We start from the raw sequence: 111,063 nt of genomic DNA, 5'->3' as shown, positions 1-111,063 counted from the left end.
GAGCAGCGGGAGTTCCACTACGTGGCGGGGGACGCGATCAACCGCGCGGCCCTGACTCGCGCGGATCTCCCCCAGCTGTGCAGGTTCCTCACCACAAAATCCTGGTGGGACACCGTCGACCTGGTGGCCAGGAAGGTTGGTTCGGTAGCGGAGCCGGGCGACATGCGCGAGTGGGCGGTCGACGAGAACCTGTGGGTGCGGAGGGTGGCGATCATCCATCAGCTGGGAAGGGGCGTCGATACGCATCTTCTCGGGGAGATCATCGGGAGGAACCTGGGGTCGGGGGAGTTTTTCCTGGACAAGGCCATCGGGTGGGCGCTGCGCGACGCGTCCAAACACCACCCCGAGTGGGTGCTCCGGTACGTGGCGGAGACCGACCTCAGCGCGCTGAGTCGCCGGGAGGCCCTCAAGTGGTTGAAAGCGCAGGATCGGTGCTAGTCTGTTCGATGTCTCGGCGAGGGCTGTCCGTAACTGGATGAGCCGTTATCGACGCGATCACTGTCTTTAGTACTTAAAGCCTGCGATGACTCGTCGACATTCGAGTTGGTCGCGGGCCATTTTTTGGCCCTCGACCGTGTAATTACTTCACGATCACCTAAGGAGCCATCTCATGGCAAAGACCCCCATCATCAAGGCCGACGAGCGCAAGGAATTCGGCAAGGGCCCGTCCCGCCGCCTGCGCGTCCAGCGTCGTCTGCCCGGCGTGCTGTACGGCCACAACACGGAGAACATCCACTTCCACGTCGACCTGCTGGAGATGCAGGCACTGGTGCGTAACAACGGCACCAACGCCGTCCTCGAGCTCGAGATCGACGGCCAGCAGCACCTCGCGATGGTCAAGCACGTCGACCAGAACGTCCTGACCTTCGACATCGACCACATCGACCTGCTCTCCATCAAGCGCGGCGAAAAGGTCGAGGTCGACGTCCCCGTCGTCACCGAGGGCGAGGTGGCCCCGGGCGCTCAGCTGCTGCAGGAGACCGACACCCTGCTGCTCGAGGCCGACGTGCTCAACATTCCGGAAGAGCTCACGGTCAACGTCGAGGGCCTGGAGCCCGGCGCGCAGATCACCGCCGCCGACGTCACCCTGCCCTCCGGTGTCACCCTCGTGGGTGAGCCCGAGGACCTGGTCGTCAACGTCACCTTCGAGGAGGTCGCCGAGGTCCCCGAGGAAGGCGAAGAGGGCGAGATCGCCGAGGACGAGGACACCCCGGAGGATCCCTCCGAGGTCGAGGCCACCGAGGAGTCTTCGGAGACCGAGGAGCACTAGTTCCCCTCTCCGGCCTGTGCCCCGTCCCCTCGTGGGGCGGGGCACTCCCCTTTTCCGGGCCGTGTGCGAGGATGAACGGCGTGACTGACTCCCCCGTTCTTGTCGTGGCCCTGGGCAACCCCGGCCCCAACTACGCCGCCACCCGCCACAACGTGGGTGTCATGGCCCTGGAAGAGATGCTCGACCGCTCACGCGCCTCGCTCTCCTCCCACAAACGCACCAACACCGAGGTCGCGGAGATCCGCCTGGGTTCCAGGAAAGTCATCCTCGCGCGCACGCGAGAGTTCATGAACCTCTCCGGTGGGCCCGTTAAGGCGCTGGCCAGTTATTTTGGCGTTTCCGTTAAGGACATCGTGGTGCTTCACGACGAGCTCGAGCTCGACTTCGCCGCTGTGCGCCTGCGGCAGGGCGGCGGCGATCACGGGCACAACGGCCTGAAGTCGGTGACCAAGTCCCTGGGCACGAAGGACTACCAGCGGCTGAGCATCGGCATAGGAAGACCGCCGGGGCGCATGGACCCAGCGGCGTTTGTGCTCAAACCGTTCTCGAAGTCCGAGGCGGCGGAGCTGCCCATCATCTGCGCGGACGCGGTGGATGAGCTGGAGCGTTTCCTGGCCTAACGCTCGGTGTAGGCGTCCACGTTGATCTGCGGGGTGGGCTGCAGGCGCTCGTGCGCCGGGTCCACGACGGTCGGGTCGGAGCGGAAGCTGCCGTGGCCGTCGTCGAGCTCGGTCTCGATGTAGGGGTCCTGCCCATTGAGCACCCGCACGACCTGCTCCTTGTCCACGGTCCTGGTCCACGTGCCCACGAGCAACGTGGCCACGGAGTTGCCGGCGAAGTTGGTCAGCGCACGCGCCTCGGACATGAACTTGTCGATGCCCACGAGGATGCCGACACCGTCGACCAGGTCCGGCCGGTGCACCTGCAGGCCCGCGGTGAGCGTCGCGATGCCCGCGCCGGAGACGCCGGCCGCGCCCTTGGACGCGACCATCATGAACAGCAGCAGGCCGATCTGCTCGCCGAGTTCCATGGGCATGCTCATGGCGTCGGAGATGAAGATCGCTGCCATGGTCAGGTAGATCGCCGTGCCGTCGAGGTTGAACGAGTAACCGGTGGGCACGACGATGCCCACCGTCGACTTGTGCACGCCCAGGTGCTCCATCTTGCGCATGAGGTTCGGCAGGGCAGACTCGGAGGAGGAGGTGGCGAAGATGAGCAGGAACTCGCGGCTGAGGTAGCGGCACAGCTTGAAGATGGACTGGCCGGTGAAGATCTTCAGCACCGCGCCCAGCACGCCGAAGATGAAGATGATGCAGGTGAGGTAGAACGCGAGGATGAGGATGCCCAGCTGGATGACGGCGTCCAGGCCGGTCTGCCCGACGACGCCGGCCATGGCGCCGAACGCGCCGATCGGGGCGAGCCAGAGGATCCAGTTGAGGATCTTGAAGATGAGCTTCTGCAGCGCCGCGACGAAGCGCAGGATCGGCTCGCCGTCCTTGCCCAGCGCCTGCGTGGCGAATCCGACGAGCACCGCAATGAACAGCACCTGCAGCACGTCGACCTTCATGGTGACGTCCTCGCCGACGGCGTAGCCGGTGAAGGCGCTGAAGAAACTCTCGGGGATGATGTGCTGGATCATGGCGATCGCCGAGTTGGTGTGCGCCGCACCGCCGGCCGCCGCGGGCTCGATGTTGAGGCCGTCGCCCGGCTCGATGATGTTGCCCACGATGAGGCCCACGCCCAAGGCGAAGGTGGACATGGTGATGAAGTAGGCCAGCGCGATGCCGCCCGCCTTGCCCACCGTGGCCGCCGAGCGCACCGAGCCGATGCCGAGGACGATGGTGCAGAAGATCACCGGGGCGATGATCATCTTGATGAGCTGGATGAACATCGTGCCCAGCACCTTGAGGTCGGTGCCGGTCTCCGGGGCGAGCAGCCCGACGGCGACGCCCGCAATGATGGCGATGATCACGGAGATGTACAGCCAGTGGGTGCGGTCCTTCTTCGGACCTTTGACGGCGATCTGCGGGCTGTCGGCGACGAGATCGGCGACGGGCAGATCCTTTCCGGCGGGTGTGGACATGGCGGGCTCCTTTTGCTGACGGGACGTGTGAGTCGGGCTCGTCGGCCGGCCGCGCTAAGGAGTGGTTCGTCGACGTGTCCAAGAAGTGTGAGCTATCTCATTATGAAGCAGAAGCATTCGATCGCAAAATAGTTTTATCTCGCGGCGCTCAGTCGACGGACGATGTCCGCGGCAGGCTCGGTCTCCCGCGCCCATTCCAGGCCGGCGAGGCAGTAGGCGAAGTCCGGCTCCGAACGCCGGGGTTTGAGCAGCGGGTTGACCCAGGGGTAGATCGGCGCGACGTCGTGGGTGCGGGTGAACTCCGTGGCCAGGCCCCGGGCATATCTCCCCGAGAAGGCACGTGTACTCACCGACTCGCCGCCCTTTCTGAGCAACTCACGGTTGGCCTCTGAGGTGCCCGCTTCCTCCGCCAGGAGAAACGCGGAGCCGCAGGAAACGGCGTCGGCCTTCTCGAGGATGCGCCCGATGTTCTTCTCCGTCACTCCTCCGGCGGCGATCACGGGAACTCCGACCTTGACCGCGTCCAGCAGCTCGGTCAGCGGCCGCCAGTCCGGTTCCACCGCGACGTCCCACGTCCCGCGGTGCCCGCCCGCCTCGGGCCCCTGGACGATGACCGCGTCCACGCCGAGGCGCTCCGCCGTCGCCGCGTCGTCGGGGGTGGTGACGGTGACCCACGCCTCGATCCCGGCGTCGTGCAGCCGGTCCACCTCCGCGCGGCTGAACGGGCCGAACATGGTGCTGGCCACCGCTGGCCGATGACTAATAACCGCCGCCAACTTGGCGTCCCACCCGAAGGTGTAGTCGATGTTCGGGAGCTTATCGACGTCCACTCCCACCTCCCGCACAAAATCCCACACCTCGTCCACGGAGGCGAGAGGTTCCTGCGGTGCGAAAAGGTTGACGCCGACCCGGGTGCCCGCGCAGGAGGCCATCTGCGTCGCGGCCTCCTCGGCGCTCATCGTCCCGGTGCCGAGAAACCCCAGCCCTCCGGCCTGCGACACCGCCCGGGCGAGTTCGGAGGTGCTCGGCCCGCCCGCCATGGGCGCGGCGATGATGGGGACGGAAAGTTCGGTGACAACACTCATGTGGCCGACTCTATGTCAGACTTGAGCCGTGTTTTCGTTTCCCAGATTCTTCCGTCCCCGCCCCTCCCTGCCGGACGCCTCCTGGCTCATCGTCGGCCTGGGCAACCCCGGCCCGAAGTACGAGTCCACCCGGCACAACGTCGGGTTTCTCGCGGTGGACGACTACGACGCCGACTGGTCCCATCGCCCGGAGTACCGGGCGGAGACCGCCACGCTGGGTGACGTCTTGCTGGTCAGGCCGATGACCTTCATGAACCTTTCGGGCGAGGCCGTTGGCGCGCTGGCCCGGGCCCTGGAGATCCCAGCCGACCACGTGGTGGTCATCCACGACGAATTGGATCTGCCCGCCGGGACCGTGCGCCTGAAGGCCGGGGGCAACGAGAACGGCCACAACGGGCTGAAGTCCATCACCGAGCACCTGGGCACCCGCGACTACCTCCGGGTGCGGATCGGGATCGGTCGGCCCCCCGCCGGTGTCCCGGTACCGGACTACGTGCTCGGGGGCGTCGATAAGCCCATGTCAGCCGAGGCGGCCGAGGCTGCCCGCCTGATTACCGAGGTGGGCCTGCAGAAGGCCCAGAACGAGATCCACTTGCGTCAGCGGTAGCGGCGGACCAGGTCCTCGAGCTCCTCGAAGACCGCCTTCAACGCGTCGACGCGGCGCTCGGTCGGCTCGAACCCCCCGGCACCGAACTCGGTGAAGAGGTTGAGGTCGAGCTGGTTGCGCACATCCGGCATGGAGAAGTTGGCGGTGGCCAGACGCCAGGCCTCGACCGCGCGCACGCCGCCCGCGGCACCGTAGCCGACGAAAGCGACGGGCTTCTTCGCCCACTCCGCGCCGAGGGAGTCGAAGGCGTTCTTGAACGCGCCGGGGACGCTGTGGTTGTACTCCGGGGTGACAAAGACAAAACCCTCACAGGCGTCAATGGCCTCGGACCAGCGGTTGACACGCTCGTCGTCGTACTGCTTGTTCGCCGCCATCGGGACAGTCGCCGACGTCATCAGGGGGACGTCGAACTCCTTGAGGTCGATGAGGGTGTAGTCGAACTCGCGGTTCTGCGACTGCTCGGTGACCCAGCGGCCGACCGATTCGCCCGCCCGTCCGTCGCGGATGCTTCCGAGGATGATGCCGATAGTCATGAGTGCCTTTCCGTGTTCTCAGTTTGTGGTCGTGGCCAGGTTAGTGGACAGCGCCCTGCAGTCGAGCCGTGCACTCCGTAGCCTGGAGACAATGAATCAGCCAAGAACAGTCCTCATCACCGGCGCCTCCGACGGCATCGGCAGGTCCGCCGCCACGTTGCTCGCCGACTCCCGCCCCGACACCCGCCTCATCCTGGTCGGGCGCAACCCGGACAAGACCCGGGACATCGCGGACCGTCTCGGAACCGAGCACTTCACCGCGGACTTCGCGGACCTCGGGCAGGTGCGCACGCTCGCAGAAGACGTCCTCTCCACCACCGACCGCATCGATGTCCTGGCCAATAATGCCGGCGGCATCTTTAGCGGCCCCGAGATCACCGGTGATGACTTCGAGAAGACCTGGCAGGTCAACGTCGTCGCCCCCTGGCTGCTCACCAACCTGCTGCGCAGGCCATTGCGTGAATCCCGGGCGAATGTGGTGTCCACGTCGTCGATAGCCGCCTTCCTTTTCGCCCGCTTCAGGGCCGATGATCCGGGGACCAGGGAGAACTTCACCGACTCCCGGGCCTACGGCACCGCCAAACTCGGCGACGCGATGATGACCGCCGAGCTGGCGAAACGATTCCCGGAGCTGGGCCCCGTCGCCTTCCACCCGGGGGTCATCGCCTCCAACTTTGCGCAGGAATCCCCCTCGGCAATGCGGAGCTTCTACCGACTGCTCGACCGCACCGGGCTCGCCGGCCCCGACGGCGGCGGCAGGCGCCTGGCCCACTTCATCGAGGGCACCCCCGGCGTCCACTTCGAACGCGGGCGTTTCTATCTCCGCCCGGGCCTGCCCGCTCCCCTGGCGACACGGCAGGCTTCCGCCGTCTTCCGTGACCTCGACGAACAACTGGGACTCAGCTGGGACTGATGTAACCTGTCCCGTTATGAGCACCACCGCTGTAGAAGCCTCCCGCCGCCGCACTTTCGCCGTCATCGCCCACCCCGACGCGGGTAAGTCGACCCTGACGGAGGCGCTGGCGCTGCACGCGCACATCATCAACGAGGCCGGCGCCGTGCACGGTAAGGGCAACCGCAAGGCCACCGTCTCTGACTGGATGGAGATGGAGAAGGACCGCGGCATCTCCATCGCCTCCTCGGCCCTGCAGTTCGAGTACCTCCCCGAGGACCAGACCGGCGAGCCCTACATGATCAACCTGGTGGACACGCCCGGTCACTCCGACTTCTCCGAGGACACCTACCGCGTGCTCTCCGCGGTCGACGCCGCGGTGATGCTCATCGACGCCGCCAAGGGCCTCGAGCCCCAGACTCTCAAACTCTTCCGGGTGTGCAAGGCCCGCGGGCTGCCCATCATCACCGTGGTCAACAAGTGGGACCGCGTCGGCCGGGAGCCCCTGGCGCTTGTCGACGAAATCGTCAACGAGATCGGCCTGCAGCCCACCCCGCTGTACTGGCCGGTCGGTGAGGCCGGCGACTTCCGCGGCCTCGCGCACGTCGCGGAGGACGGCGAAGTGGACCAGTACGTCAACTTCCTGCGCACCGCGGGCGGCGCCACCATTGCACCCGAGGAGTTCTTCTCCCCCGACGAGGCCGACGCCAAGGAGGGTGACGTGTGGGAAACGGCCGTCGAGGAGGCGGAGCTGCTCGCCGCGGACGGCGCCGTGCACGACCAGGAGCTCTTCGAGAACTGCGAGACCTCCCCCCTCATCTTCGCCTCCGCGATGCTCAACTTCGGCGTGCACCAGATCCTGGACACGCTCTGCGAGATCGCCCCGGCCCCCCGATCGCGCGACGCCGACTCCCGGGCCGTCGAGGCGTCGACGAGCGCCATGGATGATCACCGCGACGTCGACGAGGATTTCTCCGGCGTGGTGTTCAAGGTGCAGGCCGGCATGGACCGCAATCACCGGGACACTCTGGCCTTCATGCGGGTGGTCTCCGGCGAGTTCGAGCGCGGCATGCAGGTCACCCACGCGCAGTCCGGTCGCACCTTCTCCACGAAATACGCGCTGACCGTGTTCGGGCGCACCCGCTCCACCGTGGAGACGGCGTTCCCCGGCGACATCGTCGGCCTGGTCAACGCCGGCTCCCTCGCCCCCGGCGACACCCTCTATTCCGGCCGCAAGGTGCAGTACCCGCCCATGCCCCAGTTCGCCCCGGAGCACTTCCGCACGCTGCGCGCGAAGTCGCTGGGCAAGTACAAGCAGTTCCGCAAGGCGCTAGAGCAGCTCGACGCCGAGGGCGTGGTGCAGATCCTGCGCAACGACCTGCGTGGCGACGCCGCCCCGGTCATGGCCGCCGTCGGCCCCATGCAGTTCGAGGTCATGCAGGCCCGCATGGAGAACGAGTACAACGTCGAGACGGTCACCGAGCCGATCCCCTACTCCGTCGCCCGCAAGACCGACGCGGCTTCTGCCGACGTCCTCGGCCGCCAGCGTGGAGTCGAGATCTTCACCCGGACGGACGGCCAGCTCATCGCCCTGTTCGGCGACAAGTGGAAGCTCGCCTTCGTGGAGAAGGAGCACCCGGAGCTCACCATTGAGGCGATGGTGGCGGACTAGGATCCTCCTTCTCCGGGACCCGGTGATACGCCCGACGCTGGGTGATCCGCTGCCCGAGGGTCTGGACCCAGTTCCTGGCCTTGCGGGAGAGCGGCCCCTCCGGCTCCACCAGCACCCAGGTGCCGTCCTCGAAGAGCCAGGCGATCTCACCCCCGGGGAAGATGACCGGGAACATCCGGCCGTCGGTCTTGATGTTGTGGCACGTCGGGCACAGCGACGACAGGTTCGCCGCACACGTGCACCCGCCGTCGGCGAAGTCCACCGCGTGGTCCATCTGTGCGTGCTCGGTGCTCCTGCCGTGCCCCGGCCCGCGGCACGTGCCGTCCCTCCCGATGACGTAGGCCCGGATGTCATCGGGAGTCCGGTAGGCCGGGGACACCTTCTCGGCCGCCTCGTCCATGTCCCGGACCTGGGTCGCGGCATCGGCGAGACGGTCGCTGGCCTCGGGCGTCAGCCACCCGACCCCGAAGACGTACGCCGGGGCGTCCTCCACGTCGTGCGCGCGGTAGACGTTGAGGATGATGCGCACCTTGGCCGCACCGGTGACGAGATCACGGAGCGCCTCGCCCTCGCTGCAGCCGGCTTCCCGGGCGCGCTCGCGCACCGCGTTCTCGATCTGCAGCGCCACGTCGGTGGCGGCGTCGAGGTTGAGGTAGGAGCGCCCGTTCTCGTCGTGGACCGCGATGAAGGCCGGCGGCTCCGGGGCGGCGGGTTTTTTGTCCACGTCGAGCTTGGGGGCGTAGAGGCGGATCCAGTCACAGATGCGTCGGCGGATCTGCCCGGAGGTGGGCAGAATCTGATTCGCCCGGGTGGGCATGAGGTACAACGCGAGCTTGCGGTCGATCTGTGCGATCAGCTCGTCGTCGCTGAGTTTGCTCAGCGCGAGATCGATGGCGATGAGGCGCGACATGTCGAGCCGGTGGGTGATCTCCTGCAGCTCGCAGACGAAAGGCAGTTCCTTCAGACGGTGCATCGCGCTGAGGATGTTGTCTATCTGGCGGGGCCCTTTGCCGGTGAGGCGCTGGATGCCCAGCACCGAGATGGCAAGGTCTGCGTCGTCCCCGGGAAGTAGTGAGGCCCAGAGTTCGTACTCGAGCCGGCGGAGGTCGGCAGCAACCTGCGCTGCCGGATCATCCACCTCCGTGGAGAAGTAGGCGCGGGAGTATCTGTCGTGGTGGTCCTGGAGGTCGGGTGTGGCATACATGATTCCCCCGAATCAATGTTCTACTGATCTGTTCCGCCTGCACCATATCTGAGCAGGCAGACAGCCACCCCAACCTATTCGAACACCCGTTCTATCGACGGGTAACCCGGACCCTCACACCGGTATCCGGCCTGGTGAGCACCTGCGTCCAGTCGAACGTGCGATCCTCCGGGGAACCGGAGATGGAGACGTTGTCCTGGCACAACGCCACCACGGTCGCGGTCAGAGCCGTCACCGCGATCTTCTCGCCCGGGCACCGGTGGCCCGTGCGGACCTCCGCGCCACCCTGCGGGATGAACGCCTTGATCTTCTCGTAGTCCTCCAGCGTCTCAAGGCCCTCCATGTCGAGGAATCGCTGCGGGTCGAAGGTCTCGGGGTTCTCCCAGTGGTTGGGGTCGGTGAGGGTGCCGTAGAAGTCAAGGGCGACACGCTCGTCCTTGTTCACCGGGCACCCCATGATCTCGGTGTCCTCCGTGGCCATCGCGGGCAGCATGGGCACGAACGGGAAGATCCGGCGGACCTCCTGGGCGAACGCCACGGCCTCGCGCCCGCCCAGGAAGGAGCAACCGGACTGCTCGGCGCGGATGCGCTGGACCCATTCCGGGTTCTCCACCAGAGCCACGGCGGCGAAGGCGGCGAACCTGGCGACGGCGATGGTCGGGCGGGTGAGGTTCTGCAGCTCGATGCCGGCCGTCTTGGCGTCGATGAGCTCGCCGTCCACTCCGCGGAGGTTGGCCATGGCGTCGAGGGCGGTGCCCGAGGGGGCGGTCCGGGTTCCGGAGCGTGCCTCGGTGATGAGGTTCTCGTACCAGGCGTCCAGGCGACGACGGTTGAGCCGCGCCTGGATGTGGCCCGGGCCCAGGTGGCCGAAACCGTCGAGAAGCTGGGTCATCTGCAGGGACTTCTCGTCCGCCTCGTCGCGGGGCAGTTCGACCCCGGCCCAGCGGAACGCGGCGCGACCGTAGGCCAGCGCAGCTCCGGTGTGCACGTCGGTGTGCTCACCGGCGGCCCACTCGTCGAGAAGCGTGTGAAGCTCCTCGTCGACGACGGCGCCGAAATCCGCGACGTTCTCGTCGACGTAGGCGACGTCGGCCAGCTGGTTCTTGCGCACGCTGTGCTCCTCACCGTCGAGGGTGTGCACGGCACCCTCGCCGAAGAGCGGGCCCTGGATGAACTTGGGCATCGCGCCGCCACGTTTCATCCGCGACGAGTCGTAGAAGGCGTCGACACCGCCCTCTCCGCGGATGAGAGTCGCCTCCTTGAACATCGCGCGGGTGCGGATCGGCGTCTGCGAATCGGGGGCCAGCCCGGCGGCATGGCGCAGCTTGGACTGGGTGAGGTAACCGTTGGCGAGGAAGTTGGCGGACTGTTCTTTGTTGACGAAGGGGCAACCGGAGGACGAGGTGTGGTCAGACATAGTCGCCATTGTGCATGTCTCGGCACCACGATGTCGGCCAACTACACCCCGAGGAACTCCCGCCAGCCCTCCCATTCGCCCGCGAACTGGCTTTCCCCCTGCTCATAGGAGGCCACCAGCCGGTCCACGGAACGCTCGCCCGTACCCACCGGCATGACGTCGGGGAAGAACACCTTCGCCCTGCCCTCGCGCTCCAGCTCGAGAATGCGGTCCTTCGAGGCGTTGTACTTCGCGGGCCGGGCGATCATCGCCTCGGCAACGGCCGGCCTGCTCCGCAGCAGCCCCCGGGCCGCCCGGGGCCGGGAGACCTCGGGCTTGCGGTAGGAACGCGGCCGCGAGCAGACCACCACGAAACGGGAGTAGCCGGCCTTCTCGGCGGCGTCGATGAGCAGGCCACCCGAGGTGCCCATGGCACCGTCCACGTATTCCACGCCGTCGATACGCGGCGGGACCATGGCCCCGGGGATGGTGGACGAGGCACGGACCCGGACCATGAGGTCCCCGGCGTCGTGGATGTCCGCGCGGTTCCACGCCACCGTCTCCCCCGTGTCGGCGCGCAGGGCCTCGATGTGCAGTTCCGCGGGGTTCGCCTCGAACGCGGCGAAGTCGTAGGGCATCGCCTCGCCCGAACCCTCGTAGATGTACGCGGCGTTGAAGTATCCCCTGCCCCGCGCCATGGACGCCCAGCCACCGAACTGTTTGTCCGCGGCGAAGTCGGTGAAGGAGTGGCGGGTGCGCCAGGGGTCGCCGCTGAGGAAGTTCGCCGTGTGGCTGGCTCCCGCGGAGATGCCTCCCACCCAGCCGAACTGCACGCCCTCGCGGAGCAGTCGCGTGGCCACCGGCGCCGTGTAGGACGCCCGCATTCCCCCGCCCTCGAAGATGAGTGCTACGTCAGAAGCGTCGATCATGTGGCGTTATCGTAGTGGCCATGGGACTACTGCAGAGAATCTTCGGTTCCGGCGAGGGTCTGCCCGAGCTGCCGGAGGAGGCCGGGATCCTCGACGTGACCACCCTCAGCGTGCGTACAGCGGCGGAATGGGTCATCGTCACGGTCGACACCGGGGGGATGAGGGCGCTTATCGACGCCTCCCTCCAGCGCACCCCCCTGCAGCTCCGTGGCCCCGGGCGGGCGGTGACCTTCGTGCCCACCCGGCACGCGGAGAAGATCGTGCTCGACCCGGATCACGGGTGGGTGGTTCCGCTGACGCGGGAAGCCACCGCGGAGGTGTCCGGGCTCTCGCCGGCGGAGGCGGAGAATCCCCTGGCAGCGGAGTTCGTCGGGGGTACCAGGCTGGCCATTGTGGTCGATGCGGAGGCGTGACCCACTCACGGGCTTTCACATGACGTACACCACACGTACACTCGGGGAATTGTTGAACATTCCCTATGAGGAGGCTGCTCATGCCACACATCGACCTCAACGCCGACCTGGGTGAGTCGAACGCCGGTAACCCGGTCGCCGACGACGCCGCGATGATCTCCCTGATCTCGAGCGCCAACGTCGCCTGCGGCTTCCACGCCGGCGACCCGCACGACATCTTCACCACCCTCAAGCTCGCCGCCGAGCGCGGCCTCACCGTCGGCGCGCACCCCGCCTACCGGGACCGCGCCGGCTTCGGGCGTCGCTTCATCGACTACGACCCCGCCGAGCTCGCCGACGAGATCCTCTACCAGATCGGCGCCGTCGACGCCCTGGCCCGCGCGGCCGGCACCAGGGTCTCCTACGTCAAACCCCACGGCGCGCTCTACAACACCATCGTGCACAATGAGGCCCACGCGAAGGCCACCCTCGACGGCATCGCCGCCTTCGGTGACCTCCCCGTCATGCTCCTGCCCGGCGGCCTGGCCGTGGACATGGCCGAGAAGCGAGGCACGCGGGTCATCTGCGAGGCCTTCGCCGACCGCGGCTACAACCCGGATGGCACCCTCGTCTCCCGCCGCGCGCCCGGCGCCGTGCTTCACGACGCCGACGCGGTCGCCCAGCGCGTCCTCGACCTGGCCACCACCGGCACCGTCACGGCCATCGACGGCACGCAGCTCTCCCTCGGCGTGGAGTCGGTCTGTGTGCACGGTGATTCGCCCGGGTCGGTCGAGATGACGGCGGCGATCGTTGAGAAGCTCACCGACGCCGGCATCCAGATCCGTAGCTCGCTATGACACCCGTCATCCGCCGCGCCGGATCCCACGCCCTGCTCATCGACCTGCCCGACCTGGCCACGGTCATGGACTGGCACGCCGAGCTCTCCCGCTCGCCGCTCGCCGGCCAGGTCGACGCCGTCGCCGCCGCGCAGACCGTGCTGCTCAACTTCGCCTGCGCCGCCGACGCCACCCGGGCCGTGTCGCTACTTCGCGACCTCTCCCCCGGTGCGGCCTCGGACGTGACGCCGGAGAACATCGTCATCGACACCCTGTACAACGGCGAGGACCTCGCCGAGCTGGCGGAGATGCTCGGCATGAGCACCGAGGCGCTCATCGAGCGGCACACCTCCACCACCTGGACCGCAGCCTTCGGCGGGTTCGCCCCCGGGTTCACCTACTGCGTCAGCGAGAGCCCCCTGGACGTGCCGCGCCGCAAGTCCCCGCGCACCTCGGTCCCCGCCGGGTCCGTCGCGCTGGCCGGCAACTTCTCCGCCGTCTACCCCCGCGAATCCCCCGGCGGCTGGCAGCTCATCGGCGTCACCGAGCAGAAGATGTGGCGCTCCGACGAACAGCCCCCTGCGCTGGTCAAGCCGGGCGACACGGTGACCTACCGCGCGGTGCGCGAGCTCGCCGGCGACGTCACTCCCCCGGCGGCCAAGCGCCCCGCCGCCGCGCACCGGCCGGTCCTCGAGGTCTCGAACGCGGGCCTGCAGACCCTCGTTCAGGATCTCGGGCGCCCGGGTTACGGCGACCTCGGCGTCACCGAGTCCGGAGCCGCCGACCAGTCCGCCGCCCGCGCCGCCAACGAGGCACTCGGCAACGAGCTCGGCGCGGCCGTCCTGGAGAACATCGGCGGGCTCTCGCTCACCGCGCTGGTGGACACGGTGGTCGCCGTCACCGGCGCGCAGGCCCCGGTGACCGTCGGCCGGCGCGTGCTCCAGCTCGGCGCTCCGGTCCTGCTCCCCGCCGGTTCCGAACTCACCGTCGGTGCCGCCACCCTGGGCGCGCGCAGCTACGTGGCCGTGCGCGGAGGGGTGATCGCGTTCTCCGAGCTCGAGTCCTCCGCGACCGACCTGCTCTCCGGGCTCGGCCCCGTTCCGATCCGTACAGGCGACCGCATCGCCACCGCCCCCGCGGCCTCGTCCATCGTCGGCGCCGTCTCCAACCCCGTGCGGGTCAGCGAGCTGGACGGCCACACCCACGCGGAGCTCCGCGTGGTCGCCGGGCCGCGGGACGACTGGTTCACGGAGGGCGTGCAGGCGCTCGTCGATACGCAGTGGACCGTGACCGAGGCCTCCAACCGTGTCGGCCTGCGCCTGGCCGGGCCCGAGATCGAACGCGGGCGCCACGAGGAACTCGCCAGCGAGGGCATCGTCGCCGGTTCCATCCAGATCCCCGCCAACGGCCAACCGGTGATGTTCCACCGCGACCACGCCGTCACCGGCGGCTACCCCGTCATCGCCACCGTCGTCGCCGACGACCTCGACATCGCCGGCCAGCTCCCGCCCGGTGCCACCGTGAACCTCCGCCTGATCGAACTCTAAGGACCCCTCATGAACTCCACCATCCCCCTAAAGGCCGTCCTCATCGCCAACCGCGGCGAGATCGCCGTCCGCATCGCCCGCGCCGCTCGCGACCTGGGCATCCGCTCCATCGCGGTCTACTCCGAGCCCGACGCCGGCGCCCTGCACACCCTCATCGCCGACGAGGCATACGCCCTGCCCGGCAAGACCGGCGCCGAGACCTACATGAACGTCCCCGCGCTGCTCGACGTCGCCGCCCGCGCCGGCGCCGACTGCCTGCACCCCGGCTACGGCTTCCTCTCCGAGTCCGCCGACTTCGCCCGCGCCGTCATCGGTGCCGGCCTGACCTGGGTCGGCCCCACCCCCGACTCCATCGAGATCCTCGGCGACAAGGTGGCCGCCCGCCGCCTCGCCGCCGAGGCCGGCGCCCCCCTCGCTCCCGGCACCCCGGACCCCGTGGGCACCTGGCAGGAGGCGAAGGAGTTCGCCGAGCAGTACGGCCTCCCCATCGCCATCAAGGCGGCCTTCGGCGGCGGCGGCCGTGGCATCAAGTTCGTGCAGAAGATGGAGGACATCGAGGATGCCTTCGTCGCCGCCGGCCGCGAGGCCAAGGAGGCCTTCGGCCGCGACGAGTGTTACGTGGAGAAGTTTCTCACCCGTCCCCGCCACGTCGAGGTGCAGATCCTCGCAGACACCCACGGCCACGTGGCGACCCTGGGCACCCGCGACTGCACCACGCAGCGTCGTTTCCAGAAGCTCATCGAGGAGTCCCCGGCCCCGTTCCTCTCCCGCGAGCAGAACGCCGCCATCATCGAGGGTGCCCGCGGCATCTGTGCCCACGCCGGCTACGTCGGTGCCGGCACCGTCGAGTACATCGTCTCCGAGCACGGCGACATCTCCTTCCTCGAGGTGAACACCCGAGTTCAGGTCGAGCACCCCGTCTCCGAGTCGACCACCCGTGTGGACATCATCGCCGAGCAGTTCCGCGTCGCCGCCGGCCTGCCGCTCTCCTTCGACCACGACCCGGAGATCCGCGGTCACGCGTTCGAGTTCCGCATCAACGCCGAGGACCCCACCCTGGGCTTCGTGCCCTGCCCCGGCACCGTCACCAGCTTCGTGCCGCCCTCCGGCCCGGGTATCCGCGTGGACGCCGGCGTGCGCTCCGGCTCGGAGATCTCCGGTTACTACGACTCCCTCATGGGCAAGCTCATCGTGTGGGGACCGGACCGCGACACCGCCCTGCGCCGTGCCAAGTCCGCCCTCGACGAGTTCGAGATCAAGGGTGTGCGCAGCGTCCTGCCCTTCCACCGCGACATGGTCGTGAACCCCGCGTTCACCGGGTACTCCCTGGACACGTACGTCGACTGGGTGGACACCAACTACGTCCCCAGCTCCGGCAACGAGCTGGTTCCGCTCGCGGACGCCCAGGCCGAGCGAGTCCAGGTGACCCTGGAGATCGACGGCAAGCTGCACCGCGTCGGCCTCCCCGCCGAGTTCCTGCGCCCGGCTGCATCCGCTCCCGCCGCCGCATCCGCCGGCACGGGCACGGACTCCTCCGACACCGCCGGTGGCGTGAAGGCCTCCTTCAACGGCACCATCATCGAGTGGAAGGTGGCCGACGGTGATTCCGTCACCGAGGGCCAGCAGCTCGGTTCGATCGAGGCCATGAAGATGGAGTCGCCCATCCCCGCCCCGACGTCCGGAACCGTCCGGCTCGTCGCCGCCGAGGGTGCGACGGTGAAACAGGGCGAGGTAATCGCCAGTATCTCCTGATCCGGGTACCTAAGATCCCATCCATGCGAGTACAGAGCGTCGAGCGCGCAATCCAGGCCGCCATTTCCGCCGGTGAGTTCCAGCCCGGTGAGCGGCTGATTGAGGCCGACCTCACCGAGCGCTTCTCCATCTCCCGGAACACCCTCCGGGAGGCGTACGCGGCCCTGGTCTCCCAGGGCCTGCTCGTGCGTGTCCCCAACCGCGGGGTGTTTCTTGCGTCGCCGGACTCCTCCCTCATCCGGGACATGTACCGCGCTCGCACCGCGCTGGAGACGACGGCGCTGCTGACGGGCAACGTGGACGGCGACGTGCTCGACGAGATCGTCCGCCGCGCGGAGACCGCCCAGACCGAGCAGCGCTGGCGCGATGTCGGCTCGCTCAACCAGGAGTTCCACCGCACCATCGTCGCCTCACTGCGCTCGGATCTTCTCGACGACACGATGGACCGCATCCTCGCCCTCATGCGCCTGACATTCCTCGCCGTCACCGAATTCGACGGCTCCTTCCACGACGAGTTCGTCGGGCACAACCGTGCCACGGTCGACGTTCTGCGTCGCGACGGCCGCGAGGCCGCCGCCCGGAGGATGACCGAGTACCTCCGCCACGCCCAGTGCGAGACCCTCGCCCTCGTGGAGAGCGCCGCCGCGAACAGGTGATTTTATTCTCCGTTCACCGGGCGGCCATCTCCCTGTCAAGAGGCGCAGAATTCACCCTCACCCGGTTGTCTCCACACTGTGGGTGTTCGGGCTAAACTCGCTCGGTAGACCACGTCACGCTGCATAAACGGCACGTGACATCCCCTCGGACGTGTTTGGAGTTCTCTAGTGAAGGTTGCGATTCTCGGCGGCGACGGATTCTGCGGCTGGCCCGCCTCCCTGTACCTCTCCGAGCAGGGCCACGAGGTCACCATCATCGACAACCTCTCCCGGCGCGCCATCGACGAGGAACTCGGCGCCGAGTCGCTCACCCCGATCGCCTCCATCGAGGATCGCCTCGCGGCGTGGAACGAGGTCTCGGGTAAACACATCGGTTTCGCTCGTATCGACGTCGCCAAGGAATACGACGAGCTGCTGGACTTCCTGCGGACCGAACAGCCGGACGCCGTCGTGCACTTCGCCGAGCAGCGCGCCGCGCCGTACTCCATGAAGAGCTCGCGCAACAAGCGCTACACCGTGGACAACAACACCTCCGCCACGCACAACCTCCTGGCCGCCATCGTGGAGTCCGGGCGGGACATCCACGTCGTGCACCTGGGCACCATGGGTGTCTACGGCTACGGCACCGCCGGCATGAAGATCCCCGAGGGTTACCTCCAGGTCCAGGTGACCTCCGAGGAATCCGGAACCGTCGACCAGGACATCCTCTACCCCTCCAACCCGGGCTCGGTCTACCACATGACCAAGGTCCTGGACCAGCACCTCTTCGCCTTCTATGCCAAGAACGACGAGCTGCGCATCACCGACCTGCACCAGGGCATCATCTGGGGCACCACCACCGACGAGACCGCCCGCGACGAGCGGCTGATCAACCGCTTCGACTACGACGGCGACTACGGCACGGTGCTCAATCGCTTCCTCATGCAGTCGGCCGTGGGTTACCCGCTCACCGTGCACGGCACGGGCGGGCAGACCCGGGCGTTCATCCACATCCGCGACATGGTGCGCTGCATCGAGATCGCGCTGGAGAACCCGCCCGCGCAGGGTGAGAAGGTGAAGATCTTCAACCAGATGACCGAGACCCACCGCGTGCGTGACCTCGCCGAGCTCATCGCCAGAGTGTCCGGCGCCCAGGTGGCCCTGGTGCCCAACCCGCGCAAGGAGTCCCCGGAGAACGAGCTGCACGTGGTCAACGAGACCTTCCTCGACCTGGGCCTGAACCCCACGACCCTGGAGGAGGGCCTGCTCCACGAGGTCGAGGAGATCGCCCGCAAGTACGCCGACCGGGCGAACCTGGACATGATCCCCGCGCGTTCCCTGTGGACAAGCAGCAACGCCGCGGGCGAACCGCAGACCGCTCGCTGACGCATGCGGATCTCCATGTTCACGGAGGTCTTCCTCCCGAAGATTGACGGGGTGGTCACCCGGGTCACCCGCTCCCTGGAACAGCTCTCCGACATGGGCCACGAGGTCCAGCTCTTCGCCCCGGGCCATCCCCCGGCGGAGTACGCGGGTTTCGAGGTCGTCCGGGTGCCCGGCATCAGCTTCCGGCCGGTATACCCCGAGATCACCGCGGGTATGGCCACGCCGAAGATCAACCGTGAGCTTGCCCGTTTCCGGCCCGACGTCGTGCACGCCGTCAACCCGGTGTGGCTCGCCGCCTACGGGGCCATCACCGCCAAGCGCCTGGACTACCCGCTGCTGGGCAGTTTCCACACCAACGTGCCGGACTACACCGAGTCTCTGCGCATCGGCTGGCTGCGTCAGCCCGCGGCGACGTGGATCCGCATGGTGCACAACATGGCTTCGGTCAACCTGTGCACGTCCGGCCCGATGGTGGAGAAGGCCATCGACCAGGGCATCCGCAACGTGGAGCTGTGGCCGAAGGCCGTGGACACGGTCGGCTACTCCCCCGACCGCGCGTCCCGGGAGATGCGTGAGTTCATCACCGACGGCCACCCGGATGCGCCCGTGGTCATCTACGTGGGCCGGATGTCGCCGGAGAAGAACCTCGACCGGCTCGCGCCCATCATGCGCAAGGTTCGGGAGCGGGTACCCGGCGCCCGCCTGGCCATGGTCGGTTCGGGCCCGCAGCTCGACACGCTGAAGACCCTGCTGGACCCCGCCTACACCACGTTCACGGGATACCTCTCCGGGACGGATCTCGCGGCGGCCTTCGCCTCGGGCGACGTCTTCGCCTTTCCCTCGACCACGGAGACCCTGGGCCTGGTCGCCCTGGAATCCTTCGCCTCGGGCGTGCCCGCGGTGGGCGCACGCGCCGGCGGCATCCCCTTTGTCATCGACGACGGCGAGACGGGTTACCTCGTGGACCCGGAGGACTACAACACGTGGGCCGAGCGCCTCTCCGCGGTGCTTCTCGACGAGGGACTTCGCCGACGCATGGGAAAGGCGGCACGCAACGAGGCTGAGAGCCACGGTTGGCGTGCCGCCACCGAGCGGCTGGTGCGGTATTACGACCTCGCTATCGAAGGTCACCCGCGCCGCTGATTATTCGCAGATGGGCTCGTCCATGACGACGATTCCATCGGCGTCCCCGTAGACGGTGTGGTCGGCGATGAAGTCGACCCCACCGAAGGACACCCGCTCGTTGACCTTGCCCACGCCGTCCTTCGCGGAGCGGCGCGGGTTGGTTCCCAGCGCCTTGACCGCGATGTCGAGCTGGCCGATCTCCTCGCTGTCCCGGATCGCTCCGTTTACGATGATGCCCTTCCAGCCGTTGTCCAGGGCGGCCTTGGCGATCTGGTCTCCGACCATGGCCGTGTGCAGGTTTCCACCCGCGTCCACGACGAGCACCTTGCCGTTGCCGGGGCTGTTGAGCAGCTTCTTTACCAGCCCGTTGTCCTCCATGCACCGCACGGTGACGATCCTGCCGGCAAATTTGGTCTTGCCGCCGAAGTTACGGAACTGCGTGTCGCAGCTGAGGACGTAGTCGCCGAGGGTGTCGGCCAGGTCAGGGGTGGAATGGAAGGTGCACATGGTGGTTCTCCTACGGGGGGTGGGGTGGAGCTTCTAGTGGAACTGGCCCTGCTCGGTGGAGCCGGTCAGTGCCGTGGTGGAGGACAGCGGGTCAACCGTGGTGGCGACCTTGTCGAAGTAGCCGGCGCCGACCTCGCGCTGGTGCTTGACGGCGGTGAAGCCGCGCTCAGCCGCTGCCTTGAACTCGCGGTTCTGCAGGTCGACGAAGGAGGTCATGCCGTCGCGTGCGTAGCCGTAGGCCAGGTCGAACATGGAGTAGTTCAGGGCGTGGAAGCCGGCCAGGGTGATGAACTGGAAGGTGAAGCCCATGGCACCGAGCTCGCGCTGGAACTTGGCGATCTCGTCCGCGTCCAGGTGTGCGGACCAGTTGAAGGACGGGGAGCAGTTGTAGGACAGCAGCTGGTCCGGGAACTCGGAGCGGACGCCCTCGGCGAACTGCTTGGCCAGCTCCAGGTCCGGCTTGCCGGTCTCCATCCAGATCATGTCGGCGTATGGAGCGTAGGACTTCGCTCGGGCGATGCAGGGCTCGATGCCGTTCTTCACGTGGTAGTAGCCCTCAGCGGTGCGCTCACCGGTGATGAATTCCTGGTCACGCTCGTCGACGTCGGAGGTGATCAGCGTGGCTGCCTCGGCGTCGGTGCGGGCGATGATGACGGTCGGCGTGTTGGCGACGTCGGCTGCCAGGCGTGCGGAGGACAGGGTGCGGATGTGCTGCTGGGTCGGGATGAGGACCTTGCCGCCGAGGTGGCCACACTTCTTCTCCGAAGCGAGCTGATCCTCCCAGTGGGTGCCGGCTGCGCCAGCGTTGATCATGGCCTTCTGCAGCTCGTAGACGTTGAGGGCGCCGCCGAAGCCGGCCTCACCGTCGGCGACGATGGGAACGAGCCAGTTGTCCACGGCGTCGTCACCCTCGATGCGGGCGATCTCGTCGGCGCGCAGCAGTGCGTTGTTGATGCGGCGAACGACGCTGGGGACGGAGTTGGCCGGGTACAGGGACTGGTCCGGGTAGGTGTGGCCGGAGAGGTTGGCGTCACCTGCGACCTGCCAGCCGGACAGGTAGACGGCCTTGAGGCCGGCGCGGATCTGCTGGACGGCCTGGTTACCGGTGAGGGCGCCCAGGGCGTTGATGTAGTGGCCGTTGCCCTTGTTGATCTCCTCGAAGAGGATCTCGGCGCCGCGGCGGGCGAGGGTGTGCTCCTCGACGACGGTGCCCTGCAGCTCGGCGACCTGCTCTGCGGTGTACTCGCGGGTGATGCCCTTCCAGCGGGGGTTGGTGTCCCAGTCCTTCTGGATCTCGGCGGCGGTGCGTGCAGCTCCGGTGGTGCTCATGTCAGCTTCACTCTCTTTCGGTGTGTGCTTGGGGGTCTTGCTGATGCCGGGTGGCCTGAGACACATCATGCGGGTGATGCAGCGCACAGTCAATGCCTTGGTGAGGTGTAGATCTGTGCGGGGGCGGCGGCCATATCTGCAAAGGTTGCGAAGCAAAACAAATACCTTACGACTAGGTAAGTTTCCGTTAAAGTGCCGTTCACTTGCAACTATGTCCCCGGGCGCATGATCTGGGACACAGTCAGTACCCGGCCCCTCAGGTACCTAATACCTCCCCCAGCCACGGAAACGTCGGGGGTAACCCCGGGTCTAATTTCGCGAAGTTGTTTACCCGGGTGACCGGGGTCACTTAGTCTCGGGTCATCCGGTTTAGCCCCAAAGTCCACGAGGAGGACCTTGAGCATGACGAACACACCTGACACCACCCCGCGCACCACCGTCCACGGGCTGGACGTCGCCACCGAGCTCTACGACTTCGTGAACACCACCCTCTGCCCCCGGTCCGACATCGATCCGGACAATTTCTGGGAGGGCTTCGCGGGAATCGTCCGGGAGTTCACCCCCCGCAACCGGGAGCTGCTGGCCAAGCGCGATGAGCTGCAGGCCCGCCTCGACGAGCACTTCCGCGCCAACCCGGGTCAGCCCGACCCGGTCGAGCACGAGGCCTTCCTCCGCGAGATCGGCTACCTCGTCGACGCTCCGGCCGACGCGCAGATCCGCACCCAGAACGTGGACGAGGAGATCGCCGACATCGCCGGCCCGCAGCTCGTGGTCCCCGTCCTCAACCTCCGCTACGCCATCAACGCCGCCAACGCGCGCTGGGGCTCGCTCTACGACGCCCTCTACGGCACCGACGTCATCAGCGAGGAGAACGGCGCGGAGCCGGGCAAGGGGTACAACCCCGTCCGCGGCGACAAGGTCATCGAATGGTCCAAGACGCTTCTCGACGACGTCGCCCCCCTCGTCGCCGGTTCCCACCGCGACGTCACCGCGTACAACATCACCGACGACGGCCTGAGCGCCGAGGTCAACGGCACGCCGACCCAGCTGCAGAACCCCGAGCGTTTCCGCGGCTGGCAGGGTGAGAAAGACAACCCGTCCGCGATCCTGCTGCGCAACAACGGCCTCCACGCCAACATCGACATCGACGCCGAGGGCGCGATCGGCAAGAACGATCCCGCCCACGTCAACGACGTCCGCCTCGAGTCCGCCGTGTCCACCATCATCGACTTCGAGGACTCCGTCGCCGCGGTCGACGCCCACGACAAGACCCTCGCATACTCCAACTGGCACGACCTCGCCACCGGCGAAGCCGCGGCCGAGGTGGACAAGGGCGAGAAGTCCTACACCCGCCGCCTTAACCAGGACCTCGAGTTCACGGGTGCCGACGGCGAGGACATCACCCTCCACGGTCGCTCCCTGCTGCTGGTGCGCAACGTCGGCCACCTCATGACCAACCCGGCCATCCTCGTCGACGGCGAGGAGATCTACGAGGGCATCCTCGACTCCGCCCTCACCATCCTCGGCGCGCTGCCCGCCACCGAGCTGGACAACCCGCTGCGCAACTCCCGCACCGGATCCATCTACGTGGTCAAGCCCAAGCAGCACGGCCCCGAAGAGGTGGCCTTCACCAACGACCTGTTCACAGCCGTCGAGAAGCTCCTGGGAATCCCGGAGAACTCCGTCAAGGTCGGTGTCATGGACGAGGAGCGTCGCACCTCGGCCAACCTCGACGCCTGCATCATGGCCGTGGCCGACCGCCTCGCGTTCATCAACACCGGCTTCCTCGACCGCACCGGCGACGAGATCCACACCTCCATGCTCGCCGGCCCGATGGTGCGCAAGGCCGACCTGCAGACCGCGCCGTGGAAACTCGCCTACGAGGACGCCAACGTCGACGCCGGCATCGCCCGTGGGCTGCCCGGCAAGGCGCAGATCGGCAAGGGCATGTGGGCGATGACCGAGCTCATGGCCGACATGGTGGAGAAGAAGATCGGCCAGCCGCGCGAGGGCGCCAGCACCGCGTGGGTCCCCTCCCCGACCGGTGCGACGCTGCACGCCACGCACTACCACCGCGTCAACGTCAAGGAGGTCCAGGCCGAGCTGCTGAAGAAGGGCCGCCGCGACACCTTCCACGACCTGCTCACCGTGCCCGTCTCCGACGGCAACTTCACCGACGCGGAGAAGAAGGAGGAGGTGGACAACAACTGCCAGTCCATCCTCGGCTACGTCATCCGCTGGGTCGAGCTCGGCGTCGGCTCCTCCAAGGTGCCCGACATCCACAACGTCGACCTCATGGAGGACCGCGCCACGCTGCGCATCTCCTCGCAGCTGCTGGCCAACTGGATCCAGCACGGCGTGGTCACCGAGGAGCAGGTCGTCGAGTCCCTCGAGCGCATGGCCAAGCTCGTCGATGAGCAGAACGAAGGCGACGAGGAGTACAAGTCCATGTCCGCCGACTACGAGAACTCCATCGGCTTCCAGGCCGCCAAGGAGCTCATCCTCTCCGGCACCTCGCAGCCGGCCGGTTACACCGAGCCGATCCTGCACCGCCGTCGCCGCGAGTTCAAGCAGCGCGAGGGCATCGCCTGATAGTTCCGTCTGAGAAAGGGGGTCGCACATCGGTGCGGCCCCCTTTTTTCGGCGCTTCGCTGGTCGGAAGGACGCCGTCTGCAGCAGACCTACACGCAGCCTCGCTGGTCGGAAGGAGTCACGAATTCGACCGCGCCCTTCCGACCGGCGCCTCTGGCCGGGCCGCGTCTTCCGCGCTTACAGGTGCAGCACGCCCAACACCACGAGCAGCACCGCCACCAGGTATCCCCCGGCCCGGCTGACCTCCAGCGTGTGCTCCCTGGCCCACGCAAACCACCGGCCCAGGCGGGAGTCGGGTTTGCGTCGCACCAGCCCCACGAAGACGGCCACGGCGATGGGCAGGCTGAGCGCGATGCTCGCGTACCAGAACATCCCGCCGTACCGCGCCCACTGCGAGAAGTCCCCAGCGGCGAGCACGGCGATGCCGCCGTAGAACGGCACCGAGGTCAGCGACTGCACCACGCCCAGCACGAAGCCGGCGAGCACCGTCCACACGGTGGGCTCGCGCAGAAAGCTGAGCATCGCGTTGATGATCTTCGAGTCCCCACCGGGCTTCGAGCGCCACGTGGTCACGGCCGTGACCAGGCCCACCGCGATGAGCACGATGCCGAAGATCGGGCTGGCCAGGGCCGCCTGAACAAACTCCTGCATCCCCTCGAACGCGAACATCACCAGCAGGGCCAGCAGGAACACCCCGAGCCAGTCGCCGAAGATGAGCAACGGGGCGACCCAGCGGTACTTTCCCCGCGGCAGCAGAATGCCGATCGCGACGATGACCCCGATGAGGAGGGCATTGACGGAATCGGCAAAGGCGTAGCTGACGGCGAGGAACACGCCGTCCAATCTAGCTGGGCGGCGCGCCCGGGCCACCCTGGGGCCCGCCGCCACCCATGCCGCCCGGTCCGCCGCCCATGGACATCTGCTGCTCGGTGGTGGTGTCCACGCCGACGACGATGGTGCCCGCGTAGCCGTCGCCTTGGTCGGTGACGGAGTCCATCTGCAGGTCGATGCTGTCGGAGAAGATGTTGTCCGAGTCCAGCGTGATGTGGGAGAACGGCGTCACCGAGGAGGCGTAGCGGGCGTCGGCGTACACCGCCTGACACACGTCCTCGGGGATGGCGATCTGCGAGGTCAGCACGTTGGTGGTGGCGTCGGTGATGTCGTTGATGGAGCTGAACACCTCGAAGTGGATGTGCGGCCACCGACCCTCGTAGCAGCCGGGCACGATGGTGTCGAAGCTGACCTGCCCGTTTGCATCGGCCACCTGGACTCCGCGCAGCCAGCTCTCGCCGGTGACCCCGTCGGAATACATGGAGTAGCGCCCCTGGGCGTCGCAATGCCAGATGTACACGGCGGCGCCGGCGAAGGGGGCGTTGCCGCCTGCCATGTCCACCACCGTGATGGTCTGCGTGAACGGCACGCCGTCGACGGAGTTGCCCGTGTCCAGCGACGTGGTCAGGTCCTTGCGCGCGATGCCGGACATGTCCAGCACGTCGGGCCCGTTGGTGCCGTCTCCGGGGTAGGGCCCGTTGGTCTCGGTGGGCATTTCGGTGAGGTTCTGCGTATCGACGCTCGTTGCCGGCGTCGTCGCCGCGGCAGCGCTGGACGAGGTCGTTGTCGCCGGCGTCGAGGTAGGCGCGCAGGCGGCGAGGGCCGCCGAACCGGCGCCGAGACCGAGCACGCCGAGCATTTTCCGGCGGGTGAGCAGCGTGGTCACGTCGAAGGCGAGACCCTGGTCCTCGGGGTCGTCGTCCTGGCGGGGCAGGACGCGCCCCTCGAAAGTGCGGGAGGTGAGCATGTCGGTGGTGATCCGTTTCTTGAGGATTGTGGTTCGTTCCTCAAGCTACGGCCCCGACCTGCGAGTTCACCCCGGCGTAACCCGCGTATACGTACAAGTTCCCGGCGACCTTCCCCGGGTCTCTGTACGTTTCCTGTACGGGCTAGTAGGTCAGCTCGGAGGGGTCGAGGCGGCGCGGCAGCACCGTCGGGCGGGCTCCGGAGATCTCCTCGACGATGCGGATGACCTGGTTGGAGTAACCGAACTCGTTGTCGTACCAGACGTAGAGCACGAGGTGCTTGCCGTCGGAGATGGTGGCCAGCCCGTCGACGACACCGGCGTGGGTCGAACCGACGAAGTCGGTGGAGACGACGTCGGGCGAGGCGATGTAGTCCACCTGCTGGCGGATGTTGGAGTGCAGGGTGACGTCGCGGAGGAACTCGTTGACCTGTGCCTTCTCCACCTCGGTGTTGAGCGTGAGGTTGAGCACGGCCATGGACACGTCCGGGGTGGGAACGCGGATGGCGTTGCCGGTGAGCTTGCCCTTCATCTCCGGGACGGCCTTGGACACGGCCTTGGCCGCACCCGTCTCGGTGATGACCATGTTGAGACCGGCGGCGCGGCCACGACGCGGGCCGGAGTGGAAGTTGTCCGCGAGGTTCTGGTCGTTGGTGTAGGAGTGCACCGTCTCCACGTGTCCGTGCTCGATGCCGTAGCGGTCGTTGATGACCTTGAGGACCGGGGTGATGGCGTTGGTGGTGCAGGACGCGGCGGAGAGGATGGTGTCCGACTCTTCGATGTCCTCGTGGTTGATGCCGTAGACGATGTTCTTGATGTCGCCCTTGCCCGGCGCGGTGAGCAGGGCCTTGGCCACTCCCTTCGAGCGCAGGTGCTGGGACAGGCCCTCGCGGTCGCGCCAGCGGCCGGTGTTGTCCACGACCACGGCGTCCTTGATGCCGTAGGCGGTGTAGTCGATGCTGGCCGGGTCGTCGGCGTAGATCATCTGGATGGCGGTGCCGTTGGCGATGATGATGTCGTTCTCGGCATCGACGGTGATGGTGCCGTCGAAGGCGCCGTGCACGGAGTCTCGGCGCAGCAGGGAGGCGCGCTTGTAGATGTCGTCGTCACCCTTCCTGCGCACCACGACGGCACGGAGGCGAACGCCGCCGTAGGTGGCCTCGCGGGCGATGAGGATGCGGGCGAGCAGGCGGCCGATGCGGCCGAAGCCGTAGAGGACGACGTCGCTGGGGGTCATCTCGTGGGAGTTGCCGTTGATCTCGGCGAGCTGCTCGCGGACGAAGGCGCCGAGGTCGGTCTCCTCGGACTTCTCGAACTGCACGGCGAGCGCGCCGAGGTCGATGGAGGCGGTGCCGAGATCGATCTTGACCAGTTCACGCAGGATGGGCAGCGTCTGCTCGAGCGGCAGTTCGCGGCGGGCGATGCGCCGGGCGTAGCGGTGTGCCTTGACAATGTCGATGTCGGTCACGCCGACGAGCAGGCGCCCGAAAACGGAGGTGACCACACTGTTGTCTCGGTGAAGCTTGCTGATCAGCGGGAGCATTTCCTGCGCGATGGACAGGCGCTCGTTCCAGTCCTGGGCAACTGCGTGTGCGTTGGTCATGGTGGTGTTGTTCATCCTTGGTCGATCTTGAGGGCGGGGGTGGCCGCCTCCGGGGCCGGTCTTACCCCAGATACCTTAGCGAGGCCACGCGCCGAACCCGCCTACCCGGGCGCCAGATAGTACCTTTTCCCGTGCGCGGCGGGCGCTATCCTTGGACCCCATGTACCTGCCGCACCCCGAGACCCTCGACGACATCATCACCGACGGCCTCATCGAGCAGGCCGCCTACGACACCGACTTCCGCTCGGTCACCGGCGTGGAGTTCAACGGCATCTCCCCCACGGGTGACGAGCCGGACGTGCCCGTGGAGGTCCGCCTCTACCCGGCCGGCACCACCCGCGCCGGCACCCGGGTGGCGCGCGTGGCGGGCGGGACGTGGACGTGGCTGACGTCGCGTACCGGCGGTTTCGCCATCGCCGAACTCCACGGCCCACAGCCCGCCTCCGACCGGTTACTGCGCGCCGCGCGCACCCTGTGGGGCAACGGCCCCGGGCTGCTGGTGGCCCACGACGACGGGACCAGCAGCGTCGTCGTCCTCTCACCGACCGCACCGGTCCCGCTGGAGCGCGCGCTTGCCGCAGGGCTGCCCGCACCTCGACGTGCCCTCGCCTCCGTCGCCGCCACCCGGGGAGTCAACGTGCGCGAGAGTGCGGACACCGTGGAGTTCGAGAACGGGCCGCGTCTGCTGCTCAGCGACGATGTGGCGGTCGACGTGGGCACGGGGGTCAACCTCGTCGACCTGCGCGCCGACGCCGCCCTGGTCTCGGCGGAGCATCAGCTGCTTCTCGACGGCACGTTCCCCGGCGCCCACATCGACCTCGACGTCAACTCGGCGACGGCGCGGATTACGTCACCCGACCGTCAGCTCGTCGCCGGCGCGCAGGTTCTCGCCACCATCGAGAACGACCAGTGGCGCTGGGCCTGGTCGGACGAACGTGTCTCCCACTCCCCCGCCGCCCGGGCCGCGGCCGCCGTCCACGCCTTCGGCGAGGCACACACGCTGCCCCTGTTCACCACCGGAATCCTCCCGGCGGGCCTCGCCCAGCGCCAGGGGCTCATCGACGCCGCGAAGGCCGCTACCGGCATCTGGACCCACACGTTTGTCCATCTGCCCGGCGCGACGTCCGTGGTGCTGCTCGACCACGAGCAGCTGCGCCTGCCTCCGGCGACGGAGGCGGCCATCCTGGCAACGTTGAGTGCGCCGGTGGACCCGTCGCTCAACCTCTACCGGGCCGTCGGCGCGTACGCCGCCTTCCGCGGTCTGCAGATCAGCGGCGAGGACCTCTTCGCCCCGGACACCCGCCGCCCCCTCCACGTTCGGGTGGAGGACGGGAAGATCAGCTCAGGGCCTCGCGGTATACCTGGGGATCCTGGGGCTCGCTGAACTTCGCGTCCCTGGTCTTGTCCACCAGCACCGCACGCACACCCTCGACAAAGTCGGGTTCGCGCAGCACCACGTAGCTGAGCTTGCGTTCGTTCTCCAGCGCGCCCGCGAGGTCGGTGTGCGCGTTGGCAGCCAGTAGCTCGGCCGTGGCCACCAGCGCCGAGGGGCTGGCCTGAGCCGTCAGCTCGCGCACCTGCGCCACGAACTCCGTGTCCCCGTGGTTGTCCAGGGCGGCCTCGATGTCGGCCCAAGAGTCGTGGGCGAAGACGGTGTCGATGCTCTCCTGCCAGTCCTGCAGCCTCGACGGGCCGTGCTCAGTGGGCGCGCCGTCGAGCGCGGCCGCGAATCCGCCGCCGATGATCGCCTCCGGGTCCGGATCAGCGACGAGGTGCGTGGCGAGCCCGGTGTAGAGCATGTCGTCCGGGGTCAGGCGGTAGCCGGTGAGTGCCAGGAACCGCCCCATGGCCACGCCGGTGTCCAGCTGCTGGAGCTTCCACGACATGCCCACGTCGGTGATGTAGCCGATGGCCATCTCCGGCATGGAGGCGAAGGCGTTGTCGGTGATGATGCGGAAGTCGCCGAGGACGCTGACGCCCTGGCCGCCGCCCATGAGCACGCCGTCGATGATCGCGCCATAGGGCTTGGGGTACTCCGAGATGACCCGGTTGAGTTCGTACTCAGCGGCGAAGAACTCGTCCGCCTCCTCCGCCCGGCCGTCGAGGATGAGCTCCCGGGCGTGGCGCACGTCGCCCCCGGCGCAGAAGCTGCGTTCCGGAGCGTGGATGAGGATCTGGGTGACGGCGTCGTCGTCACGCCATTTTTCCAGCGCAGCAGCTATTTCGTCGATCATTTCCCGGTTGAGGGAGTTCAGCGCCTTCGGGCGGGCGAGTTCGATGACTCCGGTAGTGTTGCGCACGGACGTGATCACTGGGTTTGTCATGATTCCCAGTATGACAAAAAGTACCGCGGAAGGACTCTGCATGACCGGCCTCATCGCCCTCGACATGGACGGCACACTCCTGGACTCCACCGGAGCCATCCCCGAGGGTTTCTGGCCCCTGGCCAAACTGGCCAAGTCCCGCGGCATCGCCATCGCCCCCGCCTCCGGGCGGCAGCTGGCCACCCTGCGCCATCTCTTCGCCGGCAACCCGGAGACCGAGCCCTCCTCCTACATCGCGGAGAACGGCACGGTGGTGTGGCACGAGGGCGAGATCGTCTCCACCACGACCATCGACCCGGATCTGGTCCACCAGATCATCGATGTCGCCGAGGGCCTCGACGCGACCGTGGTGCTGTGCCTGCCGGAGATCGCCTACATCCTCGACGACCACGACGAGCTCATCAACGCCGAGGTGGAGAAGTACTACTTCTCCACCGAGCGGGTCAGCGATCTGCACGCCATGGTGGGTACCGAGGTGGTCAAGGTCGCCCTGTTCACCCACCGCAGCGCCGAGGACGATCTGGCACCGCAGCTACGGGGCATCTCCCCGGAACTCACCGTCGCCGTCTCGGGCGAGCATTGGGTGGACATCATGAACCCGCTGGCCAACAAGGGCATCGCCCTGACCGCGCTGGCCTCCGCGCTCGGCGTCGTGCCCGCCGACACCGTCGCGTTCGGCGACTACCTCAACGACCTCGAGCTGCTCAGGGCCGCCGGCACCGCCTACGCCATGGCCAACGCCCACCCCGACGTCAAGGCCGTCGCCGACCACATTGCCCCCTCCAACGCGGACCACGGCGTGATCACCGAGCTCACCAAGATCCTGGGCTAGCGTTTCCTCTCCAGCTTCGCCGCCACATCCGGCACGTAACGGAACTCGCCCCTCGACGGCCTGTCGATCTTGTCGTGCCCCACCCGCTCCGGCAGCTTGGGCACATACGGCGCTGTCGCCTGGTAGGGCACGGTCTCCAGCAGGTGGCTGATGACGTTGATGCGTGAGCGTTTCTTGTCCTCGCTCTCCACCACATGCCACGGCGACAGCGACGTGTCCGTGTGGATGAACATCTCGTCCTTGGCCTTGGAGTAGTCGTCCCAGCGGTTGATGGACTCCAGGTCCATCGGCGAGAGCTTCCAGCGGCGCAGCGGGTCATCGACCCGGGAGCGGAAGCGGCGCAGTTGCTCCTCCGCGGACACGGAGAACCAGTACTTGCGCAGGATGATGCCGTCCTCGATGAGCATGCGCTCGAACGTCGGCGCCTGGGAGAGGAACCGGCGGTACTCCTTGGTGGTGCAGAAACCCATCACCCGCTCGACACCGGCGCGGTTGTACCAGGAGCGGTCGAAGATGACGATCTCCCCGGCAGAGGGCAGCTGCTCGATGTAGCGCTGGAAGTACCACTGGCCGCGCTCGCGTTCGTTCGGCGCCGGCAGCGCCACCACGCGGCAGGAGCGCGGGTTGAGGTATTGCGTGATGCGGCTGATCGCGGAGCCCTTGCCCGCGGCGTCGCGCCCCTCCATGACCAGCACGACGCGCGCGCCGGTCTCGACCACCCACTGCTGCATGTCGACGAGCTCCGCCTGCAGCCGCTCCAGCTCGGACTCGTAGGCCTTCTTGTCGAGCTTCGGGGGCTTGGGCGTCTTCGCGTTCTTCTGTTCTGCGGGTTGTTTCTTTGCCATTCGTCTACGTTAGCGCAGGCGGGCGGGGTTTCGGGCCGGTTTGGGACTGCTCGCGTCGGTCTTAAGGACGCCTTCTGAAAGCAGTCGGTCGAAAGAACGCGTGATCAAGACCAACAGTGGCGATATCGCCCTCTCGCTGGCCTTGGGGAGACCGCAAGCTTTAGGAAGGCGTGCTTAAGACCAACGCGGGGAGGGCTGCTTTGCGACGGTCGGATCCACGTGGTCGAAAGGGCGTGGGCGTTGGTCTGCTGCAGTCCACCGCCGGTCTGCAGCAGACCGCGCCCTTCCGACCAGCGGCCGGGGAACCTAGTTCTCGACCCGGAACTCCGCCATCTCGTCCCACTCGGTCTTGCCCTCGATGAGGGTGTTGATGATCCGCGGGGTCTCCGCGAGGATCAGCGGGAACAGGTCCTGCGCGGCCTTGAAGTGATCGGAGTTGACGTGGGCGTCGGCGGCATCGTCCTGGAAGGCCTCGACGAGCAGGTACTCGCCGTCGTTCTCTGTGGAGCGGTACCAGTCGAAGAAGATGTTGCCGCCCTCGGCGCGGGAGGCTTCGGTGAAATCGGCGACCTTGTCCAAGAAGTTGTCGGCGTACTCGGGCTTCGGGGTGAATTTCACGTTGATGAGAATCATGGCCGCCATTCTACGCCTCACCCCGCGGGGGTGGGTCGCGCAGAAGCCCGGAAAATTTCGTTGGCAAATACTACGGTATTTCCGTTACCTGAAACTTCTACGCAAGGATGCCGCCATGATTGTGAAATTCGCTGGAAACGGCCGTCGATTAGCGCTGGGCACCACCCTCGCCGCCGCGCTGGCACTCGCCGCCTGCGGCTCCGACGGCTCGGGCCAGTCCGAGACGGTCACCGTGACCACCACCGAGGTGAGCACCGTGACCACCACGCAGCCTGCCCCCGCGCCGAAGACCGTCACGGAGACGGTGAGTATCGAGGCAGCCCCTGCCCCTGCACCGGAGCCCGAACCGGCACCCGCACCAGCGCCGGCTCCCGAACCCCAGCAGCAGATCGCCGGATTTGCCGCGATCCCGGAGCCTGCGGCGCCGGCGGCCAGCTACGCCAACTGCTCCGCAGTGCGGGCAGCCGGCGCGGATCCGATCTACGCGGGGCAGCCCGGCTACGGCACCCACCTGGACCGCGACGGCGACGGTGTGGCCTGCGAGTAGGGGTTAAGCCCCGAGGAAGAACTCAGCGAGGTAGACGGTGTCGCCCTGCTGGATGACGGCGGTGCCGAAGCCGTGGCGCTCACCAGCCATGTTCGCCTCGCGGTCGAGCCACGCGATGCGTGCCTCGGCGTCGGCGGAGGTGAAGCGGTAGACCTGGCCCTCGCCGCGGTTGTCCAGGATGGTGCCCTTGCCGGCACCGGCCTTGAACTCGACCTGGCCGGCGGCGGCCTGGGCTGCCCAGGCGTTGGCGATGAGCTCGGCCTCGCCGTTGCGGGTGTGGCCCATGTCAGCGAGGTGGCGGTCGGTAGCGGCCTGGAGGCGCTTGGCCACGGAGTCACCGGGCAGGACCTGGCCCGGGACCGGGACGTTGACCTGCGAGGACAGCGCGGTCGGGCTCGCCAGGGTCTGGGCGCCGGCGGCGGGAGCGGCCCCGAGGGCGAGGGTGGCGGTCAGGGCGGCGGCAACGGAAGCTTTGAGAATACGCATGATTCTCACCCTACCCCTCGAGCTTCTCCCCGACCTCCAGCCACTGCGCCTCCAGCTCGTCGTGTTCCGCGCGGGCGGCGGCGAGCTCGCGGTCGATGTCGGCGAGCTTGCCCATGTCCGGATCGCCCGAGGCGGAGGCCTGTGCCATCTCCTGCTCGAAAGTGCTGATGCGCTCCTGCGCCTTGGCCATCTTGCGCTCGAGCGCGCTGAGCTGCTTGGTCAGCTCGCGCTCGTCCTGCGAGGACAGCTTCTTCTTCGCGGGCGCCTTGGGCTGCCGGCTCTTCTCGCCGAGGTTGACCACCCCGCCGCCGCTCTCCATGGCCTGGCGGCGCGTGAGGTACTCCTCGATGCCGCCCTGCAGTTCGGTGAGTTCGCCGTCGCCGAACAGCGCGAAGGTCTTGTCGGTGATGCGTTCGATGAGGTAGCGGTCGTGGGAGATGACCACCAGCGTTCCTGGCCAGGAGTCCAGCAGTGACTCGAGTTCCTGGAGAGTGTCGATGTCGAGGTCGTTGGTGGGCTCGTCGAGAAGCAGCATGTTGGGCTCGGCCATGAGCACGCGCGTGAGCTGCAGCCGGCGTCGCTCGCCGCCGGAGAGGTCACGGATGTAGGTGCGCTGGCGTTTCGACGAAAACCCCAGCCGCTCCGCCAGCTGCGACGCCGAGATTTCTTTTTTGCCCATGAGCACGTACGACGCGACGTCCTCGACGGATTCAATGAGGCGTTTGTCGGGGTCGAGGTCGTCGAGTTCCTGGCGCAGCCAGCCGAGCCGCACGGTCTGTCCCTCGATGCGCTTGCCCTCGGTCAGCGGGTATTCGCCGGCGAGGGTGCGCAGGAGGGTGGTCTTGCCGGAGCCGTTGACGCCGACCAGGCCGATGCGCTCGCCCGGGGCGAGGCGCCAGGTGAGGTCGTCGATGAGCTCGCGCCCGTCCGGGGTCTCCACCCGGGCGTTCTCGAGTTCGACGACGACGTTGCCCTGGCGCTGACGGGAGAACGACATGAGCTCGACGTTGTCGCGCGGCGGCGGCACGTCGGCGATGAGCGCCTCGGCGGCCTCGATGCGGTACTTCGGCTTGGAGGTCCGGGCCTTGGCGCCGCGGCGCAGCCAGGCGAGCTCCTTGCGGGCGAGGTTGCGGCGGCGCTGCTCGGTGGCGTCGGCCTGGCGGGAGCGCTCGGCGCGCGCATAGACCCAGTCGTTGTAACCGCCCTCGTAGAAGTCGACGGTGCCGTCGTGCACCTCCCAGGTCTGCGTGGCCACGACGTCGAGGAACCAGCGGTCGTGGGTGACCACGACGATGGCCATGCGGCGCGAGACCAGGTGGTCGGCGAGCCACTGCACGCCTTCGACGTCGAGGTGGTTGGTGGGCTCATCGAGCACGATGAGATCGAGGTCCTGGACCAGCGCCGCAGCGAGGTTCACGCGCCTGCGCTCGCCGCCGGACAGGCCACCGACCGGGGTATCGAGGCCGAGATCGACGATGCCCAGGCCACCGAGCACGTCGCGCACCCGGGCGTTGGAGGCCCATTCGTAGGTCTCCAACCCCATGGGTTCGACGACGATCTGACCGATGGTGTCCTCGTCGCGCAGGTCGGCCTGCTGGGTGACCACCGCGTAGTTGAGGTCGGAGGTGTGGGAGACCCGGCCGGAGTCCGGGGGTTCGATGCCGGTGAGGATCTTCAGCAGGGTGGTCTTGCCGCCGCCGTTGAGCCCGACGACGCCGATGCGGTCGCCCGTCTGCACCCCCAGACTCACGGAGTCGAGCAGGGTCTTCAGTCCGAAGGACTTGGAGACATTTTCCAGGTTAATGAGGTTCGCCATTGTGCAGGTCAGTGTAGATGACCCGTGCTAATCGACGACCGCCGCTCCCCCGGCCGGTCCCGAGACCACCATCCCGGACGTTCCCGGGACCTCCGCGGGCACGGCCGCGGCGATCATGCGGGCCCATTCCTCGTCCGGGCAGAGGAACACACACGTCGGCCCGGAGCCGGAGACGATGCCGGAGTTTCCCGCCTGGGAGAAGCCGACCTGGAGCACCGTGCGCAGCTCGGGGCGCAGCGACAGCGCGGCAGGCTGCAGGTCATTGCGCAGGCAGGCGGTGAGCAGGCCGTAGTTTCCGGAGGACAGCGCCTCGGAGACCCGCTCGGTCCACATGTGCGGCTCGAGGTCGTCGCGCTGTTCGCGCAGCTCGTCGAGCTTGGCGAACACACTCGGCGTGGACAACCCCTCGTTCGAGGTGATCACCGCCCAGTGATAGGTGCCCCGGGACATCATGGGGATGAGTTCATCTCCGCGCCCGCGCCCGAGCGCCGTGCCGCCCATGAGCACGAAGGGCACGTCCGCGCCGAGTCCGGCGGCCAGGTCGTGCAGACCACGTTTGCCCAGGGGATCGAGGCCGTATTCGCCGGCCAGCCAATGGTCGGTGGCCACCAGCGCGGCGGCCGCATCGGCAGATCCCCCAGCCATGCCGCCGGCGACGGGAATGCCCTTGAACAGGGAGATCGTCACCTGGGGCAGTGTTATCGAACCGTGCTCGCCGCGGTAGTGCTCGACGACCGCGTCGACGGCGCGCCACGCCAAGTTCGAGGAGTCAGTGGGCACCTCTCCCGGCACGCTCTGGGACACCTCCATGCCCACGACCGGCGATCCCTCGCTCACCGTTCCTTCGCCGCGGACCAGGGAGAGTGTGTCGGAGGCGCTGATGGACTGGAACACCGTGGCCAGTTCGTGGTAGCCGTCCTCGCGCTTCGGGCCGACGCCGAGGTGGATGTTGATCTTGCCGTGGGCCGTGGCGGTGACCAGCGTTTCCCCGCTCATGCGCGGACCTCGTTTCCGGACAGGTGCACGAAGTCCTCGACGCTGAGGCGCTCCCCGCGCAACTGCGGATCGATTCCGGCGGCGCGCAGCGCCTCCTCCGCGGCGGCGGGTGAGCCGTAGTGGCCCCCGAGTGCGGCTCGTAGGGTCTTACGACGCTGGGCGAAGGCGGCGTCGATAAGTGGGAAAATCTCCGTGCGCGCGGCCATGTCCCACCGCGGGTCGGGGTGGCGGTCGATGCGCACGAGGCCGGAGTCAATGTTCGGGGCCGGCCAGAAGACATGTTTGCCGATGGAGCCGGCGCGCCGCACGTCGCCGTAGAACGAGGCCTTGACGCTGGGCACGCCGTAGACCTTGCTGCCCGGGTCGGCGGCGAGACGGTCGGCGACCTCCGCCTGCACCATCACCAGCACACGCGTGATCGACGGGAAGATCTCCAAAAAGTGCAGCAGCACCGGGACGGACACGTTGTACGGGAGGTTGGCCACGAGTGCGGTCGGCTTATCGACGTCCTCCGGCCCGACCTTCAGCGCGTCCTGGCCCACGATGGTCAGCTTGTCCGCAAGGCCGGGCGCGCGCCACTCGGCGGTGGCGGGAAGCTCTGCGGCGAGTCGTTTGTCGATCTCCACCGCGGTCACCCTGCCGGCCGTCTCCATCAGCGCGAGTGTCAGGGATCCCAGGCCGGGGCCGATCTCCACGACGTGATCGTCGGCGGTGATGTCCGCGGCGGCGACGATGCGGCGCACGGTGTTCGGGTCGTGGACAAAGTTCTGGCCCAGCTTCTTCGTCGGAGTCACGCCGAGTTTATCGGCAAGCCGGCGAATTTCCGCTGGGCCCAGAAGCTGTGCGTCCCCGTGGTTGTCCATGGGGAACAAAGTTACACGCCTAGTGCTCGCCCTCGGCAAACTCCTCGACGAGCTTGGCGTTGAACGCCGGCAGGTCGTCCGGGGTGCGCGAGGACACGAGGCCCTGGTCGCAGTGGACTTCCTCGTCGACCCAGGTGGCGCCCGCGTTCTCCAGGTCCGTCTTCAGCGACGGAAAGGAGGTCAGGGTGCGGCCACGCAGGACGTCGGCGTCCGCGAGGATCCAGCCGCCGTGGCAGATGACGCCGAGCGGGAGGTCATTCTGCACGTGCTGCTTGACCAGGGCGACAGCGTCCTGATCCATGCGGATGGTGTCGGCGTTGCCGGTACCGCCGGGGAGGATGATGCCGTCGAACTTGTCGTCCTTGACATCCTTGCTGGCTGCGTCGACGTCGACCTTGGTGCCGTTCTCGCCCTCGATGGGCATCCCGGTCTCGGTGGAGACGACGATGACCTCGCCGCCGGCGTTGCGGACGGCCTCGACCGGGCTGGTGAGCTCGGAATCCTCGAAACCATTGGTGGCGATGACGGCGAAGCGCTTGCCCTGCAGTGTCTCAGTCATGGTGACTCGTTTCCTTTCGATCGGTGTTCGCTTATGCATCCCAGGGTAACAGCGAATGAGAAAACCGGCAGAACCCCTGCGTAGGAGGGGTTCTGCCGGTGTCCGTGCGGGTTAGCGCAGGCCGAGCTTGGAGGTGCAGGCAGGCCAGGCGCCCCAGCCCTGTGCCGCCTGGACCTTCGTAGCGATCTCGATCTGCTGCTCGCGGGTGGCGCCGTTCGCGGTCGGTGCGTAGGCGGTTCCGCCGTAACCCGCCCAGGTGCCGGCATCGAACTGCAGGCCGCCGTAGTAACCGTTGCCGGTGCTGATGGACCAGTCGCCGCCGGCCTCACACTGCGCGATGGAGTCCCAGACGGAGCCGCCGGCCACGGCCGGGGCTGCGGCGGCGGTGCTGGCGGCGGGAGCCTGCGGGCCCTGGACGGGCTTGGTGCCACGGGCGATGGTCGTCGGGGTGGCCGGGCGGACCTCCTCGTCGGAGATGACCTCGGTGGACTCGACTTGGCCGGCGACGACGTAGTCGCGGGTGACCACACGACGCTCGCCCGCCTGGCCCTGCTCGACCACACGCTCGGTGCCTTCCTCGGCGTCGGCGTCGTCGACGTAGTTGACCGGGGATTCGATGGGCAGCAGCTCCGTGCGGGTGCCGGCGTTGACCCGGTCGATGACGATCTCGGTGTTCTTGTTCACCGGGGTGTCCAGCGAGGGGCTGACGCGGTCGAAGGAGTCGATGGTGACGCCCCGCGCGGCGAGCACGTCGCCGACGGTCTTCTCGGCCACCTCGGTGAAAGCGACAACGCCGCCGTCCTTGATGGAGACGATCTTCGGGGTGATGACGTCGACGGTCATGCCCTCGGTGACGGGCGCCTGCGCGTCGCCGGAGACGGCGGCCGCGGCGGAGAGCCCGTCGACCTCGCCGATGAGATCGCCCACGGTGGAGGCGGTAGAGGTGACCTCGCGCTCCTGGCCGTCGACGACGAGGGCGACGGGCTTGGCGGTCTGCACCGTGATGGTCTCGCCGTTGGAGAGGTTCTCGCTGGGCGCCGGGTAAACGAGGTCGCCGTCGCCGACGGTGACGCCGGCCTTCTCCAGGGCGCCGGAGACGTCGCTGGCGTAGGTGGCCAGCTCGATGGATTCACCGTTGTAGTCGACGGTGACGTCCTTCTGGCTTCCCGCGGCCACCACGCCGCCGATGGCGAGGGCGCCGAGGGCACTGCCCGCGGCGATGCGCTTGGCGGTGGAGTTCTTGCTGTTGATGCGGGCGGTCTGCTGTGCCATGTAGGTGATACTTCTTATCTTTTAGGCCGGTCGGGGCTGGTCTCGCCCTGACTCACAGGTGGGGATGCATCCCGAGGATGCAAACTAGACGGTAACAATAAGGTAACGAACCGTTATTTTTCAAGACCGACACCCGGGACGCACCCCACTGGCCCACTCCAGTCACATCCGCCGCTCCCCAGCGGGGCTTTTAACCTCTGTGGCGTTTCTCACACACCGAAGACCCGGTCGAAGTTCCGGTTCACCTGGGCGGCGAAGTCGGTCGGCGCTTCTCCCCTGGCCTGCGCCAGCACGAGCGCGGTGTGGCCGATGAGCGACGGCTCGTTGCGAGCCCCCCGGAAAGGCTCCGGCGTCATGTACGGCGCGTCCGTCTCCACGAGGATCTGCTCCGCCGGGGCCAGCGCCGCAGCCTCGCGCAGATAGTCGTTGCGCTTGAAGGTGGCGTTTCCGGCGAAGCTGAGCACGTACCCGCGGTCCAGCGCCTCGCGGGCAACGTCCACCGGCGACGAGAAACAGTGCAGCATCACGGATGTCGGCTGCGGGGCGTCGGCAAGAATCCGCATGAGGTGCTCGTCACCCTCGCGGTTGTGGATCATCAGCGCTTTGCCCGTCTCCACGGCGAGGTCGATGTGCCAGCGCAGCGCCTCCTCCTGCACCTCCAGCGGCGCGGTCTTTTCCGGATCGTGTTGCAGCCAGTACGTGTCGATGCCGGTTTCACCGATGGCCACGCACCGCGGATCGTGGGCCATCTCCGTCAGCGCCTCACGGGCCTGCTCATCCAGCTCGTGCGCCTTGGTGGGGTGGATCGCACAGGCCGCGAAGACCCGGTCGTTGTGCCGGGCCGCCTCGAGTGCCAGCTTCGCCTCGGCGAGCCCGTCTCCGACCGTGCAGAGCTTTTCCACACCTGCGGCCACGGCACGCTCGACGATGGCGTCGATGTCCGCCGGTGTTGATGCCCCGGCAGAGGCGAGGTGGGTATGGGCGTCGATAAGCCCCTTAATGGGCGCGGCGGGAACGGACGTGGGGCGAGGTTTCTTCTTCGACATAGTGGCGGCCAGTCTAACCTCGGAGGCATGGTCATCCGAGAAGCAGTCGACGCCGACGTGCCCGCCCTGACCGCGCTGCACCGCTGGTCGGTGGAGGAAACCGTGGCCACTTTCACTTCCCGCGCCGACTCCGAGGAGCAACGCGGCCCGTGGGTGCGCGCCCGCCAGGCCAAGGGGTTCCCGGTGCTCGTGGCGTTATCTGACGACGGCGATTTCCTCGGATTCGCCAGCTACGACCAGTTCCTCCCCTCAGACGGCTACCGGCACACCATGGACCATTCCGTCTACATCGTCCCCGCCGCGCACGGCCGGGGCGTCGGTTCCGCCCTCATGAGGGCGCTTATCGACGCCGCCCGCGCCGACCCCGAGGTGTGGACCCTCATGGGCAAGATCGAGGGCAGCAACACCGCGTCCATCGGCCTGCACACCAAACTCGGGTTCGCCGAACACGGACGCCTTCCCGGAGTGGGCTACAAGTTCGGGCGGCGGCTGGACCTGGTGTACATGGGGCTGGAGGTTTAGCACCTACCCCCTACTCGCCACCGCGAGCGGCAACACCGTCCGCCCGGTGCGCTCGTGGATCCCGTGCCCGGCGACGGTCACCGACCAGCCTGTCTCCACCACATCGGTCAGCAGCAGCACCGGGCCCTCACCTGCGGGTGCCGAAGAGTAGTCCCAGTGGTCCAGCAGCCCACGCACGCGGTAGGCCGAGTTCTGCGCGGTGACCTCGACGGCGTTCGGCGCGACCTCCAGCACCCCGGCGTATTCCATCCGCCCGACCGCGGCGACGGCCTCGGCCAGCGCGGCCAGGAACGCCGTACGCTCCGGGTCGACCTGCCCCAATGCCACTACGGCGACGGGCCGCTCGGACCAGTCCCAGTCAGCCAGCACCGCGACGATGCGCGGCAGCCACGTGTCTTGCTTCCAGGGACTCGTCGGCCTCCACCCCGGCTCAGCGAGAAGCGCACGAAGGGCGGGCCCGCGGGCGACGTCGTTGAGCCTGCCCAGTGCCCGGCCGGCCTCGACGCCGGCGATCTTGCCGCGCACGGAGATGCCCGTCGGCCACTGCTTGCGGGCGGTCAGTCGCACGCCGGGGGCGGTGAGGCGGGCGTCGATACGCTCTTCTAGCCGCGCGTCCACCGTGACGTCCCAGGTGCGGCCCGTGCAGTTGTCGCAGCGTCCGCAGGGTTCGGTGGCGGTCGTGTCGTCAAGTTGCCGGCGCAGGTAGAGCATCCGGCATTCTTCGGTCTTCTCATACTCCACCATGGCGTTCTGCTCGTTGGTGCGGGCAGCGTCCACCGCCGCGTAGCGCGTGGCGTCGTAGGACCATGGCTGGCCGGTGGAGATCCATCCGCCCTGGACGCGGCTGACGGCGCCGTCGACGTCAAGCACCTTCAGGGTCTGCTCCAGGCGGGAGCGGGAGAGATCCACCGAGGACTCCAGCTTCGGCGTCGACTGTGCTTCGTGGCCCAGGGCGTTGAGCAGGGTGCGCACCGTCGCCTCGTCGGGGAAGGAGACGGAGGCGAAGTAATCCCAGATCGCCTGGTCCTCCGAACCCGGCAGGAGGATGACATCGGCGTGGTCTGTGCCACGCCCGGCGCGGCCGACCTGCTGGTAGTAGGACACCGGTGAGCTCGGGGCGCCGAAGTGGATGACAAACCCGAGGTCGGGTTTGTCGAATCCCATGCCCAGCGCGCTGGTGGCCACCAGGGCCTTGAGCTCGTTGCCGATCAGCGCCTTCTCCAGCCGCTCACGCTCCCCCGCTTCCGTACGCCCGGTGTAGGAGGCGACGGTCCAGCCGGCGGTCTCCAGGGCCTCGGCGAGATCCTCCGCCGCCGAGACGGTGAGGCAGTAGATGATGCCCGAGCCCTCCAGCTGCTCCAGGACGGTAGCCACCCAGGCCGGGCGGCGCCGAGAATCCTCCAACTCGACCACGGAGAGGTGCAGTGACGCGCGGTCGAGGCCGCCGCGCAGCACGCCGGTGCCCTCGCCGAGCTGTGCCTGGACGTCGGCCACCACGCGGTCGTTCGCCGTGGCCGTGGTGGCCAGCACGGGAACCTCGGGGCGCAGCTCGGCGAGCAGATCGCGGATGCGGCGGTAGTCGGGCCGGAAGTCGTGCCCCCAATCGGAGATGCAGTGCGCCTCGTCCACCACGACCATGCCCACGGTCTCCGCCAGACCGGGCAGGACGGTCTCCCGGAACTGCGGGTTGTTCAGGCGCTCGGGGCTGACCAGCAGCACGTCGATCTCACCGCGGCGCACCTGATCCTCGATGCCCTGCCACTCGGTCATGTTCGCGGAGTTCAACGTCGCCGCGCGGATGCCCGCCTTCGATGCCGCGTCGACCTGGTTGCGCATGAGCGCGAGCAGCGGGGAAATGATCAGGCTGGGCCCCCGGCCGGCCTGGCGCAGGAGTTTGGCGGCGATGAAGTAGACGGCGGACTTTCCCCAGCCGGTGCGCTGCACCACCAGCATGCGTCGGTGGTCATTGACCAGGGCGTCGATGGCGGCCCACTGGTCGTCGCGAAGCGCGGCCCCCGGCCCCGCGATGGCCGCCAACAAGGCGTCGGCGTCGGTCTTCAGTGCAATGTTCTGTCCCATGGCACCCCACTAAACACTATGGCGTGGACACGCCCCCGTTAAGCGCCGTGAGCTGCGAGTTCGTCGTCGATGAATCCGCGGCGCGACGCACGCGCACCGATGATCCCCTGCAGCGCCGAAGCCGCGATGAGACCGATGAGGATCGGCGTCCAGTTGGGCGAGTCCGGGGTGTAGACTAGGCCGATGATCATGGGACCCGCCGCAGCCAGGACGTAGCCGACCGGCTGAACAAACCCGGACAGCCGGGCGGTGACCTCCGGAGCGCGGGAGCGCGCCACGATCAGCGCCAGGGCGGTGGGGAACGCCCAGCCGCCGAGGCCGAGAACGACACCCCACAGCAGCGCGAGGCTCGCCGGGGCGAACATGAGGCCGAGGTAGCCGGCGACGGCGAATGCGGACAGGATGATCACCGTGGGTGTCAGGGTCTGCAGCTTGTCCACCAGCTTGGGCATGACGATGCCGCCGAGGATGTTTAGCGCGCCGACCATCGCAATCGCCAGGGACCCGAGGTTCGCGGAGCCCCCGCCGTCGACGACGATCTGCGGAAGGTAACCCATCTGAACATAGGCGTTCATGGACTGCATGCCGAAGAACAGCATGAGGAAGATCGCCGTCGGGGCCTTCAGCAGTGACGGGCCGCGGGACTCGCCGGCGGCGCGCTGGCTGGCCGGGAAGTCGTAGCCGGTGCGCAACGCCACGATCACCCACACCACCACCTGGGCCACGGCGATGGAGGCCCAGAAGAACAGCGCACGGCGCCAACCGTCCGGCCCCTCGTAGAGCACGGCGCTCAGTGGGCCGATCGCACTGGAGACCCCGAGAAACGCGGTGTTCAGCGTCATGAGGGTGACGATGTGCCGCCCGCCGTGCAGCTTGATCCACGCCGGCAGCAGCACGTTGGCTAGCGCAATGCCCGCGACCACCAGGGCGCTGAGGCCCAGGAACACCCAGGCGTCATTCACCCAGGGGCGAATGGCCACGCCGACGAGGGTGAGCAGCATGCCGGACAGCAGTGTGCGTGCCAGACCGAGCCGGCGGGCGATGGGCACGGCGGCCAGGCCCATGATGGCGAAGCACACCCCGGGGAGCGCGGTGACCATCCCCGCGTAGGAGCCGGAGACCCCGAAGGACGTGAGCACGTCGTCGAGCACCGAGCCGACCGAGGCGATTCCGGCACGCAGGTTGAGCGCCGCAGCGGCGACGGCCAGGAAGATCAGGGCTACGGGCAGTCCCCGCGCCGCCCTCACTTGATCACGCGTGCCCACTCGGGGCCCGTCTCGCCGAGCTCGGGGTCGAGCTTGGTCACCAGTGGCTGGGGTTTACGCAGTTCGGTGCCGGGGACGACGTCGATACGCTCCCATACCGCCTGCTGGCTCGAGTAGTCGCCGGTGATGATCTTGTACGTGCGGCCCTTGTCCGGCACGCCGACGCCGACGGGGTCGATCGGGGACTCGTCGGCGACGTCGCGGATCTCCGGCATTGCAGCCCAGGTGCCGGTGCGCCCGAGGGTCTCGTGCACGGCCTGCGCCGTGTGCGGGAGGTAAGGGGTGAGCATGACGTTGCAGTCGGAGACGACCTGCAGCGCCGTCCACAGGACGGTGGCCAGGCGCTCGCGGCTGGCCTCCTCCTTGGCCAGCTTCCACGGCTCCTGCTCGGCGATGTAGGCGTTCGCCTCCCCCACCAAGTGCATGACGGCGCCTATGCCGTTCTTGAACTTCGCCGCGTGCAGCGACTGGCCGACATCAATCATGGTCTGTGCGGCCAGATCCAGCAGCCGCTGGTCGGATTCGGTCAGCGTGCCCGGCGCGGGGACGGAGCCGAAGTTCTTGTGGGCCATGGACACCGTCCGGTTGACCAGGTTGCCCCAGCCGTTGGCCAGCTCGTTGTTGATGCGGCGGACGAACTCGTCCCAGGTGAAGTCGGTGTCGGTGGTCTCCGGGCCGGCGACGGCGATGAAGTACCGCAGCGCATCCGCGCCGAATTCCTTGAGGAAGTCCTTGACGTAGATGACCACGCCCTTGGAGGAGGAGAACTTCGAACCGGACATGGTGAGGAATTCCGAGGAGACGACCTCGGTGGGGAGGTTGAGCTCGCCGAAGCGGTGCTGCTCGCCGCCCTTCGAGCCCTGGCCGGCGTAGCCGATGAGCTCGGCCGGCCAGATCTGGGAGTGGAAGGTGATGTTGTCCTTGCCCATGAAGTAGTAGCCGGGCGTGGAGGGGTCCTGCCACCAGCGCTTCCAGGCGTCTTCGTCACCCGAGCGGTAGGCCCACTCGATGGAGGCGGAGAGGTAGCCGATGACTGCGTCGAACCAGACGTAGAGCTTCTTGGCGTTGTCGTCCTCCCAGCCGTCGACGGGAATGGGCACGCCCCAGTCGATGTCGCGGGTCATGGCGCGCGGGCGCAGGTCCTCGAGCAGGTTGAGGGAGAACTTCAGCACGTTGGGGCGCCAGTCGGTGCGTCCCTCGAGCCAGGTTTTCAGGGCGTCGGCAAGCGAGGGAAGGTCAAGCAGGAAGTGCTCGGTCTCCACGAATTTCGGGGTCTCGCCGTTGATCTTCGACACCGGGTCGATGAGGTCGGAGGGGTCGAGCTGGTTGCCGCAGGTGTCGCACTGGTCGCCGCGCGCGTCGGTGGCACCGCAGATGGGGCAGGTTCCCTCGATGTAGCGGTCCGGCAGGGTACGGCCTGTCGACGGCGAGATCGCCCCCAGCGTCGTCTCCTTGATCATGTACCCGTTGGCGTGTAGCCCGGTGAACAGCTCCTGGACCACGGCGTAGTGGTTGCGGGTGGTGGTGCGGGTGAACAGGTCGTAGGAGAGGCCGAGCCCGGCGAGGTCCTCGACGATCTGCTCGTTGTAGCGGTCCGCCATGTCCCGGACGGACACGCCCTCCTTGTCCGCCTGCACGAGCAGCGGGGTGCCGTGCTCGTCGGTTCCCGAGACCATGAGCACGTCCTTGCCCGCCATGCGCTGGTAACGCGCGAACACGTCGGACGGCACGCCGAACCCTGCAACATGGCCGATGTGGCGGGGGCCGTTGGCGTACGGCCAGGCAACGCAGACGAGCACGGGCTGGGAATCAGAAGTCATGGCCCCGAGTTTAAGTGACCACGCAAAAACCGCGCCCCCCAGGGTGGTGGGGTGACGCGGTTCGGGCCGGGAGGAGTTAGACGTCGGCGCTTCGGCGGCGCTCGCGCTTCTGCTCGCGGTGGAGGGCCTCGCGGTGCAGGCGACGTTCGATGGCCAGCTGACGCTGGAATCGCTGCTGCTCACGGTGGTCCAGGTAGATGACGTCGGTGCTGAGGTCCTTGACGATGGCGAACATCAGCGCGATGACGATGAGCAGGAACGGCGTCGCCGCGACGATGGTGACGTTCTGCAGGGAGGTCAGTGCCTCATCACCGCCGGCGACCAGCAGGGTCAGGCCGACCAGCGCGGCAATGATGCCCCACACCGCGGACAGCCACGGTTTGGCGTTGGAGGCGCCGTTCTGGGACATGGAGCCCATCACCGTGGAGGCGGAGTCCGCGGAGGTGATGAAGAAGGTGCCCAGCAGGATGATGGCCACAACGCCCATGATCTGGCCGAGCGGGAGGTTGTGCAGCAGGTTGAACAGCTGCTCCTCGGTGGTGCCACCGCCGTAGATGGAGTTGCCCTCCTGTTCCATGCGGATGGCGGTGCCGCCCATGATGGAGAACCAGACCGTGGACACGCCCGCCGGGACGAGCATGACGCCGAGGCAGAACTCGCGGATGGAGCGGCCGCGGGAGATGCGCGCGAGGAACATGCCCACGAACGGCGACCAGGAGATCCACCAGGCCCAGTAGAAGATGGTCCAGCCGGAGAGCCACTCGCCGGCGGCGCCGTCGGCGGAGGCGGCGGTGCGCCCGGCCATCTCGAAGAACTGGCTGAAGTAATTGCCGATCGAGGTCGGCAGCAGGTTGAGCTGCACCAGCGACGGGCCGGCGACGAAGACGAAGAGCGCCAGAATCGCCGCCAGCACCATGTTGGCGTTGGAGAGGTACTGGATGCCCTTGCCCACGCCGGACATGGCGGAGAGGACGAAGGCGAGCGTGAGCACGGAGACGATGCCGATGACCAGGCCCATGCCCGGGCTGTCGACGAAGCCGGAGGCCTCGAGGCCGGAGCGGATCTGCAGCGCGCCGAGACCCAGGGAGCAGGCGGTGCCGAAGATGGTGGCGAAGATGGCCAGGATGTCGATGAGCTTGCCCAGCCAGCCGTCGGCAAGCTTCTGCCCCACCAGGGGGACAAACGCCTGGGAGATGAGCTGCCTACGGCCGATGCGGTAGGTGGAGTAGGCGATGGCCAGGCCGACGATGGCGTAGATCGCCCAGGGGTGCAGCGTCCAGTGGTACATCGCGGTGGCCATGGCGGTGCCCACTTCGTGGGACTCGTGCCCCGGGACGCCGTCGCGGTAGAAGGCCAGCGGCTCGGAGGCGCCGAAGAACATCAGGCCGATGCCCATGCCGGCGGCGAACATCATGGAGATCCAGGAGACGGTACGGAACTCCGGTTGCTCGTTGACCGCGCCGAGGCGGATCGAGCCGAACTTGCTGAAGGCGATGACAAACACGAAGGCCACGAAGACCGTGCCGAAGAGCACGAAGGCCCAGCCCAGGTTGTTAATGACCCAGCCGAAGGCCGTCGAGGCGGTGTTCACGAAGTTGTCTTCGGCGAGCAGGCCTCAGGCGACCACGCCGAGCGCGAGCACGAGCGCCGGCACCACAACGGCCCAGTCGATCTTGGGATCGCTGCGGTCGGATGCACGCTCGATCAGGGTGTCCAAGTCGGGGGCGTGGGAGAGGTCCTTCTCCCGCTCGATCATGGCGGCGAGTTCGCTGGTGGCGGAGGTCGATCCGGTGGCGTTCGTCTCGGCCCGGTAGTCGGGATTCTTGTCGTGGAGGAGTTCCTCCGGTGGAGTATCTGGGAATTTCTCTGACATAAGTGGTCAGTGTGGTTTTTCCCAGCTCAAAGGGGAAATCCTGAGAAGGGAATATGCAGAAAATCACGGCAAAGTTCCAGGCTTATCGCCGATCCCTGTCCGGTGTTTGCGCTGGTGGCCGCGCTTATTGGGGCCCCTAGAGTCACAACTTCGTAACTATTGCATAAATGCGTCGCAGGTCACTGCCTGGCGGCGAGCACGGCCTCGTACAGCTCGCGCGTGGACACCTTGTGGGTTCCGGACACCGTCTTGCACGCCTCCTTGAGACGCACCCCAGATTCCACGAGCTTTTCGACGGCCGGTACCAGCTCATCGACATCCTTCACCTCATCGCCGGTGACCCCCTCGATGACCACCGTGATCTCACCCCGGACCCCCTCGCCCGCCCACTCGGCGAGCTCGGCCAGGCTGCCGCGGCGCACCTCCTCGTAGGTCTTGGTCAGCTCCCGACACACCGCTGCCCGGCGCTCCCCCAGCACCTCCGCTGCCGCGGCCAGAGTGTCGTCGATGCGGTGGGGAGACTCGAAGAAACACACTGCCCGCCTCTCCGTGGCCAGCGACTCCAGCCAGGCGCGCCTAGCCCCCTGCTTGCGCGGCGCGAAGCCGTCGAAGATGAAGTGGGCGACGTTGAGGCCGGAGAGCGCCAGTGCCGTCGGCACCGCCGAGGGCCCGGGGATGCAGGTGACCGGGATGCCGGCGGTGTGGGCGGCGTCGACGAGCGAGAGGCCCGGGTCCGACACCAGCGGCATGCCCGCGTCGGTGACCACCAGCACGGTGCCGGAGCGGGCGGCGTCGAGAAGCCCCGTCACCCGGGAGGCCTCGTTGTGGTCGAAGTTGGAGACGATGCGCCCGGCGATCTCCACCCCGAGCGCCGTGGCCAGCGCGCGGGTGCGGCGGGTGTCCTCCGCGGCGATGACATCCGCGGTGGCCAGGGCGTCCCGGAGCCGGGTCGAGGCGTCGCCGATGTTGCCGAGCGGGGTCGCGGCCAAGACTACGCCGGTGGGGAGATCAGACATGGCCTCCAGCATGGCACAAACCCCGTGACCTAGACTCATCATTCGTGAGCAGCACGATTTTGCAGAAGCCGCGCTTCAGCGCACCAGCCCGACCGCCCGCGCCCAGGCGCTACGTCTACGGTCGAGCCGACGTGGTTTCCACCGCCGTGATTGCTTTTCTCGCCCTCGTCACCCGTTTCTCGGGGCTGACCGAGCCGGACGCGCAGGGCACCCCGGTCTTCGACGAAAAGCACTACGTTCCGCAGGCCTGGGACATGGTGCGCTCGTGGGAGAACCTCTTTATCGGCGGGATCGAATCGAACCCCGCCTACGGCCTGGTCGTTCACCCCCCGCTGGGCAAGCAGCTGCTCGCCTTCGGCGAGATGGCCTTCGGCTACAGCCCGCTGGGCTGGCGGTTCATGGTGGCCATCTTCGGTTGTCTCACCGTCCTGGCCACGATGGAGCTGGCCCGGCGGCTGTCGCACTCCTGGCAGGTGGCGCTATTCGCCGGCATCATGGCGGTCTGTGACGGGGTACTCCTGGTGTCCGCGAAGTTCGGCATGCTGGACATCTTCCAGGTGTTCTTCGTCGTCTGCGCGGCGCTGTTCTTGGCCGACGATCATGAGCAGGTGCGCCACCGGATGCACGCCGCCTACCTGGACGGACAGCTGGGTTCCAGCGCCTTCGGGCCCCGCGTGGGCTACCGGTGGTGGCGCTTCGCGGCGGGTGTCATGCTCGGGCTCTCCCTGTCGGTGAAGTGGTCGGGGCTGTACTACATTGTCTTCTTCGGTCTCATGAGTGTGTTCATGGACCTGGCGCTGCGGAGGCGTTACGGGGTGCGTCGATACGTCAGCGGCACGCTCGTGCGCGACACCGTCCCCGCGCTGGCCTCGCTCGTGCTGGTTCCCGCGCTGCTGTACCTGTGGTCGTGGCGCGCCTGGTTCGCTTCCGAGACCTCCGTCTACCGCCACTCCGCCACCGACGGCACCATCGAGTCCGGCTCACTGCTGAACATCCTGCCCGACCCCCTGGCCAGCTGGATGTACTACCACGTGTCCGTCCTGGAGTTTCACTCTGAGCTCACCTCCTCGGGCGGGCACTCGCACCCCTGGGACTCCAAACCCTGGTCATGGCTCGCCGCGACCCGGCCGATCCTCTACTACTCCTCCACCGACATCCAGTGCGGGGACACCACCTGCCGATCGATGATCTACCTCTTCGGCACCCCGGTGATCTGGTGGCTCACCGTGCCCGTGGTGCTCTGGGGCGTGTGGCGGCTGATCGTGCGCCGCGACCGCCGCTTCGTCATCCCCGTCGTCGCCTTCGCCGCCGGGTTTCTCCCCTGGCTGGCCGCCTTCGACCGGCAGATGTACTTCTTCTACGCCACCGCCCTGGTCCCGTTCACCATCGTGCTGCTCGCCCTGGCGCTGGGCATGCTGGCCGGGAAGGGCCGCGTGGTGGAGCGGCTGCGCCCGGTCGCCCCGGTGGCGCTGCGCTCGGGAACGGTGGCCGTGATCTGTTATCTAGCGCTGGTGGTGGCCATGTTCGCCTACTTCGCGCCGATCCTCTACGGCATCGTCGTGCCGGATTCCTATTACAACCAGCTCATGTGGCTGCCGAGCTGGACCTGACGGTTACTTCCCGCGGGGCCCTAAAGGAGTCGGACTAGCGTAGACGCGCTTCCCGTCATGTTTGTCTAGAGGAATCGACGGCTAGGACCACTCCCCTAGGCCTCTCCTCGGGAGGACGAGCGTCAGCGCGGATCCGCCGAGAGCGTGCGCCACGCCTCGCGCAGCACCACCCCGCGATCGGCCACAAACGTCAGCGCGAGCGCCGCGACCGTGACCACCAGCAACACGAGCAGCCCGATCTGCGCGCCGTCCACCAGCCCGAAGACCACGTCGCGGGCGGTGAATCCCAGCAGGAACGCGGTCACGGTCGCGGGCACCACGGCGAAACCCGCGATGAGCTCGGGGCGCCACGCGCTGAACAGCAGCCCCACGGCCAGCCCGAGACGCAGGGCAGCGGCTTCAATGTCCGCATTCGACCCGATGAGCGACATCGCCCAGACCACGTGCGCCATGGCGAGCAGCACCAGCGCGATCCGGCCCGCGCGCAGCCACGTCTGCCGGGCCAGCGACAGCCGCCGCCACTCCGGCTCCACCCCGGCGAGGATGGTGTCCGCCAGGTCCACGGGCGGCCGCATCGGGGAACCGACGGGTTCGGAGCTGCGTAACGACGACGAAAAGTGCGCCACCCGATCCTGATAGTCCCTGCATTCGTCGCACGCAGCGACGTGCGCGTCGATGACGTCATCGGCCAGGCCGGCGGGCTCGCCGTCGATACGCGCCGACAACGCGGCCTGGATCTGATCGTGGTCAACCACGGGTGGTCAGCACCCCGTCGAGGCTCGCCCGCCCGGGGCCGAACACGATGATCATCAGCAGCGCCGCCGCCAGCAGCAGGGGAAACTCCAGGCCACCCTGGGAGGTGAAGAACCCGGCGTCGACGTGGACGAACCAGATCGCCGCCACTATGAGCAGTGCCAACGCGCCCGCGACATAGGCGGCGAGCAGGCCCAGCACCAGCAGCGCGCCGCCGAGCAGCTCCGCGGTGGTGGCCAGCCAGGCCGAGGCCTGCGGCTGCGGAACCCCCGCGGCGGAGAATTGCCCCGTCGTCTCCGTGAGACCGGTGAGAAAGAGCTTGGCGTAGCCGTGCGCGACAAAAATCACGCCGACGATGATGCGGAAAATGAGCAGCGCAGCATCTCTCACGGCAGGCCTATCCATGGCGATTAGACTACAACAGACACCGTCGCTCCCCGAACAGAAACGGCCCCGGCTCATGCTTGTTCACCGCACCATCGACTCCCCCATCGGGGCGCTCACCCTCTACAGCACTCCGGCCGGCCTGAGCTACCTGGCGTTCAGTGACGTCGAGCAGTACGCGGCGCAGTCCGTCGAGGACACCTCCAGCGCGGGGGTTGCCGTGGCGCAGCTGGAGGAGTTCTTCGCCGGGCGACGCCGCGAGTTCTCCGTTCCTCTCGACGTTCCGGGGGAAGGGTTCCAGCGCCGCGCCCAGCAGCTCATGGCCGAGATCCCCTTCGGGGAGACCCGCACGTACACGCAGCTCGCGGAGGCCACCGGCAACCCGAACGCGGTGCGCGCGGCGGGCACGGCCTGCGCGAAGAACCCCGTCCCCCTGATCTGGCCGTGCCACCGCATCATCCGCTCGGACGGGACGTGGGGCACGTACCGCGGTGGCGAGGAGGCGAAGACCTGGCTGCTCAACTTCGAGGCCGGGAACCCCGCCGGCCCGGGCGCGGTCTAAGGGAACATGACTGAACTGATCACCGGCTCCGACGGGCTCGCCCGCCCTGCCTGGGCCGAGGCCTCGGACCTGATGCGCACCTACTACGACACCGAATGGGGCATGCCCGTGCACGACGAGGCCGGGCTCTACGAACGCCTGGTCCTGGAGGCCTTCCAGTCCGGACTGTCGTGGTCGACGATCCTGGCCAGGCGGGAAAACTTCCGCCGCGCCTTCGCCGACTTCGATCCCGACAAGGTGGCCGCGTTCACCGAGGAGGACGTCGCGCGGCTCAAAGAGGATGCCTCGATCATCCGAAACGAACGCAAGATCCGCGCCGCCATCACCAACGCGCGCGCGACGGTGGCGCTGCGTGACGACGGAGGCCTCCCCGACTTCCTCTGGTCCTTCCAGCCCGCCGAGACCCCCGCCCCGCGCACCATCGACGAGGTGCCCACCACCTCGGAGGAGTCGGTCGCGCTGGCCAAGGCGTTGAAGGCGAGGGGATTCACCTTCGTCGGGCCGACCACGATGTACGCGCTGATGTCGGCCATCGGCATGGTGGACCTGCACCTCGTCGGCTCCCACCGACGGGGGTGCTCCGGGGTGTGGGCCGCCTAGTACGCCACTAGGACTGCTGGACCCACTCCGCCACGGCGGGCCACAGAGCCTTGTTGGCGCTGCGGAAGAACCCCATGTGCCCGATGGATTTCACCCCGATGGATTCCGGGGTGATGTCCCAGCGTTCGACGTCGGCGTTGACCAGCCGGTCGGCGAGTACGTTCGAGGCCTCCCTCGTGGCCCACAGGTCGTCGGTGAAGATCACCGAGTGCACGGGTCCGGTGACGGCCGCGAACCGTTCCTGCGGGGTGCTGCCCTGGCCCGGGAAATCCTTGTCGTCGAAGAAGTACCCGGGCTTGCGGGTCCACCTGCTCCACTGCGTCATCACGCCGACCGGGATGTCCCTGCCGATGCCGATCTTCGCCACCGGGACGTGGCCCAGGACGCGGGCGGTCAGCGGGGTGATGATGTTGAAGACGGTCCAGATGCGGGCGCGCTCCTTGCGCTCGGGGATCAACTGCGTGACTCCCGCGTGGCTGGCGATGGCCGCGATGGCGTCGACGGGTTCATCCTGGAACGCCATGAACGACCCGTGGGCGCCGACGGAGTGGCCGACGACGACCAGCCTGCGGCCGGGGAACTCCTTGCGCATGTAGCGGTTGGCGGCGGACACGTCCAGGAGCATCCAGTCGCTCATGAGCAGCGACTTGTCGGAGAGATCCTCGGGCTGCGCGGACTTTCCCGTTCCCCGGAAGTCATAGATCAGGGCGGGCATTCCCTGCTCCGCGAGGTATTCGGCGAACTTGGCATAGAGCCCCATGTGCACGCCGGTGGCGGGGTGGATGATGACGGCAGGCTTTTCCTCGATCAGTTCAGCGGGGCGGTAGAGCTGGCCGCCGAGATGACGGCCGTCGGAGGTGGGAAACGTGATGTCGCTGTGCATGTGGCGTAATGCTACAGGCAGAAATACCTATCAGTGCGGGGTTGAGCCATAAGAAAAAACCGGTGGCGGCGACCTCTCTCGAAGTCGCCGCCACCGGCCTTGTTTCACCGTGGAGCTTAGGGGAATCGAACCCCTGACCTTTGCATTGCGAACGCAACGCTCTACCAACTGAGCTAAAGCCCCGTGCGGGATCTGACTGTACTCCCGGGCGCGCTCGGAGGGAAAATCCTCAGCTCACGCGGCGGAACGAGCGCCGCGGGGCCCTGTCCTCGTGTGTCTCGCGCAGGGCGGCTCCCCGGTCGGTGACAGCCAGGTCGTGGAAGTCCGGACTCTCGTCGTCGAACTCGAGCACGTTGCCGGCGGGGTGACGCAGCTGGGCGGGGACACCCGACTGGCGCACGCCCAGGCGAGCACGACGCAGATGCCGGACACGCACGGCCCGCAGCTCGCTCTCCTGGCGAACCTGGGTGCGCAGCGCCGAGAGGTACAGGGCGGTGAGGCCGGTGGCGACCGCGGGCGCAACCCACATCCAGCCACCGACGACAACGGCGACGAGCAGGGTCACCACGACCGCGGCCACCAGGCCGACGAGCGTGCGGCGGCGGCGGGCGTACAGGTCGTGGGAACGCTGTGCCACCAAGTCCGGGTCCCAGCCCCCGCGTGCGCTGCGGCGACGGGCGAACTCGACCTCCTCCTCGCTGAGCTCCTCCGGCTCGGCAGGCGCAGAGTCCTCGGTGCCCTTGAGCTCGGCGACCTCCGAATGGTCCGCAGCATCGGCCACCCGGGTGGAGGGGTGCAGTAGATCGGCGGGGCCGGTGTAGGTGTCGTCGAGGTCGTAGGTTCCGCCGCGGGCCTCCTCGGCCTCGACCGAGTCGTCCACGGAGGCGAGGCCCTCATCGTCGGCGTCCGCGTCCGCATCCGATCCCCCGAGCGCCAGCATTGCGCTGGCGGCGGTGGAACCGGTGGTGTCGGCGACCACTTCGCCGTCGACCACGTGGCCCGGTTCGTCGATAAGCACGTCCTCGTCGGAGACCAGCTCGGCCGCTTCGGCCTCGACCAGCTCGTAGTCGTCTTCCTCGTCGCGGCCGTGGGAGCGGACGTCCTCGGCGCGCAGGCGGGGCTGGCGGCGACGGCCGAGCGTTCCGCTGCCGCCCTCGTAGAGGACACGGGTCTCGTCGAACGCCTCACCCGACTTGTGGATGGGTCGCTGACCGCGCAGAAGCAGGGGCGCGAGCACGATCAACCACACCACGATGATCAGGATGATGACCAGTGTTGGTGACACGTTACGGCCGACCTTTCAGGAGGGGGAGGAAATCTAGATATCTGGCCGAATCCTAACCGTGCTGCGGGGTGCGGAATCACCGCCACGCCGCAAGGCGGCCCGCCTTCAGCAACCGGCTCACGCAGGTGTCCGGGTGCTCGTCCGCGAGCTGCGCCACGAAGTGGTGGTCACGCCACCGGCCGTCGATATGCAGGTTCTGCCGGAGGAAACCCTCCTCCCGGTAGCCGTTGACCGCGAGCACCCGCCGCGAGGCGGGGTTGTCCGGGAGATACGTGGCGGTGAGGCGGTGCAGGCCAATGCGGGAGAAGGCGTGATCGGTGGCCAGCGCGCACGCCGCCACCGCCACTCCCCTGCCCATGTACGGCGAGTGCACCCAGTAGCCGACCCACGCCTCAGAAACGCCGCCGTGCTGGATGTTCCCGATGGTCACCTGCCCGGCGAACTGCCCGTCCACCTCGATGACCAGAGGAACGATGATGCCCCGACGGCTCATGTCGCGGAGATGGCCGAACGTGTGACGCCAGGACGCCTCGTCATGGGACGCCGTCCAGCTCGCGCGCTGGGTAGGTTCGACGGGGCGCAGCCAGGACTCGTCGATGATGCGCTGCTGCGACCAGGCCTCACCGTCCCGGACCGTCAGCGGGCGTAACCGCAGCGCGGAGCCGTCGGTGAGGCGCACGGAGGCGGTGGCTTCCGGCCACCCCGGGTGGACGGGATCGCGCGGGGCGGTGCTCGGGCCGCGCATCCTCCGCACCCTGCCGAAGGGATCGAACATCAGGAGCGCTGCGCCAGGAAGATGACGTCGACGATGTCACCCGGGCGGATCTCGGTGACCTCCTCCGGAACGCGGATCATCGCGTTGGCCTCGGCCAGCCCCGCCAGCAGGTGCGCGGGAGCGCCGGTCGCCCCGCCCAGCCCCTCGACCAGATAGTCCTGGGTCTCGGCATCACGCATGAGACGCGCGCGGATATATCCCCGGCGGCCAGCGGTGGACGCGACGTGGCCGATGGAGCGGGCACGCACCACCCGGCGTTCCGTGCTGTGCTTGCCCAGGGAGGCCCGGATGAGTGGGCGAGCGAAAATCTCGAAGGCCACCAGCGCCGAGAGCGGGTTGGCGGGCAGCAACAGCACCGGGATGCGCTGCTCCCCGAGGAGGCCGAAGCCCTGGACGGAGCCGGGGTGCATGGCCACCCGGGTGGTGTCGATCTCCCCCAGCTGATCCAGCACGTCCCGGATCGGGCCGGCGCCGGAGCCGCCGACCGCGCCGGAGATCACCAGCAGTTCGCTGCGCTGGATGTGGGTCTCCACCAGCTCGCGCAGCCGGCGCGGCTCGCCGACCGCGATGCCCACGCGGGTCACATCGGCGCCCGCCTCCGCGGCCGCGGCGGCCAGGGCATGGGAGTTGACGTCGTAGACCTCTCCCAGCCCCGGCGTCTTGTCGATGTCCACGAGCTCGTGCCCGAAGGACATCACCGTCACCCGCGGGCGCGGGTAGGCCAGCACCTTGGAACGCCCCACGGCGGCAAGCAGCCCCACCTGGGCGGGGCCGAGGACCGAGCCTGCGGTGACGGCGACGTCGCCCGGCTGGATGTCGTCGCCTGTGCGGCGGACGAAGTCGCCGGAGCGCACGGGGCGCAGGGCCGTGACACGCTTACGCCCGCGGTCCGTCCATTCGAGCGGCAGGACCGCGTCCGCGAGGGTGGGCAGCGGGGCACCGGTGTGCACCCGGACGGCCTGTTTCGGCTGCAGCCGCAGCGGCTGCCGGGAACCGGCCGGGACCTCTCCGACGACGGGCAGGGATCGTTCTGTCGCTTCGACATCCACCGGGGAGGGGACGTCTTCTGAATCCGCGGCCTCGTCATCCGGATCCACGTCGCGCCGGTGTCCCAGTCCCCGCTCGCCGCCCACATCCACGGCCCGAACGGCGTAGCCGTCCACTGCCGCGAGCGGGAACGCCGGCAGTGGCTCGGTGGCCTGGACCTCCTCCGCCGAGGTCAACCCGAGCGCCTCGGCGATGGCGATACGCACCGGCTCCGGGGTGACGGCGGCATCGGTGATGATCGCCAACTGTTCCTCAACGGATCTCACGGGACACCTTCTTCGGATGTACGGGGGCGCCCGCGGCTAGGTTCTGCCGCGATGCGCCCCGTGGGGAAACTGGCGGGGTGGTCAGAGACCGTTCTCGGACTCGTACTCGTCCATGATCTTCTTGATCGACCGGTACAGCGACTTTCCGTACTTCGGGTGATGCAGGCCGAAGTCGACGTTGGCCGGGATGTAGCCGCCCGGGTTGCCCAGATCGTGCCTGATTCCCTCGTGCACGACGATGTGCACCGGGTGTCCCTCGCGGATGAGCAGCTCAATGGCGTCGGTCAGCTGGATCTCCCCGCCCTTGCCCGGCTCGATCCGATCGAGGGCGTCGAAGATGGCCCGGTCCAGCAGGTAGCGCCCGACGGCGACGAAGGTCGAGGGCGCGTCCTCGGGTTCCGGCTTCTCCACCATGCCGGTCACTCGCTTGACCAGCCCGGCCGGCAGGTCGGAGGCCTGGGTGTCGATCTCCTCGACATCAAAGACCCCGTAGTTGAACACTTCCTCGCGGGGCACGTCGAAGGCGCAGAGGACGGAGCCGCCGAGCTCCGCGCGGACCTCGGCCATCTTCTCCATGACGCCGGTGGGCATGACCAGGTCGTCGGGAAGCATGACGGCGAAGGCGGTCTCGTCGTCGTCGAGCGCCTCTTCCGCGAGACCGACGGCGTGGCCGAGCCCGAGGGGTTTGTCCTGGACCACGGCGACCGGGGAGATCAGCTCGGCGGCCTTGCGCACCTTGGCCACCTGCTCGTCCTTGCCGCGCTGAGACAGGGTCTCCACCAGGTCGGGGAACTCCGCGAAGTGCTGCAGGATGCCGTCCTTGTTGGGGGCGGTGATGATCGCCAGCCGGGTCGCACCCAGCCGGGACGCCTCTTCCGCAATGAGCTCGATGCCCGGGGTGTCCACGACGGGGAGCAGCTCTTTCGGGACGGTCTTCGTCGCGGGGAGGAACCTGGTTCCCATGCCTGCCGCGGGGACGACGACGGTCCGAACCCCGTTCGGGGATTGGTTGTTGGGTTCTGCCATGGCGTCGACCCTACCGTGCAGCCCCTCCCCCTCCGGCATAAACCCGCCGCACGGCAGGCCCCGGCATTAGTGTGAAACCATGACACCTCCGGAAACCGTGCGTGAACTCAAACGATCCGTCCGGCGGGAGCTCTCGGCCCGTCGAAAAGCGCTGCCCACCGCCGAGGTGGACCGGCAGAATTCCGAGATCATCGCCCACGCGCGCGAGCTGCTGCGTGGGCTTCCCGAGCCCCGCCTGCGCATCGCCGCCTACCATGCCGGCGAGCGGGAACCCGGGGGAAAACTCCTGGTGGACAGCCTGTACGGGGACGGACACGAGGTGCTTCTGCCCATCTCCGGTGAGCGTGGCGAGCTCACCTGGGCGCGTTACCAGGGCCCCGAGGCCACCGCGCCGGGACGACTCGGCATCTCCGAGCCCACGGGCGAGCGCCTCGGCACCGACGCCCTCGCGGAGTGCGCGGTCATCTTCGTCCCCGCCCTGGGTGTCACCCCGGGCGGCGTGCGCATGGGCAAGGGCGGCGGCTACTACGACCGCACGTTGTCCCAGCTCCCGGACAACGGCCCGCTCACGGTGGTGTTGCTTTACGACGCCGAGATCACCGATACGATTCCCACCGAGGCACACGATTTCGGCGTCGCCGCCGCCATCACCCCGCGCGGGCTGATGTCGTTTCCCGGGAACCAGGACGACCTTTCGCCAGTCTAAGCAGGGGTGAAGCTCTCCTTCCCTTTCTCCCCTCCCGGCCACCGCCGCAGCGTGCTGCTGCGCCGGGTCGTCGCCGCGGCGCTCGTCGTGGCCGCGGTCGTCTCCGCTGCGGCCTCCCGGCTGGAGTCGGATCCCTCGGTGGTGGTGTTCGCCCGCCCCCTGGCCGTGGGCTCGGAGGTCAGCGCGGAGGACCTGCGACTGAGCCCGTTCCCCTCCCGGCTCATTCCGGAGGGCGCTGCCACTGAGATCGCCGCCGTGACCGGCCGGGTGGTGGTCACCGGAGTCGGGGCTGGGGAGGTGGTCACGGATGCCCGGCTGACCGGGCCGCGGCTGACGGAGGAGCTGGCCGCGGGCTTTCCCTCGGATCAGCGCCCGGTGGTGGTGCCCGTGAAACTGGCGGATCCCGCGACCACCGCGTTGCTGCGCCACGGTGACACGGTCACCCTCGTCACCACCGCGGAAACCGCGGCTCCTGGACCCGATCCAGGGCCCGTCCCGGGCATCGTCGTGGCCACGGGCGGGCGGGTGGTGATCGCCGATCCCGCCCAGCCGGAGACCATTCTCGTGGCCCTGGAGGCCGGGCAGGCGCAGCGCACGGCGTCTGCCTCGCTGAGCACTCCGCTGGGCATCGTGGTCACCGGTGACTCCTGAAGTGGTGCGGCGCAGAGAAATATGGCTATACTCATCTCGCCCCGCATTCGGGGACCCGTCAACAACAGACGGTACTGCATTCGGGAAAGGTACAACTGTGCTTCAAGGCTTCAAAGAATTCATCATGCGCGGCAACGTCGTGGACCTGGCCGTCGGTGTCGTCATCGGCTCCGCCTTCGCCACCGTCGTCACTGCGCTGACCGACAACTTCATCGCTCCCCTGCTCGCCCTCCTCGGTGACCCCGAGGTCGGCGGCCTGGCCTTCCAGCTCCGTGCCGGTGACGAGGCGACCACCATCGACCTCGGCGCCTTCATCTCGGCTCTGATCAACTTCCTCCTCGTCGCAGCCGTGATCTACTTCCTCGTCGTCATGCCGATGAACAAGGTCGCTGCGGCGCAGAAGCGTCGCCAGGGCATCGACCCCGAGGCCGAGGACCCGACCGAGACCGAGCTGCTCTCCGAGATCCGCGACCTGCTGGCCACCAACGGTGCCGCCACCACCCGCGGTTCCATCGCTCCGGAGACGGGCCTCGGCGGCACCCACCGTTCCGAGTAAGAACTGCTGAGGGCTGAGTTCAGCCCCAGTGAGGCGGTCGATCGCGTAACAGGCGATCGGCCGCCTCTTCTTCATGTCCGGGATCGACGCCATCGTCGTCGAGCTCGACGAACTCCCCGCCCGCCGCCGGCTCCTGCACCGGGAGGTCGGCCCGGCGGTCATAGCCGGCCGCGTCGCTCGGACGGAAGACCCGGCGACGTGGCCGACTGCCCATGACCTAGACCGAGTACTTCTGTAGCTGGTCGATGAGGTGGTGCACCAGGGCGGGGAGCATGGCCATGCCGTCGCGGATGGCCGCCCGGGAGGCAGCGAGGTTGACCACGACGGTGGAGCCCGAGATTCCGGAAATGCCCCGGGAGGTGGTCGCATCGACCGCCCCGCAGGCCTGGCCGGACGAGCGCAGCGCCTGGGCCACGCCCGGGACGTCCTGATCCAGCACGTCCGCGGTGGCTTCCGGGGTCTTGTCCCGCGGGCCCACACCCGTGCCACCGACGGTGAGCACGAAGTCGGTGCCGCCCACCACCGCGGTCTCTATCGCCTTGCGGATCTGTGACTTCTTCGAGGCGACGGTGATGATGCCGTCGACGTCGAAGTTCGCCTCCAGGAGGAGCTCCGCCAGCAGAGCGCCGGTGTCGGGGCCGGAGCCGATGCCGTGGTCGGCCACAAGCACGACCATGGCGCGGCGCCGGGACGGGCGGGTGATCTCCTGCTCCGCGGCGAGCAGTACGGCCTCGTCCGGTTCCTCGATGTCCAGCAGATTCTGGCGGCCACCAGCTGAGATTCCCTCGGCGCTCGGCATCATGGTTGTTCTCCTGTGAGTTGGTGGCGTGAGATGGACATGAATCTACTCGCCGGTGAGCGTTGCTTCTACTTCTCGGGTTTCCCCGGTGGCCGGGTCCAGAACCTCGAGGGTGACGGTCTCATTGAAGTCGTGGGAACGCACCGCGGCAATGAGCGCGTCGGAGGTGTCGATCGTCCGGTCGTTGACCCGGGTGATGATGTCCCCGTCGCGGACTCCGGCCTGCTCCCCCGGCCCGCCCGGCTGGACGCTGACGACCTGCGCACCCTGGACCGGGTTGCGGGCGTCGACCGTGACACCGAGCATGGGCTGCGTCGCCGTGCCGGTGGCGGTGAGCTGGTCCGCGACCCGGCGGGCGAAGTTCGAGGGGATGGAGAAACCCAGGCCGATGTTACCGGCGGCATCACCCGAGGACAGGGACGCGATCACCGAGTTCATGCCGATGAGGTTGCCGTTCATGTCCACCAGCGGGCCACCCGAGTTGCCGGGGTTGATCGCGGCGTCGGTCTGGATCGCGTCGATGAGCGAGGACTCCCCGCCGTCCTGGGAGGCCCGGACCGGGCGCTCCAGCGCGGAGACGATGCCCGAGGTCACCGTTCCCGACAGCCCCAGGGGTGCGCCGACGGCCACGACCTCCTGGCCGACGACGAGCTGATCGGAGTCACCGAACTCCAGGGTGGGCAGGTTCGAGGCGTCCCTGATCTTGATGATCCCGATGTCCGTCGCCGGGTCGGAGGCGACCACGTCCGCATCCTTCGTCGTGCCGTCGTTGAGCGTGACCTGGACGGTGCCGTCGGTGGTGCCGGCCACGACGTGGTGGTTGGTGAGCACGAGGCCGTCCGGGGAGATGATCGAACCCGAGCCTTCGCCTGCCGAGGTGTTGGTGACCACCTGGATCGAGACCACGGCGGGCAGCACGGCCTCGGCGACGCTGGCGACACTGCCCTCCGGGATCGGCGGCGCATCGGCCGGCTCGCTCCGCAGCACCTCAGAGGCGGACTGGGTGGAGGAATCGTCCCCGTCCCCGTCCCGGCCGACGGCCACCCCGACGATGCTGCCCGCGGCGACGGCACCGGCGAGCATGAGACCGAGGGCGGTGCCCAGACCGACGGAGCGTTTCCCCTCCGCCGTGCCGACGGGCGCCGATCCGTTGGCGGGGCCCATGGGGGCCGGCTGCTCGGGACGGGCGAAGGAGCGGGTGTCGTCAGCGAGCGGCGCGCTCTGGGGGAAGGAACCGTAGGGGGACGAGGTCGGCTCGAAGCCTCCGGGGTAACCCTGGCCGGAACCCTGGGGGCGAGAGGATCCCTCGGCGCGATCGGAGCCGGACTCGGGCGTGAAATTGTCGTTCATGGGTTACCACCTTGCACCACTGCGCTGGGACTGGACTGGGCCGGGACTGACGGAGTCAGACACGGTTTCTGTAGGTTTCCTGAATACGGTGGCCACAGTACGTCGATAAGCGACGCCCTACCGGGTCAGCCCGGGGAACGTGGCCACCAGTTTGGCGCCGCCGTCGTCGGACTCCTCTACCCACACCGATCCGCCGTGGCGGAGCACGGTCTGCTGGACGATGGACAGACCGAGACCCGAACCCGGCATGGAGCGGGATTCGTCGGACCGGTAGAAGCGCTCGAACACCTTCTCCCGCTCGTCCACGGCGATACCCGGACCCGAGTCGGAGACCTCGAGCCTGCCGTCGTGGAGCCGGACCCGGACGGTGCCGCCCGGCGGAGACCACTTGCCGGCGTTGCCCAAGAGATTGAGCACCGCGCGTTCCAGGGCCGCACTCTCGCCGATCATCGGCCAGGGTTCGGAGTCGACGTCGAAGGTGAGGTCGGGATGACGGCGTTCGACGCGGGTGAGGGCGGCGTCGATGACCTGGTCCAGGTCGATCTCCACGGTGCTGGGGTTGGCCTCCCCGTCGTCGCGGGCGAGGTCGACGAGGTCGTTGATGAGCGTGGCCATCTCGTCGAGCTGGGCGATGACGTCGTGTTTGATGTCGCGACGTTCGTCGTCGGGGATCGTCTGGCCGCTGTTGAGCACCATGAGGAGCAGCTCGACGTTCGTGCGGATCGAGGTCAACGGGGTCTTCAGCTCGTGGCCGGCGTCGGCGATGAGGCTGCTCTGCCGCCGGCGCGACTCCTGCAGCGTCTCCACCATCTCGTTGAAGGAGATGCTCAGCTGGGCCAGCTCGTCGGAACCGTGCACCTGGATGGGTTTGAGCTCGTCGGTGTGGGTGATCCGGTCGACGGCCCGCTGGAACCGCACGAGCGGGCGCAGACCCGTGGTGGACACAAAGGCGCCGGCGACTATGGACAGCAGGATGCCCAGCAGGCAGATGCCCAGCATCACCGAGCCCAGGGCGGAGATCAGGTCGTGCGTCCGGGCCATGTCCTGCGCCAGCACGATGGTCGTGCCGTCGCTGTAACGTTTGGCCAGCACCCGCTCGTTGCCGATGGTCTGGACCGTCGTGCCCAGGTCTGCACCCGGGGGAATGTCCGGGGCGACGAACTGGATGGCGTCGCCGTAGCTGAGCGAGTCCTCCCCCGGCTGCACGGCGACCCGGATGTCCGGGTGATACAGCTTGAACTGCTCGATGTCCTCCCGGATGCCCGCGATGCTGCCGAGATTCTCGGAGCGGCTGATTACCCCCGTGGCGTTCTGGTCCAGCTCCGCGTCCACGGAGGCCGTGAGAATCCCCGAGACCGTCCAGTACGTGACCAGGGTGATCGCCCCCACCGCGACCGCGACGATCAGGGTGGTGAGCAGCGACAGGCGCCAGCGGATCGGCGTGCCGGCCTCGTGGACGCGCGGATCGGAGGGAGAGAGTTCCTCGTCCGGGATGTCGCTGTACTTCCGAAGGATCACGGGGCGGTGTCGCGCAGGACGTAACCGATTCCTCGGACGGTGTAGATCAGTCGGGGTTCACCGCCGGCCTCGGCCTTCCGACGCAGGTAGCCGATGTAGACCTCGAGGGCGTTTCCCGACGTGAGGAAGTCGTAGCCCCACACCTCCTCGAGAATCTCCGACCGGGTGAGCACTTTCCGGGGGTTCTGCATGAGCAGGTGGAGGAGGGCGAACTCGGTGCGAGTGAGGCTGATGCGGCGGTCCCCGCGGGTGACCTCCCGTGTCTCGGGGTTGAGCCGGAGATCGGCGAACTCCAGCGTCGGTCGCTCTGCCCCACGGGGGGCGATGGCGTCCGCGGCGGCGCGCCGCAGCAGCGAACGCACCCGGGCGATCAGCTCCTCCAGGGCGAACGGCTTGGGGAGGTAGTCGTCGGCGCCCGCGTCGAGGCCCGCGACCCGGTCCGAGACCCCGTCGCGTGCTGTGAGCATGAGCACGGGGCGTTCGTAGCCGGTACTGCGCAGCTGGCGGCAGACCTCCAGCCCGTCCACCTTGGGCATCATCACGTCGAGAATCACCAGCTCAGGGCGCTCGGCACGGATGAGCTCGAGAGCCTCCGCGCCGTCGGACGCCTGCGACACCTCATAGCCGTTGAATCCCAGGGACCTACGTAGGGAATCCCTTACCGCTTGCTCATCGTCCACGACCATTACTTTCATAACCATAATTATGTATCAAAGTAGGTCGACGCGATGAATCGGGTAGGAAAAAGCCCCCACAAAGTGTCTCTGCGGGGGCTCGTCACGTGGGCTCACGCGGGTCACCGACCCACGGCCACAGTCGAAACTAGAACTGCTCGACGTCGATCAGGCCAGCCTTGGCGGCCTTGACCAGGCGGCGCGGGATGCGCACGGTCTGGCCGTCGATGGTGACTTCCTGGAGGGCGACGTTGTCGGCCTTCCACTGGGAACGGCGCATACGGGTGTTGGCGCGGGACATCTTGAACTTGGGAGTTGCCATTGTCTTTTACCCTCCTTCTTAGGACTCGTTGGACTTTTTCTTGCGGCGGGCCATGCCACCGAAACGACGCTGGAACTTCTCGACACGGCCAGCGGTGTCCATGACACGCTGCGCACCGGTCCAGAACGGGTGGGACTCGCTGGTCACGTCAACGACGATCAGCGGGTACTCTTTGCCGTCTTCCCACTCGATGGTGCGGGGGGACTTGACCGTGGACTTGGTCATGAACTGGAAGCCGGTACCGGCGTCCTGGAAGACCACCGGGTGGTAGTCGGGATGGATATCGTTCTTCATTAATTCGAAACCCTTCAGGATTGATACTTCAGGTCGGTTCGCCGGCGGTATGTGCGGCGATCGTGCCTGAGTTGGGGTCGGTGTAAACATTCAGCATCGCACGTGCCCTGCGGTACAAACGATGAACCTCAGACAGCCTACATGTCCTCGGCCCGAACCCGAAATCCCTCCCGATCCTGCTCACGGGGCTGACGGTGCCAGAGGGCGAGAATGACGGCGGCCATGATCACCTGCGCGAGACCCAGCACCAACCACGACGCGGTTCCGAGCTCAACGGGATACGCCACAGTCAATACGGCGAGCATCAGATGCATCCCGCCGTGGGTGCCCACGGCCCACCACATCGAGCCGCGCCACAGTACGACGGCACCGGCCAGCATGCCCATCCCCAGAGGCAGGACAAGGTAGACGAGGCGTTCCACCACATTCTGCTGCCCGCCCGCGGAGGCGAGATGGATGATCATGAAGGAGAAGGTGGTGAACCAGAAAGCCACCCACGGCCGGTCGCGCACAATGCTGAACAGCCAGCCACGGTAGAGCAGCTCCTCCGGAAATCCCTGCAGAACGTAGGCCCTGACGAGGACGTAGGCCACGCCGACAGCCACCCCGACGGCGGTTTCCCCTCCCCCGGGAGTTTCGGGGCCGGAATTCAGGCCACCGCCCACCGCGGCCAGGACGAACCAGCCCACCACCATCGGGCAGGCGACTAGCGCGCTTCCTCCGAGCATCCCGCTCACCGCCCGGCGCCCGCCGGCTACCCCGGTCAGACGCAACGGGGCCCGCTCCACCCACCTCATCCACGCCCACACGGCAAGGAATACGAGCACAGGGGTGAGCACAAACCACGCGGTGTTGTAGGCCAGGCGCGTCTCCTCCCCCACCCCGGAATACCACCTGGCGGGAATGGAACGTGCCATGTTCGCCGCCATGAGAATCACGGTGGCGGCGATCGCGCGGAGGAACAGTCCCCACCAATTGAGCGGCAGGAGAGGACGGAGGTGTTGTGGATCGATTTCACTCGCTTGGACATTCATGGCCCTCAAGCTAGGCGTGTTCCACCTGCCCCGACAGTCCCTGCGGGCAGGAAAACTCATGACCAGAGTCATGGGTTTGCCCGGGTACCGTCGGTGTCATGGGTGCTTCCCCACCAGCGATCGGGCCCCTGCTCCTGGACTTTTTCTTTGCCTCAGCACTGACCCTCTATTTCGGCGTTGTGCTGTCGCCACTGCGTCCACAGAACTGGGTGATGGCCGGCGCAGTCGCGGGGTCGCTGCTCGTGCTGGCGTGGGCTCTCTGGCGGTGGCGGCCCACGGGTTTCACTGCATGGGTTTTCGCCGCCGTTTCGATCGCCTCCTTCTTCGCGTGCGACAACCCCATGGCCTTCGCGCTCCAGTGGGTCACCCTCATCGTTCTCGCCCAAGGCGTGGGGCGTCTCGCAGCTGGGGTCTACGGCGCAGTCCTCGCCGCCATCCCCGTGGCGGTACATGTGATCTCCCAGAGCGGTCTTCCACGCATCGTGCTGGAGGGCACCGCGGCTACGCTCCTGGTGGTCAGCGGCCTCGCCTTCGCTTTTCTCATGGAACGCGCCCACACCCTCGGGAGGCAGCGTGACCAGATGCTCGCGCAGCTGACCGCGGCCAATGAACGCCTCCAGCATTCACTACGGGATTCCCGCACCCTCGCTCTCGCCCAGGAGCGGGAGCGGATCGCGGCGGCGCTTCACGACGGTCTCGGTCACCGGTTGACGACGCTCGGGCTCAGCCTCGACTACGCCACCCGCGTCCTGACCAGCGATCCGGACGCCGCCCACACGGAACTTACCCGTGCCAGGGAGGACACCTCCGCCGCGCTGGCTGACATGCGGGCGACTGTCCGCGCAATGGTCCCGGCAGTGCTCACCCCGGGAGGAATAGGCGAATCGCTGGACTCGCTCGCGGCGTCCTTTTCCGGGCCCACCCTGGACGTAACATGCGGTAGCACCGATCTGACGGACATGAGCGACCTGTCTGAGGAGGACAACGTGAGACTGCTGCGGTTTGCCCAGGAGGCGCTGACCAACGTCGTCAGGCATTCCGGGGCCGATGCGGCCCAGTTGCGTCTCGACGGACGCAGCCTCACCGTCTGCGACAACGGGACTGGCAATGACCGCCCGCCCAGCTTCGGCCTCGTCCACCGTGAAGGCCGCATCGATGCCGAGCCCCACGGCGGGATCGACGGCGGGTTCCCGGTCACCTACACACTGCCCGAGCGCTCATGAACCCCGTTCGCGCGATCCTCATCGACGATCATGAACTCCTCCTGCGCGGTCTCAGCCTCATCTTCCAGACACTCGATGAGGTCGACATCGTCGCCACCTCCACGGACGGATCCACCGCCCTCGCCCTGGCCAACGAGCACCGGGCGGACGTGGTCATCACCGATGCAGCAATGCCGGGCACCGACGGGCTGGCGGTGGTCAATGCCTGTACCCCACACGTGCCCGTTCTCGTGCTTACCACCTTCGACGACCATGCGCTGGTCTCCTCGCTCGTCTCCGCCGGGGCCTCCGGTTACATCCTCAAGGATGTTGCGCCGGAAGAGCTGGCGAGGGCGGTCGTGGCGGCCGCTCACGGAGGGCTGGCGCTCGATCCCCGGGTGGCGCGCCACGCCTACCAGCCGTCGACAAGCACTCTTGCGGTGTTGACCCGGACCGAGCGGGCGGTCGCCGAACACGTCGCCGTGGGTCGGACCAACTCCGAGATTGCTGCCGCCCTCTACCTCGCCGAGGGGACGGTGAAGAACCACGTGTCGGCGCTCCTGAGAAAACTCTCCTGCCGCAACCGCACGGCCCTCGCCCTGAGGCTCTCTAAAGCACTGGGCAAATGATTAGGTTCTGCGCCCAACGGCAGGTAAAGTAACCGACTGCTGTTGTCGAAAGTATACGTTTACGCCCCGTCAGCTGGCCTTTTGCAGTGCCCCGAGCCACCCCTCACACCGGTTCGGTGCGGCGCTGCACCGGCTTTGATGTGGGCGGCAAGGAGAAAGAAGCACCCATGTCGGCTATTTGCCAGGTCACGGGACGTGAGCCGAGTTTCGGCAAGACCGTTTCGCACTCGCACCGCCGCCACTCGCGCCGTTGGAACCCCAACATTCAGCGAAAGCGGTTCTACCTGCCCTCTGAGGGCCGGACCATCACGCTCAACGTTTCCACCAAGGGTCTTAAGGTCATCGACCGCGACGGCATCGAGTCCGTCGTCGCCAAGATCCGTGCACGTGGAGAGAAGGTGTAACTGAAAAATGGCACGTAATGATATCCGTCCCATCATCAAGCTGAAGTCTACGGCTGGCACCGGTTACACCTATGTCACCCGTAAGAACAAGCGAAACAACCCGGATCGTATCTCCATGAACAAGTACGATCCCGTGGTTCGCAAGCACGTCGAATTCCGCGAGGAGCGATAATTCATGGCTAAGAAGTCAAAGATCGCCAAGAACGAGCAGCGCAAGGAAACCGTCGCCCGCTACGCGGAGCGTCGTGCCGAGCTCAAGGCCATCATCAAGAACCAGGCAACGTCGGATGAGGATCGTCTGGACGCCCAGTTCGAGCTCAACCGCCAGCCGCGCGACGCCTCCCCGGTGCGCGTGCGCAACCGCGATGCCCAGGACGGCCGCCCCCGCGGTTACCTGCGCAAGTTCGGCGTTTCCCGTGTCCGTATGCGCGAGATGGCTCACCGCGGTGAGCTGCCCGGCGTTCGTAAGTCGAGCTGGTAAGGAAGCGTTTGCATCATGAAAGCACGTAGCACCAACCACAAGAAGGCACGGCTCGAGCAGGCCCGTCGCCCCAAGAAGAACCCCCTCAAGGCCGAAGGCATCGAGAAGGTGGACTACAAGGACGTCAAGACCCTTCGTCTGTTCATCTCCGACCGCCACAAGATTCGTTCGCGTCGCGTCACCGGCCTGACGCCGCAGCAGCAGCGCCAGGTCGCCACTGCCGTGAAGAACGCCCGCGAAATGGCTCTCCTGCCGTTCACCGCCAAGTAACTCTGGCTGTCAGGTAAGCAACAGCGCTCTTCCCGCCGCTGGCTTCACACAGCCGGAGGCGCCGGAAGAAACACAGTAAGACCCACCACCCCCGGAGTGGTGGGTCTCTGTCATGCGGTAGCGTATCCATTAACTTTCGGCCGTTCGGTTTAATCAGACAGGAGTCAGCGTGGACATGCCCCTTCCTCGGTCTTTCGCCGACCTCGCTGACCGCGCTCCCCTCTCCACCGAACCGGCCACCGCCGAGGCCGTCCTCCGCGAGGCGGGGTCCCTGCTGTGTTCGGAGGAGTCCGCACACCTCGAGCCCGAGGCCTGCGCGGCGTGGTTTTCAGGGGTGGTCGGGGCCGTGCTGTCCAGCCCCGTCGGCGAGGAACTCGCCGGCGGCCCGGTGTCACCCACCGGCGCCCTGGCCAAAGGGGAACTCCTGCCGGGCTTTCCCGTCAGGTGGGTCCGCCGCGGCCGCGGGGACGATTCCGGCCTGACGCGGCTGTTCGCCGCCGCAGGGTTGGACGGTTCCGCGAGCGACGGCGACCCGGTCGACCTCATTGACGCCGGCCACTTCCGCCCCGACGGTCCTGACCGGGTACTGCTGGAACGGGCCGTCGATAAGCTGCACGACGAGGAGGCGTTGGAGCTGTTCGCCGATGTTGCCCGGTGGGCCGCGGGAGAGCGAGCCGCGTTGCGGGTCGGGACCGTGGACCGGCTCGTCGCCGGAACCGCGGCCGGGCTGCTCAGCCTCCGGGAGGAGGAGATCTTCGCCGAGGGGTGGCGCGCCGCGCTCGGGCGCAGGCTCGCGTTGTGGCGGGAGTCCGATCAGACGGACGGTTCCCCACCCGACGCGGTGCAGAGGGCGACGGACGTGGTTTGTCGGATAGCAGAACGTTTCAACGTCACAGTGGCAACTGAAGGAGGATGGTCATAATGGCTGGACCCGTGGGACGACCCCGCAAACAGAGTTCGCGACGCCGGGGCACAAACGCCCGGGAGGAGATTCTCGACGCCTCCGCCGAGCTGTTCACCAACCAGGGCTTCGCCATGACCTCGACGCACCAGATCGCCGAGGCCGTAGGAATGCGGCAGGCGTCGCTCTACTACCATTTCCCGTCCAAGACGGAGATCTTCCTCACCCTGCTGAAATCCACGGTGGAGCCGTCGCTGAACGTGGCGGAGAAACTCGCGGAGGCGGATGACCCGGCCTCCCTGCGGCTCTGGGCGCTGGTCGCGCTTCAGGCACGGGAGCTGCTCGGCCAGCGGTGGAACGTGGGCAAGCTCTATCAGCTGCCCGTGGCCAAGTCGGAGGAGTTCGCGGAGTTCCACGCCTCCCGCGCCGAGGTGGAGCAGGCGTTCCGCGCGCTGGCCGCCGAGATCGTCGGTCCGGACGATCCGCGGGTGGAGCTCCCCTTCCCCATCGCGCTGTCCGTGTCGGAGATGCGCTCGAATGACGGCGTGATCCCCGCGCCGTGGACGACCGACTCCCTGCCGGAGCGTGCGGTCATGCTCGCGGACGCGGTGCTCGACGTACTGCACGCACCCCTGCCGGAGAACCGACAGGCGCGCACGCTCGACCTGCTGGCCGACTGACCGCGGCCCAACTAGTGCGCGAAGTGTCGCGCGCCCGTGAGGTACATGGTCACGCCGGCCTCGTTGGCCGCGGCGATGACCTCCTCGTCGCGGATGGAGCCACCCGGCTGGACCACGGCCTTGACTCCTGCGTCCGCGAGGACCTGGAAGCCGTCGGCGAAGGGGAAGAACGCGTCGGAGGCGGCCACGGCGCCTGAGGTGCGGTTCGCCCCGTCCGCCAGGGTGTTGGCACGCTCGACGGCGAGTTTGGCGGAGTCGACGCGGTTGACCTGCCCCATGCCCACGCCCACGGTCGCACCGTCGGAGGCGATGAGGATGGCGTTGGACTTCACGCAACGGATGGCGTTCCAGGCGAACTCGAGGTCGGCCAGCGTCTCCTCGGACGCGGCCTCCCCCGCCGCGAGTGTCCAGTTGGCCGGGGAATCACCCTCGGCCTGGAACGCGTCCGACTGCTGGACGAGCACGCCGCCAGAGATCTGCTTGACTTCGCGGCCGCCGCGCTCGGGTGCCTCGGCGGTGAGGATGCGCAGGTTCTTCTTCTCCCTGAGAAGCTCCAGCGCCGCGTCCTCGAAGGACGGGGCGACGATGACCTCGGTGAAGATCCCCTTGACCGTCTCGGCCATCTCCCTGGTCACCTCGCGGTTGGCGGCAATGACCCCGCCGTAGGCGCTCATCGGGTCGCAGGCGTGGGCCTTGCGGTGCGCCTCGGCGATGTTGTCGTCGGACAGCCCGATGCCGCAGGGGTTGGCGTGTTTGATGATGGCCACGCACCCACGCTCGTGGTCCCAGGCGGCGCGCCAGGCGGCGTCGGCGTCCTGATAGTTGTTGTAGCTCATCTCCTTGCCGCCCAGCTGGGTGGCGTTGGCCAGCCCGCCGGCGGAGGGATCGGCGTAGACCGCGGCCGACTGGTGGGGGTTCTCGCCGTAGCGCAGGGTGGCCTTGAGCTCGTGGGAGTCGCCGATCCACTCCGGGAAGTCCCCGGTGGCGCCGGCCCCTGCCTCCGCCTGCTCACCGAGCCAGGTGGCCACGGCGACGTCGTAGGCGGCGGTGTGCCGGAAGGCGTCGAGGGCCAGCGCGGTGCGCTCGGAGCGGGTGAAACCGCCGTCGATAAGCGCGGTGGAAACATCGCTGTAGCGGGCCGGGTCGGTGATCACGGCGACGGACGGGTGGTTCTTCGCTGCGGCGCGGACCATGGAGGGACCGCCGATGTCGATCTGCTCGACGCACTCGTCGAAGGAGGCGCCGGAAGCGACGGTCTCGCTGAAGGGGTAGAGGTTCACCACGACCAGCTGGAAGGGCTCCACGCCGAGCTCGCCGAGCTGTGCCAGGTGGTCGTCCTTGCGGGTGTCGGCGAGGATGCCGGCGTGCACGCGGGGGTGCAGGGTCTTCACCCGGCCCTCGAGGCATTCGGGGAAGCCGGTGAGGTCGGAGACCTCGGTGACGGCGACGCCCGCCTCGGCGATCTTCTTGGCCGTTGAGCCGGTGGAGACGATCTCCACGCCGGCCTCGCCCAGCTTCCGGGCCAGGTCTTCGAGTCCGGTCTTGTCGTAGACGCTGATCAGGGCACGTTTGATGGCTTTGCGGTCGTCACTCATGGGTGAAGGTGACCTTCCTGGAGGTGGGGTTGATGCGCGCGGAGCGCAGGACAGAGACGATGAGCTCGCGCTCCACCGCCTTGATCTTCTCGTGCAGCGAGTCCTCCGTGTCGTCGGGGGCGACGGTCACGGGCTGCTGCGCGATGATGGCGCCGGTGTCTACCCCGGCGTCGACGAAGTGCACGGTCGAGCCGGTGACCTTCACCCCGTAGGCGAGGGCGTCACGCACCGCGTGCGCTCCGGGGAAGGACGGCAGGATCGCCGGGTGGGTGTTGATGGTGACGCCCTCGAACCGGTCGAGGAACGCGGGACCGAGAATCTTCATGAATCCCGCGGAGACCACGAGATCGGGCTCGGCGGCGGCAACGACCTCCGCGAGCTGCTCGTCCCAGGCACCACGGTCGGGGCCCAGGGGCACGGTCCGGGTCTCTACACCGGCCATCCCGGCCCGCTCCAACGCGGCACAGTCCTTGTCCGCGACCACCAGGCGCACCCGGTAGCGGGCGTCCTGATTGTCCAGCAGCGACTGCAGCAGAGTGCCCGTCCCGGAGACGAGCACGACGAGGGACAGAGGCGGGGACTGGTTACCGGTTTCAGGGCTCTGGCTTGGCGGCGTCACCCGTACCAGCCTAATCCTCCGGGTCGTCCCCGTCGGAATCGGCTTCCAGCTGAGATTTGTCGAACCGCGTACTGCCGGACGCCGCGGGTTCAGGTTCGCTCGGCGGCGTATCGACGTCGCCCTCCACCTCCGCCGGCTCCGCCGTCTCGGCGTCAGCTTCCTCTGCGGCAGTTTCTTCGGCGACCGGTTCCTCCCCCGGCCCCTGAACGCCCCGGCGCTGCGCGAAGAGCAGCGCGGCGTACGTGGCCAGGCCCGAACCGCCCACCCACACCGCGGCGAGCAGCGGAGCGAGCCACCACGTGGGTCCGACGTAGCCGTACCAGCCCAGGGTGCCGCCCGACAGGACCGCGAGCACCAGCATGATCACCCCGGCGCCCAGGGCGCCCCCGAGGATCTGCATGAGCGACGGCTTCGCCTTCACCCAGGCGTAGGCCGCGGCGGTGGCGGTGACCAGCAGTAGCGCCGGGGCATAGGGATTCGCGGAACCCGGGATCAGCGCCGTCAAGGGCGTCGGCGGCAGCGGGACGAGGTGGATGCTGAACAGCGACACCTGCGCGCCGCCGAAGGCCACGTCGGCACCGAGCAGCACGGAGGCCATCCCGACCAGCGCATTGGGGAGGTAGAGGATGCTCAGAACCACGAGTGCGGCCAGGGTCGCCCCTCCCGAGTCCGGGAAGGAGGCCAGCATGTCGCGCTGGCGGTCCAGCCCGAACACCGCGAGCAGCAGCATGACCACCAGGGCAGCCAACGCCAGGTAGCGGGCGAAGGCGAAGGCGTCGGACACGCCGTCGACAAGCGGAACAGGCAGCCGGTAGCGCTTGAACAGTGCCTTCCACAGGCGGGGTCCCAGGCCGAGGACGAAGGCGACCAGGTGCACCACGATGGTGGTGGCCAACGCCTGGAGGATCGGCGGCGGGCCGACGTCGTAGACCTTGGCCGCGTCCCACAGCATGAGCCACGCCACCACCGTGAGGATCGCCGGAACGGCGAGGGTGCAGCCCAGCGCCACGCCGATGTCGAGGACGCTGACCTTCGAGCGCAGCACCGACCGGACGCGGCTGGCGACGGCGGCGACCACCCCGATCGCGGGAAGCAACGGGAGCATCCCGACGGTGACGTCGTCATAGACCACGGGCGCGAGGTGCGAGACCATCCACATGTCGGCGATCGTCGCCGGGAGGGCCGCCAGCGGGGCTGCGGCCACCATGACGGAGACGAAGGCCGCGATGACGATCAGCACGAGGACAAGCGCATCGGCGATGGCGAGGGCGGGCAGGAAACGCCTGATCTTGCCGGAGATCGTCGTCGGCCGGTCGGCCCTCGCCTTGGGGGCGGGGGCGGAGGTCTGCGTGAGCCGCGGCCTGCTCTGACGGCGTGTCGGCCGCGACTGGGGGCTGGTTGTTCTACTCATCGTTTCCTACTGTGCCACGGCAGTCCGGCGGGGCCGGTGTGGCACGACGGAGGAGTTCGGCAGAGCGTGGCGTGTAACACTTCGGGGGCGGGCCCGATAGACGGTGCTCACAATCTAGTTGCCGGGGGGCCTTCGAGACGCTATTGTGATCTTTCGTTGATCACAGAAAGGTCACAACGGAGTTACAGTTCGTTGTCGTCCGCGGCCGAAACGGAAAAGACTTGAAGCGCACCATGACTCAGCGGAGCACCGCGGGCAAGCATCGCCAGAGCTCTACCTCCACGCCGATGCACGGCGCGAAGAGCAGGATCGCCGTCGTCACCCTCGCCGCCGGCGCAGTGTCCGGCGCCGGTGCCACCGGGGCGGCCGCCGCCTCGATCGCCGCACCCGCCGAGCAGCCGCAGGTTCAGTCGGCAAACGCCGACATCGTCCTGGCCAACGACGCCGAGCTCGTCGACGACACCGCCACCGCCGCTCTGGAGCAGGCTGCCCCGCAGATCCTCTCCATCGCCGAGTACAAGCCCGTTGCCGGCCTCACCGACCAGCTGGACAAGGCCGTGGACGCGGCCGAGCAGCGCATCGCCTTCGAGGCCTCGCAGCGCGGCCCCGGCGTGGTCAAACCCGCCGAAGGTGCCTACACCTCGGGCTTCGGCATGCGCTGGGGCTCGATGCACGCGGGCATCGATCTCGCGGCGCCGATCGGCACGCCGATCCTCGCTGCCATGGACGGCACCGTCATCGACTCCGGCCCGGCCTCGGGTTACGGCAACTGGATCCGCATCCAGCACGACGACGGATCGATCACCGTCTACGGCCACATGTCCACCCTGAACGTCGCAGTGGGCCAGCGGGTCACCGCCGGCCAGCACATCGCGGGCATGGGCAGCGAGGGATTCTCCACCGGCTCCCACCTGCACTTTGAGATCCACCCCGGGGGCGGCGGAGCGATCGACCCGATCCCCTGGCTCGCCGTGCGCGGCGTCGTAATCGTCTAGTTTTCGTTGTAACCGGCCCCTTCCTCCCGACGAGGACGGGGCCATTTCCTTGCGCCGGTAATAGTTACCGAGTAACTTACCGGGTATGCAACCCGGCAGACAGGACAGACCATGTCCATAAGACACGCGCTCGAGGCGCTCCTGGCCGACGAGCCCCGTTCCGCCAGCCAGCTGCAGCAGGACTACGCCGACGCCACCGCCCACGTGTGGCCGCTGAACATCGGCCAGGTCACGCAGACCCTTGCCCGCCTCCAACGCGACGGCCTCGCCGAATCCGCCGGGCAGCAGACCGGCCCCTCCGGGCACACCTCCGAGCTATACCAACTCACCGAGGCCGGACGCGCCGACCTGGAGTCCTGGTGGTCGAACGCCACCGCAGCCGCCGTCACCGGCCGCGACGAACTGGTCACCAAGGTCACCTTCGCCGCCGCACGCGCCGACGTCGATCTGATCGAGCTGCTGGACACCCAGCGCGCCGCCGTGATGGCCGACCTCCGGGAACTCAACCGCCGCGCCCGCACCCTGCCCTCCTCCCGGCGCACCGATCGCCTGCTCGTCGAACGCCGCATCTTCGACCTGGAAGCCCAGGCCCGCTGGCTCGACCGCGTCGAGGCCCTCACCGAAAGCGAGAAGTCATGACCAGCTCTCACCCCGCTCCCCTGACCCTCGACGGCGTCTCCTGCGTCTTCGGCACCGGAGCCCGGCGCGTCACCGCCCTCGACAACGTCTCCCTGACCCTGGAACCGGGCGAGCTCGTCGCCGTCATGGGCCCCTCGGGCTCCGGAAAGTCCACGCTGCTCGCCGTCGCCGGGCTGCTCCAGGCTCCCACCTCCGGCCGCGTGCTTATCGACGGCGCCGACGCCTCCACGCTCACCCGCCGCAGCGCGGCGGAGCTTCGTCGTCGCCGGGTCGGCACCGTCTTCCAGAACTACAACCTCGTACCCACCCTCACCGTCGGCGAGAACGTGGGCCTACCCCTCGAGCTCGACGGCCGGCGCGATGACGAAGCGATCGAGCAGGCCCTCGCCGACGTGGGCCTGGAAGGCATGGCCGCGCGGTTCCCCGACGAGATCTCCGGCGGTCAGGCGCAGCGTGTCGCCATCGCCCGGGCACTCATCGGACCGCGGTCGATCATCCTTGCGGACGAGCCGACGGGTGCGCTGGACACGTCGACAGGCGAGGCTGTCCTGGGCGTGCTGCGCCAGCGTGTGGACGCGGGCGCGGCCGGGCTGCTGGTCACCCATGAGCCGCGCTTTGCCGGCTGGGCCGACCGCACGGTCATGATGCGCGACGGGAGGCTGTCATGAGCACCTTGATCGCCGCCTCCAGGCCGACACGACGGGACGTGCGCCGCCACCCCGGGCGCATCCTGGCGGCGGTTCTGCTCATCACCATCCCGGTGTGGTTGCTGGCCCACTTTCTGGTGACCACCCAGTCGGCCGACGTCCCCAACAAGGAGCTGCACAGCTCCCACCAGGTCAGGTGGACGGGGCAGGGCGAACCGCCGGCCCTCACCCCGCTGCTCCCGGACGGATTCACCGCCGTCAAGCTGGCGCAGGGGGTCATCCGCCTGGACGGGCAGGACTTCACCGCCGGGGAGTCCACCCGTGTCTCCGGCAACGACGTGCTCCTACCCCGGGGCGAGCGCGACCTGCTGGAGGTGGAGCGAGGCGACACCCTCGCCTCCGAAGCCACGACCTTCACCTATGCCGAGCCGACCCCCGGGTACTACCCGCTCGTCGCCCCGGGGCAGCTGACACCCTCCGACGACGCGGACACCTGGTGGAGTATCGCCGGCCCGACCACCCTGGATGACGAGCAGATCCGCCGCCTCGAGGACGCCGGCTTCTCCTACTCCGGCAGGTGGGACGCCATGGGCCCCGACATCTATCTCGTTCTCGCAGTCGCCTCGTCCGTCATCAGCATGCTCGCGGGTGCCGTCATCCTGCTCACCCTCCTCGCGCCCGCCTTCACCACCTCGGTGTCCCGGCAGACCCGCAACTTCGCACTCATGGCCTCCCAGGGAGCCACCCCACGCCAGCTCTTCGCCTCGGTGCTGACATACGGCCTCATCGCCGGCCTCATCGGCTCGAGCCTCGGGGTCGCGGGTGGGATGGTGACGGCCTGGTTCCACTGGCGACTGAACTATCCCGGCTGGCCCGTGACCGTCGCCTGGTGGCACCTGCCCCTGCTGTGGGTCGCGGGCGTCGCGGCCGCCACCGTGGCCGCCTGGCTCCCCGCCTGGATCGTCTCCCGCACCAGCATCACCCAGGGGCTGCAGGGAGCGACGAATGACCGGATGATGTCCTGGCGGCGGTGGATGTTCCTCGGCCCGGTACTTTTGACCGTGGCCCTGACGTCCTGCGCCGTAGCCCTCCTGCTCCCCGAGCAGCTCTGGCCCGTCTTCGAACTGCTCATGGCGTGCGCCCAGCTCTGCGGATTCCTGGGAGTGGTGCTCAGCGCGCCGGCGGTCGTTTTTCTGGCTGGCCGCTTCACCGGTCCCCTCTCCGTCGTGCTTGCGCTGCGTGATCTGCGCCGGCAGTCCCTGCGCTCCGTCCCGGCCGTCGCGGCCATCGCGCTGGTCGCCTCGGGGATGACGTTCCTGGTCAGTATGGGAGAGACGCAGGACCGCCACACCAGGGATATCTATGCCGAGTCCTACGCGGACGGCACCTTCACCGTGAACACCGCCCAGCTGGAGTCCGGATCCGTCCTCGATGAGAAACGGATCAGGACGGAGATCGAGGACATCCTCGGCCCCGTCCGCTGGGGAACGGTCGAGGGAATCACCTCGGGCCCGGACACGTACCGCTACCTCAGCTTCAGCGACATCGATCTGCCTGGGGGGTGCAGCGACCAGCACTGCCTGTTCAGCGGCCAGTCCTCCACCCTGTTCGAAGGCAACTTCACCGGCTCCACCGTCATCGCCACCCCGGACGTGCTGCGCGCGATGAGGGTCGACCCCGCGCTGGCCGACTCGGAACAGGTGCTCGTCTCCTCCCGGCTCGAGATGGACTCCGCCGACTTCCGCATCACCTCCTACGACGACGACGGGACCGAGGAGAACCTGGGCGAGTCGCTCACCCTGCCCGTCGCCTCGGTGCTGCCCGGCCCGCAGCAGTCGCTGCTGCCCACGCGCGCAGTGATGGAGCGGCTGGGTGTGCACACCGACCAGCTCGGTCTGGTGGGCACCGCCAACCACCAGATCACCGAGCAGCAGGCGCGCGAGCTCGAGGAACTGTCCGCCGTCGGCTCGGTGCAGTCACTCCGGGGCTCGGACAGCCGCCTCGACCTGCTCCTCCAGACAGCCGGGACCACTGCCGCCCTGATCCTGCTGGCCACCCTCGTCCTCACCCTCTCCCGGGGACCCGCACGTAGGCAGAAGACGCTTCTCGACGCCGTCGGCGCTCCCCCCGGTCTCACCGGCAGGTACTTCGCCTTCTACGGCGGTGCCATCACCGTCCTCGGTGGCCTGCTGGGAGTGGTGGCGGGGCACGCCGCGGAATTCGTGCTCTCCGACCCCGGGGCACGGTCGGCGTTCGTCCCGGTCTGGTATCTGACGGCGGCGGTACTGATCATCGCGCCGTTGGCCAGCACCGGAATCGGTTTCCTGCTCGCCCCGCGGGGACTGGACCGGGAACGACTTCCCGACCGCGCGTGATCCCACTACCCCCAAATGTCCCACTATTCACGCGCCACGCCGCCGTAACAATATTCTCAGGAATCACACTCGTCACTCTAGTTTTCGACCTATGACCTGGCATTTTCGAATACGGTTAACCTATTCATGCTGCTCACAGCATGTTTTACATGTTGATCTCATTCGAAAGCCTGGGTAAGTTCGTCCGGGTCTGCATCACGTCCCCGCCAATCGACTTGGCCATCTGTTCCCCGCAGGCCCCGAAGACCCGAAGACCAGAGAGACTTTTATGAGCACCCACCGGACTTCCCGACGCATCAAGGGTGGCCTCGTCGCCACCGCGGCCACCGCGGCCACCGTCGTCGGCATCGGCGCCGCCACCTCCCCCGAATCCGCCTCCGCCACGGACGTCACCATTGATCTCAATGCTGTCGGCGCTGCCCTGGAAATGGCGCAGGGCTCCTCGGGTGATGCCAGCGACCCCGACTTCGTCGCCAGCCTCTACAGCATCGCCCAGGCCGTCGAGGTCGACGGCTCCAGCCTCGACTCCGGGCTAGCCGCCACCACGGACCCCAACGCCGAAACCGTCATCGACCCGACCACGGAGGGCATCGAGGACATCGGCACGGAGGAAACCGGCCTGGAGGACGAGATCGACGCCATCGACATCGCCAACGAGCGCCCCTCCGACGTCGGCGAGACCGTGGACGGGCGCACCGTCTACTTCCCCACCAAGGGAACCTTCTCCTCCGGCTTCGGCGCCCGCAACGGCGCGGTCCACGAGGGCATCGACATCGCCAACTCCCTGGGCACCCCGATCCGCGCGGTCATGGACGGCACCGTCGTCAACGCGGGCCCGGCCACCGGGTACGGCAACTGGGTCGTGCTCCAGCATGGCGACGGCTCCAAGTCGATCTACGGCCACATGTCCAAGTGGAACGTCAGCGTGGGCCAGAAGGTCAGGGCCGGCGACCAGATCGCCGTGATCGGCAACGAGGGACAGTCCACCGGGCCTCACCTGCACTTCGAGATCCTCCCGGACGGCCGCACCCCCGTGAACCCCGTGACGTGGTTCGCCACCCAGCAGATCAACGTCAACAGCGCGAGGGTGTAGCCAGACTTTCCCTCCCCGCCCGGACCGGGTGACATCGACGCAACGAGGAAGGCGCCGATGTCACCGGGTCTTCATAGTTTCTCCATGGGCACGCCGGCCATGACCATGAGCCGCACGGTTCCGGCACTGCCGAAGTCGATGGTGGCGAAGTCCTTGCCCGCCATCGACGACATTGCGGTCACCTTGCCCAGGCCGTACTTCTGGTGGTTGACCCGGTCACCGGTGGACAGCTTCAACGTCGGGCCGGAGGAGGCACCGGCCGTGGGCATCGTCGTGCGTTTCATCGGCTGCGCGGGCCGGCGGCGCGGCTGGTCGTCGTAGGAACGCTGCGGGGTCCACGCCGGGGAGTAGGTCTGCTCGGGCTCCTCCCGACGCCAGTCCACCAGCTCCTCGGGGATGTCCGCGAGGAAACGGCTGGCCGGGTTGGTCACGGGAGAACCCCAGGACGAGCGCATCATCGCGCGGGTGAGATAGAGCTGCTCGCGGGCGCGGGTGATGCCCACGTACGCCAGCCGACGTTCCTCCGCCAGCTCCTTGGGATCGCCCAGCGCCCGCAGGTGCGGGAACTGCCCGTCCTCCCAGCCGGTGACAAACACGACGGGAAACTCCAGACCCTTCGCCGTGTGCAGGGTCATGAGTGTGACCACACCCTGGTCGTTGTCGGGAATCTGGTCGGCATCGGCCACCAACGAGACGCGCTCGAGGAACGCCTGCAGCGAGCCCGGCCGCGCCTCCCCCTCCCCCAGCTCGAGCTCGCCGCCGTTCATCTCGGCGTAGGCGACCTGGTTGGCCGCCTCGGAGGAGAATTCCCGGGCCACGGACACAAGCTCGTTGAGGTTGTCCAGGCGCGCGCCGTCCTGCGGATCGTTGGAGTTCTCCAGCTCGGCGCGGTAACCGGTGACATCGAGGATGTCGTTGATGAGCAGACCCAGGTCCGGCATGCCGGTGACGTCGCTGCGCATCTCATCGATCCGGCCGCGGATGCCGGCCATCATCTCGTTGAACCCGTCGACAGCGTTGCGCGCGCGGGTGCCCAGCATGGAGATGTGGCCGTCCGCGGCGTCGAGAAGCGCCTTTCCGAAGCTGACCCCGAGGTTCTCCGCGTGCAGGGCGATGGCGCCCTGAGCCTTGTCGCCGATCGCGCGGCGCGGGACGTTGATGATGCGGCGCAGGCTCACGGTGTCGTCGGGATTGTCCAGGATGCGCAGGTAGGCGATGAGATCACGGATCTCCTTGCGCTCGTAGAAGCGCGTGCCGCCGACGACCTTGTAGGAGATGCCCGAGCGGATGAAGATGTCCTCCAGCGCGCGCGAGGCGGAGTTGGTGCGGTACATGATGGCGATGTCGTTGTAGCTGCGGCACTGGTCGACGAGCTGATCGATCTCGCTGGCGATGAAACGCGCCTCGTCGTGCTCGTTGTCCGCGACGTAGCCGACGATGCGCTCGCCGGGGCCGTGGTCGGTCCAGAGATTCTTCTTCCGCCGGCCTTCGTTGTGCGAGATCACGGCGTTGGCCGCGTCGAGCACCGTCTGGGTGGAGCGGTAGTTCTGCTCCAGCAGGATCGTGCGGGCCTGCGGGTAGTCGCGCTCGAACTCCTGGATGTTGCGGATGGTCGCGCCGCGGAAGGCGTAGATGGACTGATCAGAGTCGCCCACGACGCACAGCTCGGGCGCGTCCGGCCCCTCCCCCACCAGCGTGCGCACCAGCTGGTACTGCGCGTGGTTGGTGTCCTGGTACTCGTCGATGAGCACGTGGCGGAAGCGGCGACGGTAGTACTCCGTCACCTGCGGGTGCTCGGAGAAGATGCGCACCACCTCACCGATGAGGTCGTCGAAGTCCAGGGCGTTCGCGGCGCGCAGGCGCCGCTGGTACTGCTCGTAGACTGCGGCGACGGTCACCTCGTAGGGGTTCTTCGTCTGGTCCGCCAGCTGCTGCGCCTCGGCAGGGCCCACCAGCTCGTTCTTGTGGTTGGAGATGCCGCTCGCCAGGGACCGGGAGGTGAATTTCTTCAGATCGAGGTTCATGTCCTTGCCGATCATGGTGAGCAGCCGGCGCGAGTCATCCGAGTCGTAGATGGTGAAGTTGGTGTTCAACCCGGGCACCAGCTGCGCCTGCTGGCGCAGAATGCGCACACACACCGAGTGGAACGTGGACACCCACATGCGCTCGGCCACCGGGCCGACGAGTCCGGCCACCCGCTCACGCATCTCGGCGGCGGCCTTGTTGGTGAAGGTGATGGCGAGGATCTGCCAGGGCGCGACCCCTCGCTGGTCGATGAGGTGGGCGATGCGGCGCGTGAGCACCGCCGTCTTGCCGGAGCCCGCGCCCGCGACGATGAGCAGGGGCGATCCGGTGTGCTCGACGGCCGCCGCCTGCTGCTCGTTGAGGCCGGAGATGAGGGAGTCTGCTGGGTTTGTCATAGCTCTGACCAACCTACTACCTGCCCCGGACACCGACGCCGCATGCTGTTCGAACGCGGGTTCTTCTGCAAGAATGACCCCCATGAGCGAAGACGTGGAGATCCGCATGCCGTCCGGAACGGACGACCCGCTTTCCGATGCCGAGATTCAGAAGTACCGCGAGGAGATCAACCGTCTCGACCGGGTGATCCTCGACGCGGTGAAGAAACGTTCGGAGATCTCCCGGGCGGTCGGCCGGACCCGCATGGGCTCCGGCGGCACGCGCCTGGTGCACAACCGCGAGGTGGCCATCATCAACCAGTTCCGGGATGAGCTTGGCGACGAAGGACCCGGCCTGGCCTCCATCCTTCTGCGGCTCGGGCGCGGACGGCTGGGCTAGCGGAACTAGTCCTGCTCGAACGAGTCCAGCACGACCTCGAACTCCAGCAGCTCGGCGCCGCTGGCCACGGGCTTGCGGTCCTCGGCCCCGTCATGGGCGGCCTTGCCGCGGCCGTCGCGCCAGGCCTCGTAGGACTCCTCGTCGGCCCAGCGGGTGACCACGAAGTAGCGGTCCTCACCCTTGACCGGGCGCAGCAGCTGGAAACCCTCGAAGCCGGGCGAGTTGTCCACCGCGTGCTTGCGGTGCGCGAAGCGCTCCTCGAGGATGCCCCCGGCGCCCTCGGGGACGGAGATGGCGTTGATCTTGACGATGCTCATGATGCTCCTTAGATAGACAGGCTAGATAGGCAGGGAAATGAACTTGGGCTCGAGGTACTCGTGGATGCCCTCGAATCCGCCCTCGCGGCCGAGACCGGACTCCTTCACGCCGCCGAAGGGTGCGGCCGGGTCGGACAGCGCGCCCTTGTTCACGGCGACCATGCCGGCCTCGATCCCCTCGGCCAGCTTCAGGGCGTGTTCCAGGTTCTCGGAGAAGAGGTAGGCGGCCAGGCCGAACGGGGTGCTGTTGGCCATCTTCAGCGCCTCCTCGTCGGTGTCGAAGGTCTGCACCGCCAGGACGGGGCCGAAGATCTCCTCGGAGGCCAACTTGGCGTCCGCGTCGAAGTCCGACAGCACGGTGGCCGGGAAGTAGTAGCCGTTCTCGTTGAGCCCGGAGGGCAGGGAATCGCCGAGGTGGCGGGTGGCACCGTGGGCGAGGGCGTCGTCGACCAGCTCGGTGACCTTCTCCAGCTGGTCCTCGCCGGAGAGCGGGCCGTAGTCCGAGCCCGGGTCGGTGCCGGGGCCGAGGGTGAAGTCGCGCATGACCTCGGTGGCACGTCTGATGAACTCGTCCTTGATCGAGGAATGCACGAGGAAACGGTTGGCGGCGATGCACACCTGACCGGCACCGCGCATCTTCGCCACGGCGACGGCCTTGACGGCCTTGTCCAGGTCGGCGTCCGCGCAGACGACGTAGGGGGCGTTGCCGCCGAGCTCCAGGGAGGTCTTCATGGAGTGCTTCGACGCCTCGGCGGCGAGCTTCTGGCCCACCTCAGTCGACCCGGTGAAGGTGAGTTTGCGCAGGCGGGGATCGTCGAGAAGCGCCGAGACATTGGCGGATTTCCCGGTGGGGACCACGGCGAGCACGCCGTCGGGAAGCCCGGACTCCTTCAGTGCCTTCGCCAGGAACAGCATGGTCAGCGGGGTCTTCGAGGCGGGCTTGATGATCATCGTGCAGCCTGCCGCCAGCGCGGGTGCGATTTTGCGCGCGCCCATCGCCAGCGGGAAGTTCCACGGGGTGATCGCCAGCGAGGGGCCGACGGGCTGCTCGTGCACGATGATGCGGCCCGCGCCCGAGGGGGCGTGGCGGTAGTCGCCGCGCACCCGCACGGCCTCCTCGGCGAACCAGCGGAAGAACTCGGCGCCGTAGGTGACCTCGGCCTTGGAGTCCGGAAGTGCGCGGCCGAGCTCGGCGGACTGCAGGAGCGTCAGCTCGTCGACATGATCGGTGAGGTACTGGAAGGTGCGGCGCAGGATCTCGGAGCGTTCGCGGGCGGGCGTGGCGGCCCACTCGTCCTGCGCGGCGCAGATGGAGTCGAGCGCCCGGCGGGCGTCCGCCTCGGACGCGCTGGCCACCTTCGCGAGCACGGAGCCGTCGGACGGGTTGATGACGTCGAAGGTGTCGCCGTTGGTCGCGTCGACGAAATCGCCGTCGATGAACAGGCCCTTGGGTATGGAGTGGATGAGTGCGGGGAGATCAGTCATATCCCCCACTGTAGGACGCTTCGGTGGCTAGGCTTGGAGGTATTCTTCCCACGCTTATCGACGAGGAGTTTCCACCCCATGGCCGACATCACCAGCACCCCCTCCTGGCAGAACCTCCATAAGCTCTTCGAATCCAAGAAGGATCTCGACCTGCGCGGACTCTTCGCCGACGACGCCAGCCGCGCCGACACCTACACCTTCGACGCCGCCGGCCTGCACGTCGATCTGTCCAAGAACCTCGTCGACGGCGCCGTCATCGACGCGCTCGTCGACCTCGCCGATGACGCCAACCTCGCCGGCCACACCGAGGCGATGTTCACCGGCCGCCACATCAACTCCACCGAGGACCGCGCCGTCCTGCACACCGCCCTGCGTCTGCCCGCCACCGAGGACCTCGAGGTCGACGGCCAGGACGTCGCCGCCGACGTGCACGAGGTGCTCGGGCGCATGCGCGACTTCGCCTCCGCACTGCGCTCCGGCAAGTGGCTGGGCCACTCGGGCCACACCATCAAGAAGATCGTCAACATCGGCATCGGCGGCTCCGACCTCGGACCCGCCATGGCCGCCCGCGCCCTGCGCCCCTACGCCACCGCCGGCATCACCGGCGAGTTCGTCTCCAACGTCGACCCCGCCGACATCTCGGCAGTGCTGGAGAACTGCGACCCGCACTCCACCCTGTTCGTCGTCGCCTCCAAGACCTTCACCACCCAGGAAACCCTCTCCAACGCCCACGCGGCGAAGCGCTGGCTGCTGGAAAAGTTTGACGGCGATGAGGCGGCCGTCGCCAAGCATTTTGTCGCCGTGTCCACCAACGCGGAGAAGGTCGCGGAGTTCGGCATCGACACCAGCAACATGTTCGGCTTCTGGGAATGGGTTGGCGGGCGTTACTCGGTCGACTCCGCCATCGGCCTGTCGCTCATGGCCATCATCGGACCCCAGGACTTCCTGCGCTTCCTCGACGGCTTCCACCAGATGGACGAACACTTCCGCACCGCGCCCGCCCACGAGAACATTCCCGTGCTCATGGCACTGCTGGGCATCTGGTACACCAACTTCCACGGCGCCGAGACCCACGCCGTGCTCCCCTACTCCGAGGACCTTGGACGTTTCCCCGCGTACCTGCAACAGCTGACCATGGAATCCAACGGCAAGTCCGTGCGTATCGACGGCTCCTCCGTCGACCACCAGACCGGCGAAATCTACTGGGGTGAGCCCGGCACCAACGGCCAGCACGCCTTCTACCAGCTGATCCACCAGGGAACGAAGCTCGTTCCCGCCGACTTCATCGGCTTCGCCCACCCCAAGCAGGACCTGCCCACCGCCTCCGGCTCGGGCTCCATGCACGACCTGCTCATGGGCAACATGTTCGCCCAGACCAAGGTCCTCGCGTTCGGCAAGAACGCGTCCGAGCTGGCCGCAGAGGGGGTTCCCGAGGACCTGGTCGCGCACAAGGTCATGCCGGGCAACCGCCCCTCCACGACCATCCTCGCCGAGGAGCTCACCCCCGCCGTGCTGGGCGCGCTCATCGCCCTCTACGAGCACATCACCTTCGTCCAGGGCGTGATCTGGGGGATCAACTCCTTCGACCAGTGGGGCGTGGAGCTGGGCAAGCAGCAGGCCAATGACCTCGCCCCCGCCGTCGCCGGCGAAGTGGAGCCGGATATCGGGGACTCCTCAACCGACGAGCTCATCCGGTGGTTCCGGGCGCACCGGTAGTTTCGGTTCTAACTCCACCCAATCGCGCGAATTTTGGTCGAAATTGTCGCCGTTGGGTGGAGTTGTGATCAGCGGGAGTCCTGAAAACGGGTGATCCCGAAGTGCCAGGTCCAGACCATCTGCTGCTCGGATCCCAGGAGCTGATTCACTCCGCGACGCTTCCGTGACGGGCAGCTCCTGACGGTGTCTTCGATCTGCGCGACAACGACGCTCAGGTGATATTCGATGTCGTCGTCCGTGTATCTCAGCACAATGTATCCCAGCCGCTGCGCGATATTTGCTTTCCACCGATCCCTGATAAATGTCTCGGCCGTCTCATTCTTCCCAAACGCGACCTCCGCATGGTGGTACGCGTAGCTGTCCACCTCGATGACGATTCGCCCATTGACCAGGCCGTCAAACCGGTATCCATTGATGATGACATTCTGACGAACCTCGAACCCCTTGCCACGCAGCACACGAAACAGCGTGCGCTCGAGCTCGCTATCCGCCCCTACCGCGGCCTCCGAAAGCACCAGCCGCAGGGCAGTGCTTATCGACGCCCTCTCCGACAAATCCCTTTCCAGGTCGGCTTCGCCGTTCTTTCCCTGATACTTCCTCTCCAGAAGCTCCCGTCCCAGCGGCAACCCGGCATCCGCGGCTGCCTGCAGGTACGTGGTCACGGGAAACCCGGCAATCTCCGTGCGCACGATGCCCCTGCTTCGCCGCATCCGCAGCAGTGGGCTGTCTTTCGGGGCGGTCGCTTCGTGTGGAAGGACTATCTCTGCTGGTCCGGTGACCTTCTTACCCATGTACAGCTGCGCCGCGGTCGCACCGGTAAAGACCGCGCGGGGAAATGCCACCAGCACGGCCCGCAGCAGAGTCGTTCCTTCCGGCTGTGAGGTGGTGTACACGCCCCGAAATGGTCGAAACAGTTCACCGCCCGCTACCGCCAGCTGAATCTCTCGCGGTGTCCACTTCTTGGCCTTCAGCTGAGCTCTGGTGAATACGTCCCCCGACATGTCCTTGACCCTAAGCTCTCTGGCGCTCCGACGCAGTCCCCGGTTACTAACTCCACCCAAAGTCTCGAAAATCGGCAGAAATCTCGCCCGTTGGGTGGAGTTAGTTTCCGGCCCCTGAAATTTTTCCCCCACCCAGGCCAGAAGTGTGGTTATCTCAGTACCTATGGGCGACGCCGTATCCACCGACAAATACACACCGCAGCAGCGCAGCAAGTACCGCCGCCTGCTCGGCGAGGACCTCGAGATCTTCGACAGCCACCTGCAGTCCTCCGAGTTCGAGGACACGGGCACCATCGGGCTCGAGCTTGAGCTCAATCTCGTCGACGAGAGCATGCAGCCCGCGCTGCGCAACCGCGAGGTGCTCGCGGAGCTCGATGACGGGTACCAGTCCGAGATCGGCGCCTTCAACGTCGAGATGAATCACCCGACCATGAAGGTCACCGGTGACGGTCTGCAGCAGCTCGAGGACGGCATCTCGCTGCGCCTGGACACCGTGCGCGCGGCGGCGGCGAAGGCGGGCGTGAAGGTGGCCATGATCGGCACCCTGCCGACCGTCACCGCCGAGCTGCTCCAGGATCCGTCCTGGATGACGCCGGAGAACCGCTACCGGGCGCTGAACAACGCCGTCATGGAGTCCCGCGGCGAGCTGCTGCGTGTCGACGTCCATTCGCCCGAAACCAACGTCAACAACTTCGCCGACATCGCCCCGGAGTCCACCTGCACCTCGATGCAGCTGCATCTGCAGGTGGCTCCGAACCGCTTCGCCCCGGCGTGGAACGCGGCGCAGGCGATCGCCGGCGTGCAGGTTGCGCTGGGCGCGAATTCACCGCTGTTTCTCGGGCACAAGACGTGGCACGAGAGCCGGATCCCGGTGTTCCAGCAGTCCATCGACACCAGGACCTCGGAGCTCGTCGCCCAGGGCGTGCGCCCGCGGGTGTGGTTCGGCGAGCGGTGGATCACCAGCGTGTTCGACCTCTTCGAGGAGAACGTTCGTTACTTCTCCCCGCTGCTTCCGGAGTCCCGGGAGGTGGCTGGCACGCCGATCATGAAGGGCAAGTCGCCGGCGCTGCACTACCTCAACCTGCACAACGGCACGGTGTGGCGCTGGAACCGGCCCATCTACGATCCGGGCGCGGACCTGCCGCACCTGCGGGTGGAGAACCGCCTGCTCCCGGCCGGACCGACCCCCGTGGACATCGTCGCCGACGCAGCGTTCTACTACGGGCTGCTGCACCACCTCATCAACGAGAACCGCCCGGTGTGGTCGAGGCTGACGTTCCAGGACGCGGAGAAGAACTTCCTCGCGGGCGCGCGTTCGGGCATGTCGGCACGCATGAAGTGGCCCACCCTGGGGACCATCGGCGTGGGTGATCTCATCACCGAGCATCTGCTCCCGCAGGCGCGCCTGGGGCTGGAGAACCTCGAGGTGGACAAGGAGATCATCGACAAGTACCTCGACATCGTCGAGGCGCGTGCCCGCACCAAGCAGAACGGTGCGAACTGGCAGCTGCGCACCCTGGCGGCCATCGAGCCGTGGGGCACCACCCCGAAGACCCCGGAGCGCGAAGGCGCGCTGGCCGAGATGATGCGCCGCTACCTGGAGCTGCAGCAGACCGGCAAGCCGGTGCACACCTGGCCCACCACCATTTAGTTACATGCGCACCATCGGGCGCCATCCGAACGGGATGGCGTCCGAATCGACGATCTGGCGACCGAAGGGAAAGCAGGTCACGGGGATCATCTTCACGTTGGCGATCGCCAGCGGGATGCCCACGATCGTCACCGCCTGGGCCGCGGCCGTGGTGACATGACCGATCGCGAGCCAGACGCCGGCGATGATGAACCAGACCACGTTGCCGACCGTCGAGAAGCTTCCCGTGCCCTGGACCGGTTCCACGACCGTGCGGCCGAAGGGCCAGATGGCGAAGGCCGCCATGCGGAAGCTGGCCACGCCAGCCGGGATGGTGACGATGAAGATGCAGGCAACGATGCCGAAGAGGAAGTAACCCAGGGCGAGGAAGAAACCGCCGAAGACCACCCAGATCACGTTGAGTAGGAAGTTCATGTGACGAGGTTATCTCTTTGCCGGGGAGAGCGTGGCGGGCCGGTCGTGGCCGGGGGCCGTGGGGCACTATGGTCGACGCACGTCCACCAAGAATGAAAGGCCGAGTGCCACCTCATGCAGTCCATCATTGACTGGGTCATCCACCTCATGGAGATCCTCGGTGCCCCCGGCGTCGGAATCGCGATCCTCCTGGAGAACCTCTTCCCGCCGATCCCCTCGGAGGTGGTGCTCCCGCTGGCGGGCTTCACCATTTCGCAGGGCTCACTGACCTTCTGGCCCACCTTCATCTGGGCCACGGTGGGTTCTATCGTGGGTGGCTGGCTGCTCTACGGCATCGGTGCGTGGCTGGGCGCGGATCGACTGCGCCGGATCGCCGACTGGATGTGGCTGGTCGAGCCCGAGGACGTGGACAAGGCGCTGGGCTGGTTCGACAAGTACGGCTCCCCCTCGGTGTTCTTCGGCCGTTTCATCCCCGGGGTGCGCTCGCTGATCTCCATCCCCGCGGGCATCGACCGCATGAACCCGGTGACCTTCACCCTGTGGACGGCCGTCGGCTCCGCGGGCTGGAACGCCCTGCTCATCCTGCTGGGCATCTGGCTGGGCGACCGCTACTACCTGGTGGAGAAGTACGTCGGCGAGTACTCCAACGTCGTCTACCTCATCCTCATCCTCATCATCGTCGGTGTGTTCATCTACCTGCTGCGCCGCCAGCAGAAACGCAAGAACAGCAAGCACTACAACGACGGCGAGTACCACGACGACGCGGACGTGCAGGACAACACCGGCGGCTCGACCCCCGCCTCACGCCTGGATTAACCCTGGCAGCACGGGCACCACCAGATGACCCGCTCCAGGTCCGCTCCCCCGCCGAGAAACTCCTTCTCGATGGGCGTCCGGCACCGTCGGCACGGCTTGGCGTAGCGGCCGAACACATAAGAATTCTCCCCGGCTCGTTTGACCCCCGTGGTCACGCGGATCGGGGAGTTTCTGTTGGCCCAGATCAGCCGCCGGGACAGCTCCAGCACGGCGCGCACGTCCACGCTGGCCACGGCCCGCCGCGGGTGCAGCCCCATGAGGAAACAAATCTCGGCGCGGTACTCATTGCCCAGCCCGGCGACGAGCTGCTGATCCAGCAGGGCCTGGCCAATGGTGGTCTCCGGCTGCGATTCAATTCGCCGCACGGCCTCGTCGATGTCCCAGTCCTCGTCGAGAATGTCCGGACCGAGGTAGCCCATGCGCTCGGCGTACTCGTCGGCGCGGATCACCTCCACCAGGCCCAGCTCATGCCCGACCACCTCGATCGGCCGGGGATGCGGGGCACCCTCCAGCTGCAGCACCACCCGAGCGGTGTACCCGGGCTTGCGCCACCGATCGCCCTTGAGGTGCATCGCCCACGTGCCCTCCATCTTCAGGTGCGTGTGCAGGATCAGGCTCCCGAACTGCATGAACAGGTGCTTTCCCCGGGGCCACACCCGCTCGCACACCGCGCCGTCGAAGCGGGTGGTGGCGTAACGAGGCACGCGCAGGTCCGTCTTCAGAACCTCACGGCCGGTCATGAACTGCAGCCGGTTGGACAGCTGGAGTACGGAATCACCTTCGGGCATGGTGTCAGAGTAGTGCGAGGCTTATCGACGCCCCGAGCCCACCATCCGCTCAATCATCAAAGTTCAGGTCCTCCAGCGCATCCGACACGCTGCGCCCCCGTTGCGCGGTCCGCGGCGGTGCCGAGCGCCCGCCGATGCGCACCCCCCGGGGTGTCAGCGCGGCCCCGGCCGCCCGCATCGCCGGCAGCAGCGGGGATTCCAGGGCGGCTCGCCCGTCCATCTTCTCCACCGTCAGCGGCGTCATGGCGCCGGAAGAAACCACCGAGGCCAACGCGCGCACCAGAACGGACACCAGCTCCTCCTCCCCCACCTCGAGGCCGGCGGGCAGGGAGCCGAAGAACGTGGTCAGGGTCTTGCCCCCGCGGGTGATGTGGGCGAGCAGGAGGCCGTCGACAAGCACCACGAGAGCACCCGCCGCCCGGGACGGGCCCTGTTCGGGCCAGGGCAGCGAGGCACCGTAGGGGTTGGCGGGATCCGCCGCGGCGAGCACGTGCACGGCGGGGTCCGGGCTTCCCGACGGCCAACCCTGCACATCGGGGGAATCGGCGTGCGCGCGCAACCGGTCGATGATCGCCGGCGTGGAGAACTGCGAGGCGCCGAGGCCTTCCACGAGGTAGCCGCGCATGGCCTTTCCGGACTGCTCGAAACCCGAGAGGACCCGGTAGGCCAGGGCGAAACCGCCGGTCACGGCCTCGGCGACGACCGAGCCACGGGTGAGCACGCCGTAGCGCTCGAGCCAGGTCTCGCCGCGGGTGAGTGAACGGGTGGTGGCGTCCGTCGAGCCGGCCGGGGTCAGCGCCCAGCGGCCCACCATGTCGGGCGGGACCTGCTGGCGTGGGATCCCGGCGCGGCCCATGCGCAGGCGCGATCGGGTGGGGCGGCGCTTGGCCTTGTGGGCGGTTTTGCCGCCGGCCAGGCGTGCGCGGACCGGGGCGAAGCCGTCCGGGGAAACCAGTCCCATCTCCACCAGTCCCCACATCGCCTCGCGCAGTTCGTCCGGAGTCGCGGGCACCTGGTCGGCGATGTCCTGGAAGTGGAAGCCGCCTCCCCGGCGCAGGATGTCGAGCACGGTCTCCTGCACCATGCTCAGGCCCTCTTCTTCGATGTCGGGGAGCAGCTCGGCGGCGTAGTCGGCGGGCAACAGCATGATCCACGGATCGCGGGCACCGGCGGTCCCCGCGCCGACGATGAGCACTTCGCCGGCGGAGGTGAGTTCGTCGAGATGCAGCGGCGAGTAGTCCCCCACCCGACCGGGCAGCACCATCGACTCCCAGGCGGACGCGGGCAGGCGCACGCCGGCCAGCTGTTCCACCACGGTGAAGACGCCGTCGGCTCCGCGCAGCGGTGCGCGCTGTCCCACGGCGGCGACCTGCTGCCAGTCGGGCAGGAAGCGGGCGAAGGCGCTCTGGCTCACCGGTTGGGTCTGCGCGCGGGCGATGGCGAGCGAGCGTGAGCGGATGATCTTTAAGACCGCGGCGGCGCAGTATTCCTGCTCGTCGACACCCTGCCGATAGCGGCCCTCGATGATGCGTCCATCGCGGATGAGCGGCTGCATGGCTTGGTGCGCGGCGCCGGCGCCCAGCCCGAAGGCCTCGGCCAGGTCGCGGAGCACGAAGGGACCGCGGGTGCGTGACCAGCGCGCGATGAGCTGCTCCAGCGCATCGGTGATGGTCAACTGCTGGGCCGGGACGCCGGGTGGGACGGGGACCCCGAGGCCGTCGCGAAGCAGCGGCGCGTCCGGCACCTGTGCCAGGTGCGCCCGCCCGCCGATGCGCACCTCCATGAAGCGGCCCGCGAGGTTGGCCCTGGCCACGGTGAGGGGATCATCGAAGGTGGTGTGGACGGGGAGCTTATCGACGTCCACCGGGCCGAGGATGCGCAGTACATCCGCCAGTTCCTCGGAGGTTCGCGCTCGGCCGACCCACTGGAGCTGGTCATGGACCTCCTGGATGATCTCGGCGTCGAGAAGCTCCCGTAGTTCGACGGTGCCGAGGAGTTTGGCCAGCAGGGCCGGGTCCAGGGCGAGGGCGGCAGCGCGTTTCTCCGCCAGCGGGCTGTCGCCCTCGTACATGAAGGCGCCGGTGTAGTTGAACAGCAGGCTGGAGCTGAACGGGCTGGGCTGGTCGGTGGTGACCTCGGCGACGCGGATGCGCCGAAGGTTGAGCGCCTCGATGACCTCGCGCAGGGCGGGCAGGTCGTAGACGTCGCGCAGGCATTCGCGCACGGTCTCCAGGATGATGGGGAAGCTGGGGTATTTGCGGGCGACGTCGAGCAGCTGCTCCGCGCGCTGGCGCTGCTGCCACAACGGGGCGCGCTTGCCGGGGTTGCGCCGGGGCAGAAGAAGCGCGCGGGCGGCACACTCCCTGAATCTGGAGGCGAACAGCGCGGAGCCGCCGACCTGTTCGGTGACGATCTGCTCGATCTCGTCGGCGTCGAAGATGAACAGGGAGCCGTCGGGCTCATTATCGGCTTCGGGCAGACGCAGGACGATGCCGTCGTCACCTGCGACCGCCTGGGCGTCCATGCCGGTGCGCTCGGCCACCCGCTGGCCCACGGCCAAGGCCCATGCCGCGTTGACCCCGCGGCCGAACGGGGTGTGCAGGATGACTCGCCAGTCGCCCAGTTCGTCGCGGAAACGCTCGAGGATGAGTGTCTTCTCGTCAGGGATGGAGCCGGTCGCCTCCTCCTGCTCGGTGAGGTAGCCGAGCAGGTTGGAGCGCGCACGGTCGTCGAGATCCGGCATTCTTTCCGGGTGCTCGCGGATCTCCCGGCGGAACTCCCCCAGCGCGCGGCCCAGCTCGTAGGGGCGACCCTGAGAGTCGCCGGTCCAGAATGGCAGGCGTCCGGTGTGACCCGGCGCGGGGGTGACCAGCACCTGGTCGCGCGTGATGTCCTCGATGCGCCAGCTGGAGGCGCCGAGGGTGAACACGTCACCCACCCGGGACTCGTAGACCATCTCCTCGTCGAGCTCGCCCACCCGGCGCGGGTTGCCCTCCCCGCCGAGCAGGAAGATGCCGAACATGCCGCGGTCCGGGATGGTGCCGGCGTTGGTCACGGCCACACGCTGCGCGCCGGGCCGGGCGCTCATCATGCCGGTGGCGCGGTCGAAGACGATGCGGGGTTTGAGCTCGGCGAAGTCCGCCGAGGGGTAGATGCCGCTGGCCAGGTCGATGACCGAGTCGAAGACGTCCCGGTCGAGATCGCGGTAGGCGTACGCCCGGCGCACGGTGGCGTACCACTCGTCCACATCGATGTCCTCCACGGCGACGGCGGCGACGGTCTGCTGCACCAGCACGTCCAGCGGGTTGGCGGGGACCTTGAGTTCCTCGATCATCCCGGAGCGCATGCGCTCGACGGTCACGGCCGTCTGCACCAGGTCGGAGCGGTGCTTGGGGTAGAACGTGCCCTGGGACACCGCTCCGACGCTGTGCCCGGCGCGGCCCACGCGCTGCAGGCCAGAGGCCACCGAGGGCGGTGACTCCACCTGCACCACCAGGTCGATGGCACCCATGTCGATGCCCAGCTCCAGCGAACTGGTGGACACGACGGCCTTGAGCGAGCCTTCCTTGAGCATGCGTTCGGTGGTGGCGCGTTCCTCCTTGGACACCGATCCGTGGTGGGCGCGGGCGATGACCGCGGGTGCTTTTCCAGCCACGTCGACGGACTTCATCAGCTGGGCCGGGTCACGCCGCAGCTCCGGGCTGAGGGAGTCCGGGTCGTGCTCCATCGCCCAGAGTTCGTTGATCCGGCTGGTCAGACGCTCGGCGGTGCGCCGGGAGTTGACAAAGACGAGCGTCGAGCGGTGTTGCTGGATCTGTTCGTAGAGCGACTGCTCGATGAACGGCCAGATGGATTTCTGCTGCGGGAGCGCGGACTCCTCCCCCAAAGGGGCGCCGGAGAGCCCCAGCGGATCGTCGATGACCGCCTCGCCGATGGTCGAGCCCTCCTCGGGCACGGGCAGATCCGCCATGTCGTCCACGGACACCCGGACAGAGAGCTCCCACTTCTTGTGACCCGGCGGGGCGATGAGCTCGACGGGGCGCTGGCCACCGAGGAAGTGCGCCACCGTCTCCAGGGGGCGCACGGTGGCGGAGAGACCGATGCGCTGCACGTCGCCGGCTAGCCGGGCCAGGCGCTCCAGGGTCAGGGACAGGTGCACGCCACGCTTGGAACCGGCCAGCGCGTGGATCTCGTCGATGATGACGGTGTCCACGTCCTTGAGGATCCCCGCCGCCTTCGACGTGAGCATGAGGTACGCGGACTCCGGCGTGGTGATGAGGATGTCCGGCGGGCGGCGCAGCTGCCGCGCCCGCTCGGCGGCCGGGGTGTCGCCCGAGCGCACCCCCACGGAGATGTCCGGCAGGTCCAGGCCGAGGCGCTGCGCGGTGCGGGAGATGCCGGTCAACGGCGCGCGCAGGTTGTTCTCCACGTCCACGCCCAGGGCCTTGAGCGGCGAGATGTAGAGGACCTTGACGCCGCCGTGGCCGCCGGTCGACCCCTGCGCCGCGACGGGCAGCGCCTGCTGTCCCGCCTGCTCCACCAGCCCGTTGAGCGCCCAGAGAAATGCCGCCAGCGTCTTGCCCGAACCGGTCGGGGCGACCACCAGCGCGTTGTCCCCCGCGGCGATCGCCCGCCACGCCTGCTCCTGCACCGGGGTCGGTTGCTCGAACACGTCCCGGAACCAGGTGGCCACCTGCGGGCGGAACAGGCCCAGGACGTCATCGGTCATAATGCCCAACTCTATCGCCGCGACTAGGGTGGTTAACCATGAGCGCCCCACTTTCAGATGCCCGGCTGACCGACCTGATCGCCCAGGGCACCGGCGAGATCCTCAAGGGGGTCCGCGGCGTCGGACTCCTGCGCGGTCGCGCCCTCGGCGAGGCCGGCGACGAGCTGGCGCAGAACTGGATCGCTCGTGTCCTCGAGCAGCACCGGCCCGACGACGGTTTCCTCTCCGAGGAGGCCGCGGACAACCCGGCGCGCCTGAAAAAGAACCGGGTGTGGATCATCGACCCGCTCGACGGCACCAAGGAGTTCGCCACCGGCCGCCAGGACTGGGCCGTGCACATCGCCCTGGTCATCGACGGCATCCCGCAGCACGCTGCGGTGGGCCTGCCCGACCTGGGCGTGGTCTTCTCCTCCTCGGACGCCAAGCACGTCCAGGGCCCGCTCGCGAACAAGATCGTCGTCTCGCGCAACCGCCCCCCGGAGGTGGCCACCTACGTGTGTGAGAAGATCGGCTCCGAGATCGTCGGGGTCGGCTCGGCCGGCGCGAAGGCCATGAACGTGCTCATCGGCGACTATGACGCCTACGTGCACGCCGGCGGGCAGTACGAGTGGGATCAGGCCGCTCCCGTCGGTGTGGCCCTGGCGTCGGGGCTGCACGCCTCGCGCCTCAACGGCGACAAACTCGTCTACAACAACGCTGACACCTACATCCCCGATCTGCTCATCTGCCGCCCGGAACTGGCGGACGAGATCCTCGGCCACGCGAGCGACTACTTCGACCAGCACGGGTCGTTCCTGGCACGCAAATCGGGTTAGAGTACCCAGCATGAGCCCCATCTCCACCCCTTATGAGGATCTGCTTCGCGACGTCCTTCTCAACGGAGCCGTGAAGTCCGACCGCACCGGCACCGGAACCCGGAGTGTGTTCGGCCGCCAGATCCGCTACGACCTCTCGGAATCCTTCCCCCTGCTGACCACCAAGAAGGTCTACTTCCATGCCGTCGCCGGCGAGCTGCTGTGGTTTCTGCGCGGCGAATCGAACGTCGGCTGGCTGCAGGAGAACAAGATCCGCATCTGGAACGAGTGGGCGGACGAGGACGGCGAGCTCGGCCCGGTCTACGGCGTGCAGTGGCGCTCCTGGCCGACACCGGACGGTGAGCACATCGATCAGATTGCACGCGCCGTCGATACGCTCAAGGAAAATCCGGATTCCCGCCGCAACCTCGTCAGCGCGTGGAACGTCTCGGAGCTGGACAAGATGGCACTGCTGCCGTGCCACCTGCTCTTCCAGCTCTACGTGGTCGACGGCCGCCTGAGCATGCAGGTCTACCAGCGCTCGGCGGACATGTTCCTGGGCGTGCCCTTCAACATCGCCTCGTACGCCCTGCTCACGCACATGTTCGCGCAACAGGCCGGGCTTGAGGTGGGCGAGCTCATCTGGACGGGCGGCGACTGCCACATCTACGACAACCACATCGAGCAGGTGACCGAGCAGCTCAGCCGCGAGCCGCGCGAGTACCCGCAGCTGAAGATCCGCAAGGCCGACTCCATCTTCGACTACGGCTTCGACGACTTCGAGACCACCGGCTACGACCCCCACCCCGCGATCAAGGCCCCGGTGTCCGTCTGATGCTCGGCGCAATCTGGGCGCAGTCGCTCGACCGGGTCATCGGCGACGGCACGGACATGAACTGGCACATCCCCGAGGACCTGCGCCACTTCAAGGACATCACCATGGGCGACCCCGTCATCATGGGATCGCGCTCCTGGCTGGCACTACCCGAGCGATTCCGCCCGCTGCCCGGCCGCACGAATTACGTCCTCTCCAGCCGCGAGCCCGGCGACTGGTCCCGCGGCGCCGAGGTGATCACGGGCATCGACGGCCTCAGCGGCTGGATCACCGGCGGCGGCGAGGTCTACGCCGCCACCCTGAGCCAGGTGGACAGGATCGAAGTGACGCTTATCGACGCCCTCCTCGCCCACTCCGTCGACTCCGTCGTCTCCGTCGTCTATGCCCCCGAGATCGGCCCCGATTTCGAACTGACCGAGGAATCCGAGTGGATGACCTCGGAAAAGGGTACCGTGGACGGTTCCGACGAGCCCGCCCGCTTCCGTTTCCAGACCTACCTACGAAAGGTTTCTTCATGAGCAACGTAACCATCTACGCCACCGACTGGTGCCCCCACTGCCGCGCACTCCTGGCGGGTCTCGACGTCGCCGGAGCCGACTACGACGTGGTCGACGTCGAGCAGGACGAAGCCGCCGCTGAGTGGGTGAAGTCCGTCAACGGCGGCAACCGTGTGGTCCCCACCGTGAAGTACTCCGACGGCACCCACGCCACCAACCCGCCCGCGGCCGAGGTCCGGGCGAAGCTCGCGGAGCTGGAGTCTTAGAGCTCCTCCTCGCCGAAGAACTTGAGCATGTCCTCCGGGGACAGCTCGATCTCGCCACCGGCGAGCTCCCCCGCGTAGACCTCCTTGAGATAGTGCTCGATGACGTGGAAGAGCTGCTGCGCGTCGAGGCGGTTGAGCAGCATGAGGCGGGTGCTGGAACCCCCGGGAATGCTGCGCTCGATGGACAGCGCCTTGACCCCGTCCCGGGAGACGATCTCGGTGAAAATCTCCCGGCGCTGAACGTCGGTGAAGGTGGGATTCTCGCTCATGGCCGCGGGTTCCTTTCGTAGGGAAAAGTTCGTTGCTCTCAGAGTAGGCGCTGTGGCGCAGTGAAGGGGCTGCGGGGCCCGTCGAGAAGCGAGATACGGCAGTTCACCTGCCTTTTCGTTGCCCGCCCGGCGTCGGGTAACCTGGGATGCGCCCTGGCCCCAGTAGCTCAGGGGATAGAGCACCGCTCTCCTAAAGCGGGTGTCGCAGGTTCGAATCCTGCCTGGGGCACGTTGTGAAAAGCCCCGCGGCCGATGCTGCGGGGCTTTGTGCTGTGCGGTCGCGCCTGGCGCCCTCCGGCCCTCCCGGCGCGAAAGACAAACGACGAGGCCGCTCGTCTTTCGTCATCTGGGCTGGGCGAAAGGCGTGGTCTCGTCGTTTGTCTTTCGGACGGTGACAGCTGTCGACCCACCGAGCCCCTAAGACTCCAGCACGATGAGCCAGATGGCCACGTGGTGCAGCCCCGCCGCGACGACGGTGGTGGCGTGGAAGAACTCGTGGAAGCCGAACCAGCGCTCGGAGAAGTTGGGGCGTTTGAGGCCGTAGCTGATCGCGCCGACCATGTAGATGAGCCCGCCGATGACGATCAGCAAGCCTGCGGCCGTGGGCACTTCGCGGGCGAAGTCGGCGATCTTGAAGATGATCAGCCAGCCCAGCGCGAGGTAGATGCCGACGTCCAGCCAGCGCGGGTGGCCGATCCAGAACACGTTGATCGCCACCGCCACCAGCGCGGCAATCCAGCAGACGAGGAGCACCCACTGGCCGTCGGCAAATGTGTCGAACGTCGAGACGGTCACCGGCCCGTACGTACCCGCGATGAAGATGGCGATCATCGAGTGATCTGCACGCCGCCAACCCCTGACGGCCCCCTCGCTGCGCCACGGCGCACGGTGGTAGAGGCCGGAGACGCCCAGCATGGCCACCAGGCACACGGCGTAGAGCGCGGTGAACCAGCTCAGCGCGGACGAACCGTGCAGGATGAACGAGGCGACGGTCAGGGCGCTGCCCGTACCGGCGAAATACCAGACCGCATGGGCGTGCAGCAGACCCCGGAAGTAGGGCCGCGGGCCCCGGTCGAACCTCGGCATCGAATCAACGGCGCTAGACATAATTCGAAATCTTATCCGCTAATCTGGCCTCATGAACTACTGAGCGCGCTCCCCCAGCCCCCCGTTTCCCCCACCTCAGGAAGGGCTCCCGTGCCGGTAGTCAATTTCTCCGACGTCTTCTTCTCGTACACCACAAAACCCCTGCTCGCGCACCTGTCGTTCTCCTGCGGGCCTGCCGAGCGCCTGGGCATCGTCGGCCCCAACGGTGCGGGCAAGACCACCATCCTGCGCCTGGCCCGCGGCGAGCTACGGCCGGAACGGGGCTCGGTGACCGGGCTCTCCCAGCCCCTCGCCACCGCCTCCGCGCGCACCGTCGGCGGCGTGCTCGACACCGCCACCTCCGAGCACCTCGGGCTTCAGCAGCGTTTCGACGCCCTGAACACCGAGATCGCCGAGGACTCCTCTCCCCGCCTCGCCGAGGAGTACGACGACATCCTCTCCCGCATGACGGCGCTGGACGTGTGGAGCCTCGACGCCCAGGTGGCCACCGTGCTGGCCGGGCTCGGCCTCGCCGGGGTGGAGCGGGAAACGGACGTCGATACGCTCTCCCCCGGTCAGCGAGGCCGCCTCGAGCTGGCCGCCCTCATCATCGGCCGCCCGGCGAGCCTCGTGCTCGACGAACCCACCAACCACCTGGACGCCCAGGGGGTGGACTTCCTCGCCGAGACCCTCCTGGGATGGAACGGGCCGGTGCTCATGGTCAGTCACGACCGCGCCTTCCTCGACCGCGTGGCCACGGGCATCCTCGACCTGGACACGGCCGCGTGGGAGGCGCTGGCCGTCGCCGACGGACAGCGGTGGCGCAACGCGGTCTACCGCTCGCGGGGCAACTACTCCGACTATCTCGCGGCCAAGGCCGATGCCCGCGCCACCCACGCCGAGCTCCACGAACGCCAGCAGGCGGAGAAACACCGGCTCACCCAGCACCAGCGCGACAGCGGCGTGGTCGGACACGCCGCGTTCACCCCGCGATCCGAGATCAGAGCGGCCAAGAAGTTCTACGCCGACCGCGCCCAGAAGGTGTCCACGCGCCGACGCAGTGACGACGAGAAACGCCTGGAACGGCTGGAGGCCGTGGAGGTGCGCAAGCCCCGGGAGGACACCACCGATTTCCCGCTCCCGCCCGCCTCGCCGGGTAGCGGTGGGGTGGCCATCGACGTCCGCGACGCCCACGTCCCGGGGCGGCTGCGGCCCGTCTCCGTGCAGGTCTCCGCGGGGGAGAAGTTGCTGATCACCGGCGCCAACGGCTCGGGCAAGTCGACGATGCTGAACCGGATCGCGCAGCGCCACGCGGCCACCTGTCTCCCGCAGAGCCTCCCCCGGCGCGGGGATGTGCCCGAGGAGATCTGGGAGGAAGGCATCGGTGAGGTGGGGCAGGGTTTTGTGCACCCGAAATACTGGGCCACCCCGGTGCCCGAGCTTTCCGACGGCAATCAGCGGCGTGTCCAGCTCGCCCTGGCCGCCGCGGCGCATCCGGACATTCTGCTGGTGGACGAGCCGACCAACTATCTCGATCTGGACGCGATCGAGGCGCTTGAGGCGTCGCTGGCCGCGTGGGACGGGACGCTGGTGGTGGCCACGCACGACCGCTGGCTCATCGACAACTGGGCCGGGCGACGGTTGCGCCTGGCCTAGCCGCCTGGGGCCAATGTTGTTATAGTCAACGTTTGTCAATTGTTGTGACATCTGTTGCGACAACATTCCAGTCCAGGAGAACGCACCCGTGCCCGTCGAAAAGCACTCCCTGTCCCGCCGCGGCCTGCTCAAAGCCGCCTCCGTCGCCGTCGCCGCCGGAACCTTCGGCGCCGCCTCCCTGAGCGCCGCTCCCCGGGCCGTCGCCGCCCCCGCCGGCGTGCTCGGCACCATCATCGACTTCTCCGCCGGCGTGCCCTCCGCCGCCTCGGTGAAGGCCGCCGGCCACATCGGTGCCATCCGCTACGTCTCCCAGCGCCGCCCGGGCGCCGAGTGGATGCTGGGCAAGCCGGTCTCGCTCAAGGAGACGCAGGACTTCGCCAACAACGGCCTCTTCACCGCCTCCATCTACCAGTTCGGCCGCGACACCACCGCGGACTGGAAGCGTGGCGCGGCCGGCGTCGCCGAGCACGCCCCGCAGGCCATCGCCCTGCACCGCGCGGCCGGTGGACCCACCGGCGTGCCCATCTACGTGGCCATCGACGACAACCCGACCCAGCAGCAGTACACCACCCTCATCCGCCCCTACCTGCAGGGATTCCAGACGGCGCTGAAGGCCGCCGGATACAGCATGGGCATCTACGGCAACTACTCCACCATCGAGTGGGCCATCGCCGACAAGCTCGGGCAGTTCTTCTGGCAGCACAACTGGGGTTCGAACGGCAGGATCCACCCGGCCATCCACCTGCACCAGTTCCAGAACAGCGCGGGCAAGGTCGGCGGCGTCGAGGTCGATCTCAACCACGTCTACAAGGCGAACTGGGGCCAGTGGCAGGCCGGCAAGACCGCCACCCCGCAGGTGCCCGCCAACCCGGGCACGCCCGCCAACCCGGGCACCCCGTCGACGCGCTACCCGGACATCAACATCGGCGGCTCATCCATCTCCGGCCAGCAGCTGGAGCAGGGCCTGTCGCTCGCCCAGCAGATCGCCCAGGCCATCCGCTAGGAGCGGCCGGCCTCGTTGGCCTCCTCAACCACGTCGGACATCTGCGTCTCCACGAACTTGGTGAGGTCGTCCGGCGACCCGGTCACCGCCGCGGCGGCGACCCAGCCGTTGCCGAAGGTCACGGACGAATGCAGCGACAGGTCGTCCGACCACCCCCACTTCGTCCCCACTGCTCCCGGGAGCAGTGAGGTGCCGAAGTCCTGCCCGTAGCCGTCCTCGGCCACGGGATCAGCCATGTGCATGGCCACGAGGATGGGGTGCGTCGGGTCCTCTGCCAGCAGCGTGGCCACGAACGTGACCACGTCGTAGGTCGAGGTATCCGAGTATCCCCAGCGGTCGGCGCCGCGGGTGGAGTAGAGCCCGTATTCCTCGGCCACCTCGTCGATGGAGTCCGGGTACTTCTTGTACAGCTCGTCCGCGGCCTCGTCGCTGGAGTCACTGATCATGTGGATCGCCTGGTAGGTCTCCTCCTCCGTGCCGTGCTCGATGACGTACGCGGCGATGAAGAGTTTGGCCAGGCTCAGGGCCGGCCGGGCGAAGCGCTCCGTGGCCGTGCCCACCCGGTGGCCGTCTGCCAGGGAGTAGAAGCTCGCCTGCGGCCCGGTGGAGTTCTCCACGAACTCCACCACCTCGGGCTCCGCCGGCTCCGGCACGGGCGCGGTGGCGGAACCTCCGACGGCGATGGCGTCCGGGGATTCGTCCGCGCGCTCCCCCGCCCCGCTCACCCACACCACGGGGATCGCGGTCACGGCTGCGGCCAGTAACACCGCGAGCGTGGCGGTGACGGCGGGAAATCGGCGATTTTCAGGCACGGAAAAACATAATACTGCCGCCGAAAAGCTGAATGCTTATCGACGGCAGTATGCACACGCGTCTGCTGCGCGAGGGCGGGAACCTAGTGGTTGACCACGCCTTCGACGCCGACGCCCGTGAGGGACTTGACTTCCATCTCGGCCTGGAGGGCACGGAGGTTGTCAGGCTTGCCGATGTAGGTGCCGACGATGCCGCCGAGGAAGCCCAGCGGGATGGAGATGATGCCCGGGCTGGTCAGCGGGAACCAGGACCAGTCCGCACCCGTGATCATGGACGTCTCCGCTCCGGACACGGCCGGGGAGAAGAAGATCAGCACGAGCGCAGAGATGAGGCCGGTGTAGATCGACGCGACCGCACCGGTGGTGTTGAAGCGCTTCCAGTACAGGGAGTACAGGATGGTGGGCAGGTTCGCCGACGCGGCGATGGCGAAGGCCAGGGACACGAGGAAGGCGACGTTCTGCTGCATGGCCAGGATGCCCAGGACGATCGACGCGACGCCGATGACCACGACGGTGATGCGCGAGACACGCACCTGCTCGGCCTCGGTGGCCTGTCCGTCGCGGATCACCGCGGCGTAGAGGTCATGTGCGACCGAAGCGGAGGCGGTGATGGCCAGGCCGGCGACGACCGCGAGCACGGTGGCGAAGGCCACCGCGGAGATGAGCGCCATGAACAGCGAGCCGCCGAGTTCGAAGGCGAGCAGCGGGGCTGCCGAGTTCGCGCCACCCGGGGCGGCGAGGATGCGGTCCGGTCCGACCAGGGCTGCGGCGCCGTAGCCGAGGATCAGGGTCATCAGGTAGAACGCGCCGATGAGGATGATGGCCACAGTGACGGACTTGCGGGCCTCGGTGGCGGTGGGAACCGTGTAGAAGCGCATGAGCACGTGCGGGAGACCGCCGACGCCCAGCACCAGGGCGAGGCCCAGGGAGATGAAGTTCAGCTTGGACATGTTCGTCGCGCCGTACTGCAGACCCGGCTCGAGGATCGCGCTGGCCTCGTAGCCCTTCTTCGCCGCGTTGGCGGAGCTGCCGTGCATGTCCACGGCCGCGTCGAGCAGGTTGCCCATTCCGCCACGGACGGAAATGAACACAAGGACGGTCATGATGATGACGCCGCCGACGAGCAGGACAGCCTTGATCATCTGGACGTAGGTGGTGCCCTTCATGCCGCCGATGAGGACGTAGGCGATCATGATGACACCGACGACGGCGACGATGATCGACTGCCAGAACACGTCGTGGATGTTCAGCAGCACGGCGACCAGCGAGCCGGCGCCGGCCATCTGCGCGATGAGGTAGAAGAGGGAGACAAACAGGGTGCTCAGTGCCGCGGCAACGCGGACCGGCTTCTGCCGCAGTCGGAAGGAGAGCACGTCCGCCATGGTGAAGCGGCCGACGTTACGCATGGGCTCGGCGACGAGTAGCAGGGCGCTGACCCAGGCGACGAAGAAGCCGATGGAGTAGAGGAAGCCGTCGTAGCCGTTGAGCGCGATGGCGCCGACAATGCCCAGGAAGGAGGCCGCGGAGAGGTAGTCACCGGAGATGGCCAGGCCGTTCTGGGTGCCACTGAAGGACGCGCCGCCGGTGTAGAACTCGGAGGCGTCCCCGCTCTTCGGGGTGCGGCCGACGCGGGTCACGATGGTCATGGTGACCACGATGAAGATCACGAAGACGGCGATGTTGAGAATCGGGTTGCCGGTGGCCGCCGGGGTCTCCTGTGCGAGATGGACAACGTTCATGTTCTAGCCTTCCATTTCTGCACGAATCGCGGCCTGGCGCGGCTCGAAGTTCTTGTTCGCGTACACCACGTAGATCCAGGTGATGGCGAAGGTGGTGACGAATTGGGCGAGGCCGAACCAGATGCCCACGTTCATGCCCAGGAAGGGCCGGCCCATAACTTCCGGGAAGTAGATGGCGCTGACCATGTACACGAAGTACCACACGAGCGCGGCGATGAATACCGGGAACGTAAATCCACGGAAAGTCCTGCGCAGGTCGGCGAACTGCCCGCTCTCCTGCATTGCGATGTACTCCTCGGGCGACGGGGTGCGTCGCCGGGGGGCAGCGGCCGCGGCTCTGCTTTCAGCCATGGTCCACTTCCTTTCATTGATACGGGTAGCTGTTTCTCATGACGCCGAGGCGGCCCTGAGCTTTGTTCGTAGATAAAAATAACTTAGAACACACACGAAACTCCACCCGCACACGCAGGGAGTGCCAAGGGGTGTAGTTTTCTACCCCCACATCCTCCCTGTTCCCCCACGTCACGGCCGCGGCGCGCAAAAAAGGGGGCCACGGTAGAAACCGTGATCCCCAACCAGTGGCGGGAGGGAGCTAGCTGGCGCTGATGAGGTCGATGATGAAGACCAGGGTCAGTCCGGCGAGCGGGTGTCCGCCACCCGCGGGGCCGTAGGCCAGCTCCGGCGGGATGGTCAGCTGGCGACGCCCGCCGACACGCATGCCGGGGATGCCTTCCTGCCAACCGGCGATGAGTCCGTTGAGCGGGAACTCGATGGACTCTCCGCGACCCCAGGAGGAGTCGAACTCCTGGCCGGTGGCGTAGTCGACTCCGACGTAGTGGACTTCCACCATTCCACCGGCACGGGCTTCTTCGCCCTCGCCGATGATGAGGTCCTCGAAGACGAGTCCCTCGGGTGCCGGAGCATCCGGAACCTCAATGACGGGTTTTTCCAAATTCTCTTCATTTCCCATGGGGCATTCTCCTTGAGTGTTCAATCGGGACATGCGAGCTCTAGCTGAGCCCCTGCCAACGGCGAACCGCCGGGCATGGTTCTCTCATCATTGTATAAGGAGAACATCATGCCCGGCGGTGCCGGGGTCACGGTGCAGCGGATTTAGCGCTGGTCGCGGGGAGTCACCGTGCGCTGGGTGGCGCCGGTGTAGATCTGCCGCGGACGGTTGATCTTGGTGTTGAGCTCGAGCTGCTCACGGTAGTGGGCGATCCAGCCCGGCAGGCGGCCGATGGCAAAGAGGACGGTGAAGAAGTCCGTCGGGAAGCCCATGGCGCGGTAGATGAGGCCGGTGTAGAAGTCCACGTTGGGGTAGAGCTTGCGGGAGACGAAGTAGTCGTCGCTCAGCGCGATCTGCTCCAGCTCCATGGCGAGATCCAGCATGGAGTCGCCACCGAGGTGCTCGAGAACCTCGTGGGCGAGATCCTTGACGATCGCCGCGCGCGGGTCGTAGTTCTTGTACACGCGGTGTCCGAAGCCCATGAGGCGGACACCCTTCTCCTTGTTCTTCACGCGGTTCATGAACTCGGTCGCGTCGCCGCCGTGGTTGTTCTGGATGTCCTCTAGCATCTCCAGGACAGCCTGGTTGGCGCCACCGTGCAGCGGGCCGGAGAGGGCGTTGATGCCGCCGGCGATGGAGACGAACATATTCGCCTGGGAGGAGCCGATCATGCGGACCGTGGAGGTGGAGCAGTTCTGCTCGTGGTCGGCGTGGAGGATGAGGAGCTTGTCCAGGGCCTTGACCAGGATGGGATCGACGTCGTAGGGCTCGGTCGGGTAGCCGAACATCATGCGCAGGAAGTTCTCGCGCGTGTTCAGGGCGTTGTCCGGGTAGAGGTACGGGGAACCCTTGGAGGCGCGGTAGGAGTACGCGGCCAGCATGGGAACCTTAGCCATGAGGCGGACGGTGGCCTTGTCCAGCTGCTCCTCGTCCAGGGGGTTGAGCTGATCCTGGTAATACGTCGACAGGATGTTCACCGAGGAGGCCAGCACAGCCATGGGGTGGGCGTTGCGCGGGAAGACGCTGAACTGGGACTTGAAGTCCTCGTCGAGCAGCGTGTGGCGGCGAATCTGGGTGTTGAAGTCGTCCAGCTGCTCCTGGTTGGGCATCTCGCCCTTGATCAGGAGGTAGGAGACCTCGTTGAAGGTGGCGTTCTCCGCCAGGTCAGCGATGTCGTAGCCGCGGTAACGCAGGATTCCTTCGTCACCGTCGATGTAGGTGATCTTGGATTCCGTGGAACCGGTGGAGACATAACCGGGGTCGAAGGTGACCAGTCCGGTCTCGCCGAGCAGCTTGCCCAGCTCGAAGCCGTCATTGCCCTCGGTCGCGCGGACGATATCCATCTCGTACTCGCCACCGGGGTAGTGAAGTACTGCCTTGTCCTTGTTATCTGATGCCACGTCATTTACCTTTCGAACGTATTGATAGCCACGGTAGCCGCAGTGTAGTAAACAGTGCGGCCACAGTGCGCTGGCTCGGTACCGGGGAACAACGCTAGTCCTCCACGGGAATCCTGCCGGGAAATCGCTGAATCTCTGTGGATCTACCCGAGTCGGCTGTCACCGATCCGGGGTTACTCCGCAGCTGATCACAGCCAAGCGTACCAAAATCGACCATCGGCATTGCAGTTTTTGCGGACGCTGGGTATCACCCCCGGGACCGCCCCCGGTCGGACTTAATAGACCGGGCGTCCGGTTTCTCCACCGCCCGCGGGGCTAAAATTCTCATTTCACCCCTTCGCCATTGAGGAGCTCCACCCCGCCATGACCAGAGTCAATCCCACCCTCCCTTCCGATCTCCTGCCTGTCGACGGTCGTTTCGGCTGTGGCCCGTCAAAGGTCCGGCCCGAACAGCTGGAGGCAGTGACCGCCGCAGGCCGAGACATCATCGGCACCTCGCACCGCCAGCCCGCGGTGAAGAACGTCGTCGGATCCGTCCGGGAGGGCCTGGCGTCTCTCTTCTCGCTCCCGGAGGGCTACGAGATCGCCCTGTCCCTGGGCGGCGCCACAGCGTTCTGGGACGCGGCCACCTTCGGTCTGATTGAGAAGCGCTCCGCCCACCTGACCTACGGCGAGTTCTCCTCGAAGTTCGCCACCGCCGCGAAGGCCGCCCCGTGGCTGGAGGAACCCGTGGTGATCTCCGCCGAGCCCGGTGACGCTCCCTCTCCCGCCGAGCTCGGCGCGGTCGACGACGTCGACGTCGTGGCCTGGGCACACAACGAGACCTCCACCGGCACGATGGTGGGAATCGAACGCCCGGACACCGACGCGCTGGTCGTCATCGACGCGACCTCCGGCGCCGGTGGCCTGCCGGTGAACATCGCCGACACCGACGCCTACTACTTCTCCCCGCAGAAGTCGTTCGCCTCGGACGGCGGCCTCTGGCTCGCCGCCCTCTCCCGCGCTGCCCTCGAACGCATCGAGCGCATTTCCCGGTCCGGGCGTTTCATCCCCGCCTTCCTGGACCTGGCCACCGCGCTGGACAACTCGCGGAAGAACCAGACCTACAACACCCCGGCCGTGGCCACCCTGCTCATGCTGGACAACCAGATCCAGTGGATGAACGTCAACGGCGGGCTGGACGGCATGGTGCGTCGCACCACCGCCAACGCCGAGGCGCTGTACTCCTGGGCACAGGCCCGCGAGGAGACCACTCCCTACGTCTCTGACCCGGCGAAGCGTTCGCTCGTGGTGGGCACGATCGACTTCTCCGACGACGTCGACGCCGCGGCGCTGGCCGCCGCCCTGCGCGAGAACGGTGTCCTGGACATCGAGCCGTACCGCAAGCTCGGGCGCAACCAACTGCGCATCGGTATGTTTCCGGCGATCGAGACCTCGGACGTCGAGAAGCTCACCGCATCGATCGACTACCTCCTCGAGCAGGGTGTCGGCCGCGACAACTAGGACTTATGCGTCGCGCCTGACCTGCTGAGACGCCAACGTGCGTTAGTGTGGCAAGACAACTACCCGCCGGACTCAAATAAGGACTAGCGAATGCGTGAGCTCAAGCTCGTCAACGATGACTCGACCCCCACTTCGCTCGTTTTCATCGACGAGTCCGGCGAGCAGTACTTCCTCAGCGTCGACGAGGATCTCCGATCCGCGCTGCGCCCCACGTCGCCGGACGCCGGCAGTACCCCGGTGACCATCGTCAACGAGTCCGGCCCGACCGCGCAGGAACCTCAGCCGGAACCTGCGGCTGAGGTGGAGACGGTGGCAGAGGAAACCCCGGCCGCGCGCCAGCGTTCCCTCCCCCAGCCCGATCCCCTCTACTCCGCGCCGCTGAGCCTTCGCCCCCGGGAGATCCAGACCCGGATCCGGGCGGGCGCGAGCGTGGAGCAGCTGGCCGAGGAGATGGGGGTGGCCGTCAGCCGCGTCGAGGTGTACGCCCACCCCGTTCTTCTCGAACGCTCCCAGATCGCCCAGCTCGCCCGCCAGGCTCACCCGGTGCGCGAGGACGGCCCGGCCAAACTCACCCTCGCCGAGGTGCTCGCCGCAGCTTTCGGTGCCCGCGGTCACTCCCTGGCGGATGCGACCTGGGACGCCTTCCGTGAGCCCGACGGCGAGTGGATCATCCGCGTGACCTGGCAGGCGGGCCTCAGCGAAAACGAGGCGCAGTGGGTCTTCCACCGCCACGGCGCGACGTCCTCCACCGCCGAGCCCCGCAACGCCGTCGCAGCCGACCTCACCGACCCGGACTTCGTTCAGCCGGTGCGTTCGCTGACCTCCATCAGTCGGGGTACCCGCTACGAGGAGGCCATGCCGGCTCACCAACTGCGGACCGACAGTGACCGGGACGGCGAGCTCGACGGCACCCGGGATGCCCAGGATGCCCGGGACACCGCAGAGATCGACGTCGTCCCCGACCCACCGCACGAGGCCGAGGACGATTTCCTGCAGCACCCGGAGAGTGAGGCCGGAGACAAGCCGGCCAAGCGGCGTCGCAAGGCCGTCACTCCCCACTGGGAGGACGTGCTCCTCGGCGTGCGCACCAACACCAAACGTCCGAAGAACTAACGGAAGATTTCCACCATGAGTACCTCAGCCGTGGTCACCTACTGGTTCGTCTCCGCCCTGGATTCTGCCACGGTGTTGGCCACCGAGGCCCGCGCGGACCGCGGGTTCGGCCGCAAGTACCTGGCCCAGCTCAACCCCTCCTGGCCGATCACGACGATCGGGCAGTTCCCCCTCAACCGCTCCTCGCAGGCGTCCGCGGGTGAGTTCTACATCGGCGGCTACCCCGGCGTGACCGTGGTCCAGACGTGGATCGACGACATCGGTCTGCTCGCGGAGACGGATCCCGACATGCTGTCCTCGCGCCCGGCCCCGGACGTCTACGTCATCGCGGTCGGCGACGACTCCGATTTCGGCGGGTTCGCCCACTTCTCCGGCGGGGTGCTCAAGCGCTGCCTCAGCGGCACGCGGGAGTTTCTCACCGAGGACATCGGCCTGCCCGAGCCCTTCGAGGCCCCCTACTGGGCCGGGGAAACCACCGAACCACGCGGCGGAATCTCGCTGCCGTTCGAACCCCGGGACATCGCCCGGGCGGCGGAACGCGCCTGGGTCGGCGTCGACGTCTCCCCCGAGGGGCCGGACATCCAGGTGGTGGGTTACGCCGTGGACGGTCGCCCGGAGCCGCGGATCGAGGAGCCCCGGAAGGTGGGCAAGGAGAAGCTCACCCCGTCGGGTGTGGAGATCGTCGCCTATGACGACTACGAGATCCAGCCCGCCGAGCGCGAGGGCGACGAGTTCGTCCGCCTCGCGGAGGCCGCCGGCGCCGCTTTCCGACGCGTGAGCCGCACCGTCCGCCGCCGCGCGGGCGACATGCGCGAGAGCATCACCGAGCGCATCCGCCACAGCGACCGCCCCTGATCTACAGCGAGCGCTGTCGCTCGTAGAACGCGACCGCAGCGCTGGTGGCCACGTTGAGCGAATCAGTGCCGGGCGCCATGGGGATCGCGGCGCGCACGTCGGTGGCGCGCATCGCGTGCTCGGTCAGCCCGGGCCCCTCTCCGCCCATGAGGATGGCCACCTTATCGGCACCGGCCATCGCCTCGGTGAGGGTGGTGTCGCCGCCGGGGGTCATGGACACCAGCCGGAATCCGGCCTCGCGCAGCTGATCGAGGGAGCGCTGCCACGTGGTCCGCGTTCCCTCGAGGTGCGCGTACGGCGTGCGCAGCACGTGCCCCATGGAGACACGCACGACCCGCCGGTACAGCGGATCCGCGCACCCGGCGCCGAAGAGCACCGCGTCGACGCCGAGCCCCGCCGCGTTGCGGAAGATCGCCCCGATGTTCTCGTGGTCCCCGACCCCCTCCAGGACGCAGATGGTGCGCGCGGTGCGGAGAATGTCGCTTATCGACGCCTCCCCGGCCCGGCCCGCCACGGCGAGCAGTCCGCGGTGCATGTCGAATCCCGCGACCTCTGCGAGTGTCTCCCGGGACACCTCGTAGATGGGCACCCCGTCCGGCAGCCCGTGGTCGGCGTCGTAGCTGTCCAGTTTGGCGGGGAATCCGACGAGGCAGCGCAACGGGAACCGGGACTCCACCAGCCGGGAGACCACGAGCGGGCCCTCGGCGATGACCAGGCCCTTTCCTCCGGGGAGGTCGGGGCGGTTGTCCGAGGCGTTGAGGTTGCGGACGTCGTCGAGACGCGGGTCCGAAGGATCGGTCACGGGGATACGGGGCATGGGTGTCAACCGAGTGCGTTCATGATCGGGTCGATGGCGAAGAAGACAACGAAGAGGGCGGAGATCAGCCACATCAGCCAGTTGACGTCGCGGATGCGACCGGCGGCGACGAACATGAAGGTGAAGGCGATGAAGCCGACGCCGATGCCGTTGGCGATGGAGTAGGTGAAGGGCATGACCATGATGGTGAGGAACGCCGGCAGGACGATGGAGAAGTCCGACCAGTCGATGTCCCGCACGCCGCTCATCATCATGGCACCGACGATGACCAGCGCGGGGCTGGCGGCCTCGATGGGCACGATCTCGTAGAGCGGGGTGAAGAACATGGCCAGCAGGAAGAGCACACCGGTGACGATGTTGGCCAGGCCGGTGCGCGCGCCGTCGCCGATGCCGGCGGCGGAGTCGGCGAAGACCGTGTTGGAGGAGGCGGAACCCAGGCCGCCGGCGACGGCACCCAGGCCCTCGACGACCAGCGCCTTCTTCATGTCAGGCAGGTTGCCGTCCGCGTCCGTTAGGCGGGCCTGGCGGCCGAGGCCGGTCATCGTGCCCATGGCGTCGAAGAAGTTGGCCAGGAGCAGGGTGAAGATCAGCAGGGTCGTGGCCAGCACGCCGATGCGGGTGAAGGCGCCGATGAGGTCCACGCTGCCCAGCAGGGACAGATCCGGCAGGCCACCCAGGCTCTCGGGCGCGGAG

Annotated in this window: 110 protein-coding genes and 2 tRNA genes (2 of these 112 cut by a window edge); 51 read left to right on the top strand and 61 right to left on the bottom strand. The window is 67.6% G+C overall.

The features are described from left to right. The 3 genes from CDOO_RS04470 to pth (CDOO_RS04460) form a co-directional block, all read left to right on the top strand. Positions 1-438, top strand: partial view of a DNA alkylation repair protein gene (locus CDOO_RS04470; RefSeq protein ID WP_018021868.1) — the 3' portion only. 222 nt of this gene lie to the left of the window's left edge; the window shows 438 of its 660 coding nt (coding positions 223-660); its start codon lies off the left edge, out of view; its stop codon occupies positions 436-438. A 172-nt stretch (positions 439-610) separates the two neighbouring features. Then, a complete protein-coding gene (locus tag CDOO_RS04465; RefSeq protein WP_018021869.1) occupies positions 611-1,270 on the top strand; it encodes a 50S ribosomal protein L25/general stress protein Ctc in 660 nt (219 codons plus the stop codon). Between the two features lie 71 nt (positions 1,271-1,341). Next, positions 1,342-1,890 (top strand): aminoacyl-tRNA hydrolase, encoded by a 549-nt coding sequence (gene pth, locus CDOO_RS04460; RefSeq protein ID WP_018021870.1) that lies wholly within the window; start codon positions 1,342-1,344, stop codon positions 1,888-1,890. Here pth (CDOO_RS04460) and CDOO_RS04455 read toward each other — a convergent pair. Further along, positions 1,887-3,353 carry a C4-dicarboxylate transporter DctA gene (locus CDOO_RS04455; protein WP_018021871.1) on the bottom strand — a complete coding sequence of 489 codons (1,467 nt, stop codon included), beginning with the start codon at positions 3,351-3,353 and terminating at the stop codon, positions 1,887-1,889. The genes pth (CDOO_RS04460) and CDOO_RS04455 overlap by 4 nt on opposite strands. Before the next feature lie 134 nt (positions 3,354-3,487). Next, positions 3,488-4,438 carry a nitronate monooxygenase gene (locus CDOO_RS04450; protein WP_018021872.1) on the bottom strand — a complete coding sequence of 317 codons (951 nt, stop codon included), beginning with the start codon at positions 4,436-4,438 and terminating at the stop codon, positions 3,488-3,490. Positions 4,439-4,466: 28 nt separating this feature from the next. Between CDOO_RS04450 and pth (CDOO_RS04445) the strand changes: the two genes are divergently transcribed. Beyond that, complete coding sequence (gene pth / locus CDOO_RS04445) at positions 4,467-5,045, top strand: aminoacyl-tRNA hydrolase (protein ID WP_018021873.1); 579 nt, start codon at positions 4,467-4,469, stop codon at positions 5,043-5,045. Here pth (CDOO_RS04445) and CDOO_RS04440 read toward each other — a convergent pair. Then, positions 5,036-5,578, bottom strand: a complete 543-nt coding sequence (locus CDOO_RS04440; protein ID WP_018021874.1) for an NADPH-dependent FMN reductase — start codon at positions 5,576-5,578, stop codon at positions 5,036-5,038. The genes pth (CDOO_RS04445) and CDOO_RS04440 overlap by 10 nt on opposite strands. A 91-nt stretch (positions 5,579-5,669) precedes the next feature. Between CDOO_RS04440 and CDOO_RS04435 the strand changes: the two genes are divergently transcribed. Together CDOO_RS04435 and CDOO_RS04430 are read left to right on the top strand one after the other, a co-directional pair. Then, positions 5,670-6,491 carry an SDR family NAD(P)-dependent oxidoreductase gene (locus CDOO_RS04435; RefSeq protein WP_018021875.1) on the top strand — a complete coding sequence of 274 codons (822 nt, stop codon included), beginning with the start codon at positions 5,670-5,672 and terminating at the stop codon, positions 6,489-6,491. Positions 6,492-6,507: 16 nt separating this feature from the next. After that, complete coding sequence (locus CDOO_RS04430; protein WP_018021876.1) at positions 6,508-8,142, top strand: peptide chain release factor 3; 1,635 nt, start codon at positions 6,508-6,510, stop codon at positions 8,140-8,142. Here CDOO_RS04430 and CDOO_RS04425 read toward each other — a convergent pair. The 3 genes from CDOO_RS04425 to CDOO_RS04415 all read right to left on the bottom strand — a co-directional run bounded on the left by CDOO_RS04425 (position 8,114) and on the right by CDOO_RS04415 (position 11,671). Next, a complete protein-coding gene (locus CDOO_RS04425) occupies positions 8,114-9,346 on the bottom strand; it encodes an HNH endonuclease signature motif containing protein (RefSeq protein ID WP_018021877.1) in 1,233 nt (410 codons plus the stop codon). The genes CDOO_RS04430 and CDOO_RS04425 overlap by 29 nt on opposite strands. A gap of 91 nt (positions 9,347-9,437) precedes the next feature. Further along, the gene (locus tag CDOO_RS04420; RefSeq protein WP_018021878.1) at positions 9,438-10,763 is read right to left on the bottom strand and encodes a cytochrome P450; all 1,326 of its coding nucleotides are present in this window, start codon (positions 10,761-10,763) and stop codon (positions 9,438-9,440) included. A 41-nt stretch (positions 10,764-10,804) separates the two neighbouring features. Next, positions 10,805-11,671 carry a patatin-like phospholipase family protein gene (locus CDOO_RS04415; protein ID WP_018021879.1) on the bottom strand — a complete coding sequence of 289 codons (867 nt, stop codon included), beginning with the start codon at positions 11,669-11,671 and terminating at the stop codon, positions 10,805-10,807. Positions 11,672-11,691: 20 nt separating this feature from the next. Between CDOO_RS04415 and CDOO_RS04410 the strand changes: the two genes are divergently transcribed. From CDOO_RS04410 to CDOO_RS04380, 7 genes are all read left to right on the top strand, one after another. Continuing rightward, positions 11,692-12,084 (top strand): hypothetical protein, encoded by a 393-nt coding sequence (locus tag CDOO_RS04410; RefSeq protein WP_018021880.1) that lies wholly within the window; start codon positions 11,692-11,694, stop codon positions 12,082-12,084. An 80-nt stretch (positions 12,085-12,164) separates the two neighbouring features. Then, positions 12,165-12,920: a LamB/YcsF family protein gene (locus CDOO_RS04405; protein WP_018021881.1), complete on the top strand. Its 756-nt coding sequence runs from the start codon at positions 12,165-12,167 to the stop codon at positions 12,918-12,920. Further along, positions 12,917-14,446: a 5-oxoprolinase subunit B/C family protein gene (locus CDOO_RS04400; protein WP_018021882.1), complete on the top strand. Its 1,530-nt coding sequence runs from the start codon at positions 12,917-12,919 to the stop codon at positions 14,444-14,446. Before CDOO_RS04405 ends, CDOO_RS04400 begins: the two co-directional genes overlap by 4 nt. A gap of 9 nt (positions 14,447-14,455) precedes the next feature. Then, entirely contained in the window at positions 14,456-16,198 is a 1,743-nt protein-coding gene (locus CDOO_RS04395; RefSeq protein ID WP_018021883.1) for an acetyl/propionyl/methylcrotonyl-CoA carboxylase subunit alpha, read from the top strand. Between the two features lie 23 nt (positions 16,199-16,221). Continuing rightward, positions 16,222-16,854: a GntR family transcriptional regulator gene (locus CDOO_RS04390; RefSeq protein ID WP_018021884.1), complete on the top strand. Its 633-nt coding sequence runs from the start codon at positions 16,222-16,224 to the stop codon at positions 16,852-16,854. Positions 16,855-17,022: 168 nt separating this feature from the next. After that, positions 17,023-18,219 carry an NAD-dependent epimerase/dehydratase family protein gene (locus tag CDOO_RS04385; RefSeq protein ID WP_018021885.1) on the top strand — a complete coding sequence of 399 codons (1,197 nt, stop codon included), beginning with the start codon at positions 17,023-17,025 and terminating at the stop codon, positions 18,217-18,219. 3 nt (positions 18,220-18,222) lie between these two features. Then, a complete protein-coding gene (locus CDOO_RS04380; RefSeq protein WP_018021886.1) occupies positions 18,223-19,362 on the top strand; it encodes a glycosyltransferase family 4 protein in 1,140 nt (379 codons plus the stop codon). Here the strand turns inward: CDOO_RS04380 and rraA are convergent, their stop codons facing one another. After that, positions 19,363-19,851: a ribonuclease E activity regulator RraA gene (rraA, locus tag CDOO_RS04375; protein ID WP_018021887.1), complete on the bottom strand. Its 489-nt coding sequence runs from the start codon at positions 19,849-19,851 to the stop codon at positions 19,363-19,365. A gap of 33 nt (positions 19,852-19,884) precedes the next feature. Beyond that, on the bottom strand, positions 19,885-21,180 hold the full coding sequence (gene aceA, locus CDOO_RS04370) for an isocitrate lyase (protein ID WP_018021888.1): 1,296 nt from the start codon (positions 21,178-21,180) through the stop codon (positions 19,885-19,887). Positions 21,181-21,582: 402 nt separating this feature from the next. Here aceA and CDOO_RS04365 point away from each other — a divergent pair, with 402 nt between their 5' ends. Beyond that, the gene (locus tag CDOO_RS04365) at positions 21,583-23,772 is read left to right on the top strand and encodes a malate synthase G (protein WP_018021889.1); all 2,190 of its coding nucleotides are present in this window, start codon (positions 21,583-21,585) and stop codon (positions 23,770-23,772) included. A 177-nt stretch (positions 23,773-23,949) separates the two neighbouring features. Here CDOO_RS04365 and CDOO_RS04360 read toward each other — a convergent pair whose 3' ends face one another. From CDOO_RS04360 to CDOO_RS04350, 3 genes are all read right to left on the bottom strand, one after another. Further along, positions 23,950-24,615 carry a GAP family protein gene (locus CDOO_RS04360; protein WP_020384601.1) on the bottom strand — a complete coding sequence of 222 codons (666 nt, stop codon included), beginning with the start codon at positions 24,613-24,615 and terminating at the stop codon, positions 23,950-23,952. A gap of 1 nt (position 24,616) precedes the next feature. After that, positions 24,617-25,570, bottom strand: coding sequence for a dioxygenase family protein (locus CDOO_RS04355; protein ID WP_018021891.1), 954 nt, complete (start codon positions 25,568-25,570; stop codon positions 24,617-24,619). Positions 25,571-25,712: 142 nt separating this feature from the next. After that, positions 25,713-27,170, bottom strand: coding sequence for a glyceraldehyde-3-phosphate dehydrogenase (locus CDOO_RS04350; RefSeq protein WP_026159351.1), 1,458 nt, complete (start codon positions 27,168-27,170; stop codon positions 25,713-25,715). Between the two features lie 160 nt (positions 27,171-27,330). Here CDOO_RS04350 and CDOO_RS13225 point away from each other — a divergent pair, with 160 nt between their 5' ends. Continuing rightward, positions 27,331-28,554, top strand: coding sequence for a DUF6882 domain-containing protein (locus tag CDOO_RS13225; RefSeq protein ID WP_018021893.1), 1,224 nt, complete (start codon positions 27,331-27,333; stop codon positions 28,552-28,554). On the opposite strand, the gene CDOO_RS04340 is transcribed toward CDOO_RS13225, so the two are convergent. Continuing rightward, positions 28,508-29,494, bottom strand: coding sequence for a 3-hydroxyisobutyryl-CoA hydrolase (locus tag CDOO_RS04340; protein WP_026159352.1), 987 nt, complete (start codon positions 29,492-29,494; stop codon positions 28,508-28,510). The genes CDOO_RS13225 and CDOO_RS04340 overlap by 47 nt on opposite strands. A 40-nt stretch (positions 29,495-29,534) precedes the next feature. Here CDOO_RS04340 and CDOO_RS04335 point away from each other — a divergent pair, with 40 nt between their 5' ends. After that, on the top strand, positions 29,535-30,326 hold the full coding sequence (locus CDOO_RS04335) for a Cof-type HAD-IIB family hydrolase (RefSeq protein ID WP_018021895.1): 792 nt from the start codon (positions 29,535-29,537) through the stop codon (positions 30,324-30,326). On the opposite strand, the gene ppk2 is transcribed toward CDOO_RS04335, so the two are convergent. Both ppk2 and CDOO_RS04325 read right to left on the bottom strand, forming a co-directional pair. Next, complete coding sequence (gene ppk2, locus CDOO_RS04330) at positions 30,323-31,171, bottom strand: polyphosphate kinase 2 (protein ID WP_018021896.1); 849 nt, start codon at positions 31,169-31,171, stop codon at positions 30,323-30,325. The two genes, CDOO_RS04335 and ppk2, sit on opposite strands and share 4 nt — an antisense overlap. Positions 31,172-31,477: 306 nt before the next feature. Next, the gene (locus tag CDOO_RS04325) at positions 31,478-31,804 is read right to left on the bottom strand and encodes a putative quinol monooxygenase (protein WP_020384602.1); all 327 of its coding nucleotides are present in this window, start codon (positions 31,802-31,804) and stop codon (positions 31,478-31,480) included. Positions 31,805-31,919: 115 nt separating this feature from the next. Here CDOO_RS04325 and CDOO_RS14445 point away from each other — a divergent pair, with 115 nt between their 5' ends. Continuing rightward, a complete protein-coding gene (locus CDOO_RS14445; RefSeq protein WP_018021898.1) occupies positions 31,920-32,351 on the top strand; it encodes an excalibur calcium-binding domain-containing protein in 432 nt (143 codons plus the stop codon). Between the two features lie 3 nt (positions 32,352-32,354). On the opposite strand, the gene CDOO_RS04315 is transcribed toward CDOO_RS14445, so the two are convergent. From CDOO_RS04315 to CDOO_RS04285, 7 genes are all read right to left on the bottom strand, one after another. Further along, positions 32,355-32,837: a hypothetical protein gene (locus CDOO_RS04315; protein WP_018021899.1), complete on the bottom strand. Its 483-nt coding sequence runs from the start codon at positions 32,835-32,837 to the stop codon at positions 32,355-32,357. A gap of 10 nt (positions 32,838-32,847) precedes the next feature. Next, positions 32,848-34,653: an ABC-F family ATP-binding cassette domain-containing protein gene (locus CDOO_RS04310; protein ID WP_018021900.1), complete on the bottom strand. Its 1,806-nt coding sequence runs from the start codon at positions 34,651-34,653 to the stop codon at positions 32,848-32,850. Positions 34,654-34,680: 27 nt separating this feature from the next. Further along, on the bottom strand, positions 34,681-35,649 hold the full coding sequence (locus CDOO_RS04305; RefSeq protein WP_018021901.1) for a 4-(cytidine 5'-diphospho)-2-C-methyl-D-erythritol kinase: 969 nt from the start codon (positions 35,647-35,649) through the stop codon (positions 34,681-34,683). Beyond that, entirely contained in the window at positions 35,646-36,512 is an 867-nt protein-coding gene (rsmA, locus tag CDOO_RS04300; RefSeq protein WP_026159353.1) for a 16S rRNA (adenine(1518)-N(6)/adenine(1519)-N(6))-dimethyltransferase RsmA, read from the bottom strand. Before rsmA ends, CDOO_RS04305 begins: the two co-directional genes overlap by 4 nt. A 19-nt stretch (positions 36,513-36,531) precedes the next feature. After that, complete coding sequence (locus CDOO_RS04295; protein WP_018021903.1) at positions 36,532-37,071, bottom strand: type 1 glutamine amidotransferase domain-containing protein; 540 nt, start codon at positions 37,069-37,071, stop codon at positions 36,532-36,534. 111 nt (positions 37,072-37,182) lie between these two features. Further along, entirely contained in the window at positions 37,183-38,343 is a 1,161-nt protein-coding gene (locus CDOO_RS04290) for a resuscitation-promoting factor (protein WP_018021904.1), read from the bottom strand. Between the two features lie 209 nt (positions 38,344-38,552). Next, on the bottom strand, positions 38,553-39,389 hold the full coding sequence (locus CDOO_RS04285; protein WP_018021905.1) for a TatD family hydrolase: 837 nt from the start codon (positions 39,387-39,389) through the stop codon (positions 38,553-38,555). A gap of 27 nt (positions 39,390-39,416) precedes the next feature. On the opposite strand from CDOO_RS04285, the gene CDOO_RS04280 reads away from it, so the two are divergent. Next, the gene (locus tag CDOO_RS04280) at positions 39,417-39,911 is read left to right on the top strand and encodes a GNAT family N-acetyltransferase (protein WP_018021906.1); all 495 of its coding nucleotides are present in this window, start codon (positions 39,417-39,419) and stop codon (positions 39,909-39,911) included. A gap of 3 nt (positions 39,912-39,914) precedes the next feature. Here the strand turns inward: CDOO_RS04280 and CDOO_RS04275 are convergent, their stop codons facing one another. From CDOO_RS04275 to rsmI, 6 genes are all read right to left on the bottom strand, one after another. After that, entirely contained in the window at positions 39,915-41,990 is a 2,076-nt protein-coding gene (locus CDOO_RS04275) for a RecQ family ATP-dependent DNA helicase (protein WP_018021907.1), read from the bottom strand. A 38-nt stretch (positions 41,991-42,028) separates the two neighbouring features. Beyond that, positions 42,029-43,255, bottom strand: a complete 1,227-nt coding sequence (locus CDOO_RS04270) for an MFS transporter (RefSeq protein ID WP_245616244.1) — start codon at positions 43,253-43,255, stop codon at positions 42,029-42,031. Beyond that, positions 43,234-45,075 carry a methionine--tRNA ligase gene (gene metG / locus CDOO_RS04265; RefSeq protein WP_018021909.1) on the bottom strand — a complete coding sequence of 614 codons (1,842 nt, stop codon included), beginning with the start codon at positions 45,073-45,075 and terminating at the stop codon, positions 43,234-43,236. The genes CDOO_RS04270 and metG overlap by 22 nt, the downstream gene beginning before the upstream one ends. Positions 45,076-45,151: 76 nt before the next feature. Further along, complete coding sequence (locus CDOO_RS04260; protein ID WP_245616259.1) at positions 45,152-46,687, bottom strand: BCCT family transporter; 1,536 nt, start codon at positions 46,685-46,687, stop codon at positions 45,152-45,154. Between the two features lie 3 nt (positions 46,688-46,690). Then, complete coding sequence (locus tag CDOO_RS14260) at positions 46,691-46,948, bottom strand: hypothetical protein (RefSeq protein ID WP_018021911.1); 258 nt, start codon at positions 46,946-46,948, stop codon at positions 46,691-46,693. 179 nt (positions 46,949-47,127) lie between these two features. Next, positions 47,128-47,964, bottom strand: coding sequence for a 16S rRNA (cytidine(1402)-2'-O)-methyltransferase (gene rsmI / locus CDOO_RS04255; RefSeq protein WP_245616243.1), 837 nt, complete (start codon positions 47,962-47,964; stop codon positions 47,128-47,130). A 44-nt stretch (positions 47,965-48,008) separates the two neighbouring features. On the opposite strand from rsmI, the gene CDOO_RS04250 reads away from it, so the two are divergent. Further along, positions 48,009-49,574: a dolichyl-phosphate-mannose--protein mannosyltransferase gene (locus tag CDOO_RS04250; RefSeq protein ID WP_051064040.1), complete on the top strand. Its 1,566-nt coding sequence runs from the start codon at positions 48,009-48,011 to the stop codon at positions 49,572-49,574. A 122-nt stretch (positions 49,575-49,696) separates the two neighbouring features. Here the strand turns inward: CDOO_RS04250 and CDOO_RS04245 are convergent, their stop codons facing one another. Both CDOO_RS04245 and CDOO_RS04240 read right to left on the bottom strand, forming a co-directional pair. Further along, positions 49,697-50,329 carry a zf-HC2 domain-containing protein gene (locus CDOO_RS04245; RefSeq protein ID WP_018021914.1) on the bottom strand — a complete coding sequence of 211 codons (633 nt, stop codon included), beginning with the start codon at positions 50,327-50,329 and terminating at the stop codon, positions 49,697-49,699. Next, positions 50,322-50,732, bottom strand: a complete 411-nt coding sequence (locus CDOO_RS04240; RefSeq protein ID WP_026159354.1) for a DoxX family protein — start codon at positions 50,730-50,732, stop codon at positions 50,322-50,324. The genes CDOO_RS04245 and CDOO_RS04240 overlap by 8 nt, the downstream gene beginning before the upstream one ends. Positions 50,733-50,787: 55 nt before the next feature. Between CDOO_RS04240 and CDOO_RS04235 the strand changes: the two genes are divergently transcribed. Then, entirely contained in the window at positions 50,788-51,273 is a 486-nt protein-coding gene (locus CDOO_RS04235) for a methylated-DNA--[protein]-cysteine S-methyltransferase (RefSeq protein ID WP_018021916.1), read from the top strand. A gap of 6 nt (positions 51,274-51,279) precedes the next feature. Next, positions 51,280-51,873, top strand: a complete 594-nt coding sequence (locus tag CDOO_RS04230; protein ID WP_018021917.1) for a DNA-3-methyladenine glycosylase I — start codon at positions 51,280-51,282, stop codon at positions 51,871-51,873. A gap of 7 nt (positions 51,874-51,880) precedes the next feature. On the opposite strand, the gene CDOO_RS04225 is transcribed toward CDOO_RS04230, so the two are convergent. The 6 genes from CDOO_RS04225 to CDOO_RS04200 all read right to left on the bottom strand — a co-directional run bounded on the left by CDOO_RS04225 (position 51,881) and on the right by CDOO_RS04200 (position 57,155). Continuing rightward, complete coding sequence (locus CDOO_RS04225; protein WP_018021918.1) at positions 51,881-52,756, bottom strand: alpha/beta hydrolase family protein; 876 nt, start codon at positions 52,754-52,756, stop codon at positions 51,881-51,883. Between the two features lie 110 nt (positions 52,757-52,866). After that, positions 52,867-52,939 (bottom strand) — tRNA-Ala (locus CDOO_RS04220). 46 nt (positions 52,940-52,985) lie between these two features. Continuing rightward, positions 52,986-54,041: a divisome protein SepX/GlpR gene (gene sepX / locus CDOO_RS04215; protein ID WP_018021919.1), complete on the bottom strand. Its 1,056-nt coding sequence runs from the start codon at positions 54,039-54,041 to the stop codon at positions 52,986-52,988. A 76-nt stretch (positions 54,042-54,117) separates the two neighbouring features. Beyond that, the gene (locus CDOO_RS04210; protein ID WP_020384605.1) at positions 54,118-54,786 is read right to left on the bottom strand and encodes a GNAT family N-acetyltransferase; all 669 of its coding nucleotides are present in this window, start codon (positions 54,784-54,786) and stop codon (positions 54,118-54,120) included. A 29-nt stretch (positions 54,787-54,815) separates the two neighbouring features. Further along, positions 54,816-56,129 (bottom strand): molybdotransferase-like divisome protein Glp, encoded by a 1,314-nt coding sequence (gene glp / locus CDOO_RS04205; RefSeq protein WP_018021921.1) that lies wholly within the window; start codon positions 56,127-56,129, stop codon positions 54,816-54,818. An 81-nt stretch (positions 56,130-56,210) separates the two neighbouring features. Further along, a complete protein-coding gene (locus tag CDOO_RS04200) occupies positions 56,211-57,155 on the bottom strand; it encodes a UTP--glucose-1-phosphate uridylyltransferase (RefSeq protein ID WP_020384607.1) in 945 nt (314 codons plus the stop codon). 79 nt (positions 57,156-57,234) lie between these two features. Here CDOO_RS04200 and CDOO_RS04195 point away from each other — a divergent pair, with 79 nt between their 5' ends. The 3 genes from CDOO_RS04195 (at position 57,235) to mscL (ending at position 59,068) form a co-directional block, all read left to right on the top strand. Continuing rightward, on the top strand, positions 57,235-57,861 hold the full coding sequence (locus CDOO_RS04195; RefSeq protein ID WP_038573289.1) for a 5-formyltetrahydrofolate cyclo-ligase: 627 nt from the start codon (positions 57,235-57,237) through the stop codon (positions 57,859-57,861). A gap of 6 nt (positions 57,862-57,867) precedes the next feature. Further along, positions 57,868-58,512, top strand: coding sequence for an SAF domain-containing protein (locus tag CDOO_RS04190; RefSeq protein WP_018021924.1), 645 nt, complete (start codon positions 57,868-57,870; stop codon positions 58,510-58,512). Between the two features lie 97 nt (positions 58,513-58,609). After that, entirely contained in the window at positions 58,610-59,068 is a 459-nt protein-coding gene (gene mscL, locus CDOO_RS04185) for a large conductance mechanosensitive channel protein MscL (protein WP_018021925.1), read from the top strand. 217 nt (positions 59,069-59,285) lie between these two features. Here the strand turns inward: mscL and CDOO_RS04175 are convergent, their stop codons facing one another. From CDOO_RS04175 to CDOO_RS04145, 7 genes are all read right to left on the bottom strand, one after another. Continuing rightward, complete coding sequence (locus tag CDOO_RS04175) at positions 59,286-59,870, bottom strand: MogA/MoaB family molybdenum cofactor biosynthesis protein (protein ID WP_018021927.1); 585 nt, start codon at positions 59,868-59,870, stop codon at positions 59,286-59,288. Positions 59,871-59,912: 42 nt separating this feature from the next. After that, the gene (locus CDOO_RS04170; protein ID WP_018021928.1) at positions 59,913-61,217 is read right to left on the bottom strand and encodes a S1C family serine protease; all 1,305 of its coding nucleotides are present in this window, start codon (positions 61,215-61,217) and stop codon (positions 59,913-59,915) included. 117 nt (positions 61,218-61,334) lie between these two features. After that, positions 61,335-62,735: a HAMP domain-containing sensor histidine kinase gene (locus CDOO_RS04165; RefSeq protein ID WP_018021929.1), complete on the bottom strand. Its 1,401-nt coding sequence runs from the start codon at positions 62,733-62,735 to the stop codon at positions 61,335-61,337. Further along, positions 62,732-63,430 (bottom strand): response regulator transcription factor, encoded by a 699-nt coding sequence (locus CDOO_RS04160; protein ID WP_026159355.1) that lies wholly within the window; start codon positions 63,428-63,430, stop codon positions 62,732-62,734. Before CDOO_RS04160 ends, CDOO_RS04165 begins: the two co-directional genes overlap by 4 nt. 127 nt (positions 63,431-63,557) lie before the next feature. Next, positions 63,558-63,731: a 50S ribosomal protein L32 gene (gene rpmF, locus CDOO_RS04155; RefSeq protein ID WP_018021931.1), complete on the bottom strand. Its 174-nt coding sequence runs from the start codon at positions 63,729-63,731 to the stop codon at positions 63,558-63,560. An 18-nt stretch (positions 63,732-63,749) separates the two neighbouring features. Then, entirely contained in the window at positions 63,750-64,025 is a 276-nt protein-coding gene (locus CDOO_RS04150) for a type B 50S ribosomal protein L31 (protein ID WP_018021932.1), read from the bottom strand. A 137-nt stretch (positions 64,026-64,162) separates the two neighbouring features. Continuing rightward, a complete protein-coding gene (locus tag CDOO_RS04145) occupies positions 64,163-65,059 on the bottom strand; it encodes a CPBP family intramembrane glutamic endopeptidase (RefSeq protein ID WP_162138666.1) in 897 nt (298 codons plus the stop codon). 212 nt (positions 65,060-65,271) lie between these two features. Between CDOO_RS04145 and CDOO_RS04140 the strand changes: the two genes are divergently transcribed. From CDOO_RS04140 to CDOO_RS04105, 8 genes are all read left to right on the top strand, one after another. Beyond that, a complete protein-coding gene (locus tag CDOO_RS04140) occupies positions 65,272-66,282 on the top strand; it encodes a sensor histidine kinase (protein ID WP_039746538.1) in 1,011 nt (336 codons plus the stop codon). Further along, positions 66,279-66,890, top strand: a complete 612-nt coding sequence (locus tag CDOO_RS04135) for a response regulator (protein WP_018021935.1) — start codon at positions 66,279-66,281, stop codon at positions 66,888-66,890. Before CDOO_RS04140 ends, CDOO_RS04135 begins: the two co-directional genes overlap by 4 nt. 167 nt (positions 66,891-67,057) lie before the next feature. Continuing rightward, entirely contained in the window at positions 67,058-67,294 is a 237-nt protein-coding gene (gene rpmB / locus CDOO_RS04130; RefSeq protein ID WP_018021936.1) for a 50S ribosomal protein L28, read from the top strand. A 7-nt stretch (positions 67,295-67,301) separates the two neighbouring features. After that, positions 67,302-67,466, top strand: a complete 165-nt coding sequence (rpmG, locus tag CDOO_RS04125) for a 50S ribosomal protein L33 (RefSeq protein WP_018021937.1) — start codon at positions 67,302-67,304, stop codon at positions 67,464-67,466. A gap of 3 nt (positions 67,467-67,469) precedes the next feature. Then, entirely contained in the window at positions 67,470-67,775 is a 306-nt protein-coding gene (rpsN, locus tag CDOO_RS04120; RefSeq protein WP_018021938.1) for a 30S ribosomal protein S14, read from the top strand. 15 nt (positions 67,776-67,790) lie between these two features. Beyond that, entirely contained in the window at positions 67,791-68,045 is a 255-nt protein-coding gene (gene rpsR, locus CDOO_RS04115) for a 30S ribosomal protein S18 (protein WP_018021939.1), read from the top strand. Between the two features lie 175 nt (positions 68,046-68,220). Beyond that, positions 68,221-68,967 (top strand): hypothetical protein, encoded by a 747-nt coding sequence (locus tag CDOO_RS04110; protein WP_018021940.1) that lies wholly within the window; start codon positions 68,221-68,223, stop codon positions 68,965-68,967. Then, positions 68,967-69,626, top strand: coding sequence for a TetR/AcrR family transcriptional regulator (locus tag CDOO_RS04105; RefSeq protein ID WP_018021941.1), 660 nt, complete (start codon positions 68,967-68,969; stop codon positions 69,624-69,626). Before CDOO_RS04110 ends, CDOO_RS04105 begins: the two co-directional genes overlap by 1 nt. An 11-nt stretch (positions 69,627-69,637) precedes the next feature. Here CDOO_RS04105 and purH read toward each other — a convergent pair whose 3' ends face one another. The 3 genes from purH to CDOO_RS04090 are packed head-to-tail and all read right to left on the bottom strand — an operon-like array spanning position 69,638 to position 73,251. Continuing rightward, positions 69,638-71,221 carry a bifunctional phosphoribosylaminoimidazolecarboxamide formyltransferase/IMP cyclohydrolase gene (gene purH, locus CDOO_RS04100; protein ID WP_018021942.1) on the bottom strand — a complete coding sequence of 528 codons (1,584 nt, stop codon included), beginning with the start codon at positions 71,219-71,221 and terminating at the stop codon, positions 69,638-69,640. Continuing rightward, on the bottom strand, positions 71,214-71,840 hold the full coding sequence (gene purN, locus CDOO_RS04095; protein WP_173405495.1) for a phosphoribosylglycinamide formyltransferase: 627 nt from the start codon (positions 71,838-71,840) through the stop codon (positions 71,214-71,216). The genes purH and purN overlap by 8 nt, the downstream gene beginning before the upstream one ends. Before the next feature lie 10 nt (positions 71,841-71,850). Further along, on the bottom strand, positions 71,851-73,251 hold the full coding sequence (locus CDOO_RS04090; RefSeq protein WP_155861332.1) for a cell division protein PerM: 1,401 nt from the start codon (positions 73,249-73,251) through the stop codon (positions 71,851-71,853). 233 nt (positions 73,252-73,484) lie between these two features. On the opposite strand from CDOO_RS04090, the gene CDOO_RS04085 reads away from it, so the two are divergent. The 5 genes from CDOO_RS04085 (at position 73,485) to CDOO_RS04065 (ending at position 79,000) form a co-directional block, all read left to right on the top strand. Beyond that, positions 73,485-74,246 (top strand): M23 family metallopeptidase, encoded by a 762-nt coding sequence (locus CDOO_RS04085; RefSeq protein ID WP_038573282.1) that lies wholly within the window; start codon positions 73,485-73,487, stop codon positions 74,244-74,246. Between the two features lie 111 nt (positions 74,247-74,357). Next, complete coding sequence (locus CDOO_RS04080; protein WP_018021947.1) at positions 74,358-74,885, top strand: PadR family transcriptional regulator; 528 nt, start codon at positions 74,358-74,360, stop codon at positions 74,883-74,885. Next, positions 74,882-75,553 carry an ABC transporter ATP-binding protein gene (locus CDOO_RS04075; protein ID WP_018021948.1) on the top strand — a complete coding sequence of 224 codons (672 nt, stop codon included), beginning with the start codon at positions 74,882-74,884 and terminating at the stop codon, positions 75,551-75,553. Before CDOO_RS04080 ends, CDOO_RS04075 begins: the two co-directional genes overlap by 4 nt. Further along, the gene (locus CDOO_RS04070) at positions 75,550-77,907 is read left to right on the top strand and encodes an FtsX-like permease family protein (RefSeq protein ID WP_018021949.1); all 2,358 of its coding nucleotides are present in this window, start codon (positions 75,550-75,552) and stop codon (positions 77,905-77,907) included. The genes CDOO_RS04075 and CDOO_RS04070 overlap by 4 nt, the downstream gene beginning before the upstream one ends. 268 nt (positions 77,908-78,175) lie before the next feature. Then, on the top strand, positions 78,176-79,000 hold the full coding sequence (locus CDOO_RS04065; protein ID WP_018021950.1) for a M23 family metallopeptidase: 825 nt from the start codon (positions 78,176-78,178) through the stop codon (positions 78,998-79,000). 71 nt (positions 79,001-79,071) lie between these two features. Here CDOO_RS04065 and pcrA read toward each other — a convergent pair whose 3' ends face one another. After that, positions 79,072-81,420, bottom strand: a complete 2,349-nt coding sequence (gene pcrA, locus CDOO_RS04060) for a DNA helicase PcrA (RefSeq protein WP_018021951.1) — start codon at positions 81,418-81,420, stop codon at positions 79,072-79,074. A gap of 82 nt (positions 81,421-81,502) precedes the next feature. Between pcrA and CDOO_RS04055 the strand changes: the two genes are divergently transcribed. Then, complete coding sequence (locus tag CDOO_RS04055; protein ID WP_018021952.1) at positions 81,503-81,799, top strand: chorismate mutase; 297 nt, start codon at positions 81,503-81,505, stop codon at positions 81,797-81,799. 5 nt (positions 81,800-81,804) lie between these two features. Here CDOO_RS04055 and CDOO_RS04050 read toward each other — a convergent pair whose 3' ends face one another. Together CDOO_RS04050 and CDOO_RS04045 are read right to left on the bottom strand one after the other, a co-directional pair. Further along, entirely contained in the window at positions 81,805-82,116 is a 312-nt protein-coding gene (locus CDOO_RS04050; RefSeq protein WP_018021954.1) for an antibiotic biosynthesis monooxygenase family protein, read from the bottom strand. Between the two features lie 21 nt (positions 82,117-82,137). Beyond that, complete coding sequence (locus CDOO_RS04045; RefSeq protein WP_018021955.1) at positions 82,138-83,601, bottom strand: NAD-dependent succinate-semialdehyde dehydrogenase; 1,464 nt, start codon at positions 83,599-83,601, stop codon at positions 82,138-82,140. A 78-nt stretch (positions 83,602-83,679) separates the two neighbouring features. On the opposite strand from CDOO_RS04045, the gene pgi reads away from it, so the two are divergent. After that, on the top strand, positions 83,680-85,317 hold the full coding sequence (gene pgi / locus CDOO_RS04040) for a glucose-6-phosphate isomerase (RefSeq protein WP_018021956.1): 1,638 nt from the start codon (positions 83,680-83,682) through the stop codon (positions 85,315-85,317). A gap of 68 nt (positions 85,318-85,385) precedes the next feature. Here the strand turns inward: pgi and CDOO_RS04035 are convergent, their stop codons facing one another. Next, entirely contained in the window at positions 85,386-86,318 is a 933-nt protein-coding gene (locus CDOO_RS04035) for a type IV toxin-antitoxin system AbiEi family antitoxin domain-containing protein (RefSeq protein ID WP_018021957.1), read from the bottom strand. A gap of 163 nt (positions 86,319-86,481) precedes the next feature. Between CDOO_RS04035 and CDOO_RS04030 the strand changes: the two genes are divergently transcribed. After that, positions 86,482-87,969 (top strand): glutamate-cysteine ligase family protein, encoded by a 1,488-nt coding sequence (locus CDOO_RS04030; RefSeq protein ID WP_018021958.1) that lies wholly within the window; start codon positions 86,482-86,484, stop codon positions 87,967-87,969. On the opposite strand, the gene CDOO_RS04025 is transcribed toward CDOO_RS04030, so the two are convergent. After that, positions 87,970-88,383, bottom strand: a complete 414-nt coding sequence (locus CDOO_RS04025; RefSeq protein ID WP_018021959.1) for a YccF domain-containing protein — start codon at positions 88,381-88,383, stop codon at positions 87,970-87,972. 114 nt (positions 88,384-88,497) lie between these two features. On the opposite strand from CDOO_RS04025, the gene CDOO_RS04020 reads away from it, so the two are divergent. Next, positions 88,498-89,199, top strand: coding sequence for a DedA family protein (locus CDOO_RS04020; RefSeq protein WP_018021960.1), 702 nt, complete (start codon positions 88,498-88,500; stop codon positions 89,197-89,199). Here the strand turns inward: CDOO_RS04020 and CDOO_RS04015 are convergent. Continuing rightward, positions 89,196-89,987, bottom strand: a complete 792-nt coding sequence (locus tag CDOO_RS04015) for a DNA-formamidopyrimidine glycosylase family protein (RefSeq protein WP_018021961.1) — start codon at positions 89,985-89,987, stop codon at positions 89,196-89,198. The genes CDOO_RS04020 and CDOO_RS04015 overlap by 4 nt on opposite strands. A gap of 49 nt (positions 89,988-90,036) precedes the next feature. Beyond that, positions 90,037-94,716 (bottom strand): ATP-dependent helicase, encoded by a 4,680-nt coding sequence (locus CDOO_RS04010; RefSeq protein WP_018021962.1) that lies wholly within the window; start codon positions 94,714-94,716, stop codon positions 90,037-90,039. A 38-nt stretch (positions 94,717-94,754) separates the two neighbouring features. On the opposite strand from CDOO_RS04010, the gene CDOO_RS04005 reads away from it, so the two are divergent. Genes CDOO_RS04005 through CDOO_RS03990 form a run of 4 tightly spaced genes read left to right on the top strand, consistent with a single transcriptional unit; the run spans position 94,755 to position 97,108 of the window. After that, positions 94,755-95,531, top strand: coding sequence for a 3'(2'),5'-bisphosphate nucleotidase CysQ (locus CDOO_RS04005; RefSeq protein ID WP_018021963.1), 777 nt, complete (start codon positions 94,755-94,757; stop codon positions 95,529-95,531). 10 nt (positions 95,532-95,541) lie between these two features. Further along, a complete protein-coding gene (locus tag CDOO_RS04000; RefSeq protein ID WP_018021964.1) occupies positions 95,542-96,345 on the top strand; it encodes a thymidylate synthase in 804 nt (267 codons plus the stop codon). Next, complete coding sequence (locus CDOO_RS03995; protein ID WP_018021965.1) at positions 96,345-96,863, top strand: dihydrofolate reductase; 519 nt, start codon at positions 96,345-96,347, stop codon at positions 96,861-96,863. The genes CDOO_RS04000 and CDOO_RS03995 overlap by 1 nt, the downstream gene beginning before the upstream one ends. Further along, positions 96,860-97,108, top strand: a complete 249-nt coding sequence (locus CDOO_RS03990; protein WP_018021966.1) for a mycoredoxin — start codon at positions 96,860-96,862, stop codon at positions 97,106-97,108. Before CDOO_RS03995 ends, CDOO_RS03990 begins: the two co-directional genes overlap by 4 nt. Here CDOO_RS03990 and CDOO_RS03985 read toward each other — a convergent pair. Further along, complete coding sequence (locus CDOO_RS03985; protein WP_018021967.1) at positions 97,105-97,377, bottom strand: cg0963 family protein; 273 nt, start codon at positions 97,375-97,377, stop codon at positions 97,105-97,107. The genes CDOO_RS03990 and CDOO_RS03985 overlap by 4 nt on opposite strands. A gap of 156 nt (positions 97,378-97,533) precedes the next feature. On the opposite strand from CDOO_RS03985, the gene CDOO_RS03980 reads away from it, so the two are divergent. Further along, positions 97,534-97,606 (top strand) — tRNA-Arg (locus tag CDOO_RS03980). A gap of 188 nt (positions 97,607-97,794) precedes the next feature. Here CDOO_RS03980 and trhA read toward each other — a convergent pair. Then, a complete protein-coding gene (trhA, locus tag CDOO_RS03975) occupies positions 97,795-98,484 on the bottom strand; it encodes a PAQR family membrane homeostasis protein TrhA (RefSeq protein ID WP_026159356.1) in 690 nt (229 codons plus the stop codon). Positions 98,485-98,574: 90 nt separating this feature from the next. Between trhA and CDOO_RS03970 the strand changes: the two genes are divergently transcribed. Both CDOO_RS03970 and CDOO_RS03965 read left to right on the top strand, forming a co-directional pair. Beyond that, positions 98,575-100,119, top strand: coding sequence for an ABC-F family ATP-binding cassette domain-containing protein (locus tag CDOO_RS03970; protein WP_018021969.1), 1,545 nt, complete (start codon positions 98,575-98,577; stop codon positions 100,117-100,119). An 88-nt stretch (positions 100,120-100,207) separates the two neighbouring features. Next, positions 100,208-101,122 (top strand): DUF1906 domain-containing protein, encoded by a 915-nt coding sequence (locus CDOO_RS03965; protein ID WP_018021970.1) that lies wholly within the window; start codon positions 100,208-100,210, stop codon positions 101,120-101,122. Here the strand turns inward: CDOO_RS03965 and CDOO_RS03960 are convergent. The 5 genes from CDOO_RS03960 to CDOO_RS03940 form a co-directional block, all read right to left on the bottom strand. Continuing rightward, entirely contained in the window at positions 101,119-101,934 is an 816-nt protein-coding gene (locus CDOO_RS03960; RefSeq protein WP_020384609.1) for a hypothetical protein, read from the bottom strand. The two genes, CDOO_RS03965 and CDOO_RS03960, sit on opposite strands and share 4 nt — an antisense overlap. Before the next feature lie 83 nt (positions 101,935-102,017). Further along, the gene (locus CDOO_RS03955) at positions 102,018-103,673 is read right to left on the bottom strand and encodes a solute symporter family protein (RefSeq protein WP_018021972.1); all 1,656 of its coding nucleotides are present in this window, start codon (positions 103,671-103,673) and stop codon (positions 102,018-102,020) included. 3 nt (positions 103,674-103,676) lie between these two features. Further along, positions 103,677-104,024: a DUF485 domain-containing protein gene (locus tag CDOO_RS03950; RefSeq protein ID WP_018021973.1), complete on the bottom strand. Its 348-nt coding sequence runs from the start codon at positions 104,022-104,024 to the stop codon at positions 103,677-103,679. 241 nt (positions 104,025-104,265) lie between these two features. Beyond that, positions 104,266-104,625 carry an FKBP-type peptidyl-prolyl cis-trans isomerase gene (locus CDOO_RS03945; protein ID WP_026159357.1) on the bottom strand — a complete coding sequence of 120 codons (360 nt, stop codon included), beginning with the start codon at positions 104,623-104,625 and terminating at the stop codon, positions 104,266-104,268. Positions 104,626-104,786: 161 nt separating this feature from the next. Beyond that, positions 104,787-106,082, bottom strand: coding sequence for a citrate synthase (locus tag CDOO_RS03940; protein ID WP_018021975.1), 1,296 nt, complete (start codon positions 106,080-106,082; stop codon positions 104,787-104,789). A gap of 363 nt (positions 106,083-106,445) precedes the next feature. Here CDOO_RS03940 and serC point away from each other — a divergent pair, with 363 nt between their 5' ends. From serC to CDOO_RS03925, 3 genes are all read left to right on the top strand, one after another. Further along, positions 106,446-107,585, top strand: coding sequence for a phosphoserine transaminase (gene serC / locus CDOO_RS03935; protein ID WP_020384610.1), 1,140 nt, complete (start codon positions 106,446-106,448; stop codon positions 107,583-107,585). 90 nt (positions 107,586-107,675) lie between these two features. Then, the gene (gene sepH, locus CDOO_RS03930) at positions 107,676-108,698 is read left to right on the top strand and encodes a septation protein SepH (protein WP_018021977.1); all 1,023 of its coding nucleotides are present in this window, start codon (positions 107,676-107,678) and stop codon (positions 108,696-108,698) included. A 15-nt stretch (positions 108,699-108,713) separates the two neighbouring features. Further along, positions 108,714-109,553 (top strand): DUF6928 family protein, encoded by an 840-nt coding sequence (locus CDOO_RS03925; RefSeq protein WP_026159358.1) that lies wholly within the window; start codon positions 108,714-108,716, stop codon positions 109,551-109,553. A 1-nt stretch (position 109,554) separates the two neighbouring features. Here CDOO_RS03925 and CDOO_RS03920 read toward each other — a convergent pair whose 3' ends face one another. After that, positions 109,555-110,370, bottom strand: coding sequence for a TrmH family RNA methyltransferase (locus CDOO_RS03920; protein ID WP_018021979.1), 816 nt, complete (start codon positions 110,368-110,370; stop codon positions 109,555-109,557). A gap of 5 nt (positions 110,371-110,375) precedes the next feature. Next, positions 110,376-111,063: the 3' portion of an NCS2 family permease gene (locus CDOO_RS03915; protein ID WP_018021980.1), read on the bottom strand. It continues 806 nt past the right edge of the window; the window shows 688 of its 1,494 coding nt (coding positions 807-1,494); the start codon falls outside the window, past its right edge; its stop codon occupies positions 110,376-110,378.

This window comes from Corynebacterium doosanense CAU 212 = DSM 45436, from assembly GCF_000767055.1.
Classification (GTDB): Bacteria; Actinomycetota; Actinomycetes; order Mycobacteriales; family Mycobacteriaceae; genus Corynebacterium; species Corynebacterium doosanense.
This window is presented reverse-complemented; position numbering and strand designations above follow the sequence as displayed.

Excerpts from the sequence above, each read along its gene's own strand:
- CDOO_RS04465 (WP_018021869.1), top strand. The coding sequence starts at position 611 with ATGGCAAAGACCCCCATCATCAAGGCCGACGAGCGCAAGGAATTCGGC.
- pth (WP_018021870.1), top strand. The coding sequence starts at position 1,342 with ATGAACGGCGTGACTGACTCCCCCGTTCTTGTCGTGGCCCTGGGCAAC.
- CDOO_RS04455 (WP_018021871.1), bottom strand. The coding sequence starts at position 3,353 with ATGTCCACACCCGCCGGAAAGGATCTGCCCGTCGCCGATCTCGTCGCC.
- CDOO_RS04450 (WP_018021872.1), bottom strand. The coding sequence starts at position 4,438 with ATGAGTGTTGTCACCGAACTTTCCGTCCCCATCATCGCCGCGCCCATG.
- CDOO_RS04440 (WP_018021874.1), bottom strand. The coding sequence starts at position 5,578 with ATGACTATCGGCATCATCCTCGGAAGCATCCGCGACGGACGGGCGGGC.
- CDOO_RS04435 (WP_018021875.1), top strand. The coding sequence starts at position 5,670 with ATGAATCAGCCAAGAACAGTCCTCATCACCGGCGCCTCCGACGGCATC.
- CDOO_RS04430 (WP_018021876.1), top strand. The coding sequence starts at position 6,508 with ATGAGCACCACCGCTGTAGAAGCCTCCCGCCGCCGCACTTTCGCCGTC.
- CDOO_RS04425 (WP_018021877.1), bottom strand. The coding sequence starts at position 9,346 with ATGTATGCCACACCCGACCTCCAGGACCACCACGACAGATACTCCCGC.
- CDOO_RS04420 (WP_018021878.1), bottom strand. The coding sequence starts at position 10,763 with ATGTCTGACCACACCTCGTCCTCCGGTTGCCCCTTCGTCAACAAAGAA.
- CDOO_RS04415 (WP_018021879.1), bottom strand. The coding sequence starts at position 11,671 with ATGATCGACGCTTCTGACGTAGCACTCATCTTCGAGGGCGGGGGAATG.
- CDOO_RS04410 (WP_018021880.1), top strand. The coding sequence starts at position 11,692 with ATGGGACTACTGCAGAGAATCTTCGGTTCCGGCGAGGGTCTGCCCGAG.
- CDOO_RS04405 (WP_018021881.1), top strand. The coding sequence starts at position 12,165 with ATGCCACACATCGACCTCAACGCCGACCTGGGTGAGTCGAACGCCGGT.
- CDOO_RS04400 (WP_018021882.1), top strand. The coding sequence starts at position 12,917 with ATGACACCCGTCATCCGCCGCGCCGGATCCCACGCCCTGCTCATCGAC.
- CDOO_RS04395 (WP_018021883.1), top strand. The coding sequence starts at position 14,456 with ATGAACTCCACCATCCCCCTAAAGGCCGTCCTCATCGCCAACCGCGGC.
- CDOO_RS04390 (WP_018021884.1), top strand. The coding sequence starts at position 16,222 with ATGCGAGTACAGAGCGTCGAGCGCGCAATCCAGGCCGCCATTTCCGCC.
- CDOO_RS04380 (WP_018021886.1), top strand. The coding sequence starts at position 18,223 with ATGCGGATCTCCATGTTCACGGAGGTCTTCCTCCCGAAGATTGACGGG.
- rraA (WP_018021887.1), bottom strand. The coding sequence starts at position 19,851 with ATGTGCACCTTCCATTCCACCCCTGACCTGGCCGACACCCTCGGCGAC.
- aceA (WP_018021888.1), bottom strand. The coding sequence starts at position 21,180 with ATGAGCACCACCGGAGCTGCACGCACCGCCGCCGAGATCCAGAAGGAC.
- CDOO_RS04365 (WP_018021889.1), top strand. The coding sequence starts at position 21,583 with ATGACGAACACACCTGACACCACCCCGCGCACCACCGTCCACGGGCTG.
- CDOO_RS04355 (WP_018021891.1), bottom strand. The coding sequence starts at position 25,570 with ATGCTCACCTCCCGCACTTTCGAGGGGCGCGTCCTGCCCCGCCAGGAC.
- CDOO_RS04350 (WP_026159351.1), bottom strand. The coding sequence starts at position 27,170 with ATGACCAACGCACACGCAGTTGCCCAGGACTGGAACGAGCGCCTGTCC.
- CDOO_RS13225 (WP_018021893.1), top strand. The coding sequence starts at position 27,331 with ATGTACCTGCCGCACCCCGAGACCCTCGACGACATCATCACCGACGGC.
- CDOO_RS04340 (WP_026159352.1), bottom strand. The coding sequence starts at position 29,494 with ATGACAAACCCAGTGATCACGTCCGTGCGCAACACTACCGGAGTCATC.
- CDOO_RS04335 (WP_018021895.1), top strand. The coding sequence starts at position 29,535 with ATGACCGGCCTCATCGCCCTCGACATGGACGGCACACTCCTGGACTCC.
- ppk2 (WP_018021896.1), bottom strand. The coding sequence starts at position 31,171 with ATGGCAAAGAAACAACCCGCAGAACAGAAGAACGCGAAGACGCCCAAG.
- CDOO_RS04325 (WP_020384602.1), bottom strand. The coding sequence starts at position 31,804 with ATGATTCTCATCAACGTGAAATTCACCCCGAAGCCCGAGTACGCCGAC.
- CDOO_RS14445 (WP_018021898.1), top strand. The coding sequence starts at position 31,920 with ATGATTGTGAAATTCGCTGGAAACGGCCGTCGATTAGCGCTGGGCACC.
- CDOO_RS04315 (WP_018021899.1), bottom strand. The coding sequence starts at position 32,837 with ATGCGTATTCTCAAAGCTTCCGTTGCCGCCGCCCTGACCGCCACCCTC.
- CDOO_RS04310 (WP_018021900.1), bottom strand. The coding sequence starts at position 34,653 with ATGGCGAACCTCATTAACCTGGAAAATGTCTCCAAGTCCTTCGGACTG.
- CDOO_RS04305 (WP_018021901.1), bottom strand. The coding sequence starts at position 35,649 with ATGAGCGGGGAAACGCTGGTCACCGCCACGGCCCACGGCAAGATCAAC.
- rsmA (WP_026159353.1), bottom strand. The coding sequence starts at position 36,512 with ATGGACAACCACGGGGACGCACAGCTTCTGGGCCCAGCGGAAATTCGC.
- CDOO_RS04295 (WP_018021903.1), bottom strand. The coding sequence starts at position 37,071 with ATGACTGAGACACTGCAGGGCAAGCGCTTCGCCGTCATCGCCACCAAT.
- CDOO_RS04290 (WP_018021904.1), bottom strand. The coding sequence starts at position 38,343 with ATGGCACAGCAGACCGCCCGCATCAACAGCAAGAACTCCACCGCCAAG.
- CDOO_RS04285 (WP_018021905.1), bottom strand. The coding sequence starts at position 39,389 with ATGTCGAAGAAGAAACCTCGCCCCACGTCCGTTCCCGCCGCGCCCATT.
- CDOO_RS04280 (WP_018021906.1), top strand. The coding sequence starts at position 39,417 with ATGGTCATCCGAGAAGCAGTCGACGCCGACGTGCCCGCCCTGACCGCG.
- CDOO_RS04275 (WP_018021907.1), bottom strand. The coding sequence starts at position 41,990 with ATGGGACAGAACATTGCACTGAAGACCGACGCCGACGCCTTGTTGGCG.
- metG (WP_018021909.1), bottom strand. The coding sequence starts at position 45,075 with ATGACTTCTGATTCCCAGCCCGTGCTCGTCTGCGTTGCCTGGCCGTAC.
- CDOO_RS14260 (WP_018021911.1), bottom strand. The coding sequence starts at position 46,948 with ATGTCAGAGAAATTCCCAGATACTCCACCGGAGGAACTCCTCCACGAC.
- rsmI (WP_245616243.1), bottom strand. The coding sequence starts at position 47,964 with ATGTCTGATCTCCCCACCGGCGTAGTCTTGGCCGCGACCCCGCTCGGC.
- CDOO_RS04240 (WP_026159354.1), bottom strand. The coding sequence starts at position 50,732 with ATGGATAGGCCTGCCGTGAGAGATGCTGCGCTGCTCATTTTCCGCATC.
- CDOO_RS04235 (WP_018021916.1), top strand. The coding sequence starts at position 50,788 with ATGCTTGTTCACCGCACCATCGACTCCCCCATCGGGGCGCTCACCCTC.
- CDOO_RS04230 (WP_018021917.1), top strand. The coding sequence starts at position 51,280 with ATGACTGAACTGATCACCGGCTCCGACGGGCTCGCCCGCCCTGCCTGG.
- CDOO_RS04225 (WP_018021918.1), bottom strand. The coding sequence starts at position 52,756 with ATGCACAGCGACATCACGTTTCCCACCTCCGACGGCCGTCATCTCGGC.
- CDOO_RS04210 (WP_020384605.1), bottom strand. The coding sequence starts at position 54,786 with ATGCGCGGCCCGAGCACCGCCCCGCGCGATCCCGTCCACCCGGGGTGG.
- CDOO_RS04200 (WP_020384607.1), bottom strand. The coding sequence starts at position 57,155 with ATGGCAGAACCCAACAACCAATCCCCGAACGGGGTTCGGACCGTCGTC.
- CDOO_RS04195 (WP_038573289.1), top strand. The coding sequence starts at position 57,235 with ATGACACCTCCGGAAACCGTGCGTGAACTCAAACGATCCGTCCGGCGG.
- CDOO_RS04175 (WP_018021927.1), bottom strand. The coding sequence starts at position 59,870 with ATGATGCCGAGCGCCGAGGGAATCTCAGCTGGTGGCCGCCAGAATCTG.
- CDOO_RS04170 (WP_018021928.1), bottom strand. The coding sequence starts at position 61,217 with ATGAACGACAATTTCACGCCCGAGTCCGGCTCCGATCGCGCCGAGGGA.
- CDOO_RS04160 (WP_026159355.1), bottom strand. The coding sequence starts at position 63,430 with ATGAAAGTAATGGTCGTGGACGATGAGCAAGCGGTAAGGGATTCCCTA.
- rpmF (WP_018021931.1), bottom strand. The coding sequence starts at position 63,731 with ATGGCAACTCCCAAGTTCAAGATGTCCCGCGCCAACACCCGTATGCGC.
- CDOO_RS04150 (WP_018021932.1), bottom strand. The coding sequence starts at position 64,025 with ATGAAGAACGATATCCATCCCGACTACCACCCGGTGGTCTTCCAGGAC.
- CDOO_RS04145 (WP_162138666.1), bottom strand. The coding sequence starts at position 65,059 with ATGAATGTCCAAGCGAGTGAAATCGATCCACAACACCTCCGTCCTCTC.
- CDOO_RS04140 (WP_039746538.1), top strand. The coding sequence starts at position 65,272 with ATGGCCGGCGCAGTCGCGGGGTCGCTGCTCGTGCTGGCGTGGGCTCTC.
- CDOO_RS04135 (WP_018021935.1), top strand. The coding sequence starts at position 66,279 with ATGAACCCCGTTCGCGCGATCCTCATCGACGATCATGAACTCCTCCTG.
- rpmB (WP_018021936.1), top strand. The coding sequence starts at position 67,058 with ATGTCGGCTATTTGCCAGGTCACGGGACGTGAGCCGAGTTTCGGCAAG.
- rpmG (WP_018021937.1), top strand. The coding sequence starts at position 67,302 with ATGGCACGTAATGATATCCGTCCCATCATCAAGCTGAAGTCTACGGCT.
- rpsN (WP_018021938.1), top strand. The coding sequence starts at position 67,470 with ATGGCTAAGAAGTCAAAGATCGCCAAGAACGAGCAGCGCAAGGAAACC.
- rpsR (WP_018021939.1), top strand. The coding sequence starts at position 67,791 with ATGAAAGCACGTAGCACCAACCACAAGAAGGCACGGCTCGAGCAGGCC.
- CDOO_RS04110 (WP_018021940.1), top strand. The coding sequence starts at position 68,221 with ATGCCCCTTCCTCGGTCTTTCGCCGACCTCGCTGACCGCGCTCCCCTC.
- CDOO_RS04105 (WP_018021941.1), top strand. The coding sequence starts at position 68,967 with ATGGCTGGACCCGTGGGACGACCCCGCAAACAGAGTTCGCGACGCCGG.
- purH (WP_018021942.1), bottom strand. The coding sequence starts at position 71,221 with ATGAGTGACGACCGCAAAGCCATCAAACGTGCCCTGATCAGCGTCTAC.
- CDOO_RS04090 (WP_155861332.1), bottom strand. The coding sequence starts at position 73,251 with ATGAGTAGAACAACCAGCCCCCAGTCGCGGCCGACACGCCGTCAGAGC.
- CDOO_RS04085 (WP_038573282.1), top strand. The coding sequence starts at position 73,485 with ATGACTCAGCGGAGCACCGCGGGCAAGCATCGCCAGAGCTCTACCTCC.
- CDOO_RS04080 (WP_018021947.1), top strand. The coding sequence starts at position 74,358 with ATGTCCATAAGACACGCGCTCGAGGCGCTCCTGGCCGACGAGCCCCGT.
- CDOO_RS04075 (WP_018021948.1), top strand. The coding sequence starts at position 74,882 with ATGACCAGCTCTCACCCCGCTCCCCTGACCCTCGACGGCGTCTCCTGC.
- CDOO_RS04070 (WP_018021949.1), top strand. The coding sequence starts at position 75,550 with ATGAGCACCTTGATCGCCGCCTCCAGGCCGACACGACGGGACGTGCGC.
- CDOO_RS04065 (WP_018021950.1), top strand. The coding sequence starts at position 78,176 with ATGAGCACCCACCGGACTTCCCGACGCATCAAGGGTGGCCTCGTCGCC.
- pcrA (WP_018021951.1), bottom strand. The coding sequence starts at position 81,420 with ATGACAAACCCAGCAGACTCCCTCATCTCCGGCCTCAACGAGCAGCAG.
- CDOO_RS04055 (WP_018021952.1), top strand. The coding sequence starts at position 81,503 with ATGAGCGAAGACGTGGAGATCCGCATGCCGTCCGGAACGGACGACCCG.
- CDOO_RS04050 (WP_018021954.1), bottom strand. The coding sequence starts at position 82,116 with ATGAGCATCGTCAAGATCAACGCCATCTCCGTCCCCGAGGGCGCCGGG.
- CDOO_RS04045 (WP_018021955.1), bottom strand. The coding sequence starts at position 83,601 with ATGACTGATCTCCCCGCACTCATCCACTCCATACCCAAGGGCCTGTTC.
- pgi (WP_018021956.1), top strand. The coding sequence starts at position 83,680 with ATGGCCGACATCACCAGCACCCCCTCCTGGCAGAACCTCCATAAGCTC.
- CDOO_RS04035 (WP_018021957.1), bottom strand. The coding sequence starts at position 86,318 with ATGTCGGGGGACGTATTCACCAGAGCTCAGCTGAAGGCCAAGAAGTGG.
- CDOO_RS04030 (WP_018021958.1), top strand. The coding sequence starts at position 86,482 with ATGGGCGACGCCGTATCCACCGACAAATACACACCGCAGCAGCGCAGC.
- CDOO_RS04025 (WP_018021959.1), bottom strand. The coding sequence starts at position 88,383 with ATGAACTTCCTACTCAACGTGATCTGGGTGGTCTTCGGCGGTTTCTTC.
- CDOO_RS04020 (WP_018021960.1), top strand. The coding sequence starts at position 88,498 with ATGCAGTCCATCATTGACTGGGTCATCCACCTCATGGAGATCCTCGGT.
- CDOO_RS04015 (WP_018021961.1), bottom strand. The coding sequence starts at position 89,987 with ATGCCCGAAGGTGATTCCGTACTCCAGCTGTCCAACCGGCTGCAGTTC.
- CDOO_RS04010 (WP_018021962.1), bottom strand. The coding sequence starts at position 94,716 with ATGACCGATGACGTCCTGGGCCTGTTCCGCCCGCAGGTGGCCACCTGG.
- CDOO_RS04005 (WP_018021963.1), top strand. The coding sequence starts at position 94,755 with ATGAGCGCCCCACTTTCAGATGCCCGGCTGACCGACCTGATCGCCCAG.
- CDOO_RS04000 (WP_018021964.1), top strand. The coding sequence starts at position 95,542 with ATGAGCCCCATCTCCACCCCTTATGAGGATCTGCTTCGCGACGTCCTT.
- CDOO_RS03995 (WP_018021965.1), top strand. The coding sequence starts at position 96,345 with ATGCTCGGCGCAATCTGGGCGCAGTCGCTCGACCGGGTCATCGGCGAC.
- CDOO_RS03990 (WP_018021966.1), top strand. The coding sequence starts at position 96,860 with ATGAGCAACGTAACCATCTACGCCACCGACTGGTGCCCCCACTGCCGC.
- CDOO_RS03985 (WP_018021967.1), bottom strand. The coding sequence starts at position 97,377 with ATGAGCGAGAATCCCACCTTCACCGACGTTCAGCGCCGGGAGATTTTC.
- trhA (WP_026159356.1), bottom strand. The coding sequence starts at position 98,484 with ATGTCTAGCGCCGTTGATTCGATGCCGAGGTTCGACCGGGGCCCGCGG.
- CDOO_RS03955 (WP_018021972.1), bottom strand. The coding sequence starts at position 103,673 with ATGAACGTTGTCCATCTCGCACAGGAGACCCCGGCGGCCACCGGCAAC.
- CDOO_RS03950 (WP_018021973.1), bottom strand. The coding sequence starts at position 104,024 with ATGGCTGAAAGCAGAGCCGCGGCCGCTGCCCCCCGGCGACGCACCCCG.
- serC (WP_020384610.1), top strand. The coding sequence starts at position 106,446 with ATGACCAGAGTCAATCCCACCCTCCCTTCCGATCTCCTGCCTGTCGAC.
- sepH (WP_018021977.1), top strand. The coding sequence starts at position 107,676 with ATGCGTGAGCTCAAGCTCGTCAACGATGACTCGACCCCCACTTCGCTC.
- CDOO_RS03925 (WP_026159358.1), top strand. The coding sequence starts at position 108,714 with ATGAGTACCTCAGCCGTGGTCACCTACTGGTTCGTCTCCGCCCTGGAT.
- CDOO_RS03920 (WP_018021979.1), bottom strand. The coding sequence starts at position 110,370 with ATGCCCCGTATCCCCGTGACCGATCCTTCGGACCCGCGTCTCGACGAC.